Genomic DNA, 115,343 nt, shown 5'->3' with positions numbered 1-115,343 from the left:
ATTACGGAAGTCCGCCTTACGGCCATTATTGTCGGTCAGCGTACCGTTATCCATTACCTGCAGCAGCAGGTTAAAGACATCCGGGTGCGCTTTTTCGATTTCATCCAACAGCAGGACCGCATGCGGGTGCTTAATGACCGCGTCGGTCAGCAAACCGCCCTGGTCATAACCGACATATCCCGGAGGCGCACCAATCAGACGGCTGACGGTGTGACGTTCCATATACTCGGACATATCAAAACGCAGCAGCTCAATGCCGAGCGCTTTGGACAGCTGCACCGTGACTTCGGTCTTACCAACGCCAGTCGGTCCGGCAAACAGGAATGAACCGACAGGTTTATGCTCATGGCCGAGACCGGCACGGCTCATTTTGATCGCTTCAGTCAGCGCCTCAATGGCTTTATCTTGTCCGAATACCAGCATTTTCAGACGGTTACCCAGATTTTTCAGCGTATCACGATCGCTCTGCGACACGCTCTTCTCCGGGATACGCGCGATGCGGGCCACCACGGACTCAATATCGGCAACGTTAACGGTTTTCTTGCGTTTGCTGACCGGTAACAGACGCGCACGAGCCCCCGCTTCATCGATCACATCAATGGCTTTATCCGGCAGATGACGATCGTTGATGTATTTCACCGCCAGTTCGACCGCGGCACGCACCGCTTTCGCGGTGTAACGAACGTCATGGTGCGCTTCGTATTTCGGTTTCAGACCGTTGATAATCTGCACGGTCTCTTCTACCGACGGCTCAGTGATATCAATTTTCTGGAAACGGCGCGCTAACGCCCGGTCCTTCTCAAAAATATTGCTGAATTCCTGATAGGTCGTGGAGCCTATCACACGGATTTTACCGCTGGAGAGCAGAGGCTTGATTAAGTTCGCCGCATCCACCTGGCCACCCGATGCCGCACCCGCACCGATAATGGTGTGGATCTCATCAATAAACAGGATGCTGTTGGTATCCTGTTCCAGCTGTTTCAGCAGCGCCTTAAAGCGTTTTTCAAAATCGCCACGGTATTTGGTGCCCGCCAGCAGCGACCCGATATCCAGAGAGTAAAGGGTGCAGTCCGCCATAACTTCCGGCACGTCGCCCTGGACAATACGCCAGGCAAGGCCTTCGGCAATCGCGGTTTTACCGACGCCAGATTCACCCACCAACAGCGGGTTGTTTTTTCTACGGCGGCAGAGTACCTGAATGGCGCGCTCCAGCTCTTTTTCCCGGCCAATGAGCGGATCAATTCCACCCACACGGGCAAGCTGGTTAAGGTTAGTCGTGAAGTTCTCCATACGGTCCTCCCCGCCAGCTTGCTCTTCGTTATTTGGCTGATTCCCGGAGTCAGAAGACTGACTTGGTTCGTCTTTGCGCGTGCCATGAGAAATAAAATTCACCACGTCCAGACGACTCACTTCATGCTTACGCAGCAGATAGGCCGCCTGAGATTCCTGCTCGCTAAAGATAGCTACCAGAACATTTGCGCCGGTAACTTCATTGCGCCCGGAGGACTGAACATGAAAGACCGCGCGTTGCAGTACACGCTGAAAACTCAACGTTGGCTGCGTGTCGCGCTCTTCTTCACTGGCAGGCAATACGGGTGTGGTTTGTTCAATGAAGGCTTCGAGTTCCTGACGGAGCGCCACCAGATCCACAGAACACGCTTCCAGCGCTTCGCGGGCCGATGGGTTACTGAGCAACGCCAGTAACAAGTGCTCGACGGTCATAAACTCATGTCGGTGCTCGCGCGCTCTGGCGAAAGCCATGTTTAAACTGAGTTCCAGTTCTTGATTGAGCATAGGCACCTCCCCCAATATTTATGCCTGCATTCAGGCTTTTTCCAGCGTACACAGCAACGGATGCTCGTTCTCCCTTGCATATTTGTTCACCATCGCGACTTTGGTTTCAGCCACTTCGGCAGTGAATACGCCGCAGATAGCTTTACCTTGATAGTGAACTGCAAGCATCAGTTGCGTTGCACGTTCTACATCATAAGAAAAGAATTTTTGTAACACGTCAATAACAAACTCCATCGGAGTGTAATCATCATTGATTAATATCACTTTATACATAGATGGCGGTTTTAGCGCGTCGCGCAATTTGTCTTCCGCCAGCAGATCGAAATCCAGCCAGTCGTTCGTCTTACTCATTGTCAGTCGTCATCTTCAGTTACGGTTTCCGGCAGAAAATGTTGCCGCTGACAAGCAGCCTATGCACACAATCAATCTACCTCAAGTATTAGATAACTATCATCTATTAGTGCCATCCGCGACATCTGTCACAGAACCGACAATAGCGTTAACTGCTTCAAATTTTGATGCATTTTTACCCTATTCCATCCGTCTGACGCTTGACGCCCCGCCTGATTTCTCTAAATTGTAGTTTCGAGAGTTGGCGAGGTTTTGAACAGCCCCCACTCCGCAACCGGTTCATTCCATCTTACTTATATAAGATCTACGAAGGATGTCGAAGTATGGAAACGGGTACTGTTAAGTGGTTCAACAACGCCAAAGGGTTTGGTTTCATCTGCCCCGAAGGCGGCGGCGAAGACATTTTCGCCCATTACTCCACCATTCAGATGGATGGTTACAGAACGCTAAAAGCCGGACAGTCTGTCCAGTTTGATGTCCACCAGGGGCCAAAAGGCAATCATGCCAGTGTCATCGTGCCTGTCATTGAAGCAGAAGCCGTCGCTTAACCCTTCTGTTTCATTGTGTACATCCCGCAGTCAAAATGCCAGCCTTTGCGGCTGGCATTTTTATCTCTGTAACATTATTCCCGCGCCAACGCATCTACCGGATCAAGCCGCGCCGCATTACGCGCCGGTAACCAGCCAAACAAAATTCCGGTAGCGGTTGAGCACAGGAATGCCGTGAGCAGCGCAACGGGTGAGAAGCCAATTTCCCAGCCGGGCAGGAATAACTGTAGCGTAAAGGCGATCAGCATCGACAACGTGATGCCCAACGCGCCGCCAACCAGACATACCAGCACCGCTTCAATGAGGAACTGTTGCAGCACATCACTGGCGCGCGCGCCAACCGCCATACGAATGCCAATCTCGCGCGTTCGTTCGGTTACCGAAACCAGCATAATATTCATCACGCCGATTCCACCTACCACCAGCGAAATGACCGCCACCAGCGTCAGGAAGAGTTGTAATGTACGTGTGGTCTTTTCGGCGGTTTTCAAGACGCCGTCCATATTCCAGGTAAAGAAATCTTTCTTCCCATGGCGTAACGACAACAGACGGGTAAGTTGCTGCTCAGCCTGAGCGCTATCAAAACCGTCCTTCACTCGCACGGTGATTGAGTTCAGCCACGATTGCCCCATAATTCGCCCGGACATGGTGCTGTAAGGCAGCCAGACCCGCAGGATCTTACTACTGCCGAACATCGACTGTTTCTCCTCTGCAACACCAATCACCGTAGCAGGCATATTTCCCACCAAAATGACCTCGCCCACCACCTTCGCTTTGTTGGGGAACAACTGACGTCGGGTATTACTGTCAAGCACCACCACCTGCGCCCGGCCAGCCAGTTGCTCAGCGTTAAAGGTGGTGCCTTCGCTAAACGTCATGCCATAGACATTGAAATAGTCGCCGCTAACGCCGTTCGCACTGGCTGCCACGTCAATATTACCGTAGCGTAACCGCAGGTTCTTCGACACCGCAGGCGTCACCGAACTTACCCAGGGCTGTTTCTGCAGCGCGGTTAAATCGTCATATTTCAGCGCCTGTTGATACTGCGGATCGTCATCGCCGAAATCTTTGCCTGGATAGATATCAATGGTATTGGTACCGATAGCGCGAATGTCTGCCAGCACCAGCTGTTTTGCCGCATCCCCCACCACCACAATTGAAACCACCGAAGCAATACCGATGATAATCCCTAGCATGGTCAGCAGCGTACGCATCTTATTCGCAGCCATTGCCAGCCAGGCCATGGTGAGCGCTTCGCGAAAACCGCTGATAAACTGACTCCAGCCGGATACTGTTTTCACTGTCGACTCGGAGATTTCGCGTCCGCCAGAAGATTTGTGCGGCGGCGGATTACGTACGATCTCTCCGTCGCGAATTTCAATGACGCGCTCGGCCTGCGCGGCGACCTGGCTGTCGTGCGTAACGATAATTACCGTATGGCCGCGATCGCGAAGTTGATGCAAAATCGCCATCACCTCTTCGCCAGAATGGCTATCCAACGCGCCGGTGGGTTCGTCGGCCAGGATCACCTGCCCACCGTTCATCAACGCACGCGCAATACTGACCCGCTGCTGCTGACCACCGGAAAGCTGGGAAGGCTGATAATCAACCCTGTCGCCCAGCCCCAGCCGCTGGAGTAATTCCTGCGCACGAGCCAGACGTTGCTTACGTTCAGTCCCGGCATAGACCGCTGGCACCTCAACATTTTGCGCGGCGCTCAAATGCGACAGCAAATGATAACGCTGGAAGATAAAACCGAAATGCTCGCGTCGCAGCTGCGCTAACGCATCACTATCGAGAGTGGAGACATCGCGCCCGGCCACCCGATACGTGCCGCTGGTAGGTTTATCGAGACAGCCGAGAATATTCATCAGCGTCGATTTACCCGAACCAGACGCGCCGACAATCGCCACCATTTCACCGGCCTGAATGCTCAAGGAAACGTCCTTTAACACCTCGACCTGTCCTTCGCCTGACGGGTAACTGCGGCGGATATTGCTCAGCTCAAGCAATGCCGTCATTTCGCCGCTCCTGGATTGCCCTCGCCGGTAATGACTTCATCTCCCTCTTCCAGCCCCTTCACAATCTCCACATCGGTGTCATTGCGCGCGCCGATCACCACCTCACGCTCGCGGGTTTCGCCGTTACGCAGCAGCCTGACGTTATAGCGATTATTGCCAATAGGATCGCCCAGCGCCGACAGCGGGATGGTCAGGACATTTTTGACATCCGTGAGCTGAATATGGACCTGTGCGGTCATATCCAGACGCAGGATCCCTTTCGGGTTAGGCACTTCAAAGCGGGCATAGTAGAAAATCGCATCATTCACTTTTTCCGGCGTCGGCAGGACATCTTTCAGCGTACCTTCGTAGCGCGTCTGCGGATCGCCCAGGACGGTGAACCAGGCTTTTTGTCCGGGATGCAGGTGAATAACATCCGCCTCGGAAACCTGCGCTTTCACCAGCATGGTACTCATGTCTGCTAACGTCAGAATGTTAGGCGCCTGCTGGGCGGCAATAACGGTTTGTCCTTGCAGGGTGGTTATTTGCGTAACCTCACCCGCCATCGGCGCCACAATGCGGGTGTAATCAAGGTTGGTCTTTGCTGTATCAAGAGAGGCTTGATTACGCTTAATCTGCGCATCAATGGTGCCGATTTGCGCCTGTTTGACCGCCATCTCGGTAGCCGCGGTATCGAGATCCTGTTGTGAAACCGCCTGGGTTTTCGCCAACTGTTGCTGACGGGAAAGCGTCACCCGCGCCAGCTTCCACTCGGCTTCAGCCTGTAAACGCTGAGCGCGTAATTCCATCAGCGTCGCTTCAACCTCTTTGATCTGGTTTTGCGCCTGTTCAGGATCGATAACGCCAAGCAGTTGATCTTTTTTTACTTTATCGCCAATCGCGACCGACAGCGTTTTTAACTGCCCACTGACCTGCGCCCCGACGTCAACTTTTCGCAGCGCATCCAGTTTCCCGGTTGCCAGTACGCTTTGCTGAAGATCGCCTGGACGAACAATTAACGTTTGATACTGAGGTAAAGGCGCATTAAGCGTTCGCCATAGTGCAATTATCGCCACAATAAGGATGATAGCGAAGATAAAATAGCGTTTTTTGATTTTTCCCTTGAGCTTCATAAATGTCCCAATTCCCCCAATACGTCCATCAGAGTGGAGTGTTAAACGTCAACGTTAAATAAATAGCAGTTGAAAAGCGCAAGAATAACAGAGTTATTGATGAATGGTTAAGATCCGCTGTGCTGAAATTAATGCCAGGGTATCAATCGGATTTATATTATGAGTCAACTAACTGAAAGCGCTTTTCTTTCCAGCAAACCCATCACCAGCCTGAGTCTTTTTTACAGCCTGAGCCGCGGTCAATTACGGCCTGCACAGTGTTGGGATAAACGGAGCTTTCGGCGTAAGTTTATCTGGCGTTCATTGCTGATACCTCGCCTTACCCAGGAATGGATGACTGAACTGGCGCAGTGGCCGGAGCTTGAAGACCTGCTCGCCCGTCAACCCCGACTGCCCGTTCGTCTGCATCGTCCTTACCTTGCCGCCAACTTCGATCCCAGAATGCGATTAGATGCGGTGCGTTTTCATTATCATGTTATCCGCCATGCATTTTTACCTGGTGAATTTAACGCTTTATTAAGTCATGACGGCTTACAGTTGGCGCAAATTGCAGGCAAAGATAACGAGATATTTACCGTGACCATGATGATGTTTCCGGTACTGGATAAAGAAGGTGAAAGTACCATTCTGGTACGAAATGGCGATGGTGACGAGCTGACTAAAATGACATTTACGTTCTGCGAATATAATGGGAAAAGTACATTATTTATCGGCGGCATGCAGGGCAATTCACAACTTCCGCACGAAGCAACACAAAAAGCGACCAAATCCTGCCACGGAATATTCCCCAAACGCCTTGTTATGGAAGCCATTTGTCGTTTAGCGGAACAATTGAATATCGAAAAGGTAATGGCTGTCAGTAACGAGCAGCATATCTTTCGCAGTCCGCGTTACAACGATAAAAACAAAGTGATTCTTTCCGACTACAACGCATTTTGGGCGTCGCTTGGCGGCGAGTGCGACAGCCGCGGGTACTATCATATTCCGCGTGCGCTGGCACGAAAAAGCGAAGCGGAGATTGCCAGTAAAAAACGCGCAGAATACCGCCGTCGCTATCAGCTACTGGACAGCATCCACGCGCAGCTGTCGTCGATGTTTCGCCACTAATCCGCTCTGCCGCGTGCCAGCCACAGCACGCGGGAAAACATTTTCCGCAACAAAGTGGGAACGGCGTCTACACCACGCCGCCCTGCTTCCATCGCCACCTCGATCGCCAGATCCGGTTTTGACGAATGATGAATCGCCTTGGAGATAATTTTGCGCATATTCATTGGCACGTTTTCCGGGATCTGCGCGACGCGATGAAAGACATCGGCGAACCCCTGACGATACATAAAGTGTTCCATATCCAGCGCGGGGAGCATGGTTAAATGATCGCGCTCCTCCTCTCTGTCGTTATTCAATAAACCGCGCACCGTGGCGGCATACTTTTTCCCCGCTTCATCGCCATCGACCAGCACGTGCCATTCAATTCCCATCCGGCGGGCAAACTTAACCAGTGGTTTAAGGCCTGACTGAGCAAATTCAATGACTTTAATGCCTTCCGCATCAAAGTGGTGTCCGCACTGGCGGGCCAGCTCGTTAATGACCCAGGTTTCCGTTTCGCCTTCCACCAGCAGCCAGCAGCGGGCAAACAGTGAAGATGCGCGATTGAAACGAATATGGAAAGCAATACGCCGACCGTCCTCCGCGCTGATCCCACCCGGCCCCAGTCGCCAGGCGGCGACGCGGGATGACTCACGCACCAGACGGACAACATGTTCCACCGGCGTGAGAGACAGCAACTCACCGGAGTTGGTGGTCGCCACCCGCTGGAGAGGAAGTAGATTCAGCAGGTGCCAGGCAACCGACAACATGATGGGATGTAAACGCGTTTCCGGGTCTTCTATCAGCAATAAAGGCCGGGCATCTTTATCCAGCCTTAACGTGCCTTTGGCCTGCAACAGCGTCGAGAACAGTCCCAACAGGATAACGCGATGCGTTCGTCCGCCAGGTTTATCAATCATGCGGTTAATGATATCCAGATAGCGCCAGCTACGTTGCTCATTATTGGAGCGGCGGCGCATCAGGCGATAGCGGGACTGACCAGAACCCTGCTCAGAAAAATAGTGCTCTAATAGCTGCACCATAGCCGACAGCCCCTGACGAATCTGCCCATCGGTCAGGTTTTGTGGTCGGGTAGCCAGTTCACGCGCCAGAAAATCCAGCTGGCGAGCGGTCACTTCAACATCCGCCGAATCCGGCACCGTACCGTTACGAATGCGCCGCATAAAACGCGCGTCACGCAGACGCAACACAGGCATCAGACGCACGAGATGCCGCGCCAGATCGTTAATGTCGTCGAGATTTAGCGGATGACCATCACTATCAAGAAAACTACGTAGCGTCAGGACGGTCCCATCATCCGCGCATTCGCCCTCCAGACGATAGAATATACGGTGATAGCTATCGTGGCACGGCGTCCAGCAGGCTTCCAGAGGACGGTAGCGACGAACCCGATGACGGCCCGGCTGAGATTCACGAAACGTCAGGATAATGTGCAAATGATGTTCCCGGCCCTGTATATCCCCCGGCGGGAACCAAAAATCATCGCGGTCAAAGTGGTACAAATCAGATTCCGGCGACAGCAGCAAGGTTAAGGCATCCAGCAGACTGGACTTCCCCCACGCGTTCTCCCCAATCAGTACGTTACTCTGCTCAAGCATCAACGACAGGCGGTTAATACCACGAAATCCAACAATCTCAACGCGTTCGAGAATCATATAGCCTCCGGAAATGCTAACTTTTTCCTTCAAGTTATCAGGAGTATAACGTTAACCGAGCGCTCAGGGCACCCGATATCATCAGGAGGTTAATCGCAGAAATCAAAAAAATTAAGAATATTCTTCTTATGTTTTCCTGTGATTATAATTTCTGAGCTCAATCATCATTTTTAGCTAATTGAACTATGCTTCATTCATCCAATATTCAAAAAGGAATCACGACATATTGCCTTAAATCAAATTTTTTCATCAATTTAACTGGCGAAGGGATGATGTTTTTTTCTAAAATACCCGCTCTTTCATCATCGTCCCTTTAAGCGATGAATTACCGGGCAAGGAATACGAACCCGGAACTTTTAATTGAGGTGGTTATGTTCAGGAAATTAGCAGCCGAATTCTTCGGTACGTTTTGGCTCGTCTTTGGTGGGTGCGGTAGCGCAGTACTGGCCGCAGCATTCCCGGAATTGGGAATTGGATTCACCGGTGTCGCATTGGCATTTGGTCTGACCGTATTAACTATGGCCTTTGCCGTGGGCCATATTTCAGGTGGACATTTTAACCCGGCAGTAACCTTCGGTTTATGGGCTGGCGGTCGCTTCCCGGCGAAAGACGTTATTGGATATGTTATTGCGCAGGTTGTGGGCGGTATTGTTGCAGCTGCGGCTCTGTATCTAATTGCCAGCGGTAAAGCAGGTTTTGATGCAACCGCCAGCGGTTTTGCTTCGAACGGCTTTGGTGATCATTCACCTGGCGGTTATTCCATGCTTTCTGCTGTTGTAATTGAAATTATTCTGACCGCTGGTTTCTTATTAGTGATCCACGGCGCGACCGACAAACATGCTCCGGCAGGTTTTGCCCCTATTGCAATCGGTCTGGCGTTAACACTGATCCACTTGATCAGCATTCCAGTCACTAATACCTCCGTAAACCCGGCACGTAGTACCGCAGTTGCCATTTTCCAGGGCGGCTGGGCATTGCAACAATTGTGGTTCTTCTGGGTCATGCCAATTATCGGTGGGGTTCTCGGTGGTCTTATTTACCGCACTCTGCTGGAAAAACGCGATTAATCGATAACAAAAAGGCCTGGCGAAAGTCAGGCCTTTTTTTCCTCGCTATATTTCCTTTTATTTGCAACTTTACTCCCCTCTTTGCATTGAGTAGTGTGTGCTTGCGCATTTCGTCTTACATCTCAGCAAGGATCGGGTTTTCATGTTTTCAGGGCTGTTAATCATTCTGGTTCCCCTTATTGTGGGCTACCTTATTCCACTTCGGCACATGGGCGCACTAAAACTCATCAATCGCCTGTTGAGCTGGATCGTCTACCTTATTCTCTTTTTTATGGGCATCAGCCTGGCGTTTCTGGATAATCTCGCCAGCAACCTGTTAGCCATACTTCATTATTCTGCTGTCAGCGTGACGGTTATTTTGCTGTGTAATATCGCCGCGCTGTTCTGGCTGGAGCGTTCACTGCCCTGGCGGCATAACCATCAGCAAGAGAAACTACCGTCGCGGATCGCGATGGCGTTTGAGTCGCTCCAGCTTTGCGGGGTTGTCGTGGTGGGCTTCCTGCTGGGTCTCACCGGTCTTTCCTTTTTGCAGCACGCCACCGAAGCCAGCGAATATACGTTAATCTTTTTACTGTTCCTGGTGGGGATTCAGCTTCGCAACAGCGGCATGACCCTCAAGCAAATCGTGCTGAATCGCCGGGGCATGATTGTTGCCGCCGTCGTCGTCGCCAGTTCGATGCTGGCGGGGGTTATCAATGCGTTGATCCTCGGCCTGCCGGTCAAAACCGCGATGGCGATGGCGTCAGGTTTTGGCTGGTATTCGCTGTCCGGTATTCTGTTAACCGAATCGTTCGGGCCGGTGATTGGCAGTGCCGCCTTCTTTAATGACCTGGCGCGTGAACTGATTGCCATTATGTTGATTCCCGGCATGGTGGGCCGCAGTCGCTCTACCGCGTTGGGGCTATGCGGGGCCACATCGATGGATTTCACCCTGCCGGTTTTACAACGCAGCGGTGGACTGGAAATGGTTCCGGCAGCCATCGTGCACGGTTTTATCCTGAGTCTGTTAGTCCCTCTGTTAATGGCATTTTTCTCCGCCTGACCCTCAAACAAATACCTCTCTGGCGGTAGTCGGCTACCGCCAAAATTGCGCTAAATCAATCTCCTTGCAAGTTGTAGTAGAAATCCCTTTTATCCCTGCGCGCACAGGCATAACCTTAAACATGTATATCAAATATAACTTTAAAAGGTGTGACCATGTTTTGTGTGCAATGTGAACAAACCATCCGTACTCCGGCAGGGAACGGCTGCTCTTACGCGCAGGGTATGTGCGGTAAAACGGCTGAAACCTCCGATTTGCAGGATCTGCTGATTGCTTCCCTACAAGGTCTGTCTGCATGGGCTGTTAAAGCGCGTGAATACGGCATCATCGACCATGACGTTGATAGCTTCGCACCGCGTGCGTTCTTCTCCACGCTGACCAACGTTAACTTCGACTCCCCGCGTATTGTTGGCTATGCCCGTGAAGCAATTGCCATGCGCGACGCGCTGAAAGCACAATGTCTGAACATCGATGCGAACGCAGCGGTCGACAACCCGATGGCCGACCTGCAACTGGTCAGCGACGATCTGGGCGACCTGCAACGTCAGGCAGCGGAATTTACCCCGAACAAAGACAAAGCGGCCATCGGCGAGAACATTCTCGGCCTGCGCCTGCTGTGCCTGTACGGTCTGAAAGGTGCCGCGGCTTACATGGAGCACGCGCACGTTCTCGGTCAGTACGACAACGACATCTACGCCCAGTACCACAAAATTATGGCGTGGCTGGGGACCTGGCCTGCCGACATGAACGCTTTGCTGGAGTGTTCTATGGAAATCGGCCAGATGAACTTCAAAGTGATGAGCATCCTGGACGCCGGTGAAACCACTAAATACGGTCACCCGACGCCGACTCAGGTCAATGTTAAAGCCACCGTTGGTAAATGCATCCTGATCTCCGGTCACGACCTGAAAGATCTCTACAACCTGCTGGAGCAGACCGAAGGTACCGGTGTTAACGTCTATACCCACGGCGAAATGCTGCCGGCACACGGCTACCCGGAACTGCGCAAGTTCAAACATCTGATTGGTAACTATGGCAGCGGCTGGCAGAACCAGCAGGTTGAGTTCGCTCGCTTCCCTGGGCCAATCGTGATGACCTCTAACTGCATCATCGACCCAACCGTGGGCGCCTACGACGACCGTATCTGGACCCGTAGCATCGTCGGCTGGCCGGGTGTGAGCCACCTCGAAGGCGACAACTTCGGTCCGGTCATCGCTCAGGCACAACAGATGGCTGGCTTCCCGTACAGCGAAATCCCGCACCTGATCACCGTAGGTTTCGGTCGTCAGACGCTGCTGAGCGCTGCGGATACGCTGATCGACCTGGTCAGCCGTGAAAAACTGCGTCATATCTTCCTGGTCGGCGGCTGCGATGGCGCGCGCGGCGAACGTAACTACTTCACCGACTTCGCCACCAGTGTCCCGGACGACTGTCTGATCCTGACCCTGGCGTGCGGTAAATACCGTTTCAACAAACTGGAGTTCGGCGATATCGAAGGCCTGCCGCGTCTGGTCGATGCCGGTCAGTGTAACGATGCTTACTCTGCCATCATCCTGGCGGTCACTCTGGCAGAGAAGCTGGGCTGCGGCGTCAACGACCTGCCGCTGTCTCTGGTGCTCTCCTGGTTCGAACAGAAAGCGATAGTGATTCTGCTGACCCTGCTGTCGCTGGGTGTGAAAAACATCGTCACTGGCCCAACAGCGCCTGGCTTCTTCACGCCGGATCTGCTGGCTGTGCTCAACGAGAAATTCGGTCTGCGTTCCGTCACCACCGTTGAAGAAGACATGAAGCAGTTGCTGAGCGCGTAAGGAGTAAAGAATGACAATGCCAACTCATCAGTGCCCATGGCGGATGCAGGTGCATCACATCCATCAGGAAACGCCGGATGTATGGACGATTTCGTTGCTGTGCCACGACTATTATCCGTACCGCGCCGGGCAGTATGCACTGGTCAGCGTACGTAACTCAGCCCAGACGCTGCGTGCTTACACCATTTCATCTACCCCGGGAGTAAGCGAGTACATTACGCTGACCGTTCGCCGGATTGACGATGGCGCAGGTTCACAGTGGCTGACCCGTGACGTGAAGCGCGGCGACTATATCTGGCTGTCCGATGCCATGGGTGAATTTACCTGTGAAGATAAGGCGGAAGATAAGTTCCTGATGCTGGCTGCCGGTTGCGGCGTGACGCCAATCATGTCAATGCGTCGCTGGTTGGCAAAGTACCGCCCACAGGCCGATGTGCAGGTGATCTTTAACGTTCGTTCACCGCAAGATGTTATTTTTGCCGACGAATGGCGTGACTATCCGGTGACGCTAGTCGCTGAAAACAATGCCACCCACGGTTTTGTTTCTGGCCGACTGACGACCGATCTGCTGAAAAGCGTGCCGGATCTGGTCTCTCGTACCGTGATGACCTGCGGCCCGGCGCCGTATATGGATCTGGTCGAGAAAGAAGTCAAAGCACTGGGCGTGACGCGCTTCTTTAAAGAGCAGTTCTTCACGCCAGTTGCCGAGGCCGCCACCAGCGGTCTGAAGTTCACCAAGCTGCAACCGGCGAAAGAGTTTTACGCGCCGGTGGGCAGTACGCTGCTGGACGCGCTGGAAAGCAATAAAGTGCCGGTCGTTGCCGCATGTCGTGCGGGCGTTTGCGGCTGCTGCAAAACCAAAGTGGTTGACGGTAACTACACGGTCAGCAGCACCATGACGCTGACGGATGCAGAAATAGCCGAAGGCTATGTACTGGCCTGCTCCTGTCATCCGCAGAGCGATTTAGTACTCGCTTAATCTGTAAAATACTCCTTCGTAGCTGCTCCAGGCCGGATAACGCGTTTACGCCATATCCGGCCTTTTTTTACCGCCAGGCCGAATTTCCTGCCACCGAGAAACGCCCCGCCCCTAAAAACGCGACAGCCAGCGCGCCGATAAAGAAGTACACCAGACTCTCAATCGCCCATGCGCCGGTTTTGTCCAGTGACCAGGTTTCGCCCATCCCGACCATCAGCCACGCCACCACCATCGTAAAGGCCAGCCCCAACGCCGCCGGACGGGTCAGGATCCCCAGAATAATCAGGCAAGGCGCAACGACCTCCCCCAACAGAACGCCGTAAGCAATAAAGCCCGGAAAACCTTTCGCTACCAGCATGCCGCTGATGCCCTCAATACCGGAGAACAATTTATGTAAGCCATGAAACAGCATCAGCCCGCCGACAGCGATGCGTAACAGAAACTTGCCAAAGTCTTCATGAGTCAGCGTTCGGTTAACTGCATTTAATAGTTTAGTAACCATTTGAATTCATTCCTTGTTTCACCATGCCAGATATCAAACTACGCGTTATCTGCTCGAAATGTAAGCTGCCGAAAATAAGGGGGAAATGAGAAGCATAACTATCATCTTCATCTAAACTTGTAACCGGTATCACATTAAAGGAGATGGAAAACCATGAAACAAACGGTTGCCGCTTTTATTGCTAAAACCCTCGAACAAGCTGGCGTTAAACGCATTTGGGGCGTGACGGGCGACTCATTAAATGGTCTTAGTGACAGTCTTAATCGTATGGGAACGATTGACTGGATGCCGACCCGTCATGAAGAAGTTGCCGCCTTCGCCGCTGGCGCAGAGGCGCAGCTAACCGGCGAACTGGCCGTCTGTGCCGGTTCATGTGGACCAGGGAACCTGCACCTGATCAATGGGCTGTTTGATTGCCACCGCAACCATGTTCCGGTCCTGGCGATTGCCGCACATATCCCTTCCAGTGAGATCGGCAGCGGTTATTTTCAGGAGACCCACCCGCAAGAGTTGTTCCGCGAATGTAGCCACTATTGCGAGCTGGTTTCCAGCCCTGAACAGATCCCGCAGGTACTCGCCATTGCCATGCGTAAAGCCGTATTAAATCGTGGCGTCTCGGTGGTGGTATTACCCGGCGACGTCGCGCTGAAGCCCGCGCCGGAAAGCGCCAGCACGCACTGGTATCATGCGCCGTTACCGGTCGTCACCCCGGAAGAAGAAGAACTCAGAAAACTGGCGCAACTACTGCGTTATTCCAGCAATATCGCCCTGATGTGCGGCAGCGGCTGTGCCGGCGCGCATCAAGAACTGGTTGAGTTTGCGGCAAAAATCAAAGCGCCGATTGTCCACGCCCTGCGGGGTAAAGAACACGTCGAATACGATAACCCGTATGACGTCGGTATGACCGGGCTGATTGGCTTTTCATCCGGATTCCACACCATGATGAATGCCGACACGCTGATCCTGCTCGGCACCCAGTTCCCCTATCGCCCGTTCTATCCGACCGACGCCAAAATTATTCAGATTGATATCAATCCGGCGAGCATCGGCGCGCACAGTAAAGTTGATATGGCGCTGGTGGGCGATATTAAATCCACTCTCCGCGCCCTGCTGCCGTTGGTGGAGGAAAAAACCGAGCGGAAGTTTTTAGACAAAGCGCTGGAGCACTATCGTGAGGCGCGCAAGGGTCTGGATGATTTAGCCAAACCGAGCGATAAAGCCATTCATCCGCAGTATCTGGCGCAGCAGATCAGCCATTTTGCCGCTGACGACGCGATCTTTACCTGCGATGTTGGTACCCCGACGGTTTGGGCTGCACGCTATCTGAAAATGAACGGCAAACGCCGCCTGCTCGGGTCGTTTAACCACGGGTCGATGGCGAACGCCATGCCACAGGCACTCGGCGCCCAAGCGACAGAACCGGGACGCCAGGTCATCGCCATGTGCGGTGACGGCGGTTTTAGCATGCTGATGGGCGATTTTCTGTCGGTTGTCCAGATGAAGCTGCCGGTGAAGATTATCGTCTTCAACAACAGCGTACTGGGATTTGTGGCGATGGAGATGAAGGCTGGCGGTTATCTGACCGACGGCACGGAGCTGCACGACACCAACTTCGCGCGGATTGCCGAAGCCTGCGGCATTACGGGCATTCGTGTGGAGAAATCCTCAGAGGTCGATGAAGCGCTGCAAAGGGCGATGTCGATTGACGGTCCGGTGCTGGTCGACGTGGTGGTGGCGAAAGAAGAGTTAGCCATCCCGCCGCAGATCAAACTCGAACAAGCAAAAGGTTTTAGCCTGTATATGTTGCGCGCAATCATCAGTGGACGCGGTGATGAAGTGATGGAACTGGCGAAAACGAACTGGCTCAGGTAAAACAGAGGGCATTACCTCACTAAAAAAGGAATGCCCGTGATTGACTTACGCAGTGATACCGTAACCCGGCCGAGTCGCGCCATGCTGGAAGAGATGATGGCCGCCCCGGTCGGGGACGACGTATACGGAGATGACCCTACCGTTAACGCTCTCCAGCAATACGCTGCAGAGCTTTCCGGCAAAGAAGCCGCTATTTTCTTACCTACCGGCACTCAGGCGAACCTGGTTGCACTGCTCAGCCACTGCCAGCGTGGTGAAGAGTATATCGCAGGCCAGGGCGCACATAACTATCTCTACGAAGCGGGCGGCGCAGCGGTGCTCGGCAGCATTCAGCCGCAGCCTATCGACGCCGCGCCGGATGGCACCTTACCGCTGGACAAAGTGGCGGCAAAAATCAAAGCGGACGATATCCATTTTGCCCGCACACGCCTGCTTAGTCTGGAAAACACCCACAACGGCAAAGTGCTGCCACGCGAGTATCTGAAAGATGCCTGGGAATTCACTCGTGAGCGCAATCTGGCCCTGCACGTTGATGGCGCGCGTATTTTTAACGCCGTCGTCGCTTACGGCTGTGAGCTGAAAGAGATCGCGCAATACTGCGACTCGTTCACCATTTGTCTCTCTAAAGGTCTGGGAACGCCGGTAGGCTCACTGCTGGTCGGTAGTCACGACTACATTAAACGCGCCATCCGCTGGCGTAAAATGACCGGAGGCGGAATGCGTCAGGCCGGGATTCTGGCAGCGGCCGGACTGTATGCGTTGAAAAATAACGTGGCGCGTTTACAGGAAGACCATGACAACGCGGCCTGGATGGCGGAACAACTGCGCGAAGCAGGCGCAGACGTCATGCGTCACGATACCAACATGCTGTTTGTCCGCGTTGGCGAAGAACACGCTGCTGCGCTGGGCGAGTACATGAAGGCGCAAGGGGTACTGATTAACGCCTCCCCGATTGTACGCCTGGTGATGCATCTGGACGTATCGCGTGAACAACTTGCTGAAGTCGCCGCCCACTGGCGCGCTTTTTTAACTCGCTAAGGAGATAGGCGTGCCGCAACGGATTTTGGTTCTTGGCGCCAGTGGCTACATTGGTCAGCATCTGGTACAGGCGCTCAGTCAGCAAGGGCACCAGGTACTGGCTGCGGCACGCCGGATTGAACGGCTGGAAAAACTGCAACTGGCCAACGTCAGTTGCCACAAAGTCGACTTAATCTGGCCTGATAACCTGACGCCGCTGCTGACGGATGTTGATACGGTTTATTACCTGGTCCATGGCATGGGCGAAGGCGGTGATTTTATCGCTCATGAGCGCCAGGTCGCGATGAACGTGCGTGATGCGCTACGTAGCATCCCCGTCAAACAGCTTATTTTCCTGAGCTCATTACAGGCTCCGCGACATGAACAATCCGATCATCTGCGTGCGCGGCAGATAACCGCAGACATCCTGCGCGAAGCAGGCGTGCCGATGACCGAATTACGGGCAGGCATTATCGTCGGGGCGGGTTCCGCCGCTTTTGAAGTGATGCGCGATATGGTCTACAACCTGCCGGTACTTACGCCTCCGCGCTGGGTACGTTCGCGTACCACGCCCATCGCGCTGGAAAATTTGATGTACTATCTGGTGGCGCTGTTGGACCATCCCACAAGCCATCACCGCGTACTCGAAGCCGCAGGGCCGCAGATATTAAGCTATCAGGAACAGTTCGAGCATTTCATGGCCGTCAGCGGCAAACACCGCTTGTTGATCCCTATCCCGTTTCCGACCAGTTGGATTTCGGTGTGGTTTTTGAATGTTATTACGTCGGTACCGCCCACTACGGCAAAGGCGCTGATACAAGGCTTAAAGCATGACCTGCTGGCCGATGACGCTGAGCTACGCGCGCTGATCCCGCAAAAGCTGATCGCCTTTGATGACGCAGTGCGCAGCACGCTGAAAGAAGAAGAGAAGCTGGTTAACTCCAGCGACTGGGGGTATGACGCTCAGGCATTCGCCCGTTGGCGTCCCGAATATGGCTATTTTGCCAAACAGGCTGGCTTTAGCGTCGACACCTCCGCCAGTCTGAAAGCGCTGTGGCAGGTGGTGAACCGACTCGGCGGGAGAGAGGGCTATTTCTTTGGCAATTTTTTGTGGAAGACGCGCGCCGCGCTGGATCTGCTGGTCGGCCATAAGCTGGCAAAAGGCCGCCCGGAAAACCCGTTGTTGCAGGTTGGCGATGCCGTGGATAGCTGGAAAGTGATCATCGTTGAGCCAGAAAAACAGCTCACACTGCTGTTTGGCATGAAAGCGCCGGGATTAGGCCGTTTAAGCTTTACACTGGAAGATAAAGGCGATCATCGGCGCATCGATGTACGCGCCTGGTGGCATCCGCACGGCATGCCTGGTCTCTTCTACTGGTTGTTGATGATCCCGGCTCATCTGTTCATTTTCAGAGGGATGGCAAAGCGTATCGCCAAACTTGCAGAACAAATCACAGACTAATGACAAAAAGAGACTGTATTCTTTCACGTTTCCCATTGCATACAGGCGTATTTCACGGAAGAATGCGCACGACGTTTTTTAAACACAGTGGATTGATATGAAGGTACTGGTTACCGGAGCCACCAGCGGCTTGGGCCGAAATGCGGTTGAGTTTCTATGCAGCAAAGGCGTCAGCGTCAGAGCCACCGGTCGCAACGAAGCGATGGGCAAGCTGCTGGAGAAAATGGGCGCAGAATTTGTGCATGCGGATTTGACCGAACTGGTCTCTTCGCAGGCAAAGGTCATGCTCGCAGGTATCGACACGCTGTGGCACTGCTCCAGTTTTACCTCGCCGTGGGGAACGCAGGAAGCCTTCGATCTGGCCAACGTTCGTGCTACCCGCCGTCTGGGCGAATGGGCCGTTGCCTGGGGCGTTCGTAACTTTATCCATATCTCCTCTCCGTCACTCTATTTTGACTATCACCATCATCGGGATATCAAAGAGGACTTCCGACCACATCGCTTCGCCAATGAATTCGCCCGCAGTAAAGCGGCTGGTGAAGATGTGATTGCGCTGCTCGCGCAGGCTAACCCGCAGACCCGCTTCACGGTATTGCGTCCACAAAGTCTGTTCGGACCTCACGATAAAGTTTTTATCCCCCGTCTGGCCCACATGATGTACCACTACGGCAGCATCCTGTTGCCGCACGGTGGAAGTGCGTTGGTGGATATGACCTATTATGAGAACGCGGTACACGCAATGTGGCTGGTAAGCCAGGAAGCTTGCGATAACCTGCCGTCAGGCCGCGCATACAACATTACTAACGGCGAGCATCGAACGCTGCGCAGTATCGTGCAGAAGCTGATCGACGAGTTGAATATTGATTGCCGAATCCGCTCGGTGCCCTACCCGATGCTGGACATGATTGCTCGCAGCATGGAGCGTCTGGGCAATAAATCGGCGAAAGAGCCAAAGCTTACGCACTACGGCGTCTCGAAGCTGAATTTTGACTTTACGCTGGATACCACCCGCGCTCAGGAAGAGTTAGGTTACCAGCCCATCGTCACGCTGGATGAAGGGATTGAGCGTACCGCGGCCTGGCTGCGCGACCACGGTAAGCTTCCGCGTTAACCCTGCCCGTATTTCTCCAGCAAGGCCTCCGCAATCGCCTGCGTTTCTGCATCCGCCACGCCGTTCCACAACGTCGGGCGGAAGTGCATCTGGAATGCCATAATCACTCGCTGCTGTTCACGCGGCGTCATTTCGGGTTTCACCTCATAACCATAGCGCGACAGCAGATCGAGTAACGATGCAGTGTCTACCGGTGTAGACGGCGCTCTCCCGTTGAGATAAAACGCCACGCGCTGAGCATCAGGCCATGCGCCGATTCCCTGTGCAGCCAGCTGTTTCCATGGAAACAATGGGCCAGGATCGTCCTTACGCTGCGGTGCGACGTCCGCATGAGCCACCACGTTTTGCGGCTTGATGTCGTAGCGAGCAATAATGTCCTTCGCCAGTGGGATCAACGCCTGAATCTGCGCTGGCTCAAACGGGGCAAAATATTTCGTTCCCGCCGATTTTTGCCAGCCGCGGTTTTCCAGCTCAATGCCAATCGAGGTATCGTTAATCCGCGTCGCGCCGCGCCAGAAGCTAATCCCGGCATGCCAGGCCAGATCGTTTTCCGGCACCAGTTGCCAGATACGCGGCTTGCCGTGATAAAGCGGCGGCACAGCTGGGATCAGATAGTGCGAACTGACGTTTTTATCGGTCAGCGTAGCCAGTGAAGCGTCAAAATCATCGGCCGTGTAATGGATAACCAGCACTTTAATGCGCGGGTAAGCGGCCTGCGCCTGACGGCGGGTATCCAACTGATATCCGTCTTTATCGACAATCCCTTTTTCGCCAGCACAGCCCGCCAGCAGCAGCGTCAATGCCAGCAGCCACAACAGACGCTTCATCGGCGAGTTTTCACCGCAGTACCGCTGACGCTCACCATCAACATGCTGCCATCTTTACCCACGGTTTCGTAATCAATGTCGATACCGACGACCGCATCAGCACCCAGCGCTTTCGCCTGCTCACCCAGCTCCTGAAAAGCAATTTCGCGCGCTTTACGCAACTCTTTTTCATACGCGCCGGAGCGGCCGCCGACAATATCGCGAATGCCGGCGAAGAAATCGCGGAAGATATTCGCGCCTAAAATCGCTTCGCCCGTCACCACACCGCAGTATTCCACGATGCTCTGCCCTTCAAGCGTTGGGGTAGTTGAAAACTGCATGATTAATCTCCTTTTTGCGCTAAGAGCACGATCTCAAAAGCATTATCGAACCGATCCACTATCATTGAAAGGATATATTCTATCAACGTAGAACACTAATAGTAGAAAGCTAATAAGGAAATCATTATGCGCTACTCGAAACTCTCACTGCTGGTTCCATGTGCACTACTTCTCAGCGCCTGTACTACCGTGACTCCGGCCTATAAAGATAACGGCACGCGGAGCGGTGCATGCGTAGAAGGCGGGCCAGACAGCGTGGCTCAACAATTCTATGATTACCGTATTCAGCATCGAAACAATGACATTACCCCCCTTCGTCCATACCTCAGCGACAATCTGGCTAAACTGCTGACCGATGCCAGCCGTGATAACGCGCATCGCGACCTGTTTAACAGCGATCCGTTCTCCAGCCGCTCTACGTTACCGGATAGCGCCAGCGTCGCCAGCGCATCGACTATTCCGAATAGTGATGCACGCAACATTCCGCTGCGCGTAGAGCTGAAACAGGGTGACCAAAGCTGGCGTGACGAAGTGCTGATGATCCGCGAAGGCCAGTGCTGGGTAGTAGACGACGTCCGCTATCTGGGCGGCAGCGTACACGCGCCAGCCGGGACGCTGCGCCAGTCTGTGGAAAACCGCTAGTCGCCCCCACTCACCCGCCCGCATCATAACCCCCATAAATTGTCCGGCATTCTGCATAGAATGCCGACAATTATTCTTGCTCGCTGGTGGCCCCGCTATTTTGTGCTATGTTTAGATAAGAATGCGGTTTGCATTTAACTTTTAACGCATAAATATTGCATAACTATTCTGTCAAAGGTAGTATCTGCGGCTTCAATAGCTATCAGACTGCCAGCATACGAGTGTCAATGAGTATTCAATTAAACGGCATTAACTGCTTCTACGGCGCACATCAGGCGCTGTTCGATATCACGCTGGATTGCCCTCAGGGTGAAACACTGGTGTTACTTGGCCCTAGTGGAGCCGGGAAAAGCTCGCTACTGCGTGTACTCAACCTGCTTGAGATGCCGCGCTCGGGCACGCTCTCTATTGCGGGTAACCGTTTCGACTTCACGAAAACACCGTCAGATAAAGCTATTCGCGATCTGCGCCAGAACGTGGGTATGGTTTTTCAGCAATATAATCTTTGGCCGCACCTCACGGTTGTGCAGAATCTGATTGAAGCGCCCTGCCGTGTGCTCGGTCTGACAAAAGAGCAAGCAATGGCGCGCGCCGAGAAACTGCTCGAACGTCTGCGTCTGAAGCCCTACAGCGATCGTTATCCGTTGCATCTCTCCGGCGGCCAGCAGCAGCGTGTAGCCATTGCCCGCGCATTAATGATGGAACCGCAGGTGCTGCTGTTTGATGAACCGACCGCCGCGCTTGATCCGGAAATTACCGCGCAAATCGTCAGCATCATTCGTGAGCTGGCGGAAACCAACATTACTCAGGTGATCGTCACCCACGAAGTGGAAGTTGCTCGTAAAACGGCCAGTCGTGTGGTGTATATGGAAAACGGTCATATCGTCGAGTTTGGGGATGCGAGCTGCTTTGCTAACCCGCAAACCGAAGCATTTAAAAACTATCTCTCTCACTAAGATTCGGGACAATACAATGAAAAAAGTTCTGATTGCCGCGCTAATCGCAGGTTTTAGCCTTTCCGCTACCGCAGCCCAAACCATTCGTTTCGCTACCGAAGCGTCTTATCCTCCGTTTGAATCTATCGATGCGAATAACAAGATCGTCGGTTTTGACGTTGATCTGGCGAACGCGCTGTGTAAAGAGATCGATGCTACCTGTACGTTTACCAATCAGGCCTTCGACAGCCTGATCCCAAGCCTGAAGTTCCGTCGTTTTGACGCGGTGATGGCCGGTATGGACATCACGCCTGAGCGTGAAAAACAGGTCCTGTTTACCACCCCTTACTACGACAACTCTGCGCTGTTTGTTGGCCAGCAGGGTAAATACACCAGCATTGATCAGCTGAAAGGCAAAAAAGTTGGCGTACAAAACGGGACGACGCACCAGAAATTCATCATGGATAAGCATCCGGAAGTGACCACCGTACCGTATGACAGCTACCAGAATGCCAAGCTCGATCTGCAAAACGGTCGCATTGACGGCGTCTTCGGTGATACCGCAGTGGTAACCGAATGGCTGAAAGACAATCCAAAACTGGCCGCTGTTGGCGACAAAGTGACGGATAAAGATTACTTCGGTACAGGTCTGGGCATCGCGGTGCGTCAGGGCAACACTGAGCTGCAGCAGAAATTTAACGCTGCACTGGAAAAAGTGAAGAAAGATGGGACTTACGAGACCATCTACAACAAATGGTTCCAGAAGTAATATTTGATGAATGAATTTTTTCCGTTAGCAAGCGCCGCCGGGATGACCGTCGGCCTTGCGGTTTGTGCGCTGATCATCGGCCTTGCGCTCGCCATGTTTTTTGCCGTCTGGGAGTCCGTAAAATGGCGTCCAGTGGCATGGGCAGGTTCTGCGCTGGTCACCATTCTGCGCGGGTTACCAGAAATTCTGGTGGTTCTGTTTATCTATTTCGGCTCCTCGCAACTGCTGCTGACGCTGGCCGATGGTTTTACGATTAATCTCGGGTTTGTAGAAATCCCGGTACAGATGCAGATCGAAAACTTCGACGTCAGCCCGTTCCTGTGCGGTGTGATTGCGCTGTCTTTGCTGTACGCCGCCTATGCGTCGCAAACGCTGCGTGGCGCGCTGAAGGCCGTGCCGCTCGGACAATGGGAATCCGGTCAGGCGTTGGGTTTGTCTAAAGCCGCGATCTTCTTTCGTCTGGTGATGCCGCAGATGTGGCGTCACGCTCTGCCGGGGCTGGGTAACCAGTGGCTGGTATTGCTGAAAGATACCGCGCTGGTCAGCCTGATCAGCGTGAACGATTTGATGCTGCAAACCAAAAGCATTGCCACGCGTACCCAGGAGCCATTTACCTGGTACATTGTGGCGGCGGCTATTTACCTGGTGATTACGCTGGTGAGTCAGTACATTCTCAAACGCATTGACCTGCGCGCGACACGTTTTGAGCGGAGACCAGGCTGATGCTTGAGTATTTACCTGAATTGTTGAAAGGGCTGCATACCAGCCTGACGCTGACGGTCGCCTCCATCGTGGTTGCTCTGGTGCTGGCGCTGATTTTTACCGTCATCCTGACGCTAAAAACGCCGGTACTGGTCTGGCTGGTCCGCGCCTATATCACGCTGTTTACCGGTACGCCATTGCTGGTGCAAATCTTCCTGATCTACTACGGGCCAGGACAGTTCCCGACGCTGCAGGAATATCCGGTACTGTGGCATCTGCTCTCCGAACCGTGGCTGTGCGCGTTAATTGCGCTGTCGTTAAACAGTGCGGCTTACACCACGCAGCTGTTCTACGGCGCTATCCGCGCCATCCCGGAAGGCCAGTGGCAGTCATGCGGTGCATTAGGGATGAGCAAAAAGGATACGCTGGCGATTCTGTTGCCATACGCCTTTAAACGCGCCCTCTCCTCGTATTCCAACGAAGTGGTGCTGGTGTTTAAAAGTACCTCACTGGCTTACACTATCACGCTGATGGAAGTCATGGGTTATAGCCAACTGCTGTATGGTCGCACTTATGACGTCATGGTCTTCGGCGCGGCGGGCGTGATTTACCTGATCGTCAACGGTTTGCTGACGCTGATGATGCGCTTAATCGAACGTAAAGCGCTGGCGTTTGAACACCGGAATTAAGCCGATAACTGCATAAAGCGAAAAATAAAAGACGGGCAAGTCTAACAATCGCCCGTCTTTTTTTATATCGATAAAATACTTAATCATTTTTATTGCATATAAATTCATTAAATGGCATTGTTAATTCACGCCGCAGACACGGTAAATCATCATAAGATTGACAGACGGGAGTTCCACCATGAAAAAGTTAGTACTGGCCGCATTACTGGCTACTTTCGCCGCTGGCGCCTCAGCCGCTGATAAAATTAGCTTTGGTGTATCAGCGACTTATCCGCCATTTGAATCGCTGGACGCGAGCAACAAAATTGTCGGTTTTGACATTGACCTGGCAACGGCGCTGTGCAAACAAATGCAGGCGGAATGTACTTTTACCAATCATGCTTTCGACAGCCTGATCCCCGCGCTGAAATTCAAAAAATATGATGCAGTGATTTCCGGAATGGATATCACGCCTGAACGTAGCAAACAGGTTGCGTTCACACAGCCTTACTATGCTAACTCCGCGCTGGTTATTGCCAAGAAAGACGCCTATAAAACCTTTGCCGATCTGAAAGGAAAACGCATCGGTATGGAAAACGGCACCACGCACCAGAAATACCTGCAGGACAAACATCCTGAAGTGAAAACCGTGGCCTATGACAGCTATCAGAATGCGATTATCGACCTGAAAAATGGCCGTATTGATGGCGTATTTGGCGATACCGCCGTCGTTAACGAATGGCTGAAAACTAACCCGCAGTTAGGCGTGGCTACCGACAAAGTGACCGACCCACAATACTTCGGTACCGGTCTTGGCATTGCGGTTCGCCCGGACAACAAAGCCCTACTGGAAAAACTGAATAACGCACTGGCCGCCATCAAAGCGGACGGCACCTACCAAAAAATCAGCGATCAGTGGTTCCCGCAGTAATTTCCGCTCAATCTGAAAAGCCGCAACCGCGGCTTTTTTTATCTCTTCGCCTGCGCTTTCAGTCAGTTCTTACGCCAGAAATGCATTCATGGCATACACTAATTAAAACGATAAAGAATGAGGCATAAGGATGATAGCGTTTCCTGCCAGCTTGCTGATCCTCAATGGAAAAAGTGCTGATAATCTCCCTCTGCGTGAAACTATTGCGCAACTTCGCGATGAGGGCGTGGAAATTCATGTACGCGTCACCTGGGAAAAAGGCGACGCTCAACGTTACGTGGATGAAGCGCGTCGATTAGGCGTTGCAACAGTGATTGCCGGCGGCGGCGATGGCACGATCAACGAAGTCTCGACAGCGCTAATCCAGTCGCAGGGCGGCAATGTTCCCGCCCTGGGTATTTTACCGTTGGGAACGGCGAATGACTTTGCCACCAGCGTGGGTATTCCTGAAGCATTGGATAAAGCGTTAAAACTGGCTATCGCCGGAAATGCGACAGAGATCGATATGGTGCAGGTCAATGATAAAACCTGTTTTATCAATATGGCGACCGGCGGCTTCGGCACACGCATCACCACCGAAACGCCAGAAAAACTCAAAGCCGCGCTGGGCGGCGTATCGTATTTTATTCACGGTTTAATGCGCATGGATACGCTCAAACCCGACGTCTGCGACATCCGTGGAGAAGACTTTCACTGGCAGGGCAAAGCGCTGGTGATTGGGATTGGTAATGGCCGCCAGGCCGGTGGTGGACAACAGCTTTGCCCGACGGCGCTGATTAACGACGGATTGCTGCAACTGCGCATTTTTACCGGCGAGGAGTTGCTGCCCGGGCTGCTTTCAGCGTTAACGCAATCCGAAGACAACCCTAATATCATTGATGGCGCTTCATCGTGGTTTGATATCCGCGCCCCACACGAAATTACCTTTAATCTTGATGGCGAACCGCTCAGCGGACAGGAGTTTCATATTGAAATCCTGCCCGCGGCGCTACGTTGCAGATTGCCGCCGGGTTGCCCGTTGTTGCGCTAACAAAACGGCACCCCGCCGCAATCAGGCAATGGTGACTTTGCTGTCCAGATAAACATCCTGCACGGCGTTAATCAGCTTAACGCCGTCGGCCATGGTTTTCTTGAATGCTTTGCGTCCAAGGATCAGCCCCATACCGCCAGCGCGTTTATTAATGACTGCCGTACGTACCGCATCGCTCAGATCGGTTTCTCCACCGGCAGCGCCGCCAGAGTTAATTAATCCGGCGCGCCCCATATAGCAGTTCGCCAACTGATAACGTACCAGGTCAATCGGGTTGTCGCTGGTCAGCTTGTTGTAGACGCGATCGTCGGTGTAGCCAAAGTTAACGGCTTTGTATCCGCCGTTATTTTCCGCCATTTTCTGCTTCACAATATCCGCCCCAATAGTGGCAGCCAGATGGTTAGCCTGACCGGTGAGATCGGCGGAGACATGATAATCCACCCCGTCTTTCTTAAACGCGGAGTTACGCAGATAAGCCCACAGTACGGTGACCATACCCAGCTCATGGGCACGCTCAAACGCGGCGGAAATCTCTTCAATCTGACGTCGAGACTCCTCAGAACCGAAATAAATAGTCGCCCCGACCGCCACCGCGCCCATATTGAACGCCTGCTCGACGCTGGCATATAACGTCTGGTCAAACGTATTGGGATAACTGAGCGTTTCGTTGTGGTTAATCTTCACAAGGAACGGAATACGGTGCGCGTAACGGCGGGAAACAGAAGCCAGCACGCCATAGGTCGATGCCACGCAGTTACACCCTGCTTCGATTGCCAGTTCCACGATATTCTTTGGATCAAAGTACAACGGGTTAGCCGCAAACGATGCCCCAGCGGAGTGCTCCACGCCCTGGTCCACCGGAAGAATCGACAGGTACCCTGTTCCAGCCAGGCGCCCCGTGTTATACAGCGTCTGCATATTACGCAGTACGGCTGGGGGACGGTTGTTATCAACCATTACGCGATCAACGTAATCATGTCCTGGCAGGTAAAGTTGGTCAGAAGGAATGGTCATACAACGATGCTGTAAAAGGCTGTCGGCATCTTTGCCAAGCAACTGCGCAATATCAGTCATAGCTATGCTCCCGTAAGTTCCGATTAATAATCGGAATGTGAATTATCCTGACCCGCTTTTTTGCGGGCAGCAATAAGCCTGGTACCGACTGCGCTTTTTTTCCATCTTTAGCGCACTTTTCAGCGATTTCCGCTGGAACGATTCAGGAAGAAATAATGTTAAGGCGGTCAAATTTAGATCGCAAAGGTATTTTAAAGGTATTATCAGGTGGTACTATCAACGCGTACCTTACCTGTCATGAAGGATTTAAAGATGAAAACTACAGTTAAGCTGTCGTTCATGATGTTTGTTGAGTGGTTTATCTGGGGCGCCTGGTTTGTCCCGCTTTGGCTGTGGCTCAGCAAAAGTGGCTTTACCGCGGGTGAAATTGGTTGGTCGTACGCCTGTACCGCCATTGCTGCGATCCTGTCGCCGATTCTGGTCGGCTCTATCACTGACCGTTTCTTCTCGGCGCAAAAAGTCCTCGCCGTATTGATGTTTGTCGGCGCTATCCTGATGTACTTCGCCGCGCAGCAAACCACCTTTAGCGGATTCTTCCCGCTGTTACTGGCCTATTCACTGACCTATATGCCGACAATTGCGTTAACCAACAGTATCGCTTTTGCCAACGTACCGGACGTGGAACGTGATTTCCCACGCATTCGCGTGATGGGCACCATTGGCTGGATTGCGTCTGGTTTGGCCTGCGGCTTCTTGCCGCAAATGCTCGGCTATAGCGATATTTCCCCCACCAATATCCCCCTGCTTGTTACGGCCGGAAGTTCCGCGCTGTTAGGCGTTTTTGCGTTCTTTTTACCGGATACGCCGCCGAAAAGTACCGGCAAGATGGATTTCAAAGTCATGCTGGGGCTGGATGCGCTGATCCTGCTGCGGGATAAGAACTTCCTCGTCTTTTTCTGTTGCTCATTCCTGTTTGCCATGCCGTTGGCATTTTATTACATCTTCGCCAACGGTTATCTGACAGAAGTGGGGATGAAAAATGCGACCGGTTGGATGACGCTGGGCCAGTTCTCTGAAATCTTCTTTATGCTGGCGCTGCCGTTCTTCACCAAACGCTTTGGCATTAAAAAGGTATTGCTGCTTGGTCTTATTACTGCGGCTATCCGCTACGGATTCTTCGTTTACGGCGGTGCGGAAGAATATTTCACTTATGCCCTGCTGTTTCTCGGCATTCTGCTACACGGCGTCAGTTACGACTTCTACTACGTTACGGCCTATATCTATGTCGATAAAAAAGCGCCGGTACACATGCGCACCGCAGCGCAAGGGCTTATCACGCTCTGCTGTCAGGGATTCGGCAGCCTGCTGGGTTATCGCCTGGGCGGCGTAATGATGGAAAAAATGTTTGCCTATAAGGAACCGATTAATGGTCTCACCTTCAACTGGGCGGGCATGTGGGGATTTGGCGCGATCATGATCGCCGTCATTGCCGTGCTGTTTATGATTTTCTTTCGCGAATCAGATAAAGAAATTACCGCCATTCAGGTGGACGATCGCGATGTAGCGTTGAAACAAGGGGAAGTGAAATGAAAGCAGAACGTATTCTCGGTGCTCTTTATGGGCAGGCGTTAGGGGATGCGATGGGCATGCCGTCTGAACTGTGGCCAAGAACCCGGGTTAAAGCACACTTCGGTTGGATCGACCGTTTTTTGCCTGGACCTGCGGAGAATAATGCCGCCTGTTATTTTAACCAGGCGGAGTTTACCGATGACACATCCATGGCCCTGTGTCTGGCTGATGCCTTGCTTGAATGTGATGGAAAGATAGTTCCAGACGTTATTGGCCGCAATATTCTGGCCTGGGCCGAACGTTTCGATGCCTTTAATAAAAACGTGCTTGGTCCAACGTCAAAAATTGCGCTAAATGCCATTCGCAACGGCAAACCTGTTGCCGAACTGGAAAATAATGGCGTCACTAACGGAGCGGCAATGCGCGTTTCGCCGCTGGGATGTCTGCTGCCCGCGCGCGATCTCGATACCTTTATTGATGACGTCGCACTGGCCTCCAGCCCGACACATAAATCGGATCTGGCTATCGCCGGCGCTGTCGTCATCGCGTGGGCGGTGTCGCGTGCTATCGACGGAGGAAAATGGTCGGAGATCGTCGACGCGCTGCCTGCCATTGCCCGACATGCGCAGCAAAAACGGATCACCACCTTTAGCGCCTCGCTCTCTGCCCGCCTTGAACTGGCGCTAAAAATCGTTCGTCATGCCGATGGTATAGAGTCCGCCAGCGAGCAGTTATACCAGGTCGTTGGGGCCGGAACCAGCACCATTGAGTCCGTGCCCTGCGCCATCGCGATGGTCGAACTGGCGCAGACCGATCCTAACCGCTGCGCCATTCTGTGCGCGAATCTTGGGGGCGATACCGACACCATCGGGGCAATGGCGACCGCTATTTGCGGTGCGTTACATGGCGTAAGCGCGATTGACCCGGCATTGAAACAGGAACTGGATGCGGTAAATCAGTTGGACTTTACCCGCTACGCCAATGGATTACTACGACTGCGCGGACAACGGGAGGCGCTATGAACAGCACCACGCGTCTGCAACAACTTCTCCCCCAGTTAGGTTCACACAGGCCGGTCACGGTGGTGGGGGCAGCGGTCATTGATGTCATTGCCGATGCGTATGCCCTCCCCTGGCGCGGGTGTGATATCGAGCTTAAACAGCAAGGCGTTAACATTGGTGGCTGCGCGCTCAATATTGCCGTTGCGCTCAGGCGTTTAGGTATCAGCGCCAGCAATGCGCTACCGCTGGGTCAGGGGGTATGGGCCGATATTATCCGCAACCGGATGGCAAAAGAGGGATTGCATAGCCTGATTGACAACGCAGAAGGCGATAACGGCTGGTGTCTGGCGCTGGTGGAACCGGATGGCGAACGAACCTTTATGTCTTTTAGCGGCGTCGAAAACCAGTGGAACACCGACTGGTTGGCGCGACTGAACATCCCGCGTAACAGCCTGGTCTATCTGTCAGGCTATCAGTTAGCCTCTCCATGTGGCGAGCTGCTGGTCCAGTGGCTGGAAGGTCTGGAAGACGTGACGCCGTTTATCGATTTTGGTCCGCGAATCGGCGATATTTCAGACGCCTTAATGGCGCGAATCATGGCCTGCCGACCACTGGTATCACTCAATCGACAGGAGGCCGAAATTGCCACCGAGCGGTTTGCATTAAGCCAGGATGTAGAGGGTTTTGGCGCAGAGTGGGTACGCCGTTTCGCCGCACCGGTGGTGATACGCCACGATAAAGACGGCGCGTGGTATTTCAGCGCGCAAACATCCGGTTGCGTACCAGCATTTAAGACGACCGTCGTGGATACCATTGGCGCGGGCGACAGCCACGCCGGCGGCATGCTGGCCGGACTGGCGTCAGGCTGGCCGCTGGCTGATGCGGTACTGCTGGGCAATGCGGTGGCTTCCTGGGTAGTCGGGCATCGCGGCGGCGATTGCGCCCCCTCGCGAGAGGCGTTACTCCTCGCACACAAAGACGTATAGATCGCTTCGGCAATAGCTGATGCTGTATTCAATGGGCCGTTGCTGCTGGTCAAGCGCTACCTGCTTGATCACCAGCACCGGCACTTTGCTGTCCATTTGAATGTGTGCCTGGAACTCTGCGTCAGGCATCCTGGCGCTGACGCGTGAACGCGTGCGCTGCGGGAAGATATGCTGGCTGCGAAAATAGTCGTACAGCGAAACGCCGATGGCATCCACATCATGGATTAGTTGGACCGGCACCCATGACTCTTCAATAGAAACGGCGTCTTCATCGACATAGCGAATACGCTTGAGCAGAAAAACGTCACTCCCGGCGGCAACAGCCAACTGCTGCGCTACCTCTTCCGGACAAGGCACAATGCGCTTGTTGACCCACAGCGTATCTGGTTTTTTACCGCGTAAAACGACCTGCTGCGAAAAACCCCGCGCTTCTTTAAGCGAATACTCGAAGATGTTGTTGATCTGCGTCCCGTAACCGCGGGCGCGTGTCACCACACCTTCTTCCTCCAGGGCCTGCATTGCCTTGCGTACCGTAATTCGCGACACGCCGGTCAACTGACTGAGATCGCGCTCGCCGGGCAGGATATTGCCATGCTCAAGGATCCCGCTGCGCACAGCGTTTTTCACCGTTTGCGCAAATTTCATATACAGCGGCGTGTTATCTGCCGCTGCAATGCGTTCATTCAGTTGCGCGATAAGCTGGGTATGCGCTTGTTCCATTTATCTTTTTCCAGGCAGACGTTTCTGCTGCCAGTATACTCATTACCACCACGCGTGGAAATGATGCACCGGACCTATTCCCTGCCCGACTTCAAGGGTGTCGGCTTGTGCCAGCGCAGCTGAAAGCCACAGCTTGGCTTCCTGTACCGTATCAGCCCAGTTGTTATGCCGTGGACGCAGCGCCGCCAGCGCTGCGGACAGCGTACAACCGGTACCGTGGGTATTTTTAGTGATAACACGGGGCGCAGTAAAACGCTGTTCGCCGTCACGGGTAAACAGCCAGTCCGGGCTTTGCGCATCCTCCAGATGACCGCCTTTCATCAGCACCGCCTCACAGCCCAGCGCTCGCAGCGCCCTTCCCTGTTCTAACATCTCCTGTTCCGTTTGCGCATGCGATGCGCCGAGCAATGCCGCGGCCTCCGGCAAATTTGGGGTGATAATTGAAACCTGCGGCAGCAAACGGGTACGCAGCGTTTTTACCGCCGCGGACGACAGTAACGGATCGCCGCTTTTCGCCAGCATTACCGTATCCAGCACCACATTTTGCACCCGATGGCGGTGCAAACGTTCGGCGACCGCTTCAACAATATCCGCTTCCGCCAGCATGCCGATTTTGGTGGTATCAATACGTACATCGCTGAACACTGAGTCCAGTTGCGCGGCGACAAAGTCAGGTTCAATGCGATATACCGACTGCACCCCACGCGTATTTTGCGCCACCAACGCAGTGATCACCGAACAGCCGTAAGCGCCAAGCGCGGAGAACGTTTTTAAATCGGCCTGAATACCCGCGCCACCGCTGGGATCGGTTCCGGCAATCGTTAATGCGTTAATCCGTTTCATGCTTGCTCCTGCGCGTTCAGGTTATAGAGGGCGTCGAGAAATGCCGGGACAAAACTGCCCGGCCCGGTCGATTGTTGCGTGGCGATTTGTCCGGCCTGTTTCATCCAGCTACAGGCGGAGGCGACGTTATCAATCCGGTCACCGGGCAGTGCGCAACTGGCCGCAACGACCGCAGATAGCGCACATCCGGTGCCGACCACGCGCGTCATCAACGGATCGCCGCCATTCACGCAGACGGTGCGCAGACCATCGGTAACATAGTCCACTTCGCCGGTCACCACGACGATGGTCTCTACCTGACGGGCCAGCGCCTGGGCCGCGCCAAGCGCAGCGGCTGGCGTATCGGTCGTGTCCACGCCACGCCCCCCGCCGTTCATTCCTGCCAGCGCCAGTATTTCCGAGGCATTACCGCGAATTACGGCTGGCTGTAGCGACAGTAAATCCAGACAGAAGCGGCAGCGAAACTCAAGAGCGCCCACGGCAACGGGATCGAGCGTCCAGGGGGTTTTAGCAAGAAGCGCCTGCTCAACGGCGACGCGCATCGCCGTGGCCCGCTCCAGGGTAAGCGTGCCGACGTTAACCAGCAATGCGCTGGCAATAGCCGCAAACTGGCTGGCTTCTTCAGGTTCAACCACCATCGCAGGTGATGCGCCTAACGCCAGCAGCGTATTGGCGGTAAAGTTTTGCACGACCTCATTGGTCATACAGTGCGTGAGGGGGGAAAGCGTTCTAAAGTGGTGTAAGGCATGGGCCGCGAGCGCGCGGCTGTGCAGGTCAGGCTGCATGGTTCAGCTCCTGCCCGCGCGAAGAAGGGACACGAGCAGTGTCAGACTTCCCTACGCTGGCATTATCCAGATCAGGTGGTACGGGTATTTCTCAGCCTTCACAAAGAAGGGCACCCCGAGTCGTTTTACATAAAACTCAATAATATTAAAAGGATAGCGAGAGAAAATTACATACTCGAGCCCCTGCTATCCATTTACTGAATGGCGGAATGTATCCACACCACATACTTTACCAGTCAGTGAGGGAAGTGAACAGCAGGGGTTGATTCTGGAAAGGATGATCATTGGCGCAGGCGACGTCATCCACTCAGGCATTTCGTATAGCGTCTCAATGCGGGGACACAACGATCATCCCCGCTTAAATTTCCAGGCAGACAGAAACGTTGCAATTGAACATTCAGCCAGTTTCTCAAGTTTATGGGGATCAACTGCTTTTTGCGCAATTATTGCACCAGGAAGGAGATATCCCATAATGGCCCCGAGGAAAGCAGTAGCCTGTAATTCCGGATTATCTAACGTAACTATTCCTTCATTATTTTTCTGTTCCAGAATTTCTGTCAACGCCTGCAAAACGCGTCCAGAGTTTCTTTGCTCCAGCATGACATGTAAATCGGGCTTTTGAACCAGCACTTGAATCAATAAACGCTGGAAATGGATATTCTCCGGAGTATAGAAATGATTCTGTACAACCCGGGCAAACCCTCGCAGGAGATCGGGAAAATCCAGTTGCTCCTGGAGTAACTGCCGTAAAGGCGGCTGCATTTTGTCATTCAGAAATTCAAACGTCGCCAGCAGGAGAGCATCCTTTCCCCCTGGAAAATGGCTGTAAAGTGTCGGCCGCGTTGTCCCTGCTTCACTGGCAATAGTATCAAGAGATACGTCAATGCCATGCTTGAGAAACAGCTCACATGCCGTTTGTAAAATGCGAGGACGGGACTTCATTGGCCGCCCACGTTGATTAACCATTATTGCATTCCTTACGTTTGCCTTTTTTCAGTCTCGAGATTCCCTGCTGAATGAGAATAAAAAATATTGGGACAAAGAGCAGCGTCAGTAACGTGCCTGTGAGCATACCGCCGATTACCGAAGTTCCAATCTCTTTTTGGCTGGAGGCCCCTGCGCCAGTAGAGAGTACCAGAGGGATAACACCAACAACAAATGCCAGAGACGTCATGATGACAGGACGTAAGCGTAATCTTGCTCCTTCAAAAGCAGCCTGAATCAAAGGTCTACCCTTGCGGATTTGCGCCAAAGCAAATTCAATAATGAGAATTGCATTTTTTGCTGAGAGCCCCATCGTTGTGAGTATACCCACCTGGAAGTAGACATCATTTTCAAATCCGGCGATCAAGGCTGCGCTCACTGCGCCGAGAACCCCAAGTGGGATAATCAGCAGCACAACAATGGGCACAGACCAGCTTTCATATAAAGCAGCCAGACATAAAAATACGAACGCAACGGAGGCAAGATATACCCATAGTGTCTGTGCCGATGAAGCCTGTTCCTGCCATGATATCCCGCTCCACTGCAGATCAAATCCTTCAATTGGCGCTATCAGCCGGGCCATTTCAGCCATTGCTGCCCCAGAACTTATTCCCGGAGCTGCGTCTCCTTGAAATTGCACAGCAGGTAATCCATTGAATCGCTGAAGCATTTGTGGACCAGTAGTCCAGCGGAAGGAAGCAAAACTGGCGAATGAGGTCATATTATCGCTACTGTTACGTACAAACCAGGAGGATAAGTTTTCAGGTAGTGAACGCCATGGCGCATCACCTTGTATATAAACCCTTTTTACACGGCCACGGTCAATAAAGTCATTAACGTAAATCCCTCCCCATGCAGCAGAAAGCGTTTCGTTGATATCCGCCTGTTCAAGGCCGTGAGCTTGTGCTTTTTGTCTGTCAATATCTACCTGCAGCAACGCCTTCTCGGCCAGGCTGTTCATTCGCACAGCGCTCAGATTTTGGTTTTCTCTGGCAGCCGTAAGTAACATTGTTTGCGCCTGATTAAGACTGTGGTAACCGCGGTCTGAAATGTCCTGAAGCCATAATTCGAACCCGCTGGATTGTCCTAGCCCCCGAACTGTGGGTGGCGATACAATGCTGACAGAGGCGTTCTGAGACGTTTGATTAAAATATTGATTAGCTCTTGCGATAATAGCCTGAGCGCTGTTAGTTTCCCCCTGACGTTCGTTCCAGTGCTTTAACTCAGCAACGGACATTCCCACATTTTGCCCGCTACCTGCGTTATTTCGTCCAGCGACAGTAAATATAGCGTTAAGATTGGCATTCTCCCGCGTCATGAAATAGCGTGTGATTTCATCTCCAACCCTCTGAGTCATTGACATTGGCGCCCCTGGAGGAAGAGTGAACTGGATTGATATTGCCCCCTGATCCTCCTCCGGAAGAAAACTGGTCGCGAGTTTTTGATATTGCCAAACCATGAACATCGACATCAGAAAAGCGAGAATAATGATTCTCACAGGGCGTGCTGATATTTGCGCGAGCACATTAATATAACGATGCTGGCTTTTTTCGACATACCTGTTGAAATGAGTGAAGAATTTCCCTTTCTTCTCATTTCGGCTTTTAAGCAAATGAGCGCACAATGTAGGGGTTAAAGTCAGTGCAACCAGCACGGAAAGCACCATAGCAGAAACAATGGTGACCGTGAACTGGCGGTAAATAATGCCGACTGAGCCACCAAAAAACGCAACTGGAATAAAAACTGCGGATAAGACCAGCGCGATACCTATTAATGCACCGGTTATTTCCCGCATGGAGTTTAGCGTAGCCTGCAGCGGCTCGAGATGTTCTTCTTCCATTACTCGTTCGACATTCTCAACCACGACAATCGCGTCGTCGACAAGTAACCCAATGGCAAGCACCATGGCAAAAAGTGTTAAGGTATTGATGCTATACCCTAGCAGGCTGAGGATGCCGAATGTGCCCAATAATACGACAGGCACCGTCAATGAGGGAATTAATGTGGCTCTCCAGTTTTGTAAGAACAGATACATTACCACCACAACAAAAACGATCGCTTCAATCAGCGTCTGCACAACATTTGTGATGGACACCGTCACAAACGGAGTACTGTCACGAGGATAGGCAACTACAATGCCTTGCGGAAATCGATCTTTTAATCTGTTAACTTCAGCGCGAACCTTTTCAGCAGTTTCCAGAGCATTAGCTCCGGATGCGAGTTGAATAGATATTCCAGCTGCAGGATGACCATTAAGTGTGGTCAGATTCTGATAGTTTTCAGCCCCGAGTTCGACTCGAGCAACATCTCGCAAATATACAGCTGAGCCATCATTATTTGTCCGAAGAATGATACTTTCAAATTGCGTCGATGTTTCCAGGCGGGACTGGGCGGTCACCGTCGCATTCAGATACTGATCATTGAGAGAAGGAAGAGAGCCAATTTCTCCGCTGGTAACTTGCGAATTTTGTGCCTCGATAGCCGTTTGTACATCAGAGGGCATCAAACCATAATTATTGAGCTGATGTGGGTTGAGCCAAATCCGCATAGCATATTGCGCACCAAAAACTGTTGTTTCTCCCACCCCCTTAACTCTACTTAAGGGCTCCTGCAACGTGTTGATAAGGAAGTCGCTGATATCGACACTGGTTAAACGGTCGTTCTGGTCATATAAGGAGATAACCATCAGGCTATCTCCCTGTGATTTAGTCACAGAAAGTCCCTGTTGTTGCACTTCCTGCGGTAGCCGTGTCATAGCCTGGTTTACAGCATTTTGTACCTGGACCTGGGCTATATCGGGATTGATACCTTGTTCAAAACTAAGGCTAATACGGGACTGGCCAGCTGAACTGCTGGTTGAAGAAAAATAAAGCAGACCATCAATTCCTTTTATTTGCTGTTCAAGTAGCTGCGTTACGCTGTCCTCAACGTTTTGCGCAGAAGCGCCTGGGTAGTTTGCCGTAACGTTCACCCCCGGTGGCGCAATATCCGGATACTGCTCAACAGGCAGTGTTAAAAGAGCCAGGATACCAGCAGAAACGATGCAAATAGCAATGACCGCGGAGAACACAGGACGGAAAATAAAGAAGTGAGCCAGCATCGTGTTTTCCTCCGTTTAGTCAATGGGGTCGCGCAGTGAAAACACGTGCGGAGGCCTGGCTCGTTGAATAAAAGCCATATGCGATGTTTGCCACAAATTAAAAACAGGTTGAGGTATGGGTAATTTGACCGTTGCTGGGCATAGCAGAATATTGATTGCTTTCGCGACAATGTATCTGCTGATTTCGAGGCAAGACATTGTTCGTTGATGTTCACGCCATAAATAGTCATAGGTTTGGATAGTGAAACTATTTTGGAGTAGTAAAAAACGTAAATAGCTGAGTCGTAACTGCATATGCTGATAATTCAAATCGGTACACTGAAAGCAAGCCTGCTCCCGGTCCCGCATGACAAGACAGCGATCAACCGTCTTTGGCTCTACAGACCCCCTTCCAGGTAGAGATGCCTTAAGATGACATGACAAAGTCATTAACAATATGAAAATTAATAACTTTCCCCATTTACTAAAGTTCGTCATAGTAAAGCCTCGCCAATTTATTTACTTTACAGTAAAGTAAATAAATTGATTAAACAAGCATCAACTTTTTTACTCCATTCCAGTAGTGGGTTTTCTTGAAGACAATTGTTCCGGGCCACAGAAACCGGAGCAACTCATGTATGCTGTGGAACAGCGCTACGCTGAGTTGATATGCAAAAACGTGACACCTCATCGCTAAATTGCCACTCTAAATTGTCGCAATGCTGTACATTCATTTACACTTTTTACGAAATTTCTGGAGTGATAACAAAAAAGTCCTTGTCAGATGCCCTGTAAGCCAGGAATGATACATGACTGATTTTGATGACCCGAAGAGGTAGAGAAGATGGGTATGAAGAATAAAATGTTGCTGGGTGCACTCCTGCTTGCGAGCAGTGTCGTCTGGGCCGCGCCGGCTGCAACAGCTGCCCCCACCGGTATCGATAAATATGAGCTGAGCAGCTTTATTGCTGACTTCACCCATTTCAAACCCGGTGACAAAGTTCCACCACTGTATCTCACCAGCGAATACACTATTAAGCAGTGGAATCTGCGCAACCTGCCCGCACCGACAGCAGGCACCCACTGGACCTACATGGGCGGCGCGTATGTGCTGGTCAATGATGCCGATGCTAAGATCATTAAAGCCTACGACGGCGAGATTTTTTATCATCGGTGAAAAAACACGCACTCACTCTGATGAGGGAGTGCGTAAAATACCATAGCGTGATCAATCATAATCGATAACAATTTTTACACGGCTTAGTACCTGCCCGGCTTTAAATATCTTATCTCCATAAGGAGTGTATTTATATTTCAGCGGTATAATCGTATTTCTGGCCACGTTCTCTTTTAAATCTCCCCATGCTATCAGATCATAATGATTATTGCTTAAATTAACTACAGAACCATCTTTTATTAACTCAAAGCCAATATTTCCAGCGCTATCACTATTCGTATATTCATTAGGTAAAACATTACCGACAGCATTATCAGAAACGAATCTGTAATGAACTGATCTTGTGGCATAGGCCACAATTTGGTCACAATCAATTTTCACTTCGGCATCAGCATCATATGAAAGATTATTCTTCACATCACTATAATTTACAGTATTAACTCTAACTGCAGTATCAGTAAAAGAACAGGTAGTAGGAGTATAATTAAATTTCACCTTGATTTTTTGGGCTAAATAATGACTAGAGTCAGTACGGTCCTCCGTAAAAACAATATAATCGCCAAGGAGCGTTGAATTATTTAATTTTATAGACGTAGTTCCTCCCGGATCTTGATTGATTAATTTATAATCTACCCTGTAGCTTCCTTTCGAATTAATTTCACCACCATTGAAATTAAAATACTCATACTGACTCAATATCCCCGCAATTCGAGAAAGTGGAAAGACAGGGGAATTTTGCACTATAATTCTCACTGCGACATATATATAACTACTTATATCTTCTGACTCTATCCGATAGTACATGATATGATTATAAAGAGGTATGGCAGTGAGTTCGTAATTATTACTATTTTTATTCGAAAATTGACAGTGGAATTTTCTTGAAGAAGTAAAATTAAAATTTTGAGCAATAGTTTGCTGAAATAAATTTAACTGCGCCTCATTTAAATTTATTTCTATATCTTCACTTACAGCCACCCCATCCGAAATTTTTGTCGCAGTTCCTAAAAAAGAAAAATCATCATCATAACACATAGAAAAACTTGAAAATGATACAACCATAAGAAATAACAAACATATAAATCTCATATCTCCTCCTCACCGACAAATATAAACTTTACTTTCATCAATCGTTTTACCAAAGGAGATTGAGCATGAAAGTCCCTGTTGTTTATCCACTGCGACTTTAATTTCCGGCGGCACACTGTCGGTACGAATAAAGAGCTGGCTGCCCTGACCGACCAGGCCAATATTATTCCCTTGGTTATCTTCCACCTCATAACCAAAAGTTAACGGTGAACCATCCGGGCGCTGGGCGCGAATAAACCAGGGCTGCCGTTGGTCGGTATCGAATTTCACCAGCACCACGGCGCCGCGATAAGGCGCGGCACTGTGTCGGTTACCCAATAGCTCGGTTTTACTGTCGGTATTAGAAACGTCCAGCGTCAGGCTATTTTCCCGGTACGGGGTCAACATATCATATAACACCACACCGCTGCGGTTAGTGGTGCGGTAACGTTGCCCGTTGACGTAGGCGCCTTGCAGTCCCGGCGCCTGCATTACTGCAAAAGTATCGGAAAGGCGGTTCGCAAGATTCACCCCGCCGGACCAGGCCACTATCCCGCCCGAAATATTACCACCCGCCTGCCGGTATTTATTAGACTGGCTATAGCTACCGCTTAGTTTAGCAATCGGTGCGTTCCAGGTTAAGTTGGTGCCTGCCGTCGTTTCGCTGTCCTGGCGCTGATGGCTCAGGTTAACGCCATAGTTAAACTGGTCGCGATCGCCCATCGTCCCGGAAAGTCCGGTATTGTTTGAGGAAAACCCATCGTTATTAAAGGTCGTTGAGTTAGATAAATATATCTGGCGGCGTCTTGAGGTAATATCATCCCCCCAGTCAAACGGAACAGAAATTAAAAGGTTAAAACGCTTATCCTCGCGATGATCCTCGTCATAGGTCTGGCTGGCCGAAAAGGTATAGCTAATACGTTGCCAGTTATTGGTATAACTCAACTGATAATCCTTACTCGTGCCACTACGCTCCCAGTAATCGCGCCACAATATACTTAGTGATAAGGAACCATAGCCCGCCGGTAAAGTTTGGCTCACATTGGCGGAAAAACTGTTTTTGCGACCAAAATCATACTGGTAATAATCCGCTATGTCATAAACATCATTTTCATCACGATGATAGCTGTCTTTATTATTGGCCCAAACGTGATCGTTAAAAGTCCGATAATCCCGTGATGAGTATCGATAGGCAGCAAGGCCAAAACGCGTGGCGGTTTGTGTCAAATATTTATTATAAGCAATTTGATAGCTTTGCCCATCAAATACATCACCATTATCCTGTTTACTGTGTGAACGCGTCGCATCCACGGAGATTGCGCCAATTCGGGTATTCCAGCCAGTTCCTAACGTGAACGAATTATAGTTATCAGCGAGCATCGTACCGCCATATAACGTTAATAGGTTACTCCACCCATATTGATAGCTCATCTGCGCAAAGTCGGTCTGATTACTTGCCCCTTCGATATGGCTACGTCCGGCGGCAAAATCATATTTTGAGACCCCAGGCTGCAACATGTTAGGTACCGCTGCATATGGCACCAGATAGGTGGTAACCGATCCATCGGCTTCTTTGATGCTAACATCAAGATCTGCACCTCCCCCTGCTAACTGCAAATCCGCGATAGAAAACGGGCCTGGCGGTACTTCTTTCTGATACACCACAAAACCGTTCTGCTCAATAGTGACCAGCGCATTGCTCTGCGCAATCCCCTGCACCACCGGGGTAAAGCTTTGTTTTGAGTTGGGTAACATCTGCATATCACGGTATAAACGCACCCCACGAAAGCGTACCGAGTCAAAAATATCAGATGAGGTGTACATATCCCCGGCGCGTAACGTGCCGAGAATTTGTGGAATACCGTATTCCAGATAAAGGGTGTTACTTTTCCATTCCCCGCTGCTGTCATCCGTTTTGTTGTAGCTGGCATCGGAATGCAACTGCCAGCCCAGCAGGTTTAATCCACTGGTAAATCGCGCATAGGTACTTTTGCTGTTACCAGAATTCTTATAGTCGCTATTGTACTGGCTGAGATAATAGGAGGTATAAAGGGCATTGATACCGCGATCCCAGCTTTCCGGCGGCACATAGCCATTTTCCAGCTCGTCAACGTAGGCCTGGGGTACGCTAAGATCTAACTGAAATTTTCCTATGTTCCAGCGATAACTCCCGCCCTGCACCGCTTGCTCAAGAGAAAGGCAGTTTTTGGTTTTATCAAGCTTATCGGTATTAATCCCTAAACGCGTGATGGTATCGCGAGTCAGGCAGGTTTCAGCAGCCGTATCTTTAACTGTAATCTCATATTTGCCGCGCCACTGTTTATTAACGTAGATATCCACGTCATATTGTCCAGGTAAAGGATGATTATCATCAACGCGTAAAGCAGAAACTTTTTCGCCCTTCATCCCGCCCATCATAAAGTGTGTATCAAAAGTTTCTTCTGCCGACAGGACAGAAAAAGACAACAAAGACAATAATATCGCAGAAGCAAGCGGGGTCATCCTTAACATAATCAGCTCCTGTCATCTCAGGCTGACGTTATCACTTATATAATTGCCATGATCATCAATAATTGTTAGTTTATACTGACTGGCATTACTATTTTTCACCGTAAAAGATTCGCTAGATAATGGCGCAACCATCACCGAGTCATTATTTATCTTGATACTGCCAGCTTTAACTTCCGTGACCGTTATCCAGTTAGCGCTGCTATTTTTTATAGAGAAATTTCTTCCACTATGGTTTAACGATAATTTTTTAAAAATTTCTTTATTAACTGGCGCAACACCTGCAGGACGATAAAAGAGCTTAATCCGGTTCTGCATAGCAAATTTAAGTACATTTTTACCATCATATGCCGGATTATTGGGTGGGATATCCAACACATTGAGATAAAACAGACTCTCTTTATTATTTGGTAGCATATTAGGCATTTTCTTAATTTTAAGCTGCTGCCCTGAATTTCCCGCTACTTTAGCGACTGGAGGCGTCAGCAAAAAAGGTACCTGAATCTTCTCGGGTGGCAGCGTTGTATTACCATCATCAATCCAGGCCTGTATCAAAGAAGCGCTTTTTTCCTGGTTCATCAACTGTATAACTATTTCATTTTTTTCTGCAGGGTAAATTACTCTTGTGCCATAAATCACTATCCCTGCCTGAGCCGGTGTCATAAGTGATAATGTAATTACCGCGCCTAATATTTTCATTTTAATTCCCTTTTTATACCGGCAACCCTGGTTGCCGGTATAACACTAATCCTGAACAACAATCAGTTTTATATTTGCTTTTACTTCACCTGTACCAACGGGAGCACCCGCAGCACCTAAAGCCTTTGCATAACGAGCCGAAAGTCGAAGCCCGTATTGAGTATTACCCTCAGTTGATAAACCCAACCGTTCAAGATCTGAAAGCTTAAATTCATCCTGACCATCTTTTGTAATTAAAACATTCTTGTGAAATAATTTAAAACCGACCTCTGCAGGACCTGTGCCTTTATTTTCAATAACACTATTATAATCAAAAGCACTACCATCAACTTTTATTTTGACATTATCGCTACTATTACACTCAAGAATTAAATTCTTATCTGCTTCATTTTCACCATACCCCGTATCCTGACCCGCGGCCAGTGGAGTAAGTACTGTAGCGGGAATATCGTCTAATGTAATAGTAGCGGTATTTGCTGTATCAAGGAACTTACAAGCGGTACCTGACACCATACCGGTAATTGTTAACGTACCTTCTTCAACCCCAGCAGCAAAAGCCCCGCTACTCATAAATAATCCTGTTACCACTGCCGCAGCAATAATTGAACGTTTCATAGTATCTTCCTTAATCAACATATTTAGATTTGTTACGTGGTGTTATTCCTGTAATTAGAATCTACACAATTAAATCGTTACCGCAATGTAAACGGAATGTTTTTTTGATTTAAGACAAGTTACTCAATGCAATATAATTACAACAAATAGTCAGGAACCAATCTTATTTACACAATTAATAAGTTAACGTAATTTACCATTCATATTTATTTTCAAGATAAATAAAAAAGCCCACATCATTCATGAGAGTGATGTGGGCTATATGAAAGAGAGTATCCTAGTCGTAGCGGTTGAGGATAATTTGACGATTATCACTGCCTGGAACAGCGACCAGTTCCGTTGTTACTCCCCTCACCACCGATGAAACAGTTTGTTCGGTACTCGAAACGTGGGTGGTGTTGCCGCAGCGCTGTTGAAGCTGAGCATTTACCACTTCGGTACTGCAGGTCGGCGCGACAACGTTGCCGCTAATAGTTAAGGTTGCGGTATCTGTTCCCAACGCGGGAAGACTTAATCCATAAGCCAGAACTATAATTCCCAGCGACAAAGTTTTTTTCATCTAAACGTCATTCCTGTATTAAGCCCGATTTAACATGCAGGGTAGTTATTTAGCGTAATAATAGGTGCGCTACCACGCGAAAACCAATTGAAATACTAAATCAATAGGATAGGCATGATCAATTTAAATGATGAATAACGGATATAATTCAGAAAAAAACATGTTTTATTAAGACAGGGTAAACAATGCTCTATTTTTTCTTCATCTTATATATTCACCGCATCAATATATCATTGATACGGTGAATAATATTTAACGCCAGAAATTACACCGCGCGGAAGGCAATTTCGCCAGGAATAACTTCACCCTGCCAGTACAGCTGCGCTGCCACGCGCCCTGCAAGGTCACGGTAAATGGCGGTAAATTCGCTGTCTGGACGGCTGATAACCGTCGGCGTACCGCGATCGAGGTCTTCACGCAGAGAAATATGCAGCGGCATTTGTCCCAACAGTTGGGTGTGGTACTGCTCGGCCAGTTTCTGTGCGCCGCCGGTGCCAAAGATTGGCTCATGATGCCCGCAGTTGCTGCAAATATGCATACTCATATTCTCAACAATACCCAACACCGGCACTTCGACTTTTTCGAACATCACAATGCCTTTTTTCGCATCGATCAGCGCAATATCCTGCGGCGTGGTCACTACAACCGCCCCAGTTACCGGAATGTTCTGCGCCAGCGTCAGTTGGATGTCACCGGTGCCTGGCGGCATATCCAGTACCAGATAATCAAGATCTGGCCATAAGGTTTCCTGCAGCATCTGCAATAGCGCTTTACTGGCCATCGGCCCGCGCCACACCATAGCGTTATCGTCGGTGACCAGATAGCCAATGGAGTTGGTCGCCAGACCGTGAGACATAATCGGCGCCATATGGGTGCCGTCCGGTGAAGTGGGACGCTGGTTTTCCGCGCCGAGCATCGTCGGGATGGACGGGCCATAAATATCGGCGTCCAGAATGCCCACCTTTGCCCCTTCCGCAGCCAGCGCCAGCGCCAGGTTCACCGCAGTGGAAGATTTACCCACCCCGCCTTTGCCGGAACTGACGGCAATGATGTTTTTCACACCATTAATACCCGGCTGATTTTTCACACGTTTCAGGGTGGCGATGTTATGTGACAACTTCCAGTCAATCGCTTTCGCGCCGGTAATACGCAACAGATCGGCACTGCATTGCTCTTTTAATGCTTCAAACGCGCTATGCCAGACGAAGGGCATGACCAGCTCGACGTGCAACGTGTCATCCATCCAGGCGACATGGTGCAACGCTTTAAGCGTCGTCAGATTATGCTTCAGGGTTGAATGCTGAAAATTCGCCAGCGTCCCGGCGACCATCGCGCGCAGGGTTTCTGGTGATTTGGCCTGGGATTGTGCGTTCATCCCGACTCCTTTTTGTTGTTCTGAAAATACAATAGTCACCAGGTAGTTTACTCCAACCGCAACAATTATTCATTTACGGATAAATGCCCTTATCGCTTGGCGCAGTAATTACCATTTTGGTACTATCAAAGCCCTTTTCACTACAAAAGAAGTAATTGCCCACTATGACTCAAGTCGCGAAGAAAATTCTGGTAACGTGCGCGCTGCCGTACGCCAACGGCTCTATCCACCTCGGCCATATGCTGGAGCACATCCAGGCTGATGTCTGGGTCCGTTACCAGCGAATGCGCGGCCACCAGGTAAACTTCATCTGCGCGGACGACGCCCACGGTACGCCAATCATGCTGAAAGCACAGCAGCTTGGGATCACGCCAGAGCAGATGATCGGTGAAATGAGTCAGGAGCATCAGACTGATTTTGCAGGTTTTGACATCAGCTACGACAACTACCACTCTACGCATAGCGAAGAGAACCGCGAGCTGTCTGAGCTGATTTACACGCGCCTGAAGGAGAACGGTTTTATTAAAAACCGCACTATCTCCCAGCTTTACGATCCGGAAAAAGGCATGTTCCTGCCAGACCGTTTCGTTAAAGGCACCTGCCCGAAATGTAAGTCTGCGGATCAATACGGCGATAACTGTGAAGTCTGTGGCGCAACCTACAGCCCGACCGAACTTATCGAGCCGAAATCCGTCGTTTCCGGCGCAACGCCGGTGATGCGTGACTCAGAACACTTCTTCTTTGATCTGCCGTCATTCAGCGAAATGCTGCAGGCATGGACGCGCAGCGGCGCGTTGCAGGAGCAGGTCGCCAACAAAATGCAGGAATGGTTTGAAGCCGGCCTGCAGCAGTGGGATATTTCCCGCGACTCACCGTACTTCGGTTTTGAAATCCCGAATGCGCCTGGCAAGTACTTCTACGTCTGGCTGGATGCGCCGATTGGCTATATGGGATCGTTCAAAAACCTGTGCGATAAGCGCGGCGACACCACTAGCTTTGACGAATACTGGAAGAAAGACTCTACCGCCGAGCTATATCACTTCATCGGTAAAGATATCGTCTACTTCCACAGCCTGTTCTGGCCTGCCATGCTGGAAGGCAGCAACTTCCGTAAGCCGACCAACCTGTTCGTACACGGTTATGTGACGGTGAACGGCGCGAAGATGTCCAAATCTCGCGGCACCTTTATTAAGGCCAGCACCTGGCTGAAGCACTTTGACGCCGACAGCCTGCGCTACTACTACACCGCGAAGCTCTCTTCACGTATTGATGACATCGACCTGAACCTGGAAGACTTTGTCCAGCGCGTTAACGCCGATATCGTCAACAAGGTAGTTAACCTGGCCTCCCGTAACGCTGGTTTTATCGCCAAGCGTTTTGACGGCGTGCTGGCGGCAGAACTGGCCGATCCGGCACTGTATAAAACCTTTACCGATGCCGCTGCAGTCATTGGCGAAGCGTGGGAAAGCCGTGAATTCGGTAAAGCTATCCGTGAGATCATGGCGCTGGCCGATGTGGCAAACCGCTACGTTGACGAACAGGCTCCGTGGGTTGTGGCTAAACAGGAAGGCCGCGACGCGGACCTGCAGGCAATTTGCTCAATGGGCATCAACCTGTTCCGCGTGCTGATGACTTACCTGAAACCGGTACTGCCGACGCTGGCTGAGCGTGTTGAAGCTTTCCTGAACAGCGAACTCAGCTGGGATGCTATCGAGCAGCCGCTGCTCGGTCACAAGGTCAACACCTTTAAAGCGCTCTACAATCGCATCGACATGAAACAAGTTGAAGCGCTGGTTGAAGCGTCTAAAGAAGAGGTGAAAGCCGCAGCCGCACCGGTTACCGGCCCGCTGGCGGACGATCCGATTCAGGAAACCATCACCTTTGACGATTTCGCCAAAGTTGACCTGCGCGTAGCGTTGATTGAAAACGCTGAGTTTGTAGACGGTTCTGACAAGCTGCTGCGTCTGACGCTGGATCTCGGTGGCGAAAAGCGTAACGTCTTCTCCGGTATTCGTTCTGCTTATCCGGATCCGCAGGTTCTGATTGGACGTCAGACCATTATGGTAGCCAACCTGGCACCGCGTAAAATGCGCTTCGGTATTTCCGAAGGTATGGTAATGGCGGCGGGTCCTGGCGGGAAAGATATCTTCCTGTTAAGTCCGGATGAAGGCGCAAAACCAGGCCAACAGGTGAAGTAAGACCTACCAAGCGCTGCAATGGCAGCGCTTTTTTTTTGCAGTAGCTATTCCCCAAATCTCAAACGCGTCACTTCACTCCATTTTCGGACTGCTCAGCCATCGCGATTAGATTTATTCTATACTGCTTTGCTATTAAGGTCGTACGGGCCCATCAAATTCATAGGTTCTATTATTTTGCATCCGATATTCATGAAATGGAGTTTTACATGACAGCGTTTCAAAAATTAGTTTCTCTTGCCGTAGCGTCGGTTGTCATTTTTTCCCTGACGGGGTGTGGTGATAAAGAAGAGACAAAAACATTTAATGCCAACCTAAACGGCTCGGATATTACCGTCTCTTACACCTATAAGGGCGATAAGGTTCTGAAACAAATCTCTGAAAGTAAAATCAGCTATGCGTCGGTCGGCGCCAGCAATAAAGAAGAAGCAGCAAAAGTATTTGACGCCTTAAGCGCTAAATATCAAAACATCCCTGGCATAGAAGAAAAGCTCACCTATTCAGACACCTATGCGCAGGAAAACGTCACTATCGATATGGAAAAAGTCGATGTAAAAGCATTGCAGGCAATTTCCGGGATGAAGCTGTCTGAGAATACCGATAAAAACATCAGCATGAAGCAAATGCAAACGGTAATGGAATCGGCGGGTTTTAAAGAAGTGAAGTAAACCGTTGGCGACCCGATTTTAATCGTGGTCGCCCGTTTTTCTCGTTATGCTTTCGTGCTATGTACGCGTGAGGTCAAACCGCGCAGGAAATAACGCAGGAACTGATCGCCGCATTCGCGATAGTTTTTATGATCCGGCGCGCGCATCATGGCGGTAATTTCCGGCATCGACACGCGAAATTTCTGCTCGGTCATAATGGCCAGAATATCATCGGTTTTCAGCGAAAAGGCGATACGCAGCTTTTTCAGCACCGTATTGTTATTAACACGACGCTCAAGCGCCAGCTCCGGCGCTGATTCATCTTTCCCACGCAGATGATAAATCAGACCGTTTAAAAAACCGGAAAGAATGATATCCGGGCAACGCACAAACCCGTCTTCATCTTCTTTTGTCATCCAGGTATCAAAACCCGCGGAGGTGGATTCCATGTCAGCAAGCGCAAGAATACGCACCATGTCGTTATTGTTCGCTTTCAGGGTGTAGCGCAGGCTACGAAGAATATCGTTACTTAGCATAGAGCCTTCAACAGTCGGTGATGCAATGGCGCGCAGTGTATCAGTTTTACAGTCCAATCGCCTCTTTTAGACTTTTAAGATAACGACGACTCACCGGAACGGTCAGCCCGTTACGCAAAATCAGCTCGGCCTGGCCGTTATCTTCCAGTCGGATTTCCTGCAATTGCGCCAAATTTACCAGATATTGGCGGTGGCAGCGCAGGAGTGGCGTACGGCTTTCCAGCGTTCTGAGCGTTAACTCTGTGAACCCCTCTTTGCCATCGCTACTGGTGACATACACGCCGCTCATGCGGCTGCTGATAAACGCCACATCATCCATTTGCAGCAAATAAATACGGCTATGACCGCTGCACGGAATAAACTTCAGCGGCTGCTGATGCTCGGGCAGTAGCGATACATCCTGCTTCGTGCGTTCCTGACGTAAACGGCTCAGCGTTTTTTCCAACCGCGCTTCTTCAATCGGCTTGAGCAGATAATCAAACGCGTGTTCTTCAAAGGCTTTGACCGCATACTCATCAAACGCGGTCAGGAAAACAATGTACGGACGATGTTCGGGATCAAGCATCCCGACCATTTCCAGGCCGCTGATACGCGGCATCTGAATATCGAGAAACAGGACATCCGGGTGCAGTTTATGTACCGCGCCGATGGCTTCCACCGCATTCGAACACTCCCCGATAATCTCGATGTCGCTTTGCTCCTGCAACAGGATCCGCAGATTCTCCCGCGCTAACGGTTCGTCATCGACAATCAGCACTTTGATCATGCCTGTTCCTCCAGAGGAAGTCGTAAAGTAATTCGGGTAAAGCGGTCAGGTTCACACGCTACGCTGATGCCAAAATCATCGCCAAACCGCTCGCGTAGTCGCTTATCGACCAGATTCATACCCAACCCGCTGGCCTCAGACGTTGGCTGATACAGCCCGGCATTATCTTCAATATCCAGCATCAGATACTGCCCTTCGCGACGGGCGGTAATCGACACCTCTCCGGTATCCAGTAGTTGAGAGGTACCGTGCTTAATGGCATTCTCCACGATGGGCTGCAGGGTAAAAGCCGGTAATTGCTGATGCGAAAGTTCATCAGGCACCGTTAAAGTCACCTGTAGCCGTGACTGGAATCGTGCCTTTTCAATTTGCAAATAGGCGTTCACGTGCTCAATTTCATCGGCCAGTGTGACAATCTCCGACGGGCGTTTTAAGTTTTTGCGAAAGAAGGTCGACAGGTACTGCACCAGTTGACTGGCCTGCTCGCTATCGCGGCGGATCACGGCTTTGATGGTGTTGAGCGCATTGAACAGAAAATGAGGATTCACCTGGGCATGCAGGAGTTTTATTTCTGACTGCGTAAGCATTGCTTTTTGCCGCTCGTACTGTCCGGCCAGTATTTGCGCCGAAAGTAGCTGAGCGATCCCCTCCCCCAACGTGCGGTTGATCGAGCTAAAGAGGCGGTTTTTAGCCTCATACAGTTTGATGGTCCCCATCACCCGCTGATTTTCACCCCGCAGCGGAATCACCAGCGTCGAGCCTAATTTGCATTGCGGATGCAAAGAACAACGGTAAGGGACTTCATTCCCGTCGGCATACACCACCTCTCCGGTTTCTATTGCCCGTAGAGTGTACGACGACGAAATCGGTTTACCAGGCAGGTGGTGATCGTCACCAATGCCGGTAAATGCCAGCAGCTTCTCACGATCGGTAATCGCCACCGCGCCGATATCCAGCTCTTCGTACAGCACCTGGGCCACCTTCATGCTGTTAACCTCGTTGAATCCCTGACGCAAAATACCTTCCGTAGAGGCGGCAACTTTGAGCGCAGTAGCGGAAAAAGCGGAGGTGTATTTTTCAAACATCGCCCGTTTATCGAGCAATATACGCATAAACAGGGCTGCGCCCACGGTATTGGTGACCATCATCGGCGCGGCAATATTGCTGACCAACCGAAACGCATCATCAAACGGACGAGCAATTAACAAGATAATCAGCATCTGCACCAGTTCGGCCACAAAGGTAATCGCGCCCGCCGTCAACGGGCTGAAGACTTTATCGGTACGACCGCGACGAGTGAGCACGCTGTGCACCAGCCCGCCGAGTAAACCTTCCACAATGGTCGAAATCATGCAGCTTAGCGCCGTCATACCGCCCATTGAATAACGGTGTAAGCCACCGGTCAGACCGACTAAACCACCGACTACGGGACCGCCAAGCAGCCCGCCCATCACCGCACCGATGGCACGCGTGTTAGCAATAGAGTCATCAATGTGCAGCCCGAAATAGGTGCCCAAAATGCAGAAAATGGAAAAGGTGACATAGCAAAGCAGTTTGTGCGGGAGACGGATAGTGACCTGCATCAGCGGGATAAACAAACGCGTTTTGCTCATCAGCCACGCGATAACGAGAAACACGCACATCTGCTGAAGCAGCAGCAACACCAGATTAAACTCGTACATACGCGCCAACCACACATCACTTAAAAGCGCGTAACATACATGGGCTGCGCGTAACTTTCTTTGAAGTGTTGCAAAAAAACAGGAATTTGTGAGAACGATCACTCGAAAGCGCGAGTAGGACGACAAACTCACCCCTTCACTGATCAAAAAACAGACAAAACTACCTGGTTCGTAAAAGAGCGTCTAAAGTAAAACTGGGACCTCGCGAGCAAGAGTGAGACGACGATGGCGCTTTACACAATCGGTGAAGTGGCTTTGCTTTGTGATATCAACCCTGTCACTTTACGCGCGTGGCAGAGGCGTTACGGATTACTCAAACCGCAGAGGACAGACGGCGGTCATCGCCTGTTTAACGACGCGGATATCGACAGGATCCGTGAGATAAAACGCTGGATAAACAACGGCGTTCAGGTCAGTAAGGTGAAAATGTTGCTCAGCAATGAGAACATTGATGTGCATAACGGCTGGCGTGAACAGCAAGAGACGCTACTAAGCTATTTGCAAAGCAATAATTTGCATAGTCTGAGAATGTGGATCAAAGAGCGTGGCCAGGATTATCCCGCGCAAACGCTCAATACCCATTTGTTCACACCGTTACGCCGCCGTCTGCAATGTCAGCAGCCGATCCTCCAGGCGTTACTCGGGATCCTCGACGGCGTCCTCATCAACTATATCGCGATTTGTCTGGCCTCAGCGCGCAAGAAACAGGGTAAAGATGCGCTGGTTGTCGGCTGGAACATTCACGATACCACCCGCTTGTGGCTGGAGGGTTGGGTTGCCAGTCAGCAGGGATGGCGCGTTGACGTTCTGGCCCACTCACTGAACCAACTACGACCGGAAATGTTTGAGGGTCGAACCTTACTTGTCTGGTGCGGCGAGAACCAGACGCCCGCTCAGCAGCAACAGTTGAGTGAATGGCGCGCGTTGGGTCACGATATTTATCCACTCGGTATTTAATATCCTATTAACAAAAGTGTACAATCCATAGATTCACATAAGGAGTGCACAATGAGCGCAGCTAAAATCGGTGTAATAACCCTCTTCCTGCTGATGGCTATCGGCGGTATCGGCGGCGTCATGCTGGCAGGCTACACCTTCATTTTACGTGCCGGGTAAGGTAGCTCGCTAATCGCTCAAATCCGCGATCGACAATCACTGCCGCCAACGCGACCAGCAACGCCCCCTGAATCACATAGGCGGTATTGAATCCGCTAAGTCCGATAATTATCGGCGTGCCCAGCGTATTCGCCCCGACGGTTGAGGCTATCGTTGCGGTGCCGATATTAATGATCACCGATGTGCGGATCCCCGCCAGAATAACCGGTGCCGCCAGCGGCAACTCCACTTTACGCAGGCGCTGCCAGCGACTCATCCCCATCCCGCTGGCGATATCCATCACGCTGACAGAGATGCCTCCCAGCCCCGCCAGGGTTGCCTGTAGGATCGGTAACACGCCATACAGGATCAGCGCGATAACCGCCGGCTCAAGACCAAATCCCATCACCGGCACGGCAATCGCCAGCACCGCGACCGGGGGAAAAGTCTGCCCCACGGCGGCGATAGTTTCCACCATCGGCCTGAACTCTGCCCCCCAGGGCCGGGTTACCGCAATTCCGGCGCCGGTGCCGATGAGTACAGCGATAAGACTCGATATTCCCACCAGCGCAAAATGACTCAGCGCCAGCGTCGTAAAACTTTCCTGCTGATACACGGGACGCGGCAACTCTGGAAACAACGAACTAAACAGGGCCTGACTGTGCGGCAACCCGACCAACAGGATCAGGAACAGGACAACCAGCCACAGCAGTGGATCAGCAAGACGTTTCACGGGGCGGCATCTCCGAAAGCAGATCGCGAAAGTGAAGCGTACCGCAGGACACGCCCTGCGGCGTCACAACCGGCAGGACATCGCATCCCCGCGCCACAAACATCGACAGCGCATCACGCAGCGTCATTTCAGCCACCAGCGGCTCACCGTCTGAATGTTCGCCGCGACGGATAAAATCACCTACTGTACGCAGCGACAGTAACCGTACGCCCAGTTCGCTGCGGCCAAAGAACGTTTGTACGAAATCGTTCGCTGGCGCCGTCAGCATCGACAACGGCGTCCCTTGCTGCACGACCTTACCCGCGTCCATCAGGACCAGATGTTCCGCCAGCCTCAGCGCCTCGTCGATATCATGCGTCACCAATACAATGGTACGCCCCAGAAGACGATGAATACGGGTCATCTCCTGCTGCAGCGCACCGCGGGTGACGGGATCCAGCGCGCCAAAAGGCTCATCCATCAGTAGCACCTGCGGATCTGCCGCCAGCGCGCGTGCAACCCCGACCCGCTGCTGTTGCCCACCGGAAAGCTGATGCGGATAACGGTGACGCAAACTCGCCTCCAGCCCCAACAGCGCCATAAGTTCATCTGTGCGATCATCAATACGCGAACGCGACCACTTTTGTAATTGCGGCACGGTGGCGATGTTCTGCGCGACGGTCCAGTGCGGGAACAAACCGATAGACTGGATCGCGTACCCCATACGCCGCCTTAACTCCAGTACCGGCAGACTGCGAATCTCCTCGCCCGCAAAAAGAATCTGCCCGCTGTCATGCTCGACCAGTCGATTGATCATCTTCAGTGTGGTGGATTTCCCGGAACCCGACGTGCCAATCAGCACCGAAAAGCTCCCCTCCGCCAAATGCAGATTAAGGTCGTCGACGGCTTTTTGCTGACCGTAGGTTTTACTGACATGACTAAATTCAATCATTATTCGTTCCCTTCAGCAGCGCTAGCCCTAAATCAAACAACGCATCAATCAACACTGCCAGCACAACTACCGGGATCACGCCCAGTAGCACTAAATCAACGGCGCTACTGAGCAACCCCTGAAAGACCAGCGCGCCAAAGCCCCCGGCACCGATCAGCGCGGCAATCACCGCCATCCCTACTGTCTGGATCATCACCACCCGCAAACTGCGCAAGAAGACAGGCAGCGCCAGCGGCAACTGCACCGAGATAAACCGTTGACGCGCGCTCATCCCCATCGCCCGGGCGCTTTCCAGTACATCCTGTGGAACCTGATTCAGTCCAGCCACCACGCCACGTACCAACGGTAAGAGCGCGTACAGTACCAACGCAATAAGCGCGGGTGTCAGGCCGGTTCCCGCAACGCCGAGTGAGCTTAACCAGGGAAAATGCTTAACCAGCCCAGCGAGCGGCGCAATCAACAGGCCAAACAAGGCCACCGAGGGAATAGTCTGGATAATGTTCAGTACGGCGAAAACGGGTCCCTGACGCGAGTCAGAAAAAGAGCACCAAACGCCCAGCGGCACACCAAGGAATAGCGCGGGTATCACGGTGCCAAACAGAATAGTCATATGCTGCGCCAGTGCGTCGTTAAAGACATCCTGGCGGTTGGCATACTCTTTCAGCAGGGAAAGATCGTTAAACGTGCCGGACAGTAATAACACTATCGGCATAACAAAAAGTTGCGCATGCAGCACCCATCGCCACAACATCTGACGGGTGATGCGCCGAATGGCGTCACTGGCAGCCAGCAGCATGAATCCGAGACCCAGCCAGAACCCGGAGCCAAGACTGGTTCTGGCCAACGTACTGCCCGTCTGCGCCAGATACGTTGCCGTTGTACCTGCGGTTACCAGCGCCGCAATCACCAACAGCTGGCTGATAACAAGCGTCAATATATTGCCGGATTTGCCCGACACAAAGCACAGAAGAAACAGTAGCAGACAGGCCACCGCCAGTCCCCACGCCATGTCGGGCCTGATATCCCAGAGTTGACGACCTTCGCCGGAAACCAGGCGATTGGGAGCATAGCTAATGAAAGGAAGCGCAGCTGCTGCGAAGGTAAGAAGAACCAGCAGCAACAGCACCCGATTAACCGAGATATTGGACAAAACACCCACCCGCCGTAAATTCCGTTACTTAACCCATCCTTTTTGCTTCAGATAATCTGCTGCAACTTTTTTTGCATCCAGACCCTCTACGGCAATACTGGCGTTAAGCTGCTGGAGCGTTTTTTCATCCAGACTGGCAAAAACAGGCTGCAGCCATTCTTCCATTTGCGGATAGGCCTTGAGTACCGACTCACGTACCACTGGCGCAGGCGCATAAATCGGCTGAACGCCTTGCGGATCGCTTAACGTTTGCAGCCCCAGCGCGGCGACCGGACCATCGGTGCCGTAGGCCATCGCGGCATTGACGCCGGAGGTTTGCTGCGCTGCGGCTTTAATCGTCACGGCGGTATCCCCCCCGGCCAGTGATAAAAGCTGATTCTGATTCAGTTTAAAATCATAGGCTTTTTCAAACGCGGGCAGCGCGTCCGCACGTTCGATAAACTCCGCAGAGGCGGCCAGTTTGAAGGTGCCCCCCTCTTTCAGGTAGCGCCCTAAATCTGCAAGCGAAACCAGTTTATTCTTTTCGGCGACATCCTGGCGGACCGCAATGGTCCAGGTATTGTTGGCGGGCGCAGGCGTTAGCCAGACCAGTTTATTTTTCTCTGCGTCCAGCTTTTTCACTTTGTCGAAACCAGCCTGCGCATTTTTCCACGCTGGATCATTCTCATCTTTAAAGAAGAAGGCGCCATTGCCGGTATATTCCGGGTAGATATCCAGCTCGCCGGATGTAATCGCGCCACGCACCACTGGCGTAGTCCCCAGTTGCACTTTATTGACGGTTTTCACACCATGGCTTTCGAGCACTTGCAAAATAATGTTACCGAGCAGCGCCCCTTCGGTATCAATTTTTGACCCAACCGTAACGGGCGACGCGGCCTGCAAGGGCATACTTATCGCGGCTAACAATGCCAACGCCCCTACCCCAAACTTTGAGATTATCATGCTGTGCTCCTCATCCTTTTGCGGCCCTTTTCAGAGACTTGAGGAAAAAGCATAGTCGAAAAATCAGGCCTTAACCTGGCAATTGGGTAGTAACACTGAGAGTAATTAGCAGTAAGGCGATAAAAAAATCCGGCAAACCCAAAGTGAATTTGCCGGATAGCGTTATTTCATAGACCAGATAAGCATTGCGCCATCAGGCATGATGCGTGGCTTTCTTCATCAACTACAGCAGTTCAAATTCACCCTGCTTCACTCTGGCGGAATCCACGCCGATAAAGACGTTAAATTTACCCGGTTCAGCATCGTATTTCATACGCTGGTTCCAGAATTTCAGCGCGTCGATATCAATCGGGAAGCTGACAGTCTGCGTTTCACCCGGTTTAAGATTCACTTTCTCAAAGCCTTTCAGCTGTTTTACCGGACGGCTCATTGAAGCGGTCACATCCTGCAAATACATCTGAATCACCGTGGCACCTTCGCGCTTACCGGTGTTGGTCACCTGGACGCTGGCCGTCACAGTCCCGTCACGTTTCATCGTCGGTGCAGAGAGTTTCACATCCGAAACGGTAAAGGTGGTGTAGCTCAGGCCATAGCCAAAGGGATACAACGGACCGTTTGCCTCGTCAAAATAACGCGAGGTGTACTTATTCGGCTTATCGGCGTTATACGGACGACCGGTATTGAGATGGCTGTAATAGACCGGGATCTGTCCGACAGAGCGTGGGAAAGACATCGGCAGCTTGCCTGATGGGTTGTAATCGCCAAACAACACATCGGCGATGGCGTTACCGCCTTCCGTCCCGGCAAACCAGGTTTCGAGGATCGCATCAGCCTGTTGATCTTCCTTGACCAGCGCCAGCGGACGTCCGTTCATCAGCACCAGCACCAGCGGTTTGCCCGTTGCTTTCAGCGCGGCAATCAGGTCACGTTGGCTCTGCGGAATAGTAATGTCCGTACGGCTGGAGGCTTCATGCGCCATTCCCTGTGCCTCACCGACCACCGCAACCACCACATCAGACTGTTTCGCCGCGTCAACGGCTTCATCAATCATCGCCTGCGGCGAACGCGGATCAACTTTCACCGCCTCTTCATACAGGTTCAGGAAGTCGACAATGCCTTTATCGTTGGTGATATTCGCCCCTTTGGCGTATATCACTTTGCCCTGCTCGCCAATGGCATTTTTAATCCCCGTCAGCACCGTTACCGACTGATCGGCAACACCCGCTGCGGACCAACTGCCCATCACATCACGCTTGCTGTCGGCCAGTGGCCCGACAACCGCCACGGTGGCGGATTTTTTCAGCGGCAGCGTGTCGAGGCGGTTTTTCAGCAGCACCAGGCTTTCACGCGCCACTTCACGCGCTTCTTTACGGTGCAGGCGGCTTTCGGCGTTGGTATCCACCGGGTCAGACTCTTTGGCGCCCAGATGGCTGTACGGATCGTTAAACAGCCCCATATCATATTTCACGTTCAGCACGTGACGCGCAGCGTCGTCAAGCTCCGCCATCGTCACTTTGCCTGATTTAATCAGCCCCGGCAGGTATTTGCTGTAATACTCATCGCTCATACTCATGTTGATACCGGACTTGATAGCCACGCGTACCGCATCCTCAGGATCGGAGGCGGTGCCGTGCTTAATCAGTTCCTTAATCGCGCCGTGATCGGAAACGGTGATGCCTTTAAAGCCCCACTCATCGCGCAGCACGTCTTTCAGCAGCCATGCATCAGACGTCGCCGGCGTACCGTTGAGTGAATTAAGTCCTACCATCACCGCGCCGCTACCGGCATCCAGCCCGGCTTTGTACGGCGGCATGTAGTCGTTAAACAGACGCTGCGGGCTCATATCGACGGTGTTGTACTCTTTCCCGCCCTCTACCGCACCATAAGCGGCGAAGTGCTTGACGCTGGTCATCACCGAATAGCGATCGGCCGGGCTTTTCCCCTGCATCGCTTCCACCATGGTTTTACCCATTGTGGCGGTCAAATACGTGTCTTCGCCAAACCCTTCCGATGCCCGGCCCCAGCGCGGATCGCGGGAGACATCAACCATCGGCGCCCAGGTCATGTTCAGGCCATCGTCAGCGGCTTCATACGCTGAAACGCGACCGACGGTTCTGACCGCATCGAGATTAAAGGAGGACGCCAGACCGAGGCTTATCGGGAACACGGTACGCTGACCGTGCAATACGTCGTAGGCAAAAAAGAGAGGAATTTTCAGGCGGCTGAGTTCCATCACCTGATCCTGCATTTTGCGGATATCCTGGCGTGTGACGGTGTTAAAAATAGCCCCAACCTGCCCGTCTTTGATCATCTCGCGGATGGCTTCCTTCGGATTATCAGGCCCGACGCTGATTAAGCGTAATTGACCAATTTTCTCATCCACGGTCATCTGTTTGAGTAAATCGGTAACAAACGCATCCCGCGCTTCTGGCGTCAGCGGATGGTTACCAAACAGAGTGTCCGCCAGCGCGGGTTGCACCGCCAGACTCACCGCAACACCTACAGAACATAGCCATTTCATGTTGATTCTCTCTTTATTTTTTCCTGACGCATCAGCGAAAATATAACAAAAACCGCAATTTGCCGTAAGACTAAACGGGAGCGCTAAAGAAAGCTAAGGTTATTCTCCTAATTTTCAAAACCAGCGTGAATCAATGAAAGACAAGCCAGAGACAATATGAATGAGAAAGCGTATTGTCATACAAAGCGCTATGCTTGTTCCTGATATTGAGTCCCACCACAAGGAGTGGAGAATGTCTTCCATTACAACAGATAATAAAGCTTTCCTGAATGAACTGACCCGCCTGGTGGGTCATTCGCACCTGCTCACTGAACCCGCTAAAACCGCCCGCTATCGCAAGGGATTCCGCTCCGGCCAGGGCGATGCGCTCGCCGTCGTTTTTCCGGGCTCGCTTTTAGAACTGTGGCGCGTCCTGAACGCCTGTGTCGCCGCAGACAAAATCATTCTGATGCAGGCCGCCAATACCGGCCTGACCGAAGGCTCTACGCCAAGCGGCAATGATTATGACCGTGAGATTGTTATTATCAGCACCCTGCGTCTTGATAAGCTGCACGTCATCGGCAAAGGCGAACAGGTGCTGGCCTGGCCTGGAACAACGCTCTATTCGCTGGAAAAAGCGCTCAAACCTTTTGGTCGTGAACCGCATTCAGTGATCGGTTCTTCCTGCATCGGCGCTTCCGTGATTGGCGGCATTTGTAACAACTCCGGCGGCTCGCTGGTGCAACGAGGCCCGGCATACACGGAGATGTCGCTGTTTGCGCGTATTGATGAACAGGGCAAATTACAGCTGGTTAACCATCTGGGCATCGATCTTGGCCAAACCCCAGAGCAGATCCTCAGTAAACTCGATGACGAGCGCATCAAAGATAACGATGTTCGCCACGACGGACGTCATGCGCACGATCACGACTACGTGACCCGCGTCAGAGATATTGAGGCGGATACGCCCGCACGCTATAACGCCGACCCGGACCGCTTGTTTGAATCTTCCGGTTGTGCCGGAAAGCTCGCGGTTTTCGCCGTGCGTCTGGACACTTTCGAAGCCGAAAAAAATCAGCAGGTCTTTTATATCGGCACCAACCAGCCAGAGGTGCTGACGGAGATCCGCCGTCATATTCTGGCGAAGTTTGAACATCTGCCGGTTGCCGGTGAATATATGCATCGCGATATTTACGACATCGCTGAGCAGTACGGCAAAGATACGTTCCTGATGATTGACAAGCTCGGCACCGACAAAATGCCGTTTTTCTTCACCCTGAAAGGCCGCACCGATGCGATGCTGGAAAAAGTGAAATTTTTCCGTCCGCACTTCACCGACCGGGCGATGCAGAAGTTTGGTCATTTATTCCCCAGCCACTTACCGGCGCGTATGAAAAGCTGGCGCGACAAATACGAGCATCACCTGCTGTTAAAAATGGCCGGTGGCGGCGTGGCTGAAGCGCAAAACTGGCTAAATGAGTTTTTCAAAACGGCCGAGGGCGACTTCTTTGCCTGTACGCCGGAAGAAGGCAGCAAGGCATTCCTGCACCGCTTTGCGGCGGCTGGCGCAGCTATTCGTTATCAGGCCGTTCATGCGGATGAGGTGGAAGATATTCTGGCGCTGGATATCGCGCTGCGTCGTAACGACACCGAATGGTATGAACATCTGCCGCCAGAAATCGACAGCCAACTGGTGCACAAGCTCTATTACGGGCATTTTATGTGCTATGTATTCCATCAGGATTACATCGTCAAAAAAGGCGTGGATGCCCATGCGCTGAAAGAGCAGATGCTGGAGTTACTTCGCGAGCGTGGGGCACAGTATCCGGCGGAGCATAACGTCGGGCATTTGTACCAGGCGCCGGAAACACTAACCCGCTTTTACCGCGAGAATGACCCAACCAACAGTATGAACCCGGGTATTGGGAAAACGAGTAAGCAGAAGTTCTGGAAAGAATCGTAGGCCCGATAAGCATAAGCGCCATCGGGCACGTTGCCGGGGGCGCTTCGCTTGCCCGGCCGACGGTTTAATCGTTCTGCGCGGTTTGCTCACCCGTAGCTGAACCTGCCGCCGCCATCTGCGCCGCTTTTTGCTTTTTGTAGCTCAGCGCCGCCGCCGGAACCGGCATCACCTTGCCGGTTTCAATCCAGGTGCGTAAACGGCTGGCATCGGCAAAGTGGGTATATTTCCCAAAAGCATCCATCACCACCAGCGCCACCGGTTTGTTATTAATCACCGTGCGCATCACCAGACAGTGGCCCGCCGCATTGGTAAACCCGGTTTTAGTTAACTGAATATTCCAGTTATCGCGATACACCAGATGGTTGGTATTACGGAACGGCAATGTATATGCCGGATTGGCAAACGTCGCCATATCTTCACGCGTAGTACTTAGCTGACCAATCAGCGGATACTGTTTGCTGGCAATCAGTAACTTCGTTAAATCACGCGCGGTTGAGACGTTATGAATCGATAACCCGGTCGGCTCCACAAAACGGGTATGGGTCATGCCCAGCGCTTTCGCTTTCGCATTCATCGCCTTGATAAACGCGTTATAGCCGCCAGGGTAATGATGCGCCAGACTGGCTGCCGCACGGTTTTCAGATGACATCAGCGCCAGTAACAGCATGTCTTTACGGCTGATTACACTGTTCAGCCGTACGCGAGAGTAAATTCCTTTCATCTCAGGCGTCTGGCTGATATCAACTTTCAGCTTTTCATCCAGCGGCAGTCGCGCATCAAGCACCACCATCGCCGTCATTAATTTGGTAATCGACGCAATCGGACGCACCAGATCCGGGTGGTTCGAATAGATAACCTTGTTGGTATTCAGATCAACAATCATCGCGCTACCGGACGCTATCTCAGGTTGAGAAGCCGCTACGGTAGGTGCCGTTTTCGCCACGGCTTGGGGTGCAAAAGGAACGGCCAGCACCAGGGCAAGGCTTAATAATGAAACTCGGAATTTCAGCATGATGAGATTTCTGATAAGGGTTCACGCACGTCACAACGCACACCGCCCGAGATTAAGTATTTTCTCAGGCTAGCTCAGGCATCATAGCGATCCGGCAGGTTTGCCGCTACAGGATAATCGTCTCGAAATGCTGCGTTGCTGACTTTTACGTCAACAACGCAGCGCAGAGGCGTTTTACAGGTCAGAATAAGCGATAGCCGTAACCCCACAGGATTACCGTAATCGCCAGCAGAACCTCCAGTACCAGCACACCAATAGCCAGCGTGGAACTGAAAAACTTAACCCTTCCTCACGAGTGATATTCAGGAACGTTGGAATACCGAGATAGAGTAAATAACCGGTGTAAAACAGCGCGATAGTTCCCACCAATGCACACAGCCAGACCAGCGGATAAAGGGCGACCAGACCGCTTAAAAACAGCGGAGTCGCGACATATCCGGCAAAGACCATACAGTGCGCCAGCGATGGACGCTGCGGGTAATTACGCGCCATCCACCAGATAACCCGGCCCATGACAGCCACGCCCGCCAGCATCACGCCGTAAAACAGAATGGCCAGCGCCAGTCCGGTCAACAGGGATAACTGCAGTATGTTGCCGTCACCAAAATTCCAGCCGATTTGTGTGGTACCGATAAACGCGCAAACAACCGGGATTGCCGCCATCAGCAGTACATGATGGGTATAGTGATGCGAAACGCTTTCGTTTTCGCTGTTGATCACGTGCATTTCACGATCGGGATGGGAAAACAGCCCCCAGACATGGTTCATACCGCCCCCTTCTTGTCAGCTCCGGACCTCAACACTTCAAGTATAATTCAGCTTTTGATTATTTTATGTACACAGAGAAAATACCGGATCGCTACGGCGTATTGTTACGTTCACCCAATGTTTATCACTTCTCTGAAACGATACTGCCTGTGAACGTGTTAAGGGTACTATCGCCGTACCCTTAACAATCCCGGCTCCCGGCGGGAAAATTGCCACTTCGTGGTTCCCCCCGCTTATTCCTTCAGGCTACCGGGTCGGGCGCGAGGTAGCATCCCTGCAAAACGCGCCCTGAGCCAGCATCCATGCTGGCTCTCCCGGCCTTACGGAAACACGTCGGCAATTTTCAGCCGGACCTGCCCTCACCTGACCTCCTGCACTTTTATTTGAATATATTTGAACAGCAAAACAGATTTAACTGGAAGTCAGAGCGTTGAAGCGATCCCCCCGGTCCGGCTGAAAATCGATGAGGCGTTGGCGGCTGACCGGGTCTGCCCGCAGGGATGCGGGCAGAGGGGACGGCCTGCATGGATGCAGGCTCGGCCCCGACCCGACAGGCAGACGGCATAAGACGAATAACTCGCGCAGCGACGATTTTCCCGCCGGGAGCCTGGGATGCAAGGGAGGCGGCGGTAAGCCTCCCTTGCACGTTCACGGGTAACGGCGTTTCAGAGAAATGACACCGCGGAGGTGAACGGAACCCTGAGCCAGAATCACATGTCCTTCATAATACTTAACTGACAAGCATTAGATCGCTACGGCGCGGCTTTTCCGGCATCAAGTATTCATAGGGTGTATGCTATAAGCGGTGGAGGTCATACAATCGTATGGATATAAATCATTATGTTGCGCAATACGGCTATGCCGCATTAGTGATTGGCAGTCTGGCTGAAGGGGAAACCATTACCCTGTTAGGCGGCGTCGCGGCCCATCAGGGAGTACTTAAATTTCCGCTGGTGGTGCTCTCCGTCGCGCTGGGCGGGATGATTGGCGATCAGTTGCTCTATTTACTCGGACGTCGTTTTGGCGGCAAAATTCTGCGGCGTTTTTCGCGTCATCAGGCAAAAATTGATTACGCGCAGAAGATGATCCAACGGCGTCCTTATCTGTTCGTGGTCGGCACGCGTTTTATGTACGGTTTTCGCGTTATTGGCCCTTTGCTGATTGGCGCCAGTCACCTGCCACCGAAGCTCTTTTTACCGCTCAATATTCTCGGGGCGCTGGTGTGGGCGCTGATATTTACCACCCTGGGTTATGTGGGGGGAGAAGTCATCGCGCCGTGGCTGCACAATCTCGACCAGCACATTAAGCACTGGATATGGCTGGTTCTGGTGATTGTACTGGTGGTAGGCGCACGCTGGTGGTTGAAAAAACGCAGCAGCAAGAAGACGGCCCGGTAGAGCGGCATCTACCGGGCAGGTGTGTTACGACGCGTGGTAACCGCCGCCCAGCGCGCTGGTCAACTGAATGGAAGCATCCAGCCACTGGCCTTGCAATACCAGACCGTTACACTGCTCACGTAACGCCGGGATCTTTGCTTCGCTGACCCGGGAACCCGCGATAATACCGGCGTTAAATCGCGCCTGCGCAAGTCCCACCACACGCTGTGCATCATGTTCGATCTGCTGCTGATGCTGATTCTTCTGCGCCAGCGTTTCCACCTGCGATGCGGCACGCGCCACGTCATTCACCGCATCTACCACGGCTTTGTTGTAATTCGCCACCGTCAGGTTGCTTTGCGCTTTGGTGATATCAAGATTGGCATTCAATCTGCCGCTGTCGAAAATAGGCAGCGTGAGTCCGGCAGTGACGCCCATCTGCTGCGCGGAATGGCGGAACAGATCGCTCAGATGTAACGCATCTTGTTGTAAAAACGCCATCAAATTCACGTCAGGATAAAACGCAGCTTTGGCCGCATCAATGCTGCTCAGGGATGATTCAATATACCAGTGCGCGGCCTGTAAATCCGGTCGACGGGCCAGCAGCGAATAACCTAACTGAGACGGGAGCTGGCTTTCTACGGTAGGTAACTTACTGGTATGCAGTTTCAGAACGGTAGACTGTGAATTAGTCAGGGCGCTCAGCCGCGCCTCAATCACTTTCATTTTGCCGTTAACATCGTTCAGCTGCTGATCCGTTTTACTGGAATCGATATCGGTCTCAACACCTTCCACTGATGAGGTAATGCCGTTTTGATACAGCTGACGATCGACGGTTATCACGTTCTGTTGCTCATTTTTAATCTGCGTCAGTACGCTTTTCAGTGCCGCCTGCGTCTGCCATTCCCAGTACAGACGCGAAACACCGCTCGCCAGCAGCTGGCGGGTTTGTTCACGCTCAGCTTCACGCGCTTTAACGGCCCCAATACGCGCCGTCACTTCGGCCCGATTTTTCCCCCACAGATCCAGATTCCAGCCGGCGGTTAAACCAAAGGTCCCGTTGGTGTACCACGGGCCTGTCGTTCCGGCGGCAGGATCGGTAATGGCAAACGGTCCCATCAGCCCTTCAGCTGACATTCTCTGACGCTCAACGTCCGCAGAAAAATCGATCTCCGGACCATCCTGCGCCTCAACGGCCTTCGCCTGCGCCTCCGCCAGTTGAATGCGCTGTTCCGCCACCTGCATATCAGGAGAGTTTCGCAACGTGCTGTCAATCAGCGCATTAAGCTGAGGATCGTGGTATGCCTTCCACCATTGGCTGTCCGGCCAGCCATTTTTTAACGCCGCAGGTAAGGCGGAATCGACATTCGCAGCAGGGGTCTGCTGCGACAGAGATTGACGGTCATCATGCATAGGCGCACAGCCAGCCATGAGAATAAAAAGGGGCAACAATGCCGTCGCGGCAAAAACAGAATTACGATTCATGGAGATATACAGGTAAGAAAAGATGCGCAGAGAGTACGACTTGTCGCTGTTACTTTTTTAGTTACGCGTGGCAATACATCTTTGGCAATAAAAATATATAATCAGAAAAATATACACCACACAAATAATATAGATTAAATAATTTTAATAATTTATAGATGGAAACCTTATGTCACAGAATATTTATGACGACCCGGAATTCTTTGCCGGATATGCCACGCTGGATCGTTCAGTAAAAGGGCTTGATGGCGCACCGGAATGGCCAGCAATACAAACTATGCTCCCCGCTCTGCAGGGTAAAAACATTCTCGATTTGGGCTGCGGATATGGCTGGTTTTGTCGCTACGCGCGCGATAATCATGCCGCCAGCGTCGTGGGGCTGGATATCTCACAAAAGATGTTAACCCAGGCGCATAATATGACTCACGGCAATGGCATCGTCTATCGCCGTGAAGATCTCGAAACGCTTACGCTCTCGCCGGCGTCTTTCGACCTGGCGTATAGCTCTCTTGCCCTGCACTATTTACACGATATTGAACGATTATTCGTAACGATTTACCAGGCATTAACACCGGGAGGCATGTTGGTTTTCTCTGCCGAGCACCCCATTTATACCGCACCGCTTAACCAGGGCTGGATAAAAGACAAAACCGGGCAGCTGTCCTGGCCGGTTAATCATTACCAACAAGAAGGCGAGCGTATCAGTAACTGGTTTGCTGAAGGCGTTAAAAAACAGCATCGCAAGCTGGCGACCTGGATTAACGCGCTCATTGCCGCCGGATTCGACATTGTGTGTGTTGATGAATGGGGACCCTCTGCTCAGCAGATTGCTGAAAACCCGGCGCTGGATGAAGAAAAAGAGCGGCCAATGGTGTTTCTGCTAAGCGCACGTAAACCCGCATAACAGCGCCACCAGGCAGAATAGTTGATACTTTCCTATACTCAATCTGAATTTACCAAAAAAAGGAAAGTTAATGAAAATTCTGCTGTGGATTATTCTAATTATTTTTCTGATTGGACTGTTGGTGGTAACCGGCGTGTTTAAGATGATTTTTTGATGTTGTCTTTTAGCCCAGGCCTGATAGCAGAAATGTCAGGCGATTGTTCTCTCTGATGCCGGATGGCGGCGTAAACGCCTTATCCGGCCTACCGGAACTGACGTCAGGCGGTAATCTTGATGGCCTGAATCGCCCGAGCGATATCCGGCGAATTGTTTAACGCGCGAATCTCCTGAAACAACGCCGTGGCTTCTGAATATTCTTTACGCAAATACCCTAACCACTGCTTAATACGCGCCACATGATACAACCCCGTGTCACCCTGCTTTTCGAGACGGGTATATTTTTGCAGCAGCATCACGACGTCAGGCCACGGCATACGCGGCTCGTTGTACTTCACCACACGACTCAGATTCGGGATATTTAACGCACCACGACCGATCATCACCGCATCGCATCCGCTAATGGCCATACAATCCTGGGCGCTCTGCCAGTCCCAGATTTCACCATTTGCGATAACCGGAATGGTAAGTCGCTGGCGAATTTCGCCAATCGCCTGCCAGTTAATATGCTCGGCCTTATAGCCCTGCTCTTTGGTACGGCCATGCACCACCAATTCGCTGGCGCCAGCCTGCTGGACGGCATCGGCAATTTCAAACTGCCGGTCGCTGTTGTCCCAGCCCAGACGTACTTTCACCGTCACCGGGAGAGGGTCCGGGACCGCCTCGCGCATGGCTTTTGCGCCGCGGTAGATGAGCTCAGGATCTTTCAATAACGTCGCGCCACCGCCGCTGCCGTTGACCAGCTTCGACGGACAGCCGCAGTTCAGATCGACACCGTACGATCCCAATTCGACCGCGCGCGCGGCGTTCTCCGCCAGCCACTGCGGGTACTGGCCCAACAGCTGTATGCGCACCCGCGTGCCGGATGGCGTGCGGCTGTTGTTATGCAGTTCCGGGCAGAGCCGGTGAAATACTTTTGCCGGCAGGAGCTGATCCACCACGCGCACAAACTCCGTGATGCACAGATCGTAATCATTCACTTCAGTCAGCAGCTCGCGCACCAGGGAATCGAGCACGCCTTCCATCGGCGCCAGTAAAACACGCATATCGTCACCCGCAAAAAAAGAGGCGCTATGGTAGCGCCTCCGTTCGGGAGATTAAAGAGGCTCAGCGCGGCAACAGACAGTTATCTTCTTTCCAGCCGTACAGCCACTCCATACCGCGATAAAACTCCGCCTGTGATTTACCTTTCCACAGCAGATTACGCACCTGGCGCTCGACGCCCGCGGCGTGATAAACGCGGCCCATTTCGCGCGTCGACCAGACAATCCGCGCCGTACGCGGAATGCGCACCGACTCATACAGGGCAAAGGCATCAGCCGCATCGCCGTCACACTGCTGTAACGCCTTACCAAGCGTGACGGCATCCTCCAACGCCATACAGGCTCCCTGCGCCATATATTGCGCCACCGGGTGCGCGGCATCACCCACCAGCGTAATGCGGTCGGTACCCCATTTCTCGACCGGCTCGCGGTCAGCGGTGGACCAGCGCCGCCATGATGTCGGTTTATCCAGCATCTGGCGCGGACGTGGATGAATACCGGCAAAATAGGAGAGCACCTCCTCTTTACTGCCATCCTTCACGCCCCACTCTTCCTGCTGACGACTATGAAAGGTCACCACCAGATTGTATTGTTTGCCGCCGCGCAGCGGATAGTGCACCAGGTGACAGTGCGGTCCGGCCCACAGCACCGGCGCGTTAATGCGCAAATCTTCCGGCATATCATCGCAATCAATCACAGCGCGGTAGACCACGTGCCCGGTCACGCGTGGCGCATCGCCAATCAGAGACTGACGGACAACCGACTTCACACCGTCACAGCCGACCAAAATATCTGCCGTCCAGCTGTTGCCATGCTCGTCAAATACCGTCACGTCATTCTCGGTCTGGCGAATATCAACCACGTTAGTTGAAGTGCGATACTCAACGTTGGGATGAACCAGCGCCGCTTCCCACACAGAAGCATGAATATCCACCCGATGGATAACCGCATAAGGACCGCCAAAGTGATCGCGGAACGCCTGTCCGGTTTCAATACGCACGACTTCCTGCGCATTTACCGCATCCATCATGGTGATATGATCGGTAAAAACGGCGCGCTGGCGGGCAACCTCTCCCACGCCAAGGCTGTCGAGAGCAGAGAACGCGTTTGGCCCGAGCTGAATGCCCGCGCCGATTTCGCCAATCTCATGCGCTTTCTCCAGCAACATCACTTTGATTCCCTGACGGGCCAGCGATAACGCGGTCGCCGCGCCGCCAATCCCACCACCCACGATAATTGCGCGTGTCACTTTAGCCATTGTCGTTCTCCTTATCAGGCCGGAATTTTATCTTGTTGATTCTCGGGCGCGGCGGCGATAAACGCCGGAAGCTGGGTACAGGCATCATAGACCGCCTTACAGCGTGGATATGCGCTCAAATCGCAGCCCATACGTAGCGCGTTCGCCCATTGCGGGATCAGGCAGCAATCCGCCAGCGTCGGCGCATCACCCACGCAGAACGCCCCCGAATGACTCTGGCGCAGCATCTGTTCCACTGCGCTTAACCCTTGCTGGATCCAGTGCGCATACCAGCGTTTTTTATCCTCTTCACTGATCTTTAATTCGTCGCTCAGGTAGCGCAGTACCCGCAGATTATTCACGGGGTGGATATCACAAGCGATGGCATAAACAATTTCCAGCACCCGACTGCGCATCGGGAAGTCAGCAGGCAGCAGCGGCGACTGCGGAAAGTGGCCATCCAGCCAGTCGATTATCGCCAGCGATTGTCCAAGCGATTCTCCGTCGTCGGTCACCAGCGTCGGCACCAGCCCCACCGGATTCATCCGCCGGTAGGCCAGCTCGTTCTGCTGACCGATGCGAATGTTGACGCCCACCGTCTGGTAATCGAGCCCTTTCAGCGCCAGCGCAATACGCACGCGATATGACGCGGAGCTATTAAAGAAACTGTACAGCTTCATCATCCACCTCAGACAATCTTCACGGCGATGGGGGTTAAACCGTCTACGTTGCCGGTGATCACATCCCCTTTCACTACCGCCCCCACGCCTTCCGGCGTACCGGTGTAGATCAGATCGCCCGGCTGCAGTTCGAAAAATCCGGACAGATAGCTGATGGTTTCATTCACAGACCAGATAAGGTGACGAATATCGCTCCGCTGATGATCGTCGCCGTTAACCTGCAGCCAGATAGGCGCATTGTTAACATCAGCGATTTCACTGGCTTTATGCAGCGGCGCGATGGGCGCAGAGAGATCAAACGCTTTGCCGATTTCCCACGGACGCCCCATCTGGCGCATCTCCATCTGCCTGTCACGACGGGTCATATCCAGACCGGTGGCATAGCCCCAGATATATTCGTGCGCTTTTTCCAGCGGTATATCGCTGCCCTTTTTACCAATCGCCACCACCAGTTCTATCTCGTAGTGATAGTTATCGGTCTGCGACGGGTACGGCAGTTCAAGGGTTTGACCAGCCGCCACCGGAACCACCGCGTCGGCCGGTTTACAGAAGAAGAACGGCGGTTCGCGATCCGGGTCAAAGCCCATTTCACGCGCATGTGCAGCATAGTTGCGCCCCACACAGTAAACGCGGCGCACGGGAAATTGTTCATCACTACCAACCACAGGAACGGTAACAGGCGCTTGTGGTTCGAATACGTATTGCGTCATTTTCTCTCTCCCAAATTAATAGCGTGCTTCACGGAACAACCCCAGCGCTTCCTGAACCGGTCTGTCCGAAAAACTGAATAAGACGGCATCTTCGCTGGCCTGGAACGACACACCGTGCCAGGTCGGCACCACGAAGATATCTTTTGGCGAAAAGTTGAAGGTTTCGTTGCCGATGGTGACCCGCCCGCTTCCTTCCACCACATGGTAGATAGTGCTGTCAGTGGTACGCGCCATCCGTGAAGAAAAGTCCTTCGGCAACAATTGCAGGAAGGTCCCCATTGACGGCATGGGATAACCGCCGGTTACCGGGTTCACGTAGCGCATCTTGTAACCATCCCACTCGTCGGCTTCGCCCATGCGGGTCAGGCCATGCAGTGCTTCACGGCTACGATCGTAGCGATAGTTGAAAATGGGCGATGAGTTACCCTTCTGATGACGCAGCGGCAACATGTTGGCCGCATAGCGCGGTAAATAATCCCCTTCCTTGCGCGTGACCGGCTGCTGATCTTCCGGGTAGTCTTCCGCAAAGCCGCAGCCCAGCAGATTCACCAGCGGCAGATCCAGACCGTCCAGCCACACTACCGGTTCGCTGCCTGGGTTGCCGTGATCGTGCCAGCGCCATTGCGGCGTCAGAATAAAATCGCCTTCATGCATCTGGGTGCGCTCGCCATCGACGGCGGTAAATGCCCCTTTCCCTTCGACAATAAAGCGCAGCGCAGACTGATTATGGCGGTGGCTCGGCGCAACCTCGCCCGGCATAATCAACTGTAATCCCGCGTACAGCGTCGGGGTGATGGAAGACTGTCCGCGCAGCATTGGGTTTTCCAGCACCAGCACGCGGCGAATCGCCTCTTTCGCGCCAATCAGATCGCCACTTTCCAGGAGTAGCGGACGGATCTCCTGATAGTTCCAGTACGCAGGCGCGCAATTCGCGTTCGGCGTTGACGGCACCAGACGGTGCAACGACTCCCACAGCGGGGTCAGATTCTGCCCGGAAATATGCTGGTAAAACTGCTGACGGCTGTTCTTAACATCCTGATTCAGTTCAGACATAGGGATTCTCCTTATTCATTCACGATGCCTGCGCGTGGCAAGGCGTCAGGGACAGAGGCCGACTGGCGAACAACAACCGTCAGCAGCGTAAGCATCACCGCGCTGATGGCCGCCGGAACGGCAATAATGAAAAACAGGTTATCGAATGAGAAATTCATCGCCATCATCACGCCGCCGGAAAGCGAACCGACAATCGCGCCGCAGCGGCCAATGGCATTAGACCAGCTGACGCCCGTCGCCCGGCTTTGCGTCGGATAAAGGGTGGCGGTTAACGCATTGAGACCCACCTGAGAACCGCTAATCCCGATGCCGGTGCCAAAAATCGCCAACGCCATCAGCCACAGGCCGTTTTCGCTCAGGCCAATCATGACGATACATGCCGCCCCCAGCGCATAGCTCACCGCCAGCACGCGGAAAGGATTGTATTTATCCATCAGTACGCCCAGCGCCAGCGCGCCTAACGTACCGCCAATCTGGAAGGCCGCAGTCACCCAGGAGGCATGTTGCAGGTCGATTCCTCGATGGTTAAGCAGCGTTGGCATCCAACTGGAGAGCAGATAAATAATCAGCAGGCTCATAAAGAACACCACCCATAACATCAGGGTAATGGGCAACTGTCGCCCGACGAACAGCTGGCGGATACTGCCTTTGGCAATCGCTGACCCTTCGTTGAGATAAAAATGGGTATCGTCATAACGTTCCCGGGTAATAGCGCTGACAGTTCTGGCAATCACGTTTTGCGGTAGCTGGCGACGAACCTGCCAGCGCGGGGATTCCGGTAGCGCAAACAGCAGGGCGACAAACAGCATGAGCGGCAAAACGCCTCCCAGCACCAGAATACCGTGCCAACCAACAACCGGCACCAGTTGAGCGCTGACGATGCCGCCCATAGCCGATCCGAGAGTGAAGCCGCAGAACATCATGGTGACCAATGCGCCACGCCGACGGGCAGGCAGGTATTCCGACGTCATGGTGATGGTATTAGGCATCGCGCCGCCCAGACCTAACCCGGTAAGGAAACGCAAAATAACCAGCGTTTGCAGATCGGGCGAAAAAGCAGAGATCAGACTCAGCGCGCCAAACAGCGCCACGCAAAGCTCAATCACCCGTTTACGGCCAAAACGATCGGACAGCGGGCCGCAGAGCAACGCGCCAGCAGTTAGCCCCAGCAGTCCTGCACCAAAAAGCGGCGCCAGATCCCCGGCAGTCAATTGCCAGTGAGTGCGTATATCGGGTGCGATAAAACCAATCGCCGCGGTATCAAAACCGTCGAGCATGACGACCAGAAAACAGCAAATAATCACGCGCCACTGCGTCTTACCGACGGGGGCGGAATCTATTAGTGCTTGTAGATCACGTTGTTGAGTCATAGTGAATGCCTCAGTGCAGGTAGAGTAGATGTCTGTTTTGTTTTAGGTATGTTGCGACTTTGTATGTTTGGAGATGAAATGTACAATGGCTTTTCATGCAGAGGCATAACCTGGAGGTTATAGCAAATGGCTAACTGGGCACAGAAACTGAAGTTGCACCACCTGCAAACGCTGGTCGCGCTAGGGGAACAGGGAAATTTGACTCACGTCGCCCGAATGATGAATATCACCCAGCCTGCCTTGTCCAAATGGTTATCACAGCTCGAAGATGAGATTGGCATCACGCTCTTTGAACGACATAGCAAAGGCTTACGCCCCTCCGAAGGCGGCAAGCTGTTGCTGCAACATGCTCAACGCCTGATCAATGATATGGAGCGTTCGCAGTATGAAATTGCCCGTTTCAAACAAGGCGGTCTGGTAGGAAGTCTGAAGATTGGCTGCTCGCCGGTGGCGACCGACTGCGTTTCACAGGCAATACTGGGCTTGCTTACGGAGCTACCCACTCTGCATCTCAATATTGAAGAGAAAGTGATGACCCCGTTACTGCACGATCTGCTGGCGGGTTCAGTGGATGTCGTCGTCGGTCGCGTTGGCGGCCGGGCGCTTCAGCTGCCGCTTAATTACCAGGTGCTCTATACCGAGCCGGTCTGTTTTGTCGCCCGCCCCGATCATCCGCTGGCAAAATATCCCCTGCTCACCTGGAACGATCTGGCTAACTGGCGCTGGATTGTCTGGCCGACAGGCACCCCCATTCGGATTAGCATTGACAACGCGCTGGTCGATAATGGCGTAATGCTGCCGGAAAACACCATTGAATCAGCGTCGATAAACGTCAGCACCAACCTGCTGCAAAGTAGCGACATGGTTTCTATTCTTTCTCTGCGTCTGGCACAGCGTTACGCCGCCCAGGGACAACTGGCTATCCTGAATCTGCCGAAGATTGAACAAAAAGGCAGCGTAGGCGTATTCTGGCGCAACAATGAAACGCCTACCACAGCCCTGAGTCGTTTTTTGTATTACCTGGCGCAGGTTTAGCGCGATCATATGCGCAATGTTCCAGACGTCTATTTCCTCTATGCTTAGAATTCATGATGTGATCGGTAGCACGTTTTGAAGTTTAATTGTATGATGAATCAGTCTCGTCAAGGGTTTCAATTATGAGCAAATCACTGAACATTATCTGGCAATATTTGCGCGCATTCGTCCTGATCTATGCCTGCCTCTATGCAGGTATTTTTATCGCTTCGCTGCTGCCGATCACGATTCCGGGCAGCATCATTGGCATGCTGATTCTGTTTGTCTTACTGGCATTGCAGGTATTACCGGCAAAATGGGTTAATCCCGGCTGTTATGTCCTGATTCGCTATATGGCCCTGTTATTTGTCCCGATTGGCGTGGGGATCATGCAGTACTTTGATTTGCTCCGCGCACAATTTGGCCCTGTGGTGGTGTCATGCACCATCAGTACGCTGGTTGTTTTCCTCGTGGTGAGCTGGAGCTCGCATCTTGTACACGGTGAACGCAAAATTGTTGGCCAAAAAGGTTCGAAAGAATGATGACATATATCTGGTGGTCGTTGCCCCTTACTCTCGCGGTGTTCTTTGGCGCACGTAAGCTGGCAGCACGCTTTAAAATGCCGCTGCTGAATCCGCTGCTGGTCGCGATGGTGGTGATTATTCCCATTCTGATGCTGACCGGAATTCCCTACGATCACTATTTCAAAGGCAGCGAGGTGCTGAACGATTTACTGCAACCTGCCGTGGTCGCGCTGGCCTATCCGTTATACGAACAGCTGCACCAAATTCGCGCGCGCTGGAAATCGATAATCGCTATCTGTTTTGCGGGGAGCGTCGTGGCGATGGTTACCGGCACAACAATCGCCCTGTTGATGGGCGCCTCACCGGAAATTGCCGCGTCAATCATGCCGAAATCGGTCACCACACCTATCGCGATGGCGGTGGGAGGAAGTATTGGTGGTATTCCGGCCATCAGCGCGGTGTGCGTCATTTTCGTCGGCATTCTCGGGGCGGTATTTGGTCATACTTTACTGAATGCTATGCGCATTCGCACGAAGGCCGCGCGAGGACTGGCAATGGGTACCGCTTCGCACGCCCTGGGAACCGCGCGTTGCGCAGAACTGGATTATCAGGAAGGCGCGTTTAGCTCTCTGGCGCTGGTCATTTGCGGCATTATCACCTCGTTGGTCGCCCCGTTTCTGTTCCCGGTTATTCTGGCAGTGGTCGGCTAACCTTCACTTTTTGGTTATTTATTTGCGATGCGTTGCACATTTTTCATTTAAGTTTCATAAGTTGCACACACAATGAGATTTGGATCACATATAAAGCCGTAACAGGCCCGTAAACTACGATTCCATTACATTGTTATGAGGCATCGCCATGCATCCACGTTTTCAAACTGCTTTTGCCCAACTCGCGGATAACTTGCAATCAGCCCTGGCCCCTGTTCTGGCGGATACGCATTTCCCCGCCATGCTGACTGCTGAGCAGGTCTCTTTGCTGAAACGCGAATCGGGACTGGACGAAGACGCGCTGGCATTCGCTCTGCTGCCGCTGGCTGCGGCCTGCGCACGTACCCCGCTTTCCAACTTCAACGTGGGCGCGATCTCTCGCGGCATTAGCGGCACCTGGTACTTCGGTGGCAACATGGAGTTCCTGGGCGCAACAATGCAGCAAACCGTTCATGCCGAGCAAAGCGCCATCAGCCACGCCTGGCTGCGCGGTGAAAAAGGCCTCGCCGCCATCACCGTTAACTACACCCCTTGCGGCCACTGCCGCCAGTTTATGAACGAACTGAACAGCGGGTTGGATTTACGCATTCATCTGCCTGGGCGCGAACCACACGCACTGCGCGACTATCTCCCGGACGCGTTCGGGCCAAAAGATCTCGACATCAAAACGCTACTGATGGACGACCAGGATCACGGCTTCGCGCTGCAGGGCGACGCCCTGACCCAGGCGGCAATTACCGCCGCCAACAGATGCCATATGCCATACAGCAAATCGCCAAGCGGCGTGGCGCTCGAGTGTAAAGACGGGCGAATTTTCAGTGGCAGCTATGCTGAAAACGCCGCCTTTAACCCCACTCTCCCACCGCTGCAAGGCGCGTTAAACCTGTTGAGTCTGAACGGTTACGACTATCCGGACATTCAACGCGCGGTGCTGGCAGAAAAAGCCGATGCGCCGTTAATCCAGTGGGATGCGACCTCCGCCACCCTGCACGCGCTGGGCTGCAACAATATTGAGCGCGTGCTGCTCAGTTAAATCATAAAGCCCGGTGGCGCTGCGCTAACCGGGTAACAGTGACTAAAATCCCCTCAATCAGACTGCTGTTTCTTGCGCTACGTCTTCCGGTACAGTAGCCTGATTGAAATTCCACCCAAATAACGAGTTTTCTGCATGTTAAAGCGCGTGTTTTACAGCCTGTTAGTCCTGTCAGGCCTGCTGCTGTTGACTGTGCTTGGACTCGACAGATGGATGAGCTGGAAGACTGCCCCCTATATCTACGACGAATTACAGGATTTACCCTACCGCCAGGTCGGTGTGGTCCTGGGTACGGCAAAATACTATCGAACCGGCGTTATCAACCAGTATTACCGCTACCGTATTCAGGGCGCATTGAACGCCTATAACAGCGGGAAGGTAAACTATCTGTTGCTGAGCGGCGACAACGCGCAGCAAAGCTATAATGAACCCATGACGATGCGTAAGGATCTGATTGCCGCAGGGGTCGATCCGGCTGACATTGTGCTTGATTACGCCGGGTTCCGTACGCTCGACTCCATCGTGCGTACCCGTAAGGTATTCGATACCAACGATTTCATCATTATTACTCAGCGATTCCACTGTGAACGCGCCTTGTTTATTGCGCTGCATATGGGCATTCAGGCCCAGTGCTATGCGGTGCCTTCACCAAAAGATATGCTTACCGTGCGGGTACGCGAATTCGGCGCGCGTTTTGGCGCACTCGCCGATCTCTATATTTTTAAACGTGAACCCCGTTTTTTAGGCCCACTGGTACCCATCCCTACCATGCATCAGGTACCCGACGATGCGCAGGGGTATCCGGCGGTTACGCCTGAACAATTACTCGAATTACAAAAGAAACAAGGAAAATAAGCATGGATGTACAAACCCTCTTCGTCGTGTTGGCCTTTCTGCTCATTCCTGTGTTTTGTTTCCGTGAGGCCTGGAAAGGCTGGCGCACCGGGGCCGTAGATAAAATTAAGAAGAATACGCGCGAACCGGTATACGCTTATCGCCATCAAGAGCCCCTGCAATTTTGGTCCTATGTGTTGGTTTATGCCGGATGCGGATGTTTATCCTTCGGTATGGTTATTTACTTAATTTTCTATCGATAAAGATATTATTTTTATATTAGCGTTTGAGAATAGCTAATATTATGATAACGGTTACCATTTCAAAGTAAGGGATTAATGCTGCCCGCCAGCATTTCCCGCCAACACTCTTCTATTTGTGAATCCTTTCACAGAATACTCTTCCTGCAGTGCTTAGCCTTAAGAATAGCCTTTCGATTTTTATATTTTGTTATTAACGGTTTGCCTTAATTTACTCACGCATTAAGGAAGAAAATATGCCACAACAAAATTATCTGGATGAGCTCACGCCTGCTTTTACGCCATTATTAGCCATAAAAGAGGCTTCCCGCTGTTTATTATGTCACGATGCCCCCTGTAGCCAGGATTGTCCGGCGCAAACTGACCCGGGAAAATTTATTCGCTCCATTTATTTTCGTAATTTTAAGGGTGCAGCCGAAACTATTCGTGAAAATAATGCACTTGGGGCAGTATGCGCCCGGGTATGCCCAACCGAAAAGTTATGCCAACGCGGGTGTACACGCTCAGGCATTGATAAGCCGATTGATATTGCACGTCTGCAACGCTTTATTACCGACTTTGAGCAGCAGACCGCAATGAAAATTTACCAACCCGCCACAAAAACACGGGGCAAGATCGCCATCATTGGCGCAGGCCCGGCAGGATTACAAGCCAGCGTAACGCTAAGCAATCTGGGCTATGACGTCACTATCTATGAAAAGCAGGCCCAACCTGGCGGCTGGTTACGCTATGGCATTCCAGAGTTTCGTCTGCCGCATGCTGTTTTAGATAACGAAATTGCTCGTATCGTTGAAATGGGCGTAACAATCAAATGCAATTGTGAAGTCGGCACTGCCCTTTCCATTGAGCAACTCAAAACAGAATACCGCGCCGTACTGGTTACCGTAGGGATGTCTTACGGTTCAACGTTACCGCTGTTTGAGAAGGCCAATCACGTTGAAATTGCCGTCGATTTTCTGCAACGAGCCCGGCAAACCAGCGGCGATATTACCGTCGCGCAAAGCGCATTGATCATCGGCGGCGGCGATGTCGCGATGGATGTCGCCAGCACGTTGAAACTGCTGGGCTGTCCGTCAGTTACCTGTGTCGCCCGTGAAGAACTGGCCGATTTCCCAGCCAGCGATAAAGAGTTCAGCAGCACACAAGCGTTAGGGGTATCGATTATTGACGGTTTCACGCCTGTGGCGGTTAGCGGAAACCGGGTTACTTTTAAACACGTACGCCTGCCGGGAGAACTGACGCTTGAAGCCGAACATATTATTCTCGCCGTTGGTCAACATGCTCAACTTGAAAATTTCGCCGCGTTAAAACCACAGCGCAATCTTATCGACACGCATCATTATCAAACTGCCGATCCCGCTTTGTTTGCCGCGGGCGATATTGTAAAAGGCGATAAAACGGTGGTTTACGCCGTGAAAACCGGAAAAGAAGCCGCTCAGGCCATTCATCACTACTTAGAGGGAGCTTGCTCATGTTAACGAAAGATCTTTCTATTACTTTTTGCGGCGTCAAATTCCCCAACCCGTTCTGCCTCTCTTCTTCTCCGGTGGGCAACTGCTATGACATGTGCGCCAAAGCCTATGACACCGGCTGGGGCGGTATTGTTTTTAAAACCATTGGTTTCTTTATTGCGAATGAAGTCTCTCCACGCTTTGACCATCTGACCAAAGAAGATACCGGCTTTGTTGGCTTCAAAAATATGGAGCAAATTGCCGAGCACCCGCTGGAGGAAAATCTGGCCGCTATTCGCCGGCTGAAACAGGACTACCCGGATAAAGTTCTGATTGCATCGATCATGGGGGAAAATGAACAGCAGTGGCAGGAGCTGGCACGGCTGGTCGAAGAGGCGGGTGCAGACATGATCGAATGCAACTTCTCTTGCCCGCAAATGACCTCACATGCCATGGGTAGCGATGTTGGGCAAAGCCCTGAGCTGGTCGAAAAATATTGTCGGGCAGTTAAACGCGGTTCTTCCCTGCCGATGCTGGCTAAAATGACACCGAATATCGGTGATATGTGTGAGGTTGCGCTGGCGGCAAAACGCGGTGGCGCCGACGGTATCGCAACCATCAATACGGTTAAATCCATTACCAATATCGATCTGAACCGGAAAATTGGGATGCCGGTCGTCAACGGTAAATCCAGTATTTCCGGCTACTCCGGCAAGGCCGTTAAACCTATCGCCCTGCGATTTATTCAGCAACTGCGCATGCACCCTGAACTGCGCGATTTCCCGATTAGCGGCATCGGGGGTATAGAAAACTGGGAAGATGCCGCCGAGTTTTTACTGTTAGGCGCGGCCACGCTGCAGGTGACCACCGGGATAATGCAGTATGGTTATCGGATTGTGGAGGACATGACCAGCGGGCTGTCACATTACCTCGCCGATCAAGGATTTGACTCACTGGAGGAGATGGTGGGCCTTGCCAATGCCAATATCATCCCCGCTGAAGATCTTGACCGTAGCTACATCGTCTACCCAAACATCCATCTCGATAAATGCGTGGGCTGTGGTCGCTGCTACATTTCCTGTTATGACGGCGGGCATCAGGCGATGGAATGGAATGAGGAAACCCGAACCCCACACTGCGACACGGAAAAATGTGTGGGATGCTTGCTGTGCGGCCACGTTTGCCCGGTCGCCTGTATCGACCTGGGTGAAGTAAAATTTAAACCCGGAGAGAAAGAGCACGCGTTAACATTATAACGCGGACAAAAAAGGCCGGTGCAGATTGCGCTGCACCGGCCTTTTGGCGTTTTATCGTTACTTCTTACGCGCGTACTTCAGGGAGTCCAGCGCCACCGCGAAGATGATGATGCCGCCCTTAATAATGTACTGCCAGTATGGGTTAACGCCGATGTAAGTCAGCCCGTAGTTGATGACGGTAAAGATAATCACACCGGTCACCACGCCGAAGACGGTCCCTACCCCACCGCTAAACGAGACGCCGCCAACCACGCACGCCGCAATCGCATCCAGCTCATACATAAAACCGAGGTTGTTGGTCGCCGAGCCGATACGTCCTGCTTCCAGCAAACCACCGAAGGCATAGAACACACCAGACAACGCATAGATAATCAGCAGGTTCAGCGCGACGTTCACGCCAGACACTTTCGCCGCCTCTGGGTTACCGCCGATAGCAAAAATGTTTTTACCGAAGCGGGTCTTGTTCCACAGCACCCACACAAAGGCCACGGCAATCAGCGCATAGAAGGTGATATAAGAGAGTCGGAAGCTGCCCAGCGCGATAAAGCCCTGCGCAAAGGTAGAGAATCCGCTGTCAAAGCCAGAAATTGGCGATGCGCCGACAAAATCGTAGTACAGGGAGTTGATCCCGTAGACGATGATCATCGTACCCAAGGTGGTAATAAACGGCGTCACGTTCAGATACGCGATGATGATACCGTTCACCAGACCGATAATCGCGCCGATGACGCAGACAATCAGCACCACCACGATAATCGGCATCGTCGCCATTTCCGGGAATACCTTGTTGGCGTTCTCCATCGATTGCAATAAGGTTGCCGCCACCACTGCCGCCAGACCAACCTGACGCCCTGCCGACAGGTCTGTCCCTTGCGTCACAATCAGTCCGGCAACACCCAATGCGATAATAATACGCACTGAGGATTGCGTCAGAATATTACTCAGGTTGAGTAAACTTAAGAAAGTGGGATCCTGGAAAATAATAATTGCCAGCAAAACCAAAAGAACAACGTATATTCCGCCTTCTTTCAGATAAGTAAGAAAACTTTTCTTATTTAACGCACTCATGAGGAGCCCCTAATCTTAAAGGTGCAAAGACGCAAGACGGAGGATTTCGTTTTGCGTTGTCGTTTTAGTGTCAACAATTCCGGCAACGAGACCATTGCTCATCACCAGAATACGATCGGTAATACCCAGCAGCTCCGGCATTTCAGAGGAAATAATAATAATCCCCTTATCTTTTTTCGCGAGTTCGGCTATCAACTGATAAATTTCAAATTTTGCGCCGACATCGATACCACGTGTAGGTTCATCCAGCATCAGGATTTCTGGCTGCGTTAATAGCCAGCGGCCAATAACCACCTTTTGCTGATTTCCCCCGGAAAGTGAACCGATTTGCGTACGATGGCCCGGCGTTTTCACCCTCATAGAGTCAATCACCCACTGGGTATCGCTCTTCATGCGGGAATTATCCAGCAGACCGACTTTATTTTTATAGTTTTGGATATTGGAGATTAACGAGTTAAAACCAATGTCCAGATACGCATAAATACCGGTCGAGCGGCGCTCTTCCGTGACCAGTGCAAAGCCATGGTTGATGGCTTCATTGGCGCTGTGGTTATTAATTTTTTTGCCGTGTAACGTAATCGTACCCGATGATTTCTCACGAATACCAAAAAGCGTTTCAACGATATCAGTGCGTTTTGCGCCTACCAGACCGGCAATCCCGAGGATTTCCCCTTTGTGCAAATCAAACGAGACATCACGAATCGACGGCTGACGCAGCGAGGTCAGGTTACGCACTTGCAGAATCACTTCACCAGGTTTGTTTTCTTTATCAGGAAAACGTTGGTTCAGCGAACGTCCAACCATCATGGCGATGATCTTGTCCATATCCAGCCCTTCCAGCGGCTGGGTTGCGATCCACTGCCCGTCGCGCAGCACGGTAATTTCATCACATAGTTGGAAAATTTCTTCCATTTTATGAGAAATATAAACAATACCGCATCCACGCTCTTTCAGCTTACGAATGATGGTGAACAGATGATTAACTTCTTTCTCGGTTAACGATGACGTCGGCTCATCCATGATGACGATTTTGGCATCGTAGGAGAAGGCTTTCGCAATTTCGATCATCTGCATTTGTGAAACGGATAATGTACCGACGCGCGCCCGCGGATCGATATCAATATCCAGCTCATCAAATATCGCTTTGGTATCACGGTACATTTTTTCCTGATCGACAAACATACCTTTGGTGGGATAGCGCCCCAACCACATGTTGTCCATCACGGAACGTTGTAATACCAGGTTTAATTCCTGGTGGACCATCGAAATACCATTTTCAAGCGCTTCTTTCGCCGAATGAAAATCGATTTCTTTACCCTGAAATAAAATACTACCGGAATCTTTTTGATAGATGCCGAAAAGACATTTCAATAATGTGGATTTCCCCGCGCCGTTCTCGCCCATTAAGGCGTGAATTGAATGCGGGCGGACCTTTAAATTAACGTTATCAAGAGCCTTAACGCCGGGGAAAGACTTGTTAATGCCGGTCATTTCCAACAAGTATTCGCCTGACGACTGAGTATGTGTGCTGACCATAAATATACCTTGTTGGCCTTGCAAAGCGCGTTATTAAGGGCGCAATGACATTGCGCCCATAGACGGAGATTTATTTATTAGTGAACTCAGCCAGATTATCTTTATCGACACCGACGTACGGAACGCGAACAATTTTGTTGTCAATTTTCCAGTTAGTGCCGTCTGCTGCGCCTTTGCCATCAGCCAGGTTTTTCGCCAAATCGAAGGTCGCTTTCGCCTGGTTGTTGGCATCGTTCAGCACGGTACCGGCCATGGCGCCGGATTTCACCAGGGCCAGCGCTTCAGGCAGCGCATCCACGCCAAACACCGGTACGCTGGTTTTGTTGTGCGCTTTCAGTGCTTCAACTGCGCCCATCGCCATCGCATCGTTGTTGGCGATAACCACTTCAATTTTGTTAGCGTTCGGACCGGACATCCACGCATCCATCTTATCTTTCGCCTGAGCGGTATCCCACATCGCGGTATCTAACTGCAGTTGCTCAGTTTTAATGCCCTTGTCGTTCAGCTCTTTGATCACGTAAGTGGTACGTGCTTCAGCATCCGGGTGTCCCGGTTCGCCTTTCAGCAGAACAAACTGGATTTTACCGTCTTTATTCAGATCCCAGTTCGGGTTAGCAGCCCAGTGTTTAGCAATCAAGTCACCCTGAATAATGCCAGACTCTTTAGAGTCAGTACCGACGTAATACGCTTTGTCATAGCTGTCCAGCGCTTTACGAGAAGGTTCTTTGTTGAAGAACACGATCGGCACGTTCTGACCGCGTGCTTTTTCAATTACCGTGCCTGCAGCTGCCGGGTCAACCAGGTTAATCGCCAGTGCTTTAACGCCTTTTGCCAGCAATACGTCGATCTGGTCGTTTTGTTTGGACTGGTCGTTCTGCGAGTCATTCATCAGCAACTGTACGTCAGGCGCCGCTTTGGCATCCTTTTCAATAGCCTTACGTACCACAGACATAAAGTTATCGTCGTACTTATAAATCGTCACACCAATGCGGGTATCAGCAGCGTGCGCAGCCGCGCCGAATAACATGCTTGCCATTACAGCAGACAGGGTCAACACCTTCTTATTCATGGTATCTCCGGTTTTATTATGCAGGGTAGTACTTGAGATAAATGCTCGGCAGGCAGAACGTTACTGAAGTGTTACTGAACGCCGAAGCTCACTTTTAAAAATAATTCTTCCGTGCCTGGCAACGCTCCAAAAACTGGCTTTAATTTTTGTTTAAGGCACCAATACCTCGATGAAAGTGATTATTCACCGTTACATAGTAGTTACAGCGCAACAAACAGTGTCATCATAGCTATCGCATTGTTAATATACTGTGAATTTACTCACATATTGAAAGCGGTTACATAGTTCGACTTTATGAGTTAGTGATCGGTGCCGCATTCTGCCGCAATGCCACAGAATGACGACGCACCAGTGTCGGCATAAAGCAATGCGACGCCGCAGGATCTAACGTGCCCGCCGCGCCTTGCAGCGCAAGCTCCGTCGCCATTTTTGCCATTGAGGCGATGGGATAGCGTACGGTTGTCAGTTGCGGATCGGTGTAACGCGCAATGGGAATATCATCAAAGCCAATGATAGAAAGATGTAATGGGATGGCGATGCCGTTGTCTTTTAACGCGGTCAGTGCGCCCGCTGCCATGTTGTCGTTGTAGGCGAAGACCGCCGTCAGTTGCAAATTGCGCCCCAGCAGCTCCACCATGGCAGACTCTCCTCCCTGCATATCGGGCGAACCGGTACCGATCCAGCTTTCCGCCGCATCAATTCCTTGTTCTTTCAGGGCCGATAACCACCCTTCTTTGCGCATCGCATCATCTTCAATACGGTGGCTTGATGCCAGGTAACCAATGCGTTGATGACCATTATTCAGCAGCATGCGGGTCGCCATTTTGGCGCCGCTGATATTATCCAGGCAGACGCAACGGTGGGCGTAACCCGGAACAAGGCGATTGATCAGCACCATGCCAGGAATCTGATCCATAAACTCTGCCAGTTCCCGATCGCTGAGCGCTTTAGAGTGAACAATCAGAGCGTTACAGCGTTGGCGAATCAAAACCTCGATAGCATGGCGTTCTTTTTCAGCCTCATGATAGCTATTACCAATCAGGACATATTTCTGATGCTGCTGGGCAACCATATCGACAGCTTTAACCAGCGCGCCAAAAAACGCATCTGACACATCCATCACCACCACACCAATGGTGTCACTTACCTGTGTCGCCAACGCCTGCGCATTGGCGTTAGGTCGATAGCCTAACTGAGTGACTGCTTTCATCACCGCTTCACGCGTGTCGGGACTCACCAGCGCACTGTTGTTCAGTACGCGGGAAACGGTCGCTACAGATACGCCAGACTGTCGTGCCACATCACGGATGGTTACCATATTCACTGCCCTGTTTTAGATTGCGGTTAGCCACAGACACCCCAGGCTGGGTATTTTGTCAGCACAATGAAACGGACTGCGTGAGTGATGTCACAGGAATGAAAGCGCTTACATCCATTTTGTTAATGAATGTGATCCAGATCGTTATCTGGATGTACGTGGTAATGATGTCCCTGAAGCACGCAGGGTTAATTGACGCCACAGCCACTCTACCGGGCCCTGCCGGTAAAAACGCAGCCAAATGACGGAGAACAGAAGATTAACGGCCCAGACAGGAATGACGAAACAGAGCAGCTCCAGCCGATCGAATTTCATAAACAAGCCGAATTGATAAAACAGCGTGGTGCAAATTAAGGTTTGCAACAGATAGTTAGTTAACGCCATACGTCCCACGCAGGCGATGGCAATCACCCACTTTAAGCGGCTCAGCTGCGGCCAGAAGCCAAACATCAGGGCGGCGTAGCCGATAGTCTGCAACGGCGCGCCCAGCTCGCGCGGAGCTTGTAACAGGAAAGCACACCAGCGGTAGGCCCACTCCAAATGCCACTGAATGATAATAGCAGGCAGGTTAATCGCCATGCCAATAATGACCAACAGTACGCCGGTACGTCGATAATGCTGCAGACTGTACTGCCCTTTCAGCCAGCCGCTGCGCATTAATGCTGCGCCAAGCAGCATCATCCCAGCCAGTTGCCAGCCGTACTGCGCGCCCAGTGCCAGCAAGCTATTGGACATCATATCCACGCGATTGCTGACCGCTTCCAGACCGCCATTCACTTTCCAGTATTTTTCATACAGCAAAGCTGAGGCATCCGGCGTCCAGGCCCGACTGGTTTCCCCGCCGGAGATAACGCCCAGCAGCAACAGTACGCCAATCCCCACCAGATAAAGCAGGACGCCGGTGTTAAACAGGCTTTTTACCGAAGGGGCATCGCGAATCAACCGCCAGCAAATCAGACCAATTAAGCCATAAGCCAACAGGATATCGCCGTCCCAGAAGAGTAAACCGTGAATAAAACCCAACAGCACCAGTAGCGTAAGCCGCGACTGGATCCAGCGTTTGCCGCGCGGGAGCAGCATTTGCAGCCCTGCCCCAAACAGCAATGCAAACAGCGTGAGAAACTTGACCTGTGCGAAGAGATCAAGCACCGCCCAGCTCCAGGCGTCGGATAAGGTGATATTGCCATACCAGGCGGGATTGAGATATGCCGCCTTTGGCAGGCCAAAGGCGTTAATATTGAGAAGCAGGATGCCAAGAATGGCGACGCCACGAATAAAATCCAGCGTGACATTACGCTCCATGGCCCCTGCCCTAATCAGTTGTGATGACGTACTGCGCGCAGGAATTCCTGACGCGTGTTCTGGCTGGACTTAAACAATCCGCCCAGAGAAGTGGTGGTGGTCGCGCTGGTCGCATCGCGAATACCGCGCGCTTTCACGCAGTAATGCACCGCATCAATCGACACCGCAACGTTGTTCGTCCCAAGCAGCGTTTGCAGCGCGGTGAGAATTTGCTGGGTCAGACGTTCCTGCACCTGCGGACGCTGCGCGAAGAACTGCACAATGCGGTTGATCTTCGACAGGCCAATGACTGAATCTTTCGGGATATACGCCACCGTCGCTTTACCATCGATAGTGACAAAGTGATGCTCGCAGGTGCTGGTCAGCGTGATATCGCGGACCGTAACCATCTCGTCCACCTTCATTTTGTTTTCAATGACGGTGATTTTCGGGAAGTTGGCGTAATCGAGACCGGAGAAAATCTCATCGACATACATTTTCGCAATGCGATGCGGAGTTTCCATCAAACTGTCATCGCTCAAATCGAGATTGAGCAATTGCATAATCTCGGTCATATGGCCTGAGATAAGACGTTTGCGCGTTTCGTTATCCATCTCCTGCACGGGCGGGCGCAGTGGTGTTTCGAGACCACGCGCGACCAGCGCTTCATGAACCAAAGCCGCTTCTTTACTGAGTGATGACATTTCTTTTTCTCCTGCAGGTGTGGCGCCTCTGCCCTGCATGGGGCAAAGTTTTTAGGCTGTGTCACAGCCAGAACATTGTGCGTGAGGCGGCGCACATAATCCAGTATTCACCGCGATAATTATTGAAATTGGCACAGCCTTTCAGCGTATCAAATTCACGTAGCGTTCAGCCCGGCGATGTTGAGTGTTAATGTAAAGTTATATAGATGATGAAGTATGTTTGCCCAATGCGGAAGTGAAAGTTACTCACAGTGCAATGAATAATCTGTATTATGATGAATTCGCAAACATATTCAGGTTCAACTCAACAAGGAGCCACGCATGGAAATGCTTGAAGAGCACCGCTGTTTTGAAGGCTGGCAGCAACGCTGGCGTCACGACTCCGCCACGTTAAATTGCGCTATGACTTTCAGCATCTTTCTTCCCCCGCCTCGTGAGAATACCCCGCCTCCGGTGCTGTACTGGTTGTCGGGCCTGACCTGCAATGACGAAAACTTCACCACCAAAGCGGGTGCGCAACGTGTGGCGGCTGAGCTGGGTATTGTGCTGGTGATGCCGGATACCAGTCCACGCGGCGATCAAGTAGCCAACGATGATGGCTACGATTTAGGACAGGGGGCTGGGTTTTACCTCAATGCCACCCAGCAGCCGTGGGCAAGCCATTTTCGCATGTATGACTATCTGCGTGATGAGCTTCCGGCACTGATCCAATCGCAGTTTAACGTCAGCGATCGTTGCGCCATCAGCGGACATTCCATGGGTGGCCACGGGGCGTTGATTATGGCGCTGAAAAATCCGGGGAAATACACCAGCATCTCCGCTTTTGCCCCCATCGTTAACCCTTGCCGCGTTCCGTGGGGCGAGAAGGCTTTTAGCGCTTATCTGGGTGAAGATAAATCGCTGTGGGCCGAATGGGATAGCTGCGCGTTAATGTTGGCCAGCAGGCCCGAAGATGCGATTCCGACGCTTATCGATCAAGGGGACAACGATCAGTTTCTTGCCGATCAGTTGCAGCCCGCGGTACTGGCCGAAACGGCACGTCAGACCGCATGGCCGATGACGTTACGCATCCAGCCGGGTTACGATCACAGCTATTACTTTATTGCGTCGTTTATTGAGGATCACCTGCGCTTCCATGCGCAATATTTACTGAAGTAACGCCTGAGTGAGGGCGAAAGCCCTCTTCATTTCGCCATCATCCCTTCACTTTTTCTCCATTTTTCTTTTTCACTTATCTTATTGATTTAATAATAATTTCCCCTCAAACCACATCAAACACAAATGATTTCTATTATCATTTGTGTTTACAAAAATTCATACTTTTGTACAATCCATTCGCTTCTTTACTGAAAAGAGTCCTTAAAAGACAAATACATACAATTGTCATGGCCTTTCACATGACGCGCAGTTTGATTCATTTAAATGGAATGATACAAATGACTATACCTCACGTTAAGGCTGTAGCTGCCGCAGTATGCGTCGCCAGTCTCCCATCACTCGGCCATGCCGCTGAACAGGACACCGTCGTCGTCACCGCTACCGGCTTCGAGCAGAAAATTCAGGACGCCCCCGCGTCGATATCTGTTATTACCAAGCAGCAAATTGAAGACAAAGCCTATCGCGATGTCACCGATGCGCTAAAAGATGTCCCTGGCGTCGTCGTCACCGGTGGCGGCAGCAGCAGCGATATCAGTATTCGCGGTATGGCTTCGCAATACACGTTGTTCCTGGTCAACGGCAAACGCATCAGCACACGCAGCACACGACCTAACAGCGATAACTCAGGGATTGAACAAGGCTGGTTACCGCCGCTGGAATCCATCGAGCGCATCGAAGTTATCCGTGGACCAATGTCATCGCTTTACGGCTCTGATGCGATGGGTGGCGTTATCAACGTCATCACCAAAAAAGTGTCGAATACCAAAGCCTGGACCGGCTCCTTACATGGCGATGCCACTTTCCAGGAAGACAGGGATTCCGGTGATATTTACCAGACGAATGCCTATGCGTCCGGGCCGCTGATTGACGGGTTACTCGGTGCGAAGGTGACCGGATTATTCTCTCATCGTGCCGAAGATGAAATCCTCAATGGCTACAATGAACAGCGTATGCGTAACGGGGGTTTAACCCTCAACTTCACGCCGGATGATAAAAACGACATCGACTTCGATTACGCACGTGAACTGCAGGATCGTGACAGTACGCCGGGCAAATCCAGGGCTGAAGAAATCTGCCGCAACGGAAGCTGTAAGCCCAACAGTAAAAGCGAAAGCAAGTATGTGCACACCACATATTCACTCACCCATAGCGGCTATTACGACGACTTCAACTCCACCAGCTATGTCCAGCAGGAAGAGACTGACAACCCTGGTCGCCAGATGAAGTCCTACAACACCATCTTTAACAATCAGAACCAGATTTTCCTCGGGGCGCACACCCTGACAGTGGGTGGACAGTACCGTTATGAGAAACTGCGCGATAACGGCAACCAGTTGCAAGCTGCCGATGGGCTGAACAAACTGACCCGCTGGAGCTGGGCGCTGTTTGCTGAAGATGAATGGGCTATTACCGATACCTTCGCGCTGACCGGCGGTCTGCGTATGGATAAAGATGAAAACTACGGCGACAACTGGACACCACGCGGTTACGGCGTCTGGCATCTGAGCGATCAATGGACCTTGAAAGGTGGCGTATCTGCGGGCTATCGCGCACCGGATCTGCGTCAGTCTTCTGCCAGTTGGGGGCAGGTCACCGGCGGCGGTCGTCTGAACGGGATCATCGTCGGCAACCCGGATCTGAAGCCAGAGAAAAGCCTGAGCGAAGAGATCGGGTTATTGTGGGATAACGGCAACGACCTCAACGCGGGCGTGACGCTGTTCAATACCGACTTCAAAAACAAAATTACCGAAGTGCGTCGCTGTAACAGCAGTTCCGACCCGGCCTGCACCATTGGTGGCACCCATTATGATTTCGTCAGCGATCGTGTGAACGTCGATAAAGCCAATATGCGCGGCGTAGAATCCACCTTCGGCTGGAAAATCACCTCCGACGTCAACTGGACGGCGAACTACACCTATACGGAATCTGAGCAGAAAAGCGGTCAGTTCTCCGGTCAGCCATTAAACAAAATGCCAAAGCATATGTTTAACACCACGCTGGACTGGCAGGCAACGCAGGATCTCGGTTTCTGGAGCCGTCTGAATCTGCGCGGTAAAACGTCGGAGTACCTGAGCCGTACCTCCATGGCACAGGGTACGCCATCGTATACGCAGGTCGATGTTGGTTTACGCTACTATGCTACCAAGGATCTGCTGATGACCGCCGGCGTGTATAACGTGCTGGATAAGCAAATCGATTATGACACCTACGACACCGTTCTTGATGGCCGTCGTTACACGGTTGGCCTGACTTACAGCTTCTAAGTTTGGCGCAATAAAAAAACCCCGGCAAGGTGAATGCCTAATGCCTGTTAGTTAAGCATGTATGGAGAACATTTTATTCCGCTACGGGGTTCCGTTCACCTCAGCGGTATCACTTCTCTGAATCACAGATACCCGTGAACGTGCAAGGGAGGCTCACCGCCGCCTCCCTTGCATCCCAGGCTCCCGGCGGGAAAATCGTCGCTGCGCGATTCATTCGTCTTATGCCGTCTGCCTGTCGGGTCGGGGCCGAGCCTGCGTCCCTGCAGGCCATCCCCTCTGCCCGCATCCCTGCGGGCAGACCCGGTCAGCCGTCAACGACTCATCGATTTTCAGCCGGACCGGAGTCATCGCTTCAACGCTCTGACTTCCAGTTAAATCTGTTTTGCTGTTCAGACCAAAAAACGCAGATGGTGAAGTGTGGGCTGGTCCGGCTGAAAATTGCCGACGTGTTTCCGTAAGGCCGGGAGAGCCAGCATGGATGCTGGCTCAGGGCGCGCTTTGCAAGGACGCTACCTCGCGCCCGGCCCGGTAGCCTGAAGGAATAAGCGGAGGGTATTGCGCAGCAACAATTTTCCTGCCGGGAGCCGGGATTGTTAAGGGTGCGGCGATAGCACCCTTAACACGTTCACTGGCGTTCAGTGTACAGAGAAGCGATGAACATGAGGTGAACGGAACCCTTTCTCAGAGAGAGCATGTTCATTATCCCGCCAACACATGTTGATGCTTTCTGAAACTGAGATGTTAACTGAACATGGTGAGTGGCGGGGGGGGGTTATTGTCTGCCGGATGGCAGCATGGAGGGCTTACCCGACCTACACTATCTTACGTAGGTCGGATCAGCACGGTGCCAGCAGGTACAAGATTACTTCTTCACGCGTCCAGGGAATTTCATTTCACTGTAGCGAACGAAATGAGTGCCTTTCGTCAGCTTGTAACCAAACCAGATAATCAGGAACAGCGGAATACCGATATAGGTTGCCATCACGCCGCCCCAGTCAATACTGTCCTTCAGGAACGCTTCGTAGTTCTGACCCAGAGTGATGATCAGGCACAGCACAAAGGCAAAGATCGGCCCCAGCGGGAAGAAGCCAGAACGATACGGCAGATCCTGCACATCATGCCCCTGCAGCACATAACCACGACGGAAACGATAATGGCTGATAGCAATCCCTAACCAGGCGATAAAGCCCGTCATCCCGGAAGTATTCAGCAGCCACAGGTATACGGTCTGGTTGCCAAACATTGAGGTCAGGAAGCACAGCCCCGCCACCACCGTAGTTGCATACAGTGCGTTACGCGGCACACCGCCACGAGACAGTTTGGCGAAGATACGCGGCGCTTTACCGTCGCAGGCCAGGGTGTAAAGCATACGCGTTGAGGCATACATCCCGGAGTTACCCGCAGACAGTACCGCCGTCAGGATAACCGCGTTCATTACCGCCGCCGCAGACAGCAGACCCGCATGCTGGAATACTAGCGTGAACGGGCTAACGCTGATGTCTTTCACATCGTTACGCAGCAGGCTTGGATCGGTGTACGGAATGATCAGGCTAATAATCAAAATCGCGAACACATAGAACAGCAGGATTCGCCAGAACACCTGACGCACCGCGCGTGGAATATTCTTCTCAGGATCTTCCGATTCACCTGCCGCGATACCAATAAGCTCAGTTCCCTGGAAGGAGAAGCCGACAATCATCGCCACGCCAATCATAGCGGCAAAACCACCGGCAAACGGCGCATCACCGGTCGTCCAGTTGCTCCAGCCCACCGGCTGAGCGCCTTTGAAGATACCGAAGATCATCATTACGCCAACCACGATAAAGATAATCACGGTGGTCACTTTGATCAGTGAGAACCAGTACTCCGCTTCGCCAAACCCGCGCACGGAAATGTAGTTCAGCAGGAAGATAACGCCGAGGAACAGCGCACTCCAGATCCAGCCTGGCGTGTCCGGGAACCACCAGCTCATTACCAACTGTGCGGCCACCAGGTCAACGGCAATTGTCACCGCCCAGTTGTACCAGTAGTTCCAGCCCAGCGCGAAGCCGAAGCCTTCTTCTACATAGTTCTGACCGTAGGTGGAGAACGAACCGGAAACCGGCATGAAGGCTGCCAGTTCACCGAGACTGGTCATCAGGAAGTACACCATCAGACCAATCAGAATATACGAGAACAACGCGCCGCCAGGACCCGCCGCAGAAATAGTTGCACCAGATGCAACAAAAAGACCTGTACCGATGGAGCCTCCGATGGCAATCATCGTCAGGTGACGCGCCTTCAGTTCACGACGTAGCGTGGGCGCTTCTGTGGTTTTAGTTTCGGAAACCATGTGAAAATGCTATCCATCCAAAAAATGAGGCGCGATTGTAGCAGACGAAAGGGCTTTCTTCCGGCACAAATGCGCTGTTATAAGAGACCTTCATGACTGGCCGCGGATTATAAGTAAAGCAGAAAATGGGCGGAGCATGGCGGTTAAGACGAAACCGCCGTTATGCATAGAGGTGATATTACGCCAGTGAGTGCCTTATTCGCCCTGCGCAACCTGGTCGCTGTAATGTAAAAAGCGCGTAATGGCATTAGAGAGATGCTTTTGTCGATGATGAACGCGCCAGAGCGTGCGAACTAAACGCGGCAGCGGCACAGGAACTTCACTCAGCGTACCCGCCTGTAACTGTTCTGCAATGACCCGACGCGACAAACAGCTGATACCGAGCCCATGGCGGACCGCATGCTTAATGGCCTCGGAGTTACCCAACTCCATCGCCATCTGGAATCTCGGCAGATGCGATAACAACAGATAATCTACCAGTTCACGCGTACCGGAGCCTCGCTCACGTAAAATCCACGGCGAAGCAGCCAGTTGATCCAGCGTCACGGGACCTTTTGTCAGCGGCGAAGATGGGGCGGCAAACACCACCAGTTCGTCCTCCAGCCATGGTTCAGAGATAATTTCTGTGCTGTGACAAGGTCCTTCGATCAGCCCAATATCTACCCGAAAATCCAGAACAGCGTTGATCACATCCTGGCTGTTACCCACGCTTAGCTCCAGCGGTAAATCGGGAAAATCCTGGCGATAGCGGGCGATCATGGCGGGCAAAATGTAATTGCCAATGGTGCTGCTGGCATAGACGCGAATCGCGCCATTATCCTCACGAAAAAGCTGTTCGATTTCTATCGTTTGCTCAAGTAACGCCAGCGCGCGCGGGTAGAGCAAGCGCCCGTGCTCATTGACCACCAGCCGCTTGCCAACGCGGTCGAAGAGCTGTACGCCAAGCTGCCCTTCCAGATCGGTAAGCGCCGCACTCACCGCCGACTGCGACAATGCCAGCATGCCAGATGCCTGAGTCGTTGAGCCGCTTTTCAGTACCTCAGCAAACACTTCAAGTTGTCGCAGGGTGATATGCATAGTCGTTTTCCACCGGATATCCGTTACTTATACCCTAAATAATTCGAGTTGCAGGAAGGCGGCAAGAGAGAGCATCCCCGGGAGCGTACTTAAGTACGTGACTGGGGTGAACGAGCGCAGCCAACGCGCATGCAACTTGAAGTATGACGGGTATACCACTTATATAGATTAATTATAAATATATAATCAATTTTATTTTTAAACCACATCGCCGTACTCTTTTACCCAGATAAAGGAGAAGGATATGACAGAACTCACCTTACAGACTCATCGTCGTACAGCGTGGCATTTTATTCCGGGGCTTGCCCTGAGTGCAGTTATCACTGGGGCCGCCTTATGGGGGGGATCCATTCCCGCCGTCGCAGGTGCCGGGTTTAGCGCCCTCACCTTAGCCATCTTGTTTGGGATGGTTATCGGCAACACCGTGTATCCACAAATCTGGAAAAGCTGCGATGGCGGCGTACTGTTTGCTAAACAACATTTATTACGCCTGGGGATAATCCTCTACGGTTTCCGCCTTACCTTCGCGCAAATTGCTGACGTCGGCGTCAGCGGTATCGTAATCGACATATTAACGCTCAGCAGCACCTTCATGATTGCCTGCTTCCTTGGGCAGAAAGTGTTTGGTCTGGACCGTCACACCAGTTGGCTGATTGGCGCGGGCAGCAGCATCTGTGGCGCCGCCGCGGTACTGGCAACAGAGCCTGTCGTTAAAGCCGAAGCCAGTAAGGTGACGGTCGCCGTCGCCACGGTGGTTATCTTCGGTACTATCGCTATCTTCCTGTATCCGGCGATGTATCCGCTGTTAGCGCACTGGTTTACTCCCGAGACTTACGGGATTTACATTGGCTCCACCATGCATGAAGTTGCGCAGGTTGTTGCCGCCGGACACGCCATTAACCCGGATGCTGAAAACGCCGCGGTTATTGCCAAAATGCTGCGCGTCATGATGCTGGCTCCGTTCCTCATCCTGCTGGCCGCACGAGTAAAACAACTGTCTCCGGCAACCGGTGGTGAGAAGAGCAAAATCACCATTCCATGGTTTGCCATCATGTTCATTGTGGTGGCGATTTTTAACTCTTTCCACCTGCTGCCGCAGTCGGTAGTGAGTATGCTGGTGACGCTGGATACCGTGCTGCTGGCAATGGCGATGGCCGCACTGGGGCTAACCACTCACGTGAGCGCCCTGAAAAAAGCTGGTGCTAAACCTTTGCTGATGGCGCTACTGCTGTTTGTCTGGCTGATTGTAGGCGGTGGTGCGATTAACTTCGCCATCCACGCGCTAATGGCATAAACGATCACGACTAACGTAAGTTGACCCGCTATACTCTTCCTTTTTTGAATTTGAGTATGGCGGGTTTAATTCATGAAATACATCGGAGCGCACGTAAGCGCCGCTGGCGGTCTGGCTAACGCCGCTATTCGGGCCGCAGAAATCGAAGCTACCGCATTCGCCCTGTTCACCAAAAATCAGCGTCAGTGGCGCGCCGCGGCGTTGACCACTGAAATCATTGATGATTTCAAATCCGCTTGCGAGAAGTATCACTATACTTCCGCTCAGATCCTGCCTCACGACAGCTACCTGATTAATCTCGGCCACCCGGTCAGCGATGCGCTGGAAAAATCACGCGATGCATTTATCGATGAAATGCAGCGCTGTGAACTGCTCGGTTTATCGCTGCTCAACTTTCATCCGGGCAGCCATTTGATGCAGATCCCGGAAGATGAATGTCTGGCGCGCATTGCTGAATCTATCAACATCGCCCTCGCTCAGACCCAGGGGGTTACGGCAGTTATCGAAAATACCGCCGGACAGGGCAGCAATCTCGGATTTAAGTTTGAGCACCTTGCCGCCATTATTGATGGTGTTGAAGATAAATCCCGTGTTGGCGTCTGTATTGATACCTGCCACGCTTTCGCTGCCGGCTACGATTTGCGTTCTGTCGAGGAATGCGAAAAGACGTTTGCGGAATTTGAACGTATTGTCGGTTTCAGCTATCTACGCGGTATGCACCTGAACGACGCCAAGAGCACGTTTGGCAGTCGTGTCGACCGCCACCACAGCTTAGGTGAAGGGAATATTGGCCACGACGCTTTTCGCTGGATCATGCAGGACAGTCGTTTTGATGGCATTCCGCTGGTGCTGGAAACGATTAATCCGGATATCTGGGCAGAAGAGATTGCCTGGCTGAAAGCCCAGCAAACAGAACAAGCGGTGGCGTAATCATGAACGACAGGGAAAAGCAGATCCTTAAGATCCTGCGTCGCAATCCGTTGATTCAGCAGAATGAAATCGCCGATATTCTGCAAATCAGCCGTTCACGCGTCGCTGCGCATATTATGGATTTGATGCGTAAAGGCATGATCAAAGGTAAAGGTTATATCCTTACCGAACAGGATTATTGCGTGGTTGTCGGAGCAATCAACATGGATATTCGTGGTGTTGCAGACATCCATTATCCTCAGGCGGCCTCTAATCCTGGCAGCATTCACTGCTCGGCAGGCGGCGTAGGACGCAACATCGCCCACAACCTGGCGCTGCTGGGCCGTGACGTTCACTTAATTTCCGCTGTTGGCAGTGATTTCTATGGGGAAACATTGCTGGAACAAACGCGTCAGGCCGGTGTTAACGTTGCAAGTTGCATACGCCTGCATGGGCATAACACCTCAACCTACCTGTCGATCGCTAATCAGCAGGAAGAAACCGTACTGGCAATTAACGATACCCATATCCTGCAGCAATTAACGCCGCAGTTGCTGAACGGATCGCGAGATTTGATCCGCCATTCCGGTGTCGTACTGGCAGATTGCAATCTGACCGCCGAAGCCATTGAGTGGGTCTTTACTATTGCTGATGATATTCCGGTATTCATTGACACCGTTTCAGAGTTCAAAGCGGCAAAAATGAAGACATGGTTTACGCGTATTCATACGCTAAAACCAACGCAGAAAGAGCTGGCGATTTTGTGGGGTCAACCTATCCATTCAGATGCCGATCGCGTACTGGCCGTCAATAGTCTGCATCAGCAAGGGGTAAAACGGATCTTTGTCTGTCTGGAAGATGAATCTGTTTTTTGCAGCGAAAAGGACGGAGAACAGTTTTTACTGACGCCTCCCAATCATACGATCGTAGACAGTTTTGGCGCCGATGACGCTTTTATGGCCGGATTGCTGTACAGCTTTCTGGAAGGTAGCGAGTTCCGTGAAAGCGCTCACTTTGCCATGGCCTGCGCGGCATTATCGCGAGCCAGCGTCAGCATTAACAACCCAACCCTTTCGGCAGATAACGCCTTATATTTGCTGCAAACAGCTTAAATGTAATGCCGGATAGCGCCACGCTTATCCGGCATTATTCTCACTATGCTATACCGATAAAGAAACCCGCTATGGTGGCGCTCATCAGGTTTGACAGCGTTGCTGCTGCCAGCGCGCGCATTCCAAGCTGCGCGATTTCCGGGGCTCGCTGTGGTGCTATCGCCGAAAACGCGCCGACAACAACGCCAATCGAACCAAAGTTAGCGAACCCGCACAGCGCAAACGAGATAATCGCAATGGTCTTCACATCCAGTGTCCCGCCGGTTTGCAGATACGGCGAGAAGTTGAGATAGGCGACAAACTCGTTGATTGCCAGCTTCTGTCCAATCAGGCTACCTGCCAGCGTCGCATCGCTCCAGTCCACGCCCATAATCCACGCCAGCGGGGCTAACACATAGCCAAAGATCCCTTCCAGGGTGGCGTGACCAAAACCAAACCAACCGCCAATTCCGCCGATAATGCCGTTAATCAGCGCAATAATGGCGACAAATGCCATTACTACCGTTGCCACGCCTGCGGCAATTTTCAGCCCGGTCATCGCCCCGCTCGCCGCTGCTTCGATGATGCTTTTCGGCGGCGTTTCGGTAAATGACAGGTTCTCAAAGGTGACGCGAGATTCTTCAGTTGCCGGACTCAGCATACGCGCAAATAAAATACCACCGGGGATTGCCATCAACGATGCCGCCAGCAGATAGTCAATCGGAACGCCCATTCCAGCGTAACCAATCATCATTGAGCCAGCAATCGAGGCCATCCCGCTACAGATAGCGGTAAATAGCTCATTGCGATTCAGCCGGTCAATAAACGGTTTCACGATTGCCGGGATCTCGTTTTGCCCGAGGAAAATCGTGGTTACTGCGACAAATGACTCGATCTTACTGATGTTCAACGCTTTCTGGAAAATACCGCCAAGGATGCGGATCAACAGCCCCATCACGCCAATGTAGTAGAGTAGACTGATCAGCGCGGTCACAAAAATGATGGCCGGGAGCACCCGAAAGGCGAAGATAAACCCGGCTCCGTCGAACAGCACATCCATTTTTGGCCCGACCAGGGAGCCAAAGATAAATGCACTACCCGCGTCACTGTATGACATCACCTTGTGGACACCGAGCGCGGCCTGTTCAACCAGCCATTTCCCCGGCGGGAAATAGAGCATAATGCCGCCGATTGCAATTTGCAGCACCAGTGCTGCCCCGACCGTACGCAGACTAATACGCTTTTTATTTACTGACAGCAGAAACGCGATAGTCAGTAATACCACCATACCCACAACACTTCTCATTATATCCATAATGAAATTCCCTTCATGCCAGGAAACCCGGCGTTACCGCCAGGTTTTGGTAGGTTTGCTATCCGCGGGCGACCGCATTCTGCCCGGAAAATTTGGTCAGGCGAGGCGTTGATACTCCTTCGCAATTTCACAAGCCAGTACCGCGTTGTTGAACACCAACTGAATATTTGATTTCAGGCTGTCACCGCCGGTCAGCTCCGCAACGCGCGCCAGCAGGAACGGCGTACTCTCTTTGCCCACAACCCCCTGCTCTTCCGCTTCTTTTACCGCCCGATCGATTGCCGCATTAATTTTCTCTTCAGCCATCGCAAACTGCTCCGGGATTGGGTTTGCAACAACCAGACCGCCGTCGAGACCTGTCTGCCATTTCACCGCCATGGCACGGGCAATCTCTTTTGCGCTGTCCAGACGGATACTGACCTCAAACGGACTGGTTCGGCAGAAAAATGCCGGCAACGCGTTGGTCTGATATCCAATTAACGGCACGCCAAAGGTTTCTAAATATTCGGTCGTTAAACCGAGATCAAGAATAGATTTCGCCCCGGCACAAATTACCGTGACATTGGTATGCGCCAGTTCTTGCAGATCTGCGGAAATATCAAAGGTATGTTCAGCACCACGGTGAACACCACCAATCCCGCCCGTCGCAAATACTTTAATTCCAGCCAGGGAGGCAATAATCATGGTTGAGGCAACTGTCGTCGCACCATTTTTCCCTGCAGCAACCACAAATGGTAAATCACGACGACTGACTTTAGTAACGCTATGCCCCTCTCTTCCAAGCAACTCAATTTCATCTTTGCTTAAACCAACTTTCATTACCCCGCCAATAATGGCAATGGTCGCAGGAACTGCCCCGTGCTTACGAATAGTTTCTTCTACTTCAATAGCAGTCTGGGCATTCTGCGGAAATGGCATACCATGAGAAATAATGGTTGACTCGAGGGCAACAATCGGTTTTTTACTGTTTAATGCTTCCTGTACTTCTGGAGATATTTGTAATAATTCAGAGGAAAGAGTTAATTCAGACATTCTGTGTTCTCCACGATTGAGATAACATTCGCAACAGACAAATCAGGGTTATTGGTATATTCACAGGCTAATGCCATTGATGAACAACCCTGCGCAAATCGAACCGAATCAATAAAGGGCATGCCGTCTACCCAGCAGGAAGCCAGTCCCGCCATCATCGCATCGCCAGCCCCGGTAACATTAATGACGTGAGTTTTAATCGGCAGCGACCAACCGCAATCCCCCGCAATATCACTGTAATAAACTCCGTCACCGCCCATGCTGAGCACCAGGCGATTTAAGCCGCGATCGTGAAACCAGGCGGCCACTTTGCCAACATCATCACGCCCGGAAAGCGCAATACCGCTCAGCGTTTCGGCTTCAAGCCGGTTAGGTTTGAGGGTGTGAATTTGTCCAAGCCGCTCGCGAACTTTGACGCATTTCCATGCCGATACCGGGTCGACAAACACCGGAACATCTCCGGCATTATCCAGCACCCATGCCAGGGCGTCTTCGCTGATATTGCAATCGGCGACGATAACTTTCGCCTGCCGAATAAAATCATGCTGCTGCGATAAAAAACTCGGTGAAATATGTTCGGTAATGCTCATATCATTAATGGCAACCAGCATTTCACCGGTGTTATCAAGCAGAGATAAATAACTCGATGTATTCTCTCCCGGAACGATAAGACACTTATCAACATGTACTCCGGATAGATTAGTTTGCGCCAATAACGATTGACCATAAAAATCATTACCAACCGCAGTCAGTAACCACGAATTTTTACCCAGTAGCGCGAGATTATGTGCAATGTTGCGTCCAACTCCGCCGGGGGTGAATTTTATCTTTCCTGGATTCGAATCCGCATAATTTAGAGAAGCATGCGAATACCCAGCAACATCCATATTGGCAGAGCCAATAGTTACTATGTATTCCTTTTCACGCATAGCACGTCCCCTGGCAATTATCTTGCCACAAATGAGTTCGTTAAGAATAACCACCGCCATACACAAAACTATTAGAGCACATGTTCAGTATCGAACATATGTTTATAGTAAGCATGTTTTTGACAAAGTAAATCTATCTGCAAGAACCAAAGTCAATAGATATGAACAGAATCACAATTTTTTATAGATACAGTTTGTAAGGGAGAGAGAAAATGAGAGATAGTACACAAATTAAGCAGGCTAAAAAGCATAACTCCGGTATAACCGGAAATTTTTCAGGTGCGCCAGGCGAGCTGGCGCGTCTCAGGTAAGCGAAACCAGGTCCTCTGGCATATGGTTGTACAAAATACGCCAGAAATGTTCAGCCGTTTTATTCAATCGGGTATCCATCCGGTAAATATAGGCCTGAATAGGTACCATCAGTTCAGGTGTCGCCAGGCGCACCAGACGCTTATCGCGCAGCTCGTTGACGATCGACCACGCTGGTAGCCAGGCGATCCCATGCCCATCCAGCGCCATGTTTTTCAACAACTCACTCATCGAAGACATAAACAACGTTCGTGCTGAAATGCCGCCAACTTCCGCTAACTGACGGTTTACCAATCTTCCCATGTAGGATGTGCTGGTATAGTTCAGAATCGGCGCCTGCGGCTGATAGATATCAAACAACGCGTTCCCCTGTCCATCGGTAGCACAGACAGGATAGAGCTCTGACTCAAAAACCTTCAAGCCACAGAAAGGCGACTGCATTAAATCCTCGTCACGAAACGAGATAATAAAATCACTTTTCCCCTCGCGCAGGGTATTCACCGCTTGCACCACATCAATCGCCTCGACGTGCCAGACAAATTCTTCCCCCCAGGCCGCCATTGAATGCACTAACCGGGGCAACATGGTCAGCGACAAAGAATGCGCTGCCGCGATTTTTATGTTGGGGACCCCAAGCAGATTGTGACCACTGAGTTCGTCCAGATTACATTCCAGCTGTTGTAGCAGGCTACGCGTTTGCGAATGGAATAACTTGCCCTCCTCCGTCAATTGCAGCGGCGCCGTCGTGCGATCAAACAGCTGCACCCCCACGGCTGATTCGAGCGCTTTGATCCTCCGGCTAAATGCCGGCTGAGATATATTGCGCTCCTCCGCAGCCTGGGAAAAATGACGGCATGCCTCCAGCGTCAGGAAATCATATAACCATTTTGTCTCAATATTTTTCATGCCTGTCACGCGGATGCTTAAATATGTTGATGAGCCTAACAACATCATGCCTGAAGAATTCCAGAGATGGTATTGACGATTAGCCCATAATGATTCGTTTTTTGCATCAAGCCTTCGTTTTTGACATTAACATGTCAGCATCACCATCCAGCCGCAACCCTACTCTGCTTGCAGATCTTCAGGCTCCGCACCCTATCCTGACCTCATAGAACGGCGAAAAAAACTACAGTCATGCGGTTTTTGCATTAAGCCAAACATTATTGCATTTCTCGTCGCGACGCTCTGCTGTTAAACATTAGGGCAAGATAAAACACAGCCTGAATATTATTTAATGGTTAAACGAGGTATATATCGTGAAAGGTTTAATTGGCGTACTTGGTGGTATGGGACCTGCTGCAACCGTCGATCTATTTAATAAATTCGTCACATTTACTGCAGCGCAACGCGATCAGGAACATATTCCATTAATTATTTCATCCATTCCTGATATACCTGACCGTACTGACGCATTAATGCGTCATGGTAATTCCCCGCTTCCGGCCATGCGTGATTATATGCATAAACTCGAAGATGCTGGCGCGGAGTGTATTGTGATCCCGTGTAATACCGCCCACTTTTGGTTTAAAGAGTTAAAAGAATCCTGTCATACGGAGTTGCTGAGTATTGTGGAGACAACCCTGGGTGAGGTCAGAAGCTGCGGAAAATCGCGCATCGGACTGCTGGCTACCAATGCCACGTTGTACATGGGGCTCTACCAAAAAGGGATAGAGTCTCTTGGGTTAACCTGCGTCAGCCCTGATTCTTCCAGCCAGGAAAAAGTCATGGAAAGTATTTATTGCCTGAAAGCAGGAGATGTTAAGCAAGCACAAAAATTAATGAATGAACAGGCTGAAGCACTTTTTGCACGCGGCGCGGAAGTCATCGTTCTGGGATGTACTGAAGTCCCCGTTATCCTTGCTGAAGCCGTCAAGAAATCACCAGCAAAATATATTGATTCAACCGGTTCATTGGTTCGTGCCGGAATTAAGTGGTATGAAAAACGCGTTGGAAAAAGCCACCTTCTGGCGCAATAAAAAACCACCATTTAATCATCACATTTAATAAAAGCCATTCTTATAGCGAATTATTATCTGGCGGAGGCCATTATGCTTTGGTTGGAAATTATCGTAGTATTAGGCGCAATATTTTTCGGCATCCGCCTCGGCGGAATTGGTATCGGTTTATGCGGTGGGCTGGGGCTGGCTATTTTAACCCTGGGATTTGGTCTGAAAATTGGCTCGCCGCCTGTGGACGTCATTCTTATTATTATGACGGTGGTTGTGGCGGCATCAGCGCTACAGGCAGCCGGAGGCATGGATTATCTGGTACGCATTGCCGGTAATTTTATGCGTCGAAATCCTAAATATATCAATGTTATTGCACCGATTATCACCTGGTCGATGACCATAATGGCGGGAACAGGTTTCATTGTCTTTTCCACCCTGCCGGTGATTGCCGAAGTTGCGAAAGAGTCAGGCATCCGCCCTTCTCGTACGCTCGCAGGCTCCGTAGTGGCATCTCAGGTTGCAATATCCGGCTCGCCGATCAGCGCCGCAATGGCCGCGATGCTGACCATCATGGAAGGCAACGGTATCAGCTTTATTCAGGTTATGGCGGTATGTCTGCCCGCCTCGTTTGTTGCCGCGATGGTTGGGGCATTCATCGCCTCGCGCCAGGGATGTGAACTCCAGGACGATGAGGTCTATCTGGAACGCCTGCAGAAAGGGCTAGTGCGAAAATACGAAGGGCAAAACAGTACCACACCGGGTGCAAAACTTTCAGTCGCCCTGTTTATGCTGGCCACGGTGCTCATCGTTATTCTTGCCGCATTCCCGCAGCTACGCCCTGGATTTGATGTTGGCAGCCCAATGAATACGCGGGATATCATTATCATCTGCATGCTGGCTGCCGCTTGCCTGATGGTGGTGCTGTGCAAAACATCTACAGATGCCATTGTCCTGACGTCAACTTTTCGCGCCGGGATGAGTTCGCTGGCAGTCATTCTCGGCATTGTTACGCTGGGAACCACATTCATTGACGCGCACCTAGCGGAGATTAAGGACATCGCGGGGAATATTCTGCAGGCCTACCCGATGCTGCTGGCTCTGGTATTGTTTGGCACCTGCGCGCTGCTCTATTCGCAGGGAGCCACCACGCCGTTGATTATCCCGCTTGCCGTCGCGCTTGGCGTTCCTACCTGGGCAATTCTGGCTTCCTATGTGGCTGTGACCGGCGTGTTTGTTCTCCCAACGTACCCGACTTCACTGGCGGCGATGGAGTTCGACACCACCGGGACAACGCGCGTAGGTAAGTATGTCTTAAACCATCCGTTTATGTTGCCAGGACTGGGTGGGATCATCGCGGGCGTTGCCTTTGGCTTTATCATCGCCCCAATGATTGCCTGAGCCGTCTTATTCAGGGGCGCGAAAGATTTCGCCCCTGAATGATTCTCTATTCACTTGACCCGGCTCACCACATCAATACCGTCTTACCTTTATCTATTTGCTTCACATCGCTGCTTTTAATCACGCGGTGATAACCATAGGCGTCAGCATATTTTGTCAGTCCTGTCCCGGGGTCTTGCTCAGGCTTGCCTTGCGTCTCTATTGTTGCACCTGATGTTGTCGTCATCACCCAGGTGGTTGAACATCCCGTCAGCAGCAGCGTCGCGAGTGACAGAGCAGCAAAAATGGGCGCTTTTTTCATATTCGATTTCCGTGACCAGTTTGATTTAAAGGCACTTTATCGAATTTGCTTAAGGCAGGATGGATTATTGTGGCGATGCTGCAACGGTAAGGGTTAAGGCATAAAAAAGGGCAGAGATTTCTCTGCCCTGGATTTCAGCGCTTAATCAGACCGCCTTTGCCACAACCTCTGCTTCCGGGCGCTTCAGCACCGCGTAGGAGAGACCGGCTACCAGCGTACCGGCAATAATGGCCAGCAGGTAGCCAACCACCGGTGTAATTGCGCCAGGGATTAACAGCACGAACAGACCGCCGTGGGGCGCCATCAGCTTAGCCCCTACCGCCATGGAGAGAGCGCCGGTAATCGCACCGCCAACGATACAGCAAGGCAGAACGCGCATCGGATCACGCGCGGCGAATGGGATAGCCCCTTCGGTGATAAAGCACAGGCCCAGCACCAGCGCAGCTTTACCGCCCTCCTGCTGGGCTTTGTCGAACTTACGACGCGCAACCAGCGTTGCCAGACCCAGCGCCAGCGGAGGTACCATCCCCGCCGCCATAATGGCAGCCATCGGCGCATAAGTTTGCGTACTCAGCAGGCCCACACCAAAAGCATACGCCGCTTTGTTAACCGGACCGCCCATGTCAGTGCACATCATGCCGCCAAGAATCGCACCGAGCAGCACCGCATTCGCCGTACCCATGGTTTGCAGCCAGTGGGTCAGACCTTCCAGAATGCCGGCTACCGGTTTACCGATCAGGTAGATCATGGCCAGACCCACCACCAGGCTTGAAAGCAGCGGAATGATCAGAATCGGTTTCAGCGCTTCCATACTCTGTGGGAGTTTCAGCCTGGTGCTAATGAGCTTCGCCACATAACCGGCAAGAAAACCGGCAATAATCCCGCCAATAAAGCCAGAACCGGTGCTCACTGCCAGCATACCGCCGATAAGACCTGGCGTCAGACCCGGACGGTCAGCGATGGAAAACGCGATATACCCCGCCAGAACCGGCACCATCAACGCAAAGGCTGAACCGCCGCCAATCTGCATCAGCGCCGCCGCCAGCGTGCCCTGCTCTTTAAACGCTTCAATACCAAAGGCGAATGAGAGCGCAATACACAGACCGCCAGCAACAACCATCGGCAGCATGTAGGACACGCCCGTCAGCAGGTGGCGATACGCGCCAGCGCTCTCTTTCTTCCCTTCGGTTGCCGCAGACTGCGCCTTGCCGGTTGGCTGATACGGCGTCGCTTCTTCCAGCGCTTTATCCAGCTCCTGTTTGGTTTTCTTCAGCGCCAGGCCAGTAGACGTGCGGTACATTGGTTTTCCGGCAAACTTCGCCAGATCAACTTCAATGTCAGCCGCCACAATCACCAGATCCGCCTGAGCCACCTCTTCCGGGGTAATGGCATTGCCTGCCCCGACCGAGCCACGGGTTTCAACTTTTACCCACCAGCCACGTTTTTTCGCTTCTGTTTCAATAGCTTCAGCAGCCATAAACGTATGGGCAACGCCGGTCGGACAAGCCGTCACCGCCACCACGCGTTTTGGGCCACTGCTGGCAACAGACGTTGTCGCAACCGGGGCGCTGTAAGGTTTTGCATGACCTTTCGCTTCGCTGAGGAAGAGTTCAGGATGCGCAACCGCACGACCGATATCGCCGAGCCAGACTTTTTTGCCGTTCAGCGAACTGTCAGCAGGAAGCGTGTCGCCCAGAACAATCGCCAGTTCTGCATCATTCGGATTATCAATAATTTCCAGATGCGCTTTTTGCGCCGCCGCTCCAAGCAGGGTTTTCGCCATGTAAGCGCGAGCCTGGCCGAGATTAGCGTCAATAATCAGCAGCGTTTTCATTATGCCTCTCCTGCTGTCAGTTAAACGGTTTTAAGTCGACACGCGCCATCATTGCGGCCAACTGAGGACGATCGGTAATGCCCACGTTACTTTGGCTTACCGCCAGAGCGGCAACAGCCGTCGCCAGACGCAGGGTATGTTCGCTGGACTCACGCATCAGCAGGCCATAAATCAGACCGCCAACCATCGAATCACCCGCGCCAACGGTACTGACCACCTCGACTGACGGCGGTTTTGCGATCCACTCACCCGAAGCGTTGACCCACAGCGCGCCTTCCGCACCGAGGGAAATCACCACATGAGCAATACCCTGCTCGCGCAGCGCATGCGCCGCATCAATCACATCTTTCATTTCAGGCAGTTTACGACCCGCCCAGATTTCCAGTTCACGACGATTTGGCTTCACCAGCCACGGCGCCGCCTTCAGACCTGCCACCAACGCTTCACGACTACTATCAAAGATAATGCACGGACACTGACTGCGCAGACGCGTCATCCAGTCGGTGAAAGCTTCCGGGCTCACGCCGGTCGGCAAACTACCGCTAACGCACACCATGTCGAACTGGCCCAGCCAGCTCAGCGAATCGTTTACAAAGCGTTCCCAGTCAGCGGGGGTGACTTCAAAGCCAGAGAAATTGAAGTCGGTGACTTCACCGTCTTTTTCGGTCAGCTTGACGTTGATACGGGTACGCCCTTGTACAACCTGAAAACGGTTGGCAATGCCCAGCTCGCTGAACAACTGCTGAAAACCATCCTGGTTGTCTTTACCCAGAAAACCGCCCACCGTGACATCGATACCTAAATCTTTCAGGACTTTAGCGACGTTAATCCCTTTTCCCGCCGCATGCAGACCGGTGGTTTTCACCAGGTTCACTTCGCCACGTTCAATTTCCGGGCAGAAACCCACCAGGTCGTAGGCCGGGTTAAGGGTGATAGTAGCAACACGTCTGCTCATTACGCGCCCTCCCCAAGACCTGCAGCGATGGCTTCGCCAATCGCTTTCAGCGCCTGTTCAGCATCCTCGCCCTGGGCGGTAAAGCGCAGGTGATGTCCTTTCTTCACGCCTAATGCCACAACTTTCATCAGACTGCGTCCATTTGCCGGTTTGCCGGTTCCATCAAGATTTGTCACGGTAATTTCACTGTTAAATTGTTTAATCGTATTCACCAGCATGGTGCCCGGACGGGCGTGTAAACCATGCTCATTGCGCACAACAAATTCGGCGCTCAGAACATCATCGGTTAAGGCGTCATCGCTGGTCAGCAGCGCCAGCACCGTTGCCGCATCCGCTTTCAACAAACGGTCAGCTTTATTATTCAGCAGCAGATCGCCAAGGCGCTTCAGCACCGCAACCGGTTGATCGTCATTCATCGCGACGGTCACCAGCAGGGCTGCCGCGTCCCCCTGGACATCAAACGGCGTTGCTGCGCGGCTGACCGCAACGGCGCTGCGCACGTTACCTTCAGCACAGTCATTCAGCCAGATCCCCTGACCGAGATTCATCGGCTGCTCATTGATTGCCCTGGCGACAAATGCGGCATCAACCGCACCAATTTCTTTCAGCCGCGCAGCGTTGAGCGCCTGCAACGTCACCAGCGAGCTGGCAACGACGTCCAGCGACAGCGTTTCGTTATCAAGCTTTAATTGTTCGCTCTGCTTTTCGCCCATCAGCAACGCGCGTAGCTCTTCCGCCGTAGTCGCTGATTTCAGCTGTTCAACAACGGAGTCATCGCTCAACACATGCGTTAGCTGACGCAGTAAACCGAGGTGCTCATCAGAGCTGGCGGCAATACCGATCGCCACATACGCGACCTGTCCTTCGCCCCAGACCACGCCCTGCGGAAACTGAAACACCTGCACACCGGTTTTCAGCACCCGATCGCGCGTGTCCGTCGTCCCGTGAGGAATAGCAATACCGTTGCCTAGAAACGTGGACGTTTGTTGTTCACGCGCCAGCATGCCATCGACGTAGCCTTCCGCAACGTTACCCGCTTGCACTAAGGCCGCGGCAACCTGGCGAATAGCCTCTTCTTTATTCCCGGCCTGTTCGCCCGGGTGAATATCCTGAACAGATAACTGGAACATGGTTCTCCTCTCCCGCTGAATTGAAACGATTCAGCCAATATGAGAAAAAAGGCGTCACCTGACTCCATCAGTTATGGCAAGATGACGCTGAAACGTTTCAAGAAGTCTTGATCTTTTTTCTTCAGCACACAAGTAAAGTTGACAAATTACTTGCTGAATTTAGAGATAACGCACATTTTCTTCTGGGGAGAGATAAAATTGCTGAAGCAAAAATGGCGTCAGCGTGTCAGATTCAGCAACATCAGCAAACAGCATTCTTTGACTGAAATGCTATTTTGATTTTTGATGCCGATTTTGATTTGGCTACCTGTTTATTTTCTGGCAAGCAGCGTAAACTCCGCGTCTCTTCACATCATTGATATCAAAACATGCATAACACCCCCGTAGCCGCCACACCTAAGGCGTTCGATTTAACGTCTGCGGCGTTCCTGCTTGTCGCGTTTCTGACGGGTATCGCCGGCGCTTTGCAGACACCAACGCTGAGTCTTTTTCTGACCGATGAAGTCCATGCCCGTCCCGGTATGGTCGGGTTCTTTTTTACCGGCAGCGCCGTAATCGGTATCCTGGTGAGTCAGTTTCTGGCCGGGCGCTCGGATAAAAAAGGCGATCGCAAAAACCTGATTGTCTTCTGTTGTGTACTGGGCATGCTGGCCTGCGTGCTGTTTGCCTGGAACCGTAACTATTTTATTTTGCTGTTTGTCGGCGTCTTCCTCAGCAGCTTTGGTTCAACCGCCAACCCGCAAATGTTTGCTCTCGCGCGCGAGCATGCCGACCGTACAGGCCGGGAAGCGGTCATGTTCAGCTCAATTTTACGTGCGCAGGTATCGCTGGCCTGGGTAATTGGCCCGCCGCTGGCCTACGCACTGGCAATGGGATTTAGCTTCACGGTGATGTACCTCAGCGCGGCGGTTGCTTTTATTGTCTGCGGCGCAATGGTTTGGTTGTTCTTACCGTCAATGAGTAAAAATGTGCCTCTCGCCACTGGCGTGGTGGAGGCGCCACGGCGCAATCGTCGCGACACGCTGCTCCTTTTTGTTATCTGCACATTAATGTGGGGGACCAATAGCCTCTATATCATTAATATGCCGCTGTTTATTATCAATGAACTGCATCTGCCGGAAAAACTGGCGGGTATCATGATGGGAACCGCTGCCGGGCTGGAAATCCCGACCATGTTGATTGCCGGATACTTTGCTAAGCGTCTGGGCAAGCGTCTGTTGATGCGAATTGCCGTCGTGGCCGGCTTTTTCTTTTATGCCGGTATGCTGTTGGCCCACTCTCCGGCGGTATTGCTTGGTTTACAGCTGCTGAACGCGATTTATATCGGCATCCTTGGTGGGATTGGCATGCTCTATTTCCAGGATTTGATGCCAGGACAAGCAGGTTCAGCCACGACCCTTTATACGAATACCATTCGCGTAGGCTGGATTATTGCCGGATCGTTGGCAGGTATTGCCGCTGAAATCTGGAATTATCACGCCGTGTTCTGGTTTGCGCTGGTGATGATCATCGCCACCATCGTGTGCCTGGCGCGCATCAAAGATGTTTAAGGCGCGGTCAGCGCTTCAAGCTCAATAAGATACAGCATGGCCTGGTGCGTCGTCTTCCCACACATTTCCGCACTGGGCTGCAAACCGGCACATACTTTTGGCCGCAGCGGCGAAGCAAAAATTTTGCAGCGCAAGGATTCATCCAACTGAACGCATGGCGTATTAGCGGGCTTGCCATCAGGCATACCAGGGATAGGGCTGGAGATTGAAGGCGCGGTGCAGCATGCACCACAATCCGGACGGCATTCCATACAGTATTCTCTTTATCGTAAACCATCGGATTGTGAGAGAAGCGCACAGTAACACCTTTTTTGCACCAGCAAAAGCATCAATTCCACTTGCCTGAATGCCCCGGCGCGAGTAGTTTTACGCGATATTTTAGACACTCCTCACTACAGGATTTTTTCGATGCCAAGAGCGAACGAAATTAAAAAAGGTATGGTACTGAATTACAACGGCAAGCTGCTGATTGTAAAAGATATTGATATTCAATCACCAACCGCACGTGGCGCCGCCACGCTGTACAAAATGCGTTTTTCTGATGTCCGTACCGGCCTGAAAGTTGAAGAGCGTTTCAAGGGCGATGATATCGTTGATACTGTCACCCTGAGCCGTCGTGGCGTCGACTTTTCCTATGTCGATGGCAACGAATATGTCTTTATGGATAAAGAAGACTATACCCCGTATACCTTCACCAAAGACCAGATTGAAGAAGAACTGCTGTTCATGCCGGAAGGCGGAATGCCGGACATGCAGGTTCTGACCTGGGACGGCCAGCTGCTGGCGCTGGAACTGCCGCAAACGGTAGACCTGGAAATTGTTGAAACAGCGCCCGGCATTAAAGGGGCATCAGCAAGCGCGCGTAACAAACCTGCGACCCTGACTACCGGCCTGGTGATCCTGGTTCCTGAGTATCTGAGTGCGGGCGAAAAAATCCGTATTCATATCGAAGAACGTCGCTACATGGGCCGTGCAGACTAATTTTTTGCTCCCCATTGACGACAAGGGACAGCGCAGGCTGTAAGGCTTGTTAGTTTACAAAGATGAATGATCGTAACGGTATCTGAGAGTAAAACAGCCACAGGTATTGAATCTGTTACCTCTGGTGTATTGTTACGTTCACCTTATGTATTTCATTTCTCTGAAACGATACTGCCTGTGAACGTGTTAAGGGTACTATCGCCGTACCCTTAACAATCCCGGCTCCCGGCGGGAAAATTGCCACTTCGTGGTCCCCTCCGCTTATTCCTTCAGGCTTTCGGGCCGGGCGCGAGGTAGCGTCCTTGCAAAACGCGCCCTGAGCCAGCATCCATGCTGGCTCTCCCGGCCTTACGGAAACACGTCGGCAATTTTCAGCCGGACCAGCCTACACCTGACCATTTGCGTTTTTTGTTTAAACAGCAAAACAAATTTAACTGGAAGTCAGAGCGTTGAAGCGATGACTCCGGTCCGGCTGAAAATCGATGAGGCGTTGACGGTTGACCGGGTCTGCCCACAGGGAGGCGGGCAGAGGGAACGGCCTGCATGGAGGCAGGCTCGGCCCCGACCCGACAGGCAGACGGCATGAGCCGAATGAATCGCATCGCGACGATTTTCCCGCCGGCAGCCTGGGTTGCAAGGGAGGCGGCGGTGAGCCTCCCTTGCACGTTCACGGGTATCTGCGCTTCACAGAAATGACTCCGCTGAGGTGAACGGAACCCTATGCTGCAATAAAATATTCTCCATAATGCTTAACTGGCTGGCATTACAGCACCAGCTGTCCCTTTTCATTTTCAACGCTGACTGCTGAAATAAAAATCATCCATTAACAGCGATTCCAGATACTGTTCATCCTCGCGCATAAAACTCACTATCAGATTGACCGCCTGCGGGTAAAACCCCTGTTCATCTCGCGCCAGGCAGGCATCGCGTAGCAATGGCGCCCAGCACATCATGTGGTGATGCAAAAAGTAATACTGCGCAGATACCGCCTCCTCTTTAGCAACCATCTTCGCCATCAATGCCAGTTGAATGGCGATATGATCGGATGGCTCATTTTCCCGCGCGGTCAGACCGTGTTCGATCAGCAGCACATTCATTTGCTGACGTTCTGCTGACGCGGTCGTATGCGGATAGTGCCCTGCATAGGGAGAGACTCCGCCAGGCGGCGCCAGCAGAAACAGCGAGGCAAAATCCGCGGCGAGTTCCAGCTGTCGGGAATCACGGCGTAAAATCCGGGTCAGACTACGCTCAAAATGCTTAACCTTGCCAGACAATCCAGGAATCGCCGCCAGTGAGACAATCCACGCCCGATTATCGTCGTTTTCAAGGCTGGCAAGTTGCTTTTCGTCCAGCTCACGGAACAGCAATTGCGAGAACCACTGGTACATGTCCACCCGCTGCTGATGTATTTGGTTATGCTGCACTTCCCCCCTCCTCTTTTACTGTCTCCGGGCCGCCGAATGCCGTTACCGGTGGCGCTTTTTTCTGCTGATAACGTTCGACCTCCACCAGCACGGTATGCGCTGAAGGGCCTTGCGCCAGCTGTGAAGTACCAATATCGGCGCTCAGGACATTCGGGTCGCCATAAGTGCATAACGTCCCGGCTTTTCCCCCCTCCTGCGGGGAATACCACGCCCCTTCATGAATGCGGATTACGCCAGGGGTAAAATCCGGGCTAATCACCACCCCAGCCAGCACCTGACCACGGTCGTTGAAGACGCGAGCGATATCACCTGCTTTCAGACCACGGGCAGTGGCATCCTGCGCGCTGATATAAAGCGGTTCTCTTCCGGCAACCGCATAGGTATTGCGAAACGCCTCGCTCGAGCACAACTGCGAGTGCAGACGTTTATCAGGATGGCAGGATTGCAGATGCAGCGGATATTTATTTTTTTTAGCGGCATGATTACGTTCAAACGGTTCCATCCATACCGGATGACCGGGACAATCCTCGTAAGCAAAGCCAGCAATGGTTTTACTGTAGATTTCAATCAGACCTGACGGCGTTCCCAGGGGATTAAGATCTGGTTGGTCGCGAAACTCACCGTGACGCACCCACGGCTGTCCGGCCGGATATTCAATGTATCCTTCGCCCTGCCAGAACGTAGTAAAGTCCGGTAAGGAGACACCGAGCGACGCGCCCATCTTCACGCCTTCGTCGTAGAGCGCCTGTATCCACTGCATTTCATCACGGTTCTCGCGGTACACCGCCTCTTTATCAAAGCGCTTACATAATCCGGCAAAAACGTCAAAATCATGCCGCGCTTCATATTGCGGTTTAACAATCTGATGCAGGGCCATCAGCCCTTTGTTCGAATGCGTACCAAACTGTTCAATATCGTTACGTTCAAAGCGGGTGGTAACAGGCAGGACGATATCGGCAAATCGACACGACGCGGTCCATTGATGATCCAATACCACCACGGTTTCCAGCTTCTTCCATGCCTTGATCATGCGATTACGATCCTGCTGCGCATGGAATGGATTCGCCGCGCTGTAGATCGCCATTTTAATATCAGGCCAGGTTAACGTTTCGCCGTTAAAGGCAACCTTTTTGCCCGGCTCCAGCAGGCAGTCAACGATGCGTGAGGTGGGGATATGCTCCGATGCGCCGCGAAAATCCGCTTTATACTTCGCCGGTGGAGGATTCGCGATCCCTCCCAGCCCGGACAGTACAGGTCCGGTGGATGTCACCGTACCACCGCCGTTGTAATGCCAGCCAAACCCTACGCCGCCGCCCGGCAAGCCAATTTGCCCAACCATACTGGCCAGCACCACCAGCATCCAGGGATACTGTTCGCCATGATGCATGCGTTGTACGCACCAACCGCCCATAAATTGGGTCCGGCCTTTGACCAGCAAGCGGGCGAAATCACGGATCTGCTCCGCCGTCAGGCCACAGATTTGCGCTGCCCATTCGGCATTTTTCGGCTGCTTATCACTCTCCCCAAGCAGATAGGGCAAAAACTGCTCAAAACCCACGGTGTAATCGTTAATAAACGCCGTGTCATACAGTTTTTCTTCATACAGCGTATGGGCGAGTGCCAGCATTAACGCGACATCGGTTTGTGGTCGTAGCGCCAGTTGTTCACAGCCAAGGTAGTTTTGCGATTTGCTACGCACTGGATCGACGCTGATAACGCGCATTTTACCCTGCGCAACCGCTTCTTTAATCTGTTGCCAGTAGCCAAACGCATCGTGATCGGGAACCAGGAACTCGATCTGCAAGTTTTTGATCGGATCGCATCCCCACAGCACGATGGTATTACTGTTCTGAATAACCAGCGGCAGTGACGTTTGCTGTTCATAAACTTCCAGCGAACCAATCACATGCGGCAAGATAACCTGCGCAGCTGCTGCAGAGTAGTCGCCAACGGTCGTCACATAGCTACCATGCAGACCAAGCCCTCTGTCCATCGCCCCGCCCGCTTTATGGTATTTCCCTACCATTTGCCAGTCGGCCAGCCCGGTAAATACCCCCGATGAGCCGTAGGTTTTTTGTACCCGTTCCAGCTCTTCGTAAAACAGATCCAGCGCCTGATCCCAACTTACCCGCACAAAACGATTATCTCCGCGCTGGCTGCGATCCGATTTCTCGCGTTTACGTAACCAGTCCAGACGAACCATTGGATAACGTACCCTCGACGGGTTATAGACCACTTCACGCACCGCGTTCAGCATATCGCAAGGGTATTTGTCATGTTTGAAAGGCCGGGTTTCTGTCCACTCGCCGTTGACAACCTTGGCTTCAAAAGCGCCAAAATGCGAACCGGATTGAATCCACTGTGCGGGGTTTTCTCCCTCTGCCCATACTTTTGATATCAGCGGATTCGGCGCCAGCGCACTGGCCGCGCCCACCGCTAGCATACCGCTCAGAAAACGGCGGCGAGACGGGTTAAATTCATGAATATCCATATATTTTCCTTAATTTTTGTTAGGTTCAGACACATCGCTGGCATGGGTCTGGAGGTATTTCAACAACGTACGTTCTTCCACCGGATTCAGTCGGTAATAGGTGGACATCGCTTTCAATCCGGCGATCCAGCCGTTGGCGGTATATCGGGTCGTAGGAGGAGTGCTATGACAGGCGCTACAGGTGGATTGCAGCATTTGATCCGAATATTCCCAGATCGGTGCAATATTGCTGATAAGCCCCTGGGCGGAGGTCCAGGCGGTCACGCTCACCTGCTGCCATTGCTGGTGTGAGTCAGGATCGACCTGGGTTTGTAGTACTTTTACGTTCGCCATCAAGGCGTCATCAAGCACGGCCGAGAACACACGCTTACCCATATACTGGGTTATCACCCGCCCGCGTCCTTTGCTTTCACGCCAGCCCGTCAGTTCAAGCTGCACGTTGCTGCCCTCTTTTTTCAGCACTTTGACCTCGGTGGCAGGAAATAACAGCGCTTTACCTGCGGGGCTTCCGGCCGTTGGCGTCAATGCTTTTTCGCTTAACGAGAACAGCGTGCTCGCATTCGATAAAGACGCTCCCTGCTGCTGCAACTGCTTATAGCGATCGCGGAAACCGCTGCTCATATCGGGTTTGTGATGGGCAATACCTTTATGGCAATCAATACAGTTGCTGTCTTTTGCCGCCGCCGCGGTCATTTGCGCCGCCGCATTCGCAGATTGTTTGCCGTGATCCATCGCCTCATAGCTGTGGCAAGACTTACATGCCGCCGAATGGTTAGCGCTCATTCGCGCCCACTCTCGCTGGGCCAATTCCGCTCGTTTTGCGGCAAATTTTTCAGGGGTATCAATCGAAGGAGAGATAAAGGTGTGGTAGAGGTCGTTTAAGGCTTCCGTTTTACGAACCAACGTCGGGACGATCCCTGGCGGAATATGACAATCCTTACACTCAGCACGCACGCCAGAAGCATTGCGAAAATGCACGCTGGTTTTATATTCCTCTCCTGGTGTGCGCATCGAGTGACACGATAAACAAAATTCGGTGGTACTGGTGTAATGAACGCCTTGCCACGTCCCCCAAATTGCAAGGGCCATTGCTACTGCCCCGACGAATGCGCACCACAGTGCGTTCTTTCTTATCCACGACATGCTTGCCTCCATTTTTTTAATAGCGACACGCTAAGCGATCATAAAAATCAAAAATAGAGACAGCAAAAGCAGCTTATAGGAACAGCATCTACTCTATGAGGTGCATCAAAACGTAAAGAAGAGAAGCTCGTAATATAGTGCGTATATATACATAAGGAATTCCTCATGCTAACACTGACTCTCGATCGAGAAAGCCGTACCCCGCTGCAATTGCAGATATTTCAATTT

Annotated in this window: 102 protein-coding genes, 1 pseudogene and 1 riboswitch (2 of these 104 cut by a window edge); of the genes and pseudogenes, 46 read left to right on the top strand and 57 right to left on the bottom strand. The window is 51.9% G+C overall.

Annotated elements, in window-relative coordinates; genetic code table 11:
• Both clpA and clpS read right to left on the bottom strand, forming a co-directional pair.
• Positions 1 to 1,794, bottom strand: partial view of an ATP-dependent Clp protease ATP-binding subunit ClpA gene (clpA, locus tag M4I31_RS08610; protein ID WP_038641840.1) — the 5' portion only. It extends 483 nt beyond the left edge of the window; the window shows 1,794 of its 2,277 coding nt (coding positions 1-1,794); it begins with the start codon at positions 1,792 to 1,794; the stop codon falls past the left edge of the window.
• 30 nt (positions 1,795 to 1,824) lie between these two features.
• On the bottom strand, positions 1,825 to 2,145 hold the full coding sequence (clpS, locus tag M4I31_RS08605) for an ATP-dependent Clp protease adapter ClpS (protein ID WP_006683877.1): 321 nt from the start codon (positions 2,143 to 2,145) through the stop codon (positions 1,825 to 1,827).
• A gap of 323 nt (positions 2,146 to 2,468) precedes the next feature.
• On the opposite strand from clpS, the gene cspD reads away from it, so the two are divergent.
• On the top strand, positions 2,469 to 2,693 hold the full coding sequence (cspD, locus tag M4I31_RS08600) for a cold shock-like protein CspD (RefSeq protein ID WP_003036813.1): 225 nt from the start codon (positions 2,469 to 2,471) through the stop codon (positions 2,691 to 2,693).
• A gap of 74 nt (positions 2,694 to 2,767) precedes the next feature.
• Here cspD and macB read toward each other — a convergent pair whose 3' ends face one another.
• Together macB and macA are read right to left on the bottom strand one after the other, a co-directional pair.
• Entirely contained in the window at positions 2,768 to 4,714 is a 1,947-nt protein-coding gene (gene macB, locus M4I31_RS08595) for a macrolide ABC transporter ATP-binding protein/permease MacB (protein WP_085047909.1), read from the bottom strand.
• Positions 4,711 to 5,826: a macrolide transporter subunit MacA gene (macA, locus tag M4I31_RS08590; protein ID WP_038641845.1), complete on the bottom strand. Its 1,116-nt coding sequence runs from the start codon at positions 5,824 to 5,826 to the stop codon at positions 4,711 to 4,713. The genes macB and macA overlap by 4 nt, the downstream gene beginning before the upstream one ends.
• 159 nt (positions 5,827 to 5,985) lie before the next feature.
• Here macA and M4I31_RS08585 point away from each other — a divergent pair, with 159 nt between their 5' ends.
• Positions 5,986 to 6,933 (top strand): VirK/YbjX family protein, encoded by a 948-nt coding sequence (locus M4I31_RS08585; protein WP_085047908.1) that lies wholly within the window; start codon positions 5,986 to 5,988, stop codon positions 6,931 to 6,933.
• On the opposite strand, the gene M4I31_RS08580 is transcribed toward M4I31_RS08585, so the two are convergent.
• The gene (locus M4I31_RS08580) at positions 6,930 to 8,588 is read right to left on the bottom strand and encodes an ATP-dependent endonuclease (protein ID WP_085047907.1); all 1,659 of its coding nucleotides are present in this window, start codon (positions 8,586 to 8,588) and stop codon (positions 6,930 to 6,932) included. The genes M4I31_RS08585 and M4I31_RS08580 overlap by 4 nt on opposite strands.
• 371 nt (positions 8,589 to 8,959) lie before the next feature.
• On the opposite strand from M4I31_RS08580, the gene aqpZ reads away from it, so the two are divergent.
• The 4 genes from aqpZ to hcr all read left to right on the top strand — a co-directional run bounded on the left by aqpZ (position 8,960) and on the right by hcr (position 13,484).
• Positions 8,960 to 9,655, top strand: a complete 696-nt coding sequence (gene aqpZ / locus M4I31_RS08575; RefSeq protein WP_038641851.1) for an aquaporin Z — start codon at positions 8,960 to 8,962, stop codon at positions 9,653 to 9,655.
• 142 nt (positions 9,656 to 9,797) lie between these two features.
• Positions 9,798 to 10,697, top strand: coding sequence for a lysine exporter LysO family protein (locus M4I31_RS08570; RefSeq protein ID WP_085047906.1), 900 nt, complete (start codon positions 9,798 to 9,800; stop codon positions 10,695 to 10,697).
• A gap of 155 nt (positions 10,698 to 10,852) precedes the next feature.
• Positions 10,853 to 12,505: a hydroxylamine reductase gene (gene hcp, locus M4I31_RS08565; RefSeq protein ID WP_085047905.1), complete on the top strand. Its 1,653-nt coding sequence runs from the start codon at positions 10,853 to 10,855 to the stop codon at positions 12,503 to 12,505.
• 10 nt (positions 12,506 to 12,515) lie between these two features.
• Positions 12,516 to 13,484 (top strand): NADH oxidoreductase, encoded by a 969-nt coding sequence (gene hcr / locus M4I31_RS08560; RefSeq protein WP_069323474.1) that lies wholly within the window; start codon positions 12,516 to 12,518, stop codon positions 13,482 to 13,484.
• 67 nt (positions 13,485 to 13,551) lie between these two features.
• Here the strand turns inward: hcr and M4I31_RS08555 are convergent, their stop codons facing one another.
• Positions 13,552 to 13,986 (bottom strand): DoxX family protein, encoded by a 435-nt coding sequence (locus tag M4I31_RS08555; protein ID WP_085047904.1) that lies wholly within the window; start codon positions 13,984 to 13,986, stop codon positions 13,552 to 13,554.
• 153 nt (positions 13,987 to 14,139) lie between these two features.
• Here M4I31_RS08555 and poxB point away from each other — a divergent pair, with 153 nt between their 5' ends.
• The 4 genes from poxB (at position 14,140) to M4I31_RS08535 (ending at position 19,448) form a co-directional block, all read left to right on the top strand.
• Entirely contained in the window at positions 14,140 to 15,858 is a 1,719-nt protein-coding gene (gene poxB / locus M4I31_RS08550; RefSeq protein ID WP_042307401.1) for a ubiquinone-dependent pyruvate dehydrogenase, read from the top strand.
• A 36-nt stretch (positions 15,859 to 15,894) separates the two neighbouring features.
• Positions 15,895 to 16,896 carry a low-specificity L-threonine aldolase gene (ltaE, locus tag M4I31_RS08545; protein WP_085047903.1) on the top strand — a complete coding sequence of 334 codons (1,002 nt, stop codon included), beginning with the start codon at positions 15,895 to 15,897 and terminating at the stop codon, positions 16,894 to 16,896.
• A gap of 10 nt (positions 16,897 to 16,906) precedes the next feature.
• Positions 16,907 to 18,337 carry an SDR family oxidoreductase gene (locus tag M4I31_RS08540; RefSeq protein WP_085047902.1) on the top strand — a complete coding sequence of 477 codons (1,431 nt, stop codon included), beginning with the start codon at positions 16,907 to 16,909 and terminating at the stop codon, positions 18,335 to 18,337.
• A 97-nt stretch (positions 18,338 to 18,434) separates the two neighbouring features.
• Positions 18,435 to 19,448 (top strand): NAD(P)-dependent oxidoreductase, encoded by a 1,014-nt coding sequence (locus M4I31_RS08535; RefSeq protein WP_038641874.1) that lies wholly within the window; start codon positions 18,435 to 18,437, stop codon positions 19,446 to 19,448.
• Here the strand turns inward: M4I31_RS08535 and M4I31_RS08530 are convergent.
• Entirely contained in the window at positions 19,445 to 20,275 is an 831-nt protein-coding gene (locus M4I31_RS08530) for an N-acetylmuramoyl-L-alanine amidase (RefSeq protein WP_085047901.1), read from the bottom strand. The genes M4I31_RS08535 and M4I31_RS08530 overlap by 4 nt on opposite strands.
• A complete protein-coding gene (locus M4I31_RS08525) occupies positions 20,272 to 20,595 on the bottom strand; it encodes a heavy metal-binding domain-containing protein (protein ID WP_001160725.1) in 324 nt (107 codons plus the stop codon). Before M4I31_RS08525 ends, M4I31_RS08530 begins: the two co-directional genes overlap by 4 nt.
• A gap of 126 nt (positions 20,596 to 20,721) precedes the next feature.
• On the opposite strand from M4I31_RS08525, the gene M4I31_RS08520 reads away from it, so the two are divergent.
• From M4I31_RS08520 to yegS, 7 genes are all read left to right on the top strand, one after another.
• Complete coding sequence (locus tag M4I31_RS08520) at positions 20,722 to 21,237, top strand: lipoprotein (protein WP_038641886.1); 516 nt, start codon at positions 20,722 to 20,724, stop codon at positions 21,235 to 21,237.
• Positions 21,238 to 21,464: 227 nt separating this feature from the next.
• Positions 21,465 to 22,193: an arginine ABC transporter ATP-binding protein ArtP gene (gene artP / locus M4I31_RS08515; protein ID WP_003027295.1), complete on the top strand. Its 729-nt coding sequence runs from the start codon at positions 21,465 to 21,467 to the stop codon at positions 22,191 to 22,193.
• A 16-nt stretch (positions 22,194 to 22,209) separates the two neighbouring features.
• Entirely contained in the window at positions 22,210 to 22,941 is a 732-nt protein-coding gene (gene artI, locus M4I31_RS08510) for an arginine ABC transporter substrate-binding protein ArtI (protein ID WP_003027298.1), read from the top strand.
• Positions 22,942 to 22,947: 6 nt separating this feature from the next.
• Positions 22,948 to 23,664: an arginine ABC transporter permease ArtQ gene (gene artQ, locus M4I31_RS08505; protein WP_038641891.1), complete on the top strand. Its 717-nt coding sequence runs from the start codon at positions 22,948 to 22,950 to the stop codon at positions 23,662 to 23,664.
• Positions 23,664 to 24,332, top strand: coding sequence for an arginine ABC transporter permease ArtM (gene artM / locus M4I31_RS08500; protein WP_003844364.1), 669 nt, complete (start codon positions 23,664 to 23,666; stop codon positions 24,330 to 24,332). Before artQ ends, artM begins: the two co-directional genes overlap by 1 nt.
• 178 nt (positions 24,333 to 24,510) lie before the next feature.
• Positions 24,511 to 25,242, top strand: a complete 732-nt coding sequence (gene artJ / locus M4I31_RS08495) for an arginine ABC transporter substrate-binding protein ArtJ (protein WP_061382043.1) — start codon at positions 24,511 to 24,513, stop codon at positions 25,240 to 25,242.
• A 130-nt stretch (positions 25,243 to 25,372) separates the two neighbouring features.
• Positions 25,373 to 26,272 carry a lipid kinase YegS gene (gene yegS, locus M4I31_RS08490; protein WP_038641896.1) on the top strand — a complete coding sequence of 300 codons (900 nt, stop codon included), beginning with the start codon at positions 25,373 to 25,375 and terminating at the stop codon, positions 26,270 to 26,272.
• Between the two features lie 21 nt (positions 26,273 to 26,293).
• Here yegS and fbaB read toward each other — a convergent pair whose 3' ends face one another.
• Entirely contained in the window at positions 26,294 to 27,346 is a 1,053-nt protein-coding gene (fbaB, locus tag M4I31_RS08485) for a class I fructose-bisphosphate aldolase (RefSeq protein ID WP_038641899.1), read from the bottom strand.
• Between the two features lie 252 nt (positions 27,347 to 27,598).
• Here fbaB and M4I31_RS08480 point away from each other — a divergent pair, with 252 nt between their 5' ends.
• Genes M4I31_RS08480 through M4I31_RS08470 form a run of 3 tightly spaced genes read left to right on the top strand, consistent with a single transcriptional unit; the run spans position 27,599 to position 30,842 of the window.
• Positions 27,599 to 28,876 (top strand): nucleoside permease, encoded by a 1,278-nt coding sequence (locus tag M4I31_RS08480; RefSeq protein ID WP_038641902.1) that lies wholly within the window; start codon positions 27,599 to 27,601, stop codon positions 28,874 to 28,876.
• Positions 28,873 to 29,877 (top strand): ADP-ribosylglycohydrolase family protein, encoded by a 1,005-nt coding sequence (locus tag M4I31_RS08475; RefSeq protein WP_085047900.1) that lies wholly within the window; start codon positions 28,873 to 28,875, stop codon positions 29,875 to 29,877. Before M4I31_RS08480 ends, M4I31_RS08475 begins: the two co-directional genes overlap by 4 nt.
• A complete protein-coding gene (locus tag M4I31_RS08470) occupies positions 29,874 to 30,842 on the top strand; it encodes a PfkB family carbohydrate kinase (RefSeq protein ID WP_085047899.1) in 969 nt (322 codons plus the stop codon). Before M4I31_RS08475 ends, M4I31_RS08470 begins: the two co-directional genes overlap by 4 nt.
• Here M4I31_RS08470 and M4I31_RS08465 read toward each other — a convergent pair.
• The 5 genes from M4I31_RS08465 to M4I31_RS08445 all read right to left on the bottom strand — a co-directional run bounded on the left by M4I31_RS08465 (position 30,816) and on the right by M4I31_RS08445 (position 37,274).
• The gene (locus M4I31_RS08465; RefSeq protein ID WP_085047898.1) at positions 30,816 to 31,562 is read right to left on the bottom strand and encodes a GntR family transcriptional regulator; all 747 of its coding nucleotides are present in this window, start codon (positions 31,560 to 31,562) and stop codon (positions 30,816 to 30,818) included. The two genes, M4I31_RS08470 and M4I31_RS08465, sit on opposite strands and share 27 nt — an antisense overlap.
• Before the next feature lie 42 nt (positions 31,563 to 31,604).
• Positions 31,605 to 32,405: a bifunctional hydroxymethylpyrimidine kinase/phosphomethylpyrimidine kinase gene (gene thiD, locus M4I31_RS08460; RefSeq protein WP_085047897.1), complete on the bottom strand. Its 801-nt coding sequence runs from the start codon at positions 32,403 to 32,405 to the stop codon at positions 31,605 to 31,607.
• The gene (gene thiM / locus M4I31_RS08455) at positions 32,402 to 33,190 is read right to left on the bottom strand and encodes a hydroxyethylthiazole kinase (RefSeq protein WP_085047896.1); all 789 of its coding nucleotides are present in this window, start codon (positions 33,188 to 33,190) and stop codon (positions 32,402 to 32,404) included. The genes thiD and thiM overlap by 4 nt, the downstream gene beginning before the upstream one ends.
• 31 nt (positions 33,191 to 33,221) lie before the next feature.
• Positions 33,222 to 33,318: riboswitch (TPP riboswitch) on the bottom strand.
• Positions 33,319 to 33,538: 220 nt separating this feature from the next.
• The gene (locus tag M4I31_RS08450; protein ID WP_085047895.1) at positions 33,539 to 34,156 is read right to left on the bottom strand and encodes a TetR/AcrR family transcriptional regulator; all 618 of its coding nucleotides are present in this window, start codon (positions 34,154 to 34,156) and stop codon (positions 33,539 to 33,541) included.
• Complete coding sequence (locus tag M4I31_RS08445) at positions 34,149 to 37,274, bottom strand: efflux RND transporter permease subunit (protein WP_161668281.1); 3,126 nt, start codon at positions 37,272 to 37,274, stop codon at positions 34,149 to 34,151. Before M4I31_RS08445 ends, M4I31_RS08450 begins: the two co-directional genes overlap by 8 nt.
• 823 nt (positions 37,275 to 38,097) lie before the next feature.
• Here M4I31_RS08445 and M4I31_RS08440 point away from each other — a divergent pair.
• Positions 38,098 to 38,430 (top strand): RcnB family protein, encoded by a 333-nt coding sequence (locus M4I31_RS08440; protein WP_121529274.1) that lies wholly within the window; start codon positions 38,098 to 38,100, stop codon positions 38,428 to 38,430.
• 51 nt (positions 38,431 to 38,481) lie between these two features.
• Here M4I31_RS08440 and M4I31_RS08435 read toward each other — a convergent pair whose 3' ends face one another.
• The 6 genes from M4I31_RS08435 to apbC form a co-directional block, all read right to left on the bottom strand.
• A complete protein-coding gene (locus M4I31_RS08435; protein ID WP_085047893.1) occupies positions 38,482 to 39,519 on the bottom strand; it encodes a hypothetical protein in 1,038 nt (345 codons plus the stop codon).
• 9 nt (positions 39,520 to 39,528) lie between these two features.
• Complete coding sequence (locus M4I31_RS08430; RefSeq protein WP_069323462.1) at positions 39,529 to 42,009, bottom strand: fimbrial biogenesis outer membrane usher protein; 2,481 nt, start codon at positions 42,007 to 42,009, stop codon at positions 39,529 to 39,531.
• 12 nt (positions 42,010 to 42,021) lie between these two features.
• On the bottom strand, positions 42,022 to 42,705 hold the full coding sequence (locus M4I31_RS08425) for a fimbria/pilus periplasmic chaperone (RefSeq protein ID WP_085047892.1): 684 nt from the start codon (positions 42,703 to 42,705) through the stop codon (positions 42,022 to 42,024).
• Positions 42,706 to 42,750: 45 nt separating this feature from the next.
• The gene (locus M4I31_RS08420) at positions 42,751 to 43,320 is read right to left on the bottom strand and encodes a fimbrial protein (protein WP_159120973.1); all 570 of its coding nucleotides are present in this window, start codon (positions 43,318 to 43,320) and stop codon (positions 42,751 to 42,753) included.
• A gap of 277 nt (positions 43,321 to 43,597) precedes the next feature.
• Entirely contained in the window at positions 43,598 to 43,879 is a 282-nt protein-coding gene (locus M4I31_RS08415) for a DUF2574 family protein (protein WP_085047890.1), read from the bottom strand.
• Between the two features lie 265 nt (positions 43,880 to 44,144).
• Entirely contained in the window at positions 44,145 to 45,254 is a 1,110-nt protein-coding gene (apbC, locus tag M4I31_RS08410) for an iron-sulfur cluster carrier protein ApbC (RefSeq protein WP_038641931.1), read from the bottom strand.
• 164 nt (positions 45,255 to 45,418) lie between these two features.
• Between apbC and metG the strand changes: the two genes are divergently transcribed.
• Both metG and M4I31_RS08400 read left to right on the top strand, forming a co-directional pair.
• On the top strand, positions 45,419 to 47,452 hold the full coding sequence (metG, locus tag M4I31_RS08405) for a methionine--tRNA ligase (protein WP_038641933.1): 2,034 nt from the start codon (positions 45,419 to 45,421) through the stop codon (positions 47,450 to 47,452).
• A 206-nt stretch (positions 47,453 to 47,658) separates the two neighbouring features.
• Complete coding sequence (locus M4I31_RS08400) at positions 47,659 to 48,117, top strand: YehR family lipoprotein (protein WP_038641935.1); 459 nt, start codon at positions 47,659 to 47,661, stop codon at positions 48,115 to 48,117.
• A 44-nt stretch (positions 48,118 to 48,161) separates the two neighbouring features.
• On the opposite strand, the gene M4I31_RS08395 is transcribed toward M4I31_RS08400, so the two are convergent.
• From M4I31_RS08395 to M4I31_RS08385, 3 genes are read right to left on the bottom strand one after another with little or no spacing between them, the layout of a single operon-like run.
• A complete protein-coding gene (locus M4I31_RS08395) occupies positions 48,162 to 48,632 on the bottom strand; it encodes a DUF1456 family protein (protein WP_085048256.1) in 471 nt (156 codons plus the stop codon).
• 46 nt (positions 48,633 to 48,678) lie between these two features.
• Positions 48,679 to 49,398 carry a two-component system response regulator BtsR gene (gene btsR / locus M4I31_RS08390; RefSeq protein WP_038641937.1) on the bottom strand — a complete coding sequence of 240 codons (720 nt, stop codon included), beginning with the start codon at positions 49,396 to 49,398 and terminating at the stop codon, positions 48,679 to 48,681.
• Complete coding sequence (locus M4I31_RS08385) at positions 49,395 to 51,080, bottom strand: sensor histidine kinase (RefSeq protein WP_038641939.1); 1,686 nt, start codon at positions 51,078 to 51,080, stop codon at positions 49,395 to 49,397. Before M4I31_RS08385 ends, btsR begins: the two co-directional genes overlap by 4 nt.
• Before the next feature lie 225 nt (positions 51,081 to 51,305).
• Here M4I31_RS08385 and mlrA point away from each other — a divergent pair, with 225 nt between their 5' ends.
• Positions 51,306 to 52,037, top strand: coding sequence for an HTH-type transcriptional regulator MlrA (gene mlrA, locus M4I31_RS08380; protein WP_042307362.1), 732 nt, complete (start codon positions 51,306 to 51,308; stop codon positions 52,035 to 52,037).
• Positions 52,038 to 52,088: 51 nt separating this feature from the next.
• Complete coding sequence (locus tag M4I31_RS08375; protein WP_003027354.1) at positions 52,089 to 52,196, top strand: protein YohO; 108 nt, start codon at positions 52,089 to 52,091, stop codon at positions 52,194 to 52,196.
• Here the strand turns inward: M4I31_RS08375 and M4I31_RS08370 are convergent.
• From M4I31_RS08370 to bglX, 5 genes are all read right to left on the bottom strand, one after another.
• Positions 52,177 to 52,908, bottom strand: a complete 732-nt coding sequence (locus tag M4I31_RS08370; RefSeq protein ID WP_085047889.1) for an ABC transporter permease — start codon at positions 52,906 to 52,908, stop codon at positions 52,177 to 52,179. The genes M4I31_RS08375 and M4I31_RS08370 overlap by 20 nt on opposite strands.
• A complete protein-coding gene (locus tag M4I31_RS08365; RefSeq protein ID WP_085047888.1) occupies positions 52,892 to 53,839 on the bottom strand; it encodes an ABC transporter ATP-binding protein in 948 nt (315 codons plus the stop codon). The genes M4I31_RS08370 and M4I31_RS08365 overlap by 17 nt, the downstream gene beginning before the upstream one ends.
• On the bottom strand, positions 53,832 to 54,998 hold the full coding sequence (locus tag M4I31_RS08360) for an ABC transporter permease (RefSeq protein WP_085047887.1): 1,167 nt from the start codon (positions 54,996 to 54,998) through the stop codon (positions 53,832 to 53,834). Before M4I31_RS08360 ends, M4I31_RS08365 begins: the two co-directional genes overlap by 8 nt.
• A gap of 15 nt (positions 54,999 to 55,013) precedes the next feature.
• The gene (locus tag M4I31_RS08355; protein WP_085047886.1) at positions 55,014 to 55,931 is read right to left on the bottom strand and encodes an ABC transporter substrate-binding protein; all 918 of its coding nucleotides are present in this window, start codon (positions 55,929 to 55,931) and stop codon (positions 55,014 to 55,016) included.
• 223 nt (positions 55,932 to 56,154) lie between these two features.
• On the bottom strand, positions 56,155 to 58,452 hold the full coding sequence (bglX, locus tag M4I31_RS08350; RefSeq protein WP_085047885.1) for a beta-glucosidase BglX: 2,298 nt from the start codon (positions 58,450 to 58,452) through the stop codon (positions 56,155 to 56,157).
• A 232-nt stretch (positions 58,453 to 58,684) separates the two neighbouring features.
• Here bglX and dld point away from each other — a divergent pair, with 232 nt between their 5' ends.
• Positions 58,685 to 60,394: a D-lactate dehydrogenase gene (gene dld / locus M4I31_RS08345; RefSeq protein WP_085047884.1), complete on the top strand. Its 1,710-nt coding sequence runs from the start codon at positions 58,685 to 58,687 to the stop codon at positions 60,392 to 60,394.
• A 64-nt stretch (positions 60,395 to 60,458) separates the two neighbouring features.
• Here the strand turns inward: dld and pbpG are convergent, their stop codons facing one another.
• Both pbpG and M4I31_RS08335 read right to left on the bottom strand, forming a co-directional pair.
• The gene (pbpG, locus tag M4I31_RS08340) at positions 60,459 to 61,406 is read right to left on the bottom strand and encodes a D-alanyl-D-alanine endopeptidase (RefSeq protein ID WP_038641951.1); all 948 of its coding nucleotides are present in this window, start codon (positions 61,404 to 61,406) and stop codon (positions 60,459 to 60,461) included.
• Between the two features lie 181 nt (positions 61,407 to 61,587).
• A pseudogene (locus tag M4I31_RS08335) lies at positions 61,588 to 62,174 on the bottom strand (Yip1 family protein).
• Positions 62,175 to 62,998: 824 nt separating this feature from the next.
• On the opposite strand from M4I31_RS08335, the gene M4I31_RS08330 reads away from it, so the two are divergent.
• Entirely contained in the window at positions 62,999 to 63,571 is a 573-nt protein-coding gene (locus tag M4I31_RS08330; protein WP_085047883.1) for a DedA family protein, read from the top strand.
• Between the two features lie 24 nt (positions 63,572 to 63,595).
• On the opposite strand, the gene mdtQ is transcribed toward M4I31_RS08330, so the two are convergent.
• On the bottom strand, positions 63,596 to 65,035 hold the full coding sequence (gene mdtQ / locus M4I31_RS08325; protein ID WP_038641958.1) for a multidrug resistance outer membrane protein MdtQ: 1,440 nt from the start codon (positions 65,033 to 65,035) through the stop codon (positions 63,596 to 63,598).
• A 169-nt stretch (positions 65,036 to 65,204) separates the two neighbouring features.
• Here mdtQ and M4I31_RS08320 point away from each other — a divergent pair, with 169 nt between their 5' ends.
• Positions 65,205 to 65,939, top strand: a complete 735-nt coding sequence (locus M4I31_RS08320) for a bifunctional 2-polyprenyl-6-hydroxyphenol methylase/3-demethylubiquinol 3-O-methyltransferase UbiG (protein ID WP_085047882.1) — start codon at positions 65,205 to 65,207, stop codon at positions 65,937 to 65,939.
• A gap of 257 nt (positions 65,940 to 66,196) precedes the next feature.
• Here the strand turns inward: M4I31_RS08320 and dusC are convergent, their stop codons facing one another.
• The 6 genes from dusC to M4I31_RS08290 all read right to left on the bottom strand — a co-directional run bounded on the left by dusC (position 66,197) and on the right by M4I31_RS08290 (position 72,188).
• A complete protein-coding gene (gene dusC / locus M4I31_RS08315; RefSeq protein ID WP_085047881.1) occupies positions 66,197 to 67,141 on the bottom strand; it encodes a tRNA dihydrouridine(16) synthase DusC in 945 nt (314 codons plus the stop codon).
• A gap of 61 nt (positions 67,142 to 67,202) precedes the next feature.
• Positions 67,203 to 68,396 carry a 3-hydroxybenzoate 6-monooxygenase gene (locus M4I31_RS08310; protein WP_085047880.1) on the bottom strand — a complete coding sequence of 398 codons (1,194 nt, stop codon included), beginning with the start codon at positions 68,394 to 68,396 and terminating at the stop codon, positions 67,203 to 67,205.
• 14 nt (positions 68,397 to 68,410) lie between these two features.
• Positions 68,411 to 69,055: a maleylacetoacetate isomerase gene (gene maiA, locus M4I31_RS08305; protein ID WP_085047879.1), complete on the bottom strand. Its 645-nt coding sequence runs from the start codon at positions 69,053 to 69,055 to the stop codon at positions 68,411 to 68,413.
• 8 nt (positions 69,056 to 69,063) lie between these two features.
• On the bottom strand, positions 69,064 to 69,765 hold the full coding sequence (locus tag M4I31_RS08300) for a fumarylacetoacetate hydrolase family protein (protein WP_038641969.1): 702 nt from the start codon (positions 69,763 to 69,765) through the stop codon (positions 69,064 to 69,066).
• 15 nt (positions 69,766 to 69,780) lie between these two features.
• Positions 69,781 to 70,818, bottom strand: coding sequence for a gentisate 1,2-dioxygenase (gtdA, locus tag M4I31_RS08295; protein WP_085047878.1), 1,038 nt, complete (start codon positions 70,816 to 70,818; stop codon positions 69,781 to 69,783).
• An 11-nt stretch (positions 70,819 to 70,829) separates the two neighbouring features.
• Complete coding sequence (locus M4I31_RS08290; RefSeq protein ID WP_085047877.1) at positions 70,830 to 72,188, bottom strand: aromatic acid/H+ symport family MFS transporter; 1,359 nt, start codon at positions 72,186 to 72,188, stop codon at positions 70,830 to 70,832.
• A 126-nt stretch (positions 72,189 to 72,314) separates the two neighbouring features.
• Here M4I31_RS08290 and M4I31_RS08285 point away from each other — a divergent pair, with 126 nt between their 5' ends.
• From M4I31_RS08285 to preA, 8 genes are all read left to right on the top strand, one after another.
• Positions 72,315 to 73,223, top strand: a complete 909-nt coding sequence (locus M4I31_RS08285) for a LysR substrate-binding domain-containing protein (RefSeq protein ID WP_085047876.1) — start codon at positions 72,315 to 72,317, stop codon at positions 73,221 to 73,223.
• Between the two features lie 122 nt (positions 73,224 to 73,345).
• On the top strand, positions 73,346 to 73,744 hold the full coding sequence (locus M4I31_RS08280; protein WP_038641975.1) for a CidA/LrgA family protein: 399 nt from the start codon (positions 73,346 to 73,348) through the stop codon (positions 73,742 to 73,744).
• On the top strand, positions 73,741 to 74,436 hold the full coding sequence (locus M4I31_RS08275; RefSeq protein ID WP_038641977.1) for a CidB/LrgB family autolysis modulator: 696 nt from the start codon (positions 73,741 to 73,743) through the stop codon (positions 74,434 to 74,436). Before M4I31_RS08280 ends, M4I31_RS08275 begins: the two co-directional genes overlap by 4 nt.
• Positions 74,437 to 74,584: 148 nt before the next feature.
• Entirely contained in the window at positions 74,585 to 75,469 is an 885-nt protein-coding gene (cdd, locus tag M4I31_RS08270; RefSeq protein WP_038641979.1) for a cytidine deaminase, read from the top strand.
• A gap of 135 nt (positions 75,470 to 75,604) precedes the next feature.
• Complete coding sequence (gene sanA, locus M4I31_RS08265; protein ID WP_038641981.1) at positions 75,605 to 76,324, top strand: outer membrane permeability protein SanA; 720 nt, start codon at positions 75,605 to 75,607, stop codon at positions 76,322 to 76,324.
• A 2-nt stretch (positions 76,325 to 76,326) separates the two neighbouring features.
• The gene (locus M4I31_RS08260) at positions 76,327 to 76,566 is read left to right on the top strand and encodes a DUF2542 family protein (RefSeq protein WP_038641982.1); all 240 of its coding nucleotides are present in this window, start codon (positions 76,327 to 76,329) and stop codon (positions 76,564 to 76,566) included.
• A gap of 233 nt (positions 76,567 to 76,799) precedes the next feature.
• A complete protein-coding gene (locus tag M4I31_RS08255; RefSeq protein ID WP_085047875.1) occupies positions 76,800 to 78,041 on the top strand; it encodes an NAD(P)-dependent oxidoreductase in 1,242 nt (413 codons plus the stop codon).
• Positions 78,035 to 79,270 (top strand): NAD-dependent dihydropyrimidine dehydrogenase subunit PreA, encoded by a 1,236-nt coding sequence (gene preA / locus M4I31_RS08250; protein WP_085047874.1) that lies wholly within the window; start codon positions 78,035 to 78,037, stop codon positions 79,268 to 79,270. Before M4I31_RS08255 ends, preA begins: the two co-directional genes overlap by 7 nt.
• 57 nt (positions 79,271 to 79,327) lie before the next feature.
• Here the strand turns inward: preA and mglC are convergent, their stop codons facing one another.
• From mglC to folE, 6 genes are all read right to left on the bottom strand, one after another.
• On the bottom strand, positions 79,328 to 80,338 hold the full coding sequence (gene mglC, locus M4I31_RS08245; RefSeq protein ID WP_003027393.1) for a galactose/methyl galactoside ABC transporter permease MglC: 1,011 nt from the start codon (positions 80,336 to 80,338) through the stop codon (positions 79,328 to 79,330).
• Positions 80,339 to 80,353: 15 nt separating this feature from the next.
• Positions 80,354 to 81,874, bottom strand: a complete 1,521-nt coding sequence (mglA, locus tag M4I31_RS08240) for a galactose/methyl galactoside ABC transporter ATP-binding protein MglA (protein ID WP_005129207.1) — start codon at positions 81,872 to 81,874, stop codon at positions 80,354 to 80,356.
• 70 nt (positions 81,875 to 81,944) lie between these two features.
• Positions 81,945 to 82,943, bottom strand: coding sequence for a galactose/glucose ABC transporter substrate-binding protein MglB (gene mglB, locus M4I31_RS08235; RefSeq protein ID WP_006683804.1), 999 nt, complete (start codon positions 82,941 to 82,943; stop codon positions 81,945 to 81,947).
• 292 nt (positions 82,944 to 83,235) lie between these two features.
• A complete protein-coding gene (gene galS, locus M4I31_RS08230; RefSeq protein WP_038641992.1) occupies positions 83,236 to 84,261 on the bottom strand; it encodes an HTH-type transcriptional regulator GalS in 1,026 nt (341 codons plus the stop codon).
• A gap of 144 nt (positions 84,262 to 84,405) precedes the next feature.
• A complete protein-coding gene (yeiB, locus tag M4I31_RS08225; protein ID WP_038641994.1) occupies positions 84,406 to 85,563 on the bottom strand; it encodes a DUF418 domain-containing protein YeiB in 1,158 nt (385 codons plus the stop codon).
• Between the two features lie 14 nt (positions 85,564 to 85,577).
• Entirely contained in the window at positions 85,578 to 86,246 is a 669-nt protein-coding gene (folE, locus tag M4I31_RS08220) for a GTP cyclohydrolase I FolE (RefSeq protein ID WP_003027410.1), read from the bottom strand.
• A 321-nt stretch (positions 86,247 to 86,567) separates the two neighbouring features.
• On the opposite strand from folE, the gene fghA reads away from it, so the two are divergent.
• Positions 86,568 to 87,404, top strand: coding sequence for an S-formylglutathione hydrolase (gene fghA, locus M4I31_RS08215; protein WP_085047873.1), 837 nt, complete (start codon positions 86,568 to 86,570; stop codon positions 87,402 to 87,404).
• Between the two features lie 278 nt (positions 87,405 to 87,682).
• Positions 87,683 to 89,668, top strand: coding sequence for a ligand-gated channel protein (locus M4I31_RS08210; RefSeq protein WP_085047872.1), 1,986 nt, complete (start codon positions 87,683 to 87,685; stop codon positions 89,666 to 89,668).
• A gap of 862 nt (positions 89,669 to 90,530) precedes the next feature.
• Here the strand turns inward: M4I31_RS08210 and lysP are convergent.
• Positions 90,531 to 92,000, bottom strand: coding sequence for a lysine-specific permease (gene lysP / locus M4I31_RS08205; RefSeq protein ID WP_038642000.1), 1,470 nt, complete (start codon positions 91,998 to 92,000; stop codon positions 90,531 to 90,533).
• Positions 92,001 to 92,195: 195 nt separating this feature from the next.
• A complete protein-coding gene (yieE, locus tag M4I31_RS08200) occupies positions 92,196 to 93,077 on the bottom strand; it encodes a DNA-binding transcriptional regulator YeiE (protein ID WP_085047871.1) in 882 nt (293 codons plus the stop codon).
• Positions 93,078 to 93,321: 244 nt separating this feature from the next.
• Here yieE and M4I31_RS08195 point away from each other — a divergent pair, with 244 nt between their 5' ends.
• The 3 genes from M4I31_RS08195 to M4I31_RS08185 all read left to right on the top strand — a co-directional run bounded on the left by M4I31_RS08195 (position 93,322) and on the right by M4I31_RS08185 (position 96,392).
• Positions 93,322 to 94,371 (top strand): YeiH family protein, encoded by a 1,050-nt coding sequence (locus M4I31_RS08195; protein WP_038642005.1) that lies wholly within the window; start codon positions 93,322 to 93,324, stop codon positions 94,369 to 94,371.
• A 72-nt stretch (positions 94,372 to 94,443) separates the two neighbouring features.
• Positions 94,444 to 95,301, top strand: coding sequence for a deoxyribonuclease IV (gene nfo / locus M4I31_RS08190; protein ID WP_038642007.1), 858 nt, complete (start codon positions 94,444 to 94,446; stop codon positions 95,299 to 95,301).
• A 2-nt stretch (positions 95,302 to 95,303) separates the two neighbouring features.
• A complete protein-coding gene (locus M4I31_RS08185; RefSeq protein WP_069323444.1) occupies positions 95,304 to 96,392 on the top strand; it encodes a sugar kinase in 1,089 nt (362 codons plus the stop codon).
• A gap of 43 nt (positions 96,393 to 96,435) precedes the next feature.
• On the opposite strand, the gene M4I31_RS08180 is transcribed toward M4I31_RS08185, so the two are convergent.
• The 4 genes from M4I31_RS08180 to hypT all read right to left on the bottom strand — a co-directional run bounded on the left by M4I31_RS08180 (position 96,436) and on the right by hypT (position 100,862).
• Positions 96,436 to 97,686 carry a NupC/NupG family nucleoside CNT transporter gene (locus tag M4I31_RS08180; protein WP_038642011.1) on the bottom strand — a complete coding sequence of 417 codons (1,251 nt, stop codon included), beginning with the start codon at positions 97,684 to 97,686 and terminating at the stop codon, positions 96,436 to 96,438.
• A gap of 96 nt (positions 97,687 to 97,782) precedes the next feature.
• Entirely contained in the window at positions 97,783 to 98,718 is a 936-nt protein-coding gene (locus M4I31_RS08175) for a pseudouridine-5'-phosphate glycosidase (RefSeq protein WP_038642013.1), read from the bottom strand.
• Positions 98,706 to 99,647, bottom strand: a complete 942-nt coding sequence (locus M4I31_RS08170; protein WP_085047870.1) for a pseudouridine kinase — start codon at positions 99,645 to 99,647, stop codon at positions 98,706 to 98,708. Before M4I31_RS08170 ends, M4I31_RS08175 begins: the two co-directional genes overlap by 13 nt.
• A 303-nt stretch (positions 99,648 to 99,950) precedes the next feature.
• Positions 99,951 to 100,862, bottom strand: coding sequence for a hypochlorite stress DNA-binding transcriptional regulator HypT (gene hypT / locus M4I31_RS08165; protein WP_085048255.1), 912 nt, complete (start codon positions 100,860 to 100,862; stop codon positions 99,951 to 99,953).
• 353 nt (positions 100,863 to 101,215) lie between these two features.
• Here hypT and M4I31_RS08160 point away from each other — a divergent pair, with 353 nt between their 5' ends.
• Both M4I31_RS08160 and M4I31_RS08155 read left to right on the top strand, forming a co-directional pair.
• Positions 101,216 to 101,935: an aspartate/glutamate racemase family protein gene (locus M4I31_RS08160; RefSeq protein ID WP_085047869.1), complete on the top strand. Its 720-nt coding sequence runs from the start codon at positions 101,216 to 101,218 to the stop codon at positions 101,933 to 101,935.
• A 72-nt stretch (positions 101,936 to 102,007) separates the two neighbouring features.
• Positions 102,008 to 103,306 carry an anaerobic C4-dicarboxylate transporter gene (locus M4I31_RS08155; protein WP_085047868.1) on the top strand — a complete coding sequence of 433 codons (1,299 nt, stop codon included), beginning with the start codon at positions 102,008 to 102,010 and terminating at the stop codon, positions 103,304 to 103,306.
• Positions 103,307 to 103,370: 64 nt separating this feature from the next.
• On the opposite strand, the gene M4I31_RS08150 is transcribed toward M4I31_RS08155, so the two are convergent.
• The 4 genes from M4I31_RS08150 to fruB all read right to left on the bottom strand — a co-directional run bounded on the left by M4I31_RS08150 (position 103,371) and on the right by fruB (position 107,526).
• Entirely contained in the window at positions 103,371 to 103,607 is a 237-nt protein-coding gene (locus tag M4I31_RS08150; RefSeq protein ID WP_038642021.1) for a YgdI/YgdR family lipoprotein, read from the bottom strand.
• Between the two features lie 145 nt (positions 103,608 to 103,752).
• Positions 103,753 to 105,441 carry a PTS fructose transporter subunit IIBC gene (gene fruA / locus M4I31_RS08145; protein WP_085047867.1) on the bottom strand — a complete coding sequence of 563 codons (1,689 nt, stop codon included), beginning with the start codon at positions 105,439 to 105,441 and terminating at the stop codon, positions 103,753 to 103,755.
• A 16-nt stretch (positions 105,442 to 105,457) separates the two neighbouring features.
• A complete protein-coding gene (gene fruK, locus M4I31_RS08140) occupies positions 105,458 to 106,396 on the bottom strand; it encodes a 1-phosphofructokinase (protein ID WP_006683781.1) in 939 nt (312 codons plus the stop codon).
• Positions 106,396 to 107,526, bottom strand: a complete 1,131-nt coding sequence (gene fruB, locus M4I31_RS08135; protein ID WP_085047866.1) for a fused PTS fructose transporter subunit IIA/HPr protein — start codon at positions 107,524 to 107,526, stop codon at positions 106,396 to 106,398. Before fruB ends, fruK begins: the two co-directional genes overlap by 1 nt.
• 368 nt (positions 107,527 to 107,894) lie before the next feature.
• Here fruB and setB point away from each other — a divergent pair, with 368 nt between their 5' ends.
• Positions 107,895 to 109,076, top strand: coding sequence for a sugar efflux transporter SetB (gene setB / locus M4I31_RS08130; RefSeq protein WP_087857397.1), 1,182 nt, complete (start codon positions 107,895 to 107,897; stop codon positions 109,074 to 109,076).
• Here the strand turns inward: setB and M4I31_RS08125 are convergent.
• A complete protein-coding gene (locus tag M4I31_RS08125; RefSeq protein ID WP_005129254.1) occupies positions 109,073 to 109,327 on the bottom strand; it encodes a YkgJ family cysteine cluster protein in 255 nt (84 codons plus the stop codon). The two genes, setB and M4I31_RS08125, sit on opposite strands and share 4 nt — an antisense overlap.
• Positions 109,328 to 109,484: 157 nt before the next feature.
• Between M4I31_RS08125 and yeiP the strand changes: the two genes are divergently transcribed.
• On the top strand, positions 109,485 to 110,057 hold the full coding sequence (gene yeiP / locus M4I31_RS08120) for an elongation factor P-like protein YeiP (protein ID WP_038642029.1): 573 nt from the start codon (positions 109,485 to 109,487) through the stop codon (positions 110,055 to 110,057).
• A 791-nt stretch (positions 110,058 to 110,848) separates the two neighbouring features.
• On the opposite strand, the gene torD is transcribed toward yeiP, so the two are convergent.
• Genes torD through torC form a run of 3 tightly spaced genes read right to left on the bottom strand, consistent with a single transcriptional unit; the run spans position 110,849 to position 115,115 of the window.
• Positions 110,849 to 111,481 (bottom strand): molecular chaperone TorD, encoded by a 633-nt coding sequence (torD, locus tag M4I31_RS08115; protein ID WP_085047865.1) that lies wholly within the window; start codon positions 111,479 to 111,481, stop codon positions 110,849 to 110,851.
• Positions 111,471 to 113,972 carry a trimethylamine-N-oxide reductase TorA gene (torA, locus tag M4I31_RS08110; protein ID WP_085047864.1) on the bottom strand — a complete coding sequence of 834 codons (2,502 nt, stop codon included), beginning with the start codon at positions 113,970 to 113,972 and terminating at the stop codon, positions 111,471 to 111,473. The genes torD and torA overlap by 11 nt, the downstream gene beginning before the upstream one ends.
• Positions 113,973 to 113,981: 9 nt before the next feature.
• Positions 113,982 to 115,115, bottom strand: coding sequence for a pentaheme c-type cytochrome TorC (gene torC, locus M4I31_RS08105; RefSeq protein WP_085047863.1), 1,134 nt, complete (start codon positions 115,113 to 115,115; stop codon positions 113,982 to 113,984).
• A 165-nt stretch (positions 115,116 to 115,280) separates the two neighbouring features.
• On the opposite strand from torC, the gene M4I31_RS08100 reads away from it, so the two are divergent.
• Positions 115,281 to 115,343: the 5' portion of a PLP-dependent aminotransferase family protein gene (locus M4I31_RS08100; RefSeq protein WP_038642037.1), read on the top strand. The gene runs 1,410 nt beyond the window's last position; the window shows 63 of its 1,473 coding nt (coding positions 1-63); its start codon is at positions 115,281 to 115,283; its stop codon lies off the right edge, out of view.

This window comes from Citrobacter sp. XT1-2-2, from assembly GCF_023516235.1.
GTDB classification, from domain to species: Bacteria; Pseudomonadota; Gammaproteobacteria; order Enterobacterales; family Enterobacteriaceae; genus Citrobacter; species Citrobacter werkmanii.
This window is presented reverse-complemented; position numbering and strand designations above follow the sequence as displayed.

What these genes read in the sequence shown, in the direction of transcription:
- clpS (WP_006683877.1), bottom strand. Translation starts at nt 2,145, where the DNA reads ATGAGTAAGACGAACGACTGGCTGGATTTCGATCTGCTGGCGGAAGAC.
- cspD (WP_003036813.1), top strand. Translation starts at nt 2,469, where the DNA reads ATGGAAACGGGTACTGTTAAGTGGTTCAACAACGCCAAAGGGTTTGGT.
- macB (WP_085047909.1), bottom strand. Translation starts at nt 4,714, where the DNA reads ATGACGGCATTGCTTGAGCTGAGCAATATCCGCCGCAGTTACCCGTCA.
- macA (WP_038641845.1), bottom strand. Translation starts at nt 5,826, where the DNA reads ATGAAGCTCAAGGGAAAAATCAAAAAACGCTATTTTATCTTCGCTATC.
- M4I31_RS08585 (WP_085047908.1), top strand. Translation starts at nt 5,986, where the DNA reads ATGAGTCAACTAACTGAAAGCGCTTTTCTTTCCAGCAAACCCATCACC.
- M4I31_RS08580 (WP_085047907.1), bottom strand. Translation starts at nt 8,588, where the DNA reads ATGATTCTCGAACGCGTTGAGATTGTTGGATTTCGTGGTATTAACCGC.
- aqpZ (WP_038641851.1), top strand. Translation starts at nt 8,960, where the DNA reads ATGTTCAGGAAATTAGCAGCCGAATTCTTCGGTACGTTTTGGCTCGTC.
- M4I31_RS08570 (WP_085047906.1), top strand. Translation starts at nt 9,798, where the DNA reads ATGTTTTCAGGGCTGTTAATCATTCTGGTTCCCCTTATTGTGGGCTAC.
- hcp (WP_085047905.1), top strand. Translation starts at nt 10,853, where the DNA reads ATGTTTTGTGTGCAATGTGAACAAACCATCCGTACTCCGGCAGGGAAC.
- hcr (WP_069323474.1), top strand. Translation starts at nt 12,516, where the DNA reads ATGACAATGCCAACTCATCAGTGCCCATGGCGGATGCAGGTGCATCAC.
- M4I31_RS08555 (WP_085047904.1), bottom strand. Translation starts at nt 13,986, where the DNA reads ATGGTTACTAAACTATTAAATGCAGTTAACCGAACGCTGACTCATGAA.
- poxB (WP_042307401.1), top strand. Translation starts at nt 14,140, where the DNA reads ATGAAACAAACGGTTGCCGCTTTTATTGCTAAAACCCTCGAACAAGCT.
- M4I31_RS08535 (WP_038641874.1), top strand. Translation starts at nt 18,435, where the DNA reads ATGAAGGTACTGGTTACCGGAGCCACCAGCGGCTTGGGCCGAAATGCG.
- M4I31_RS08530 (WP_085047901.1), bottom strand. Translation starts at nt 20,275, where the DNA reads ATGAAGCGTCTGTTGTGGCTGCTGGCATTGACGCTGCTGCTGGCGGGC.
- M4I31_RS08525 (WP_001160725.1), bottom strand. Translation starts at nt 20,595, where the DNA reads ATGCAGTTTTCAACTACCCCAACGCTTGAAGGGCAGAGCATCGTGGAA.
- M4I31_RS08520 (WP_038641886.1), top strand. Translation starts at nt 20,722, where the DNA reads ATGCGCTACTCGAAACTCTCACTGCTGGTTCCATGTGCACTACTTCTC.
- artP (WP_003027295.1), top strand. Translation starts at nt 21,465, where the DNA reads ATGAGTATTCAATTAAACGGCATTAACTGCTTCTACGGCGCACATCAG.
- artI (WP_003027298.1), top strand. Translation starts at nt 22,210, where the DNA reads ATGAAAAAAGTTCTGATTGCCGCGCTAATCGCAGGTTTTAGCCTTTCC.
- artQ (WP_038641891.1), top strand. Translation starts at nt 22,948, where the DNA reads ATGAATGAATTTTTTCCGTTAGCAAGCGCCGCCGGGATGACCGTCGGC.
- artM (WP_003844364.1), top strand. Translation starts at nt 23,664, where the DNA reads ATGCTTGAGTATTTACCTGAATTGTTGAAAGGGCTGCATACCAGCCTG.
- artJ (WP_061382043.1), top strand. Translation starts at nt 24,511, where the DNA reads ATGAAAAAGTTAGTACTGGCCGCATTACTGGCTACTTTCGCCGCTGGC.
- yegS (WP_038641896.1), top strand. Translation starts at nt 25,373, where the DNA reads ATGATAGCGTTTCCTGCCAGCTTGCTGATCCTCAATGGAAAAAGTGCT.
- fbaB (WP_038641899.1), bottom strand. Translation starts at nt 27,346, where the DNA reads ATGACTGATATTGCGCAGTTGCTTGGCAAAGATGCCGACAGCCTTTTA.
- M4I31_RS08480 (WP_038641902.1), top strand. Translation starts at nt 27,599, where the DNA reads ATGAAAACTACAGTTAAGCTGTCGTTCATGATGTTTGTTGAGTGGTTT.
- M4I31_RS08475 (WP_085047900.1), top strand. Translation starts at nt 28,873, where the DNA reads ATGAAAGCAGAACGTATTCTCGGTGCTCTTTATGGGCAGGCGTTAGGG.
- M4I31_RS08470 (WP_085047899.1), top strand. Translation starts at nt 29,874, where the DNA reads ATGAACAGCACCACGCGTCTGCAACAACTTCTCCCCCAGTTAGGTTCA.
- M4I31_RS08465 (WP_085047898.1), bottom strand. Translation starts at nt 31,562, where the DNA reads ATGGAACAAGCGCATACCCAGCTTATCGCGCAACTGAATGAACGCATT.
- thiD (WP_085047897.1), bottom strand. Translation starts at nt 32,405, where the DNA reads ATGAAACGGATTAACGCATTAACGATTGCCGGAACCGATCCCAGCGGT.
- thiM (WP_085047896.1), bottom strand. Translation starts at nt 33,190, where the DNA reads ATGCAGCCTGACCTGCACAGCCGCGCGCTCGCGGCCCATGCCTTACAC.
- M4I31_RS08450 (WP_085047895.1), bottom strand. Translation starts at nt 34,156, where the DNA reads ATGGTTAATCAACGTGGGCGGCCAATGAAGTCCCGTCCTCGCATTTTA.
- M4I31_RS08445 (WP_161668281.1), bottom strand. Translation starts at nt 37,274, where the DNA reads ATGCTGGCTCACTTCTTTATTTTCCGTCCTGTGTTCTCCGCGGTCATT.
- M4I31_RS08440 (WP_121529274.1), top strand. Translation starts at nt 38,098, where the DNA reads ATGGGTATGAAGAATAAAATGTTGCTGGGTGCACTCCTGCTTGCGAGC.
- M4I31_RS08435 (WP_085047893.1), bottom strand. Translation starts at nt 39,519, where the DNA reads ATGAGATTTATATGTTTGTTATTTCTTATGGTTGTATCATTTTCAAGT.
- M4I31_RS08430 (WP_069323462.1), bottom strand. Translation starts at nt 42,009, where the DNA reads ATGTTAAGGATGACCCCGCTTGCTTCTGCGATATTATTGTCTTTGTTG.
- M4I31_RS08425 (WP_085047892.1), bottom strand. Translation starts at nt 42,705, where the DNA reads ATGAAAATATTAGGCGCGGTAATTACATTATCACTTATGACACCGGCT.
- M4I31_RS08420 (WP_159120973.1), bottom strand. Translation starts at nt 43,320, where the DNA reads ATGAAACGTTCAATTATTGCTGCGGCAGTGGTAACAGGATTATTTATG.
- M4I31_RS08415 (WP_085047890.1), bottom strand. Translation starts at nt 43,879, where the DNA reads ATGAAAAAAACTTTGTCGCTGGGAATTATAGTTCTGGCTTATGGATTA.
- apbC (WP_038641931.1), bottom strand. Translation starts at nt 45,254, where the DNA reads ATGAACGCACAATCCCAGGCCAAATCACCAGAAACCCTGCGCGCGATG.
- metG (WP_038641933.1), top strand. Translation starts at nt 45,419, where the DNA reads ATGACTCAAGTCGCGAAGAAAATTCTGGTAACGTGCGCGCTGCCGTAC.
- M4I31_RS08400 (WP_038641935.1), top strand. Translation starts at nt 47,659, where the DNA reads ATGACAGCGTTTCAAAAATTAGTTTCTCTTGCCGTAGCGTCGGTTGTC.
- M4I31_RS08395 (WP_085048256.1), bottom strand. Translation starts at nt 48,632, where the DNA reads ATGCTAAGTAACGATATTCTTCGTAGCCTGCGCTACACCCTGAAAGCG.
- btsR (WP_038641937.1), bottom strand. Translation starts at nt 49,398, where the DNA reads ATGATCAAAGTGCTGATTGTCGATGACGAACCGTTAGCGCGGGAGAAT.
- M4I31_RS08385 (WP_038641939.1), bottom strand. Translation starts at nt 51,080, where the DNA reads ATGTACGAGTTTAATCTGGTGTTGCTGCTGCTTCAGCAGATGTGCGTG.
- mlrA (WP_042307362.1), top strand. Translation starts at nt 51,306, where the DNA reads ATGGCGCTTTACACAATCGGTGAAGTGGCTTTGCTTTGTGATATCAAC.
- M4I31_RS08375 (WP_003027354.1), top strand. Translation starts at nt 52,089, where the DNA reads ATGAGCGCAGCTAAAATCGGTGTAATAACCCTCTTCCTGCTGATGGCT.
- M4I31_RS08365 (WP_085047888.1), bottom strand. Translation starts at nt 53,839, where the DNA reads ATGATTGAATTTAGTCATGTCAGTAAAACCTACGGTCAGCAAAAAGCC.
- M4I31_RS08355 (WP_085047886.1), bottom strand. Translation starts at nt 55,931, where the DNA reads ATGATAATCTCAAAGTTTGGGGTAGGGGCGTTGGCATTGTTAGCCGCG.
- bglX (WP_085047885.1), bottom strand. Translation starts at nt 58,452, where the DNA reads ATGAAATGGCTATGTTCTGTAGGTGTTGCGGTGAGTCTGGCGGTGCAA.
- dld (WP_085047884.1), top strand. Translation starts at nt 58,685, where the DNA reads ATGTCTTCCATTACAACAGATAATAAAGCTTTCCTGAATGAACTGACC.
- pbpG (WP_038641951.1), bottom strand. Translation starts at nt 61,406, where the DNA reads ATGCTGAAATTCCGAGTTTCATTATTAAGCCTTGCCCTGGTGCTGGCC.
- M4I31_RS08330 (WP_085047883.1), top strand. Translation starts at nt 62,999, where the DNA reads ATGGATATAAATCATTATGTTGCGCAATACGGCTATGCCGCATTAGTG.
- mdtQ (WP_038641958.1), bottom strand. Translation starts at nt 65,035, where the DNA reads ATGAATCGTAATTCTGTTTTTGCCGCGACGGCATTGTTGCCCCTTTTT.
- M4I31_RS08320 (WP_085047882.1), top strand. Translation starts at nt 65,205, where the DNA reads ATGTCACAGAATATTTATGACGACCCGGAATTCTTTGCCGGATATGCC.
- dusC (WP_085047881.1), bottom strand. Translation starts at nt 67,141, where the DNA reads ATGCGTGTTTTACTGGCGCCGATGGAAGGCGTGCTCGATTCCCTGGTG.
- M4I31_RS08310 (WP_085047880.1), bottom strand. Translation starts at nt 68,396, where the DNA reads ATGGCTAAAGTGACACGCGCAATTATCGTGGGTGGTGGGATTGGCGGC.
- maiA (WP_085047879.1), bottom strand. Translation starts at nt 69,055, where the DNA reads ATGAAGCTGTACAGTTTCTTTAATAGCTCCGCGTCATATCGCGTGCGT.
- M4I31_RS08300 (WP_038641969.1), bottom strand. Translation starts at nt 69,765, where the DNA reads ATGACGCAATACGTATTCGAACCACAAGCGCCTGTTACCGTTCCTGTG.
- gtdA (WP_085047878.1), bottom strand. Translation starts at nt 70,818, where the DNA reads ATGTCTGAACTGAATCAGGATGTTAAGAACAGCCGTCAGCAGTTTTAC.
- M4I31_RS08290 (WP_085047877.1), bottom strand. Translation starts at nt 72,188, where the DNA reads ATGACTCAACAACGTGATCTACAAGCACTAATAGATTCCGCCCCCGTC.
- M4I31_RS08285 (WP_085047876.1), top strand. Translation starts at nt 72,315, where the DNA reads ATGGCTAACTGGGCACAGAAACTGAAGTTGCACCACCTGCAAACGCTG.
- M4I31_RS08280 (WP_038641975.1), top strand. Translation starts at nt 73,346, where the DNA reads ATGAGCAAATCACTGAACATTATCTGGCAATATTTGCGCGCATTCGTC.
- M4I31_RS08275 (WP_038641977.1), top strand. Translation starts at nt 73,741, where the DNA reads ATGATGACATATATCTGGTGGTCGTTGCCCCTTACTCTCGCGGTGTTC.
- cdd (WP_038641979.1), top strand. Translation starts at nt 74,585, where the DNA reads ATGCATCCACGTTTTCAAACTGCTTTTGCCCAACTCGCGGATAACTTG.
- sanA (WP_038641981.1), top strand. Translation starts at nt 75,605, where the DNA reads ATGTTAAAGCGCGTGTTTTACAGCCTGTTAGTCCTGTCAGGCCTGCTG.
- M4I31_RS08260 (WP_038641982.1), top strand. Translation starts at nt 76,327, where the DNA reads ATGGATGTACAAACCCTCTTCGTCGTGTTGGCCTTTCTGCTCATTCCT.
- M4I31_RS08255 (WP_085047875.1), top strand. Translation starts at nt 76,800, where the DNA reads ATGCCACAACAAAATTATCTGGATGAGCTCACGCCTGCTTTTACGCCA.
- preA (WP_085047874.1), top strand. Translation starts at nt 78,035, where the DNA reads ATGTTAACGAAAGATCTTTCTATTACTTTTTGCGGCGTCAAATTCCCC.
- mglC (WP_003027393.1), bottom strand. Translation starts at nt 80,338, where the DNA reads ATGAGTGCGTTAAATAAGAAAAGTTTTCTTACTTATCTGAAAGAAGGC.
- mglA (WP_005129207.1), bottom strand. Translation starts at nt 81,874, where the DNA reads ATGGTCAGCACACATACTCAGTCGTCAGGCGAATACTTGTTGGAAATG.
- mglB (WP_006683804.1), bottom strand. Translation starts at nt 82,943, where the DNA reads ATGAATAAGAAGGTGTTGACCCTGTCTGCTGTAATGGCAAGCATGTTA.
- galS (WP_038641992.1), bottom strand. Translation starts at nt 84,261, where the DNA reads ATGGTAACCATCCGTGATGTGGCACGACAGTCTGGCGTATCTGTAGCG.
- yeiB (WP_038641994.1), bottom strand. Translation starts at nt 85,563, where the DNA reads ATGGAGCGTAATGTCACGCTGGATTTTATTCGTGGCGTCGCCATTCTT.
- folE (WP_003027410.1), bottom strand. Translation starts at nt 86,246, where the DNA reads ATGTCATCACTCAGTAAAGAAGCGGCTTTGGTTCATGAAGCGCTGGTC.
- fghA (WP_085047873.1), top strand. Translation starts at nt 86,568, where the DNA reads ATGGAAATGCTTGAAGAGCACCGCTGTTTTGAAGGCTGGCAGCAACGC.
- M4I31_RS08210 (WP_085047872.1), top strand. Translation starts at nt 87,683, where the DNA reads ATGACTATACCTCACGTTAAGGCTGTAGCTGCCGCAGTATGCGTCGCC.
- lysP (WP_038642000.1), bottom strand. Translation starts at nt 92,000, where the DNA reads ATGGTTTCCGAAACTAAAACCACAGAAGCGCCCACGCTACGTCGTGAA.
- yieE (WP_085047871.1), bottom strand. Translation starts at nt 93,077, where the DNA reads ATGCATATCACCCTGCGACAACTTGAAGTGTTTGCTGAGGTACTGAAA.
- M4I31_RS08195 (WP_038642005.1), top strand. Translation starts at nt 93,322, where the DNA reads ATGACAGAACTCACCTTACAGACTCATCGTCGTACAGCGTGGCATTTT.
- nfo (WP_038642007.1), top strand. Translation starts at nt 94,444, where the DNA reads ATGAAATACATCGGAGCGCACGTAAGCGCCGCTGGCGGTCTGGCTAAC.
- M4I31_RS08185 (WP_069323444.1), top strand. Translation starts at nt 95,304, where the DNA reads ATGAACGACAGGGAAAAGCAGATCCTTAAGATCCTGCGTCGCAATCCG.
- M4I31_RS08180 (WP_038642011.1), bottom strand. Translation starts at nt 97,686, where the DNA reads ATGGATATAATGAGAAGTGTTGTGGGTATGGTGGTATTACTGACTATC.
- M4I31_RS08175 (WP_038642013.1), bottom strand. Translation starts at nt 98,718, where the DNA reads ATGTCTGAATTAACTCTTTCCTCTGAATTATTACAAATATCTCCAGAA.
- M4I31_RS08170 (WP_085047870.1), bottom strand. Translation starts at nt 99,647, where the DNA reads ATGCGTGAAAAGGAATACATAGTAACTATTGGCTCTGCCAATATGGAT.
- hypT (WP_085048255.1), bottom strand. Translation starts at nt 100,862, where the DNA reads ATGAAAAATATTGAGACAAAATGGTTATATGATTTCCTGACGCTGGAG.
- M4I31_RS08155 (WP_085047868.1), top strand. Translation starts at nt 102,008, where the DNA reads ATGCTTTGGTTGGAAATTATCGTAGTATTAGGCGCAATATTTTTCGGC.
- M4I31_RS08150 (WP_038642021.1), bottom strand. Translation starts at nt 103,607, where the DNA reads ATGAAAAAAGCGCCCATTTTTGCTGCTCTGTCACTCGCGACGCTGCTG.
- fruA (WP_085047867.1), bottom strand. Translation starts at nt 105,441, where the DNA reads ATGAAAACGCTGCTGATTATTGACGCTAATCTCGGCCAGGCTCGCGCT.
- fruK (WP_006683781.1), bottom strand. Translation starts at nt 106,396, where the DNA reads ATGAGCAGACGTGTTGCTACTATCACCCTTAACCCGGCCTACGACCTG.
- fruB (WP_085047866.1), bottom strand. Translation starts at nt 107,526, where the DNA reads ATGTTCCAGTTATCTGTTCAGGATATTCACCCGGGCGAACAGGCCGGG.
- setB (WP_087857397.1), top strand. Translation starts at nt 107,895, where the DNA reads ATGCATAACACCCCCGTAGCCGCCACACCTAAGGCGTTCGATTTAACG.
- M4I31_RS08125 (WP_005129254.1), bottom strand. Translation starts at nt 109,327, where the DNA reads ATGGAATGCCGTCCGGATTGTGGTGCATGCTGCACCGCGCCTTCAATC.
- yeiP (WP_038642029.1), top strand. Translation starts at nt 109,485, where the DNA reads ATGCCAAGAGCGAACGAAATTAAAAAAGGTATGGTACTGAATTACAAC.
- torA (WP_085047864.1), bottom strand. Translation starts at nt 113,972, where the DNA reads ATGGATATTCATGAATTTAACCCGTCTCGCCGCCGTTTTCTGAGCGGT.
- torC (WP_085047863.1), bottom strand. Translation starts at nt 115,115, where the DNA reads ATGTCGTGGATAAGAAAGAACGCACTGTGGTGCGCATTCGTCGGGGCA.